Source organism: Curtobacterium sp. 260 (genome assembly GCF_030803485.1).
Classification (GTDB): Bacteria; Actinomycetota; Actinomycetes; order Actinomycetales; family Microbacteriaceae; genus Curtobacterium.
On the sequence record NZ_JAURUY010000005.1, the window covers coordinates 172,702 to 256,273 of the forward strand.

Here is an 83,572-nt window from a genome sequence, read left to right on the forward strand (position 1 = left end):
CCGCACGCGCTCGTCCACGACCTCGTCGAGGAGCACCTTCACCGCCACCTGCCGGCGTGGCATGTCCTGCTCGTAGAGGAAGACGTCGGCGAAGCCCCCGGAGCCCAGGACGTGGACGGGCGTGAACCCGGCGATCACCGGCGGGTCGGACGGCAGGCGTCGAGCCATCAGCGTCGTTCCCTTCCCCGGCCCGCGGCCGGCCCTTCCGTTCGTCGCGGCCAGGCCATTCTACGAAGGGCGATCCGACAGCCGGCGGCCGCGGGCGTCCCTGTGGAGGACGGCCATCCCCCACTTCGGGGGTGGTCGTACGGGTGCGACGTTCAGTGGCGCGGCAGGGTGTCCTCGACGTCGGAGTCCTCCGGTGCGGCGTCGACCTGCACGACCACCACGGTGACGTTGTCACGACCGCCGGCGACCACCGCGTCCCCGACCAGACGTTCCGCCAGTGCCTGTGCCGCGGGCACCCGGGCCGCGATCCGGGCGATGCCGACGTCGCCGAGCTCCTTGGTGAGGCCGTCGGAGCAGACGATGTAACGGTCCCCCGCGCGGAGCGGCAGCGTCCACCAGTCGGGCTCCGGGGGCTCGCCGAAGCCGACTGCCCGCGTGATGACGTTGCTGTCGGGGTGCTGCTCGGCGTCCTCGGCCCGGAGCAGCCCGGCGTCGACCATCTCCTGCACGACCGAGTGGTCGATCGTCACCCGACGGAGCGCGCCGGACTCGATCCGGTAGGTGCGGGAGTCGCCGACGTTGAAGACCAGCGCTGCCGGCTGCCCGTGGGACGCGACGAGTGCGACCCCGGTCACGGTCGTGCCGGCGCCGAGGGCGTTGCCACCGGCAGCGCGCTCGATGTCGGCGGTCGCGAGCAGCAGCGCGCGCTGGATGTCCTGACGGCTGGTGAAGGCACCGGTGGTGACCTGGTCGAGACGACGGACGACCGCGTCGCTCGCCCGGTCACCCGCGAGGTGTCCGCCCATGCCGTCGGCGACCACGAAGAAGGGTGCGCCGACGAGGTAGCTGTCCTCGTTGTGGTCGCGACGGCGACCGACGTCGGTCGCCGCTCCCCACGAGAGCGTCAGGGGTGTGCCGGCAGCGCCGGGGACGTCGATGGCGTGCTCGGTGGCAGCTCGGCCGAGTTCGGTCACGGTTTCAGTGTCGCTCTCTGGGAGTGGAGGGGCGTGCCGGACGGTGGGTCCGTCACGGGGCCGGCGGGAACGGTGGGAGGCCGTCGTCCGGTCCGGCCCGGAGGTGCGGCGACAGGACCTCGATGACGTTGCCGTCACCGATCTCGACGAGCGTACCCGTCAGGACGACGATCGACGCACCCGCCGCCATCCGGAACGGCGCGGCGCCGGGAGGGCGGACGACGGTCCCGTTCGTCGACCGCAGGTCCGCGACGACGGCGGCCTCGCCCTCGGCGTGCAGGAGCACGTGCGACGACGACACCTGGCCGCTCGGCGACGGGACGGTCACCAGGACCGGCCCGCCGTCGACGACGACGCGCGGCGCGGCGGGCCGACGCCCCACCACCAGGGGCCGGTCGAGGCGGACCACCCGGCCGCCGACGCGGACCGACGGGGTCCGGCGGACGAGCGGCCGATCCTCGGCACGTGGTGCTGCCGCTCCGGGCGGCGCCACCGGCAGTGGACCACCGGATCGAGCGCGCAGGACCGTGTCCTCGTCGGACGGCCCGGCCCCCGGTCGCGCACCGCGCCCGGGCCGGACGACCGTGTCGCCGTAGGGGTCGCCGTACGGATCGTCGTCGAGGTGACCGTCGGCGGCCGCAGCGGCCGCAGCGGCCGCAGCGGCGGCGCCGAGGGCACCGAGGCCGGCGCTCCCCGTGCGGGACGGGTCACGACCTGCGTCGGTCGGCGACGGTCGGGCACCGGGGCGCGCACGGATGACCGTGTCGTCGTCCTCGCGCACCGGTTCCCGCACCATGGTCATCCCACCGTAGACGATCCGGTCGACCCCGTGGGGGTGCCCCACGCCGGTCCGTGGCCGGACCGGACCGCGCGCAGGACCAACCACCCGAAGGGGTCGTCCGGTCGGGAGTCGAGGGCGTGCCGGGCACGGACCTCCGCACGGGCGGACGACCCGAGCGCCCACGCACACCAGGCGCCCAGCGCCAGCGCACCGGCCGCCCCCACCGCGACGTCGCCGCCCGGGGCTCCGTCCGCACGCCAGGTCCGCCATGCCGAGGCACACCGGTCGCCGGCCAGCCGGAGTCGCGCGCGGTCCGGCTCCGGACCCGACCCGCCGAGCGCGGGCGGCGTCGGATCGTGGAACGGGTCGAACGGCACGACCGTCCGGGGGTCCGGCCGGTCACGCGCAGCCAGGAAGCCGACCAGCGCGAAGCGGGTCGCGAGGGCGCCGCACGCCGTCGCGACCGCGACCGCCTGCGGTCGGGCGAGCGCTTCCGCACCGGTGCCTCCACCGGTCGCCGTCGGCGGCGCCACGAGGGCGACGCAGGCGGCGCGCAGCGTGACCGCGGCGGCGATCTCGCGCGGGTAGCGCACCAGGGTGGGTGGGAGTCCGTGTCTCGTCGAGGTCATGCACGAGATCGTGACGGGAGGACCGCCTCCAGACCGGCGCGCCCCGACCCGTCTGTGGACGGCCGCGGCCGTCCGGGCGGTTGTGCAGGAGCGAGCGCTGCTCCGCCGTCAGACCCGCGCGGGCTCGAGGCTCTCCGCGACCAGGTCCCAGCCGTCGTCGGTCCGCTCCACCACGACGCCGTGCTCGCCGGCCCACCGCAGGAGCGAGGCCGGGTCGCCGACGTCGGCGCCGGTCCGTGCGAGCAGCGCGGTCAGGCGACCCTTCGCCGTCTTGTTCCAGTGGTTGAGCGCCCGACGTCGTCCGCCGCCGTCGACACTGACCACCCGCAGGACGACCGCGTCGTCCACGGGTCCGAGCGACCGGTAGCCCTCGGAGCGCAGGTCGAGCACGAGCCCGCCGGTCCGAGCGCCGAGCACGTCGCTGGACGGTCCCGGCCAGTGCTTCGCGAGCCGGAGCGCACCGAGCCTCGAGTCGTGCGAGAGCCGGTACGCCGGGATGTGGTCGCCCGCACCGATCGGTCCGAACATCGCGGACTGGACCAGCACGTGGTCCGTCCACCAGCGACGTGTGTCGTCGTCCGCACCCGTGGCGTCGAGCGGGTCGTAGAGCACGCCCGTGTAGCGCTCGACCGCCGGCAGAGTCGGCGCGGTGTCGAGCTCGAGGTTGCGGAGGCGCTCGGCCACCGACTTCGGTCCGAGCTTGAGGGCCGTCCGTGCCGTGGACTCCTCGGAACTGACGGAGCGGGCCGCGGTGATCACCGCGGCCCGCTCGTCGGCCAGTTCCGGGAAGGACAGCGCACCCAGGTCGAGGGTGCGTGCCGTGTCCCCGCCCTCCCGCTTCGTCTCGGACGGCGGGAGGAGGACGGTCAGTCCGGTCAGGACGCCAGCGCGGCCTGCCGCGCCACGATCGTGACCGTGTCGTGCTCGACCGAGAGGAAGCCGTCCTCGGCGTCCGCCGTCACCGTCGAGCCGTCGGCCCGGGTGATGCGGACCTGGCCCTGCGCGAGGGTGGCGAGCAGCGGCTCGTGCCCCGCGAGGATGCCGATCTGGCCCTCCGTCGTGCGTGCCACGACCATGGTGGCGTCGCCTGTCCAGACCTCACGGTCCGCCGAGACGACGCTCACGGTGAGTGCCGCCATGTCAGCGGTTCTCCTTCTGGATCTGCGCCCACTTCTCTTCGACGTCGTTGATGCCACCGACGTTGAAGAAGGCCTGCGTCGCCACGTGGTCGAACTCGCCGTCGGCGATCGCGCGGAAGGACTCGATCGTGTCCTTGAGCGGGACCGTCGAACCCTCGACACCCGTGAACTTCTTGGCCATGTACGTGTTCTGCGAGAGGAACTGCTGGATGCGACGAGCGCGCTCCACCGTGATCTTGTCCTCTTCGGAGAGCTCGTCGACACCGAGGATCGCGATGATCTCCTGCAGCTCCTTGTTCTTCTGCAGGATCTGCTTGACGCGCGTCGCCGTCTCGTAGTGGTCGGCACCCAGGTACCGGGGGTCCATGATCCGCGACGTGGAGGTCAGCGGGTCGATGGCCGGGTACAGACCCTGCGACGCGATCTCACGCGAGAGCTCGGTCGTGGCGTCGAGGTGCGCGAACGTCGTCGCCGGAGCCGGGTCGGTGTAGTCGTCGGCCGGCACGTAGATCGCCTGCAGCGAGGTGATCGAGTGTCCACGCGTCGAGGTGATGCGCTCCTGGAGCACACCCATCTCGTCGGCGAGGTTCGGCTGGTAGCCCACCGCGGACGGCATGCGACCGAGCAGCGTCGAGACCTCGGACCCGGCCTGCGTGAAGCGGAAGATGTTGTCGATGAAGAGGAGCACGTCCTGCTTCTGGACGTCGCGGAAGTACTCCGCCATCGTCAGCGCCGACAGGGCCACGCGCAGACGCGTTCCCGGCGGCTCGTCCATCTGGCCGAACACGAGGGCGGTCTTGTCGAAGACACCCGCTTCTTCCATCTCGCCGATGAGGTCGTTGCCCTCACGGGTGCGCTCGCCGACACCGGCGAACACCGACACACCACCGTGGTCCTGCGCGACGCGCTGGATCATCTCCTGGATGAGGACCGTCTTGCCGACGCCCGCACCACCGAAGAGGCCGATCTTGCCACCCTGCACGTACGGCGTGAGGAGGTCGATCGACTTGATGCCGGTCTCGAACATGGTGGTCTTCGACTCGAGCTGGTCGAAGGCCGGCGCCTTGCGGTGGATCGGCCAACGCTCGGTGATCTCGAGCTTCTCGTCGGTGTTGAGCACGTTGCCCAGCACGTCGAAGACCTTGCCCTTGGTGACGTCGCCGACGGGGACCGAGATCGGGGCGCCCGAGTCACGGACCTCCTGACCACGGACCAGGCCGTCGGTCGGCTTCAGCGAGATGGCGCGGATCAGGTCGTCGCCGAGGTGCTGCGCGACCTCGAGGCCGATCTCCTGCGACGAGTCACCGATGGTGATGGTCGTGTACAGGAGGTTGTACATCTCCGGGATCGCGTCGTGCGGGAACTCGATGTCGACGACGGGACCCGTGACACGGGCGATCCGGCCGACACCGGGCGCCGACGACGTCTCGACCGCGGTGGTGGCGGTGTCGGTCATGGCTGGTGCCTTCCTGAGGGGTTCTGTCCGCGAGCTTCGCGGACCACTACTTCTTCTTCGACGAGAGGGCGTCGGCGCCGCCGACGATCTCGGAGATCTGCTGGGTGATCTCGGCCTGACGCGCGTTGTTCGCGAGACGGGTGAACTCGCTGATGAGCGAGTCGGCGTTGTCACTGGCGGACTTCATGGCCTTCTGCCGGGCGGCGTGCTCGGAAGCGGCCGACTGCAGCATGGCGTTGAAGATGCGGCTCTCGATGTAGACCGGGAGCAGCGCGTCGAGGACGGCGTCCGCATCGGGCTCGAACTCGTAGAGCGGCAGGGGCTCACCGTTCGACGGCTCCTCGACACCCTCGACGACCTCGAGCGGGAGCAGGCGCACGACCTGCGGCTCCTGGGTCGCGAGGCTGATGAACCGGTTGAAGACGATGTGGATCTCGTCCACGCCGCCCTCCGCCGTGTCCTGGAGGAACTTCGACACGACGGCGTCGCCGATCTCCTTCGCCGTCGAGAACTCCGGCTGGTCCGTCCCGCCGATCCACTGCCGCTCGGACGGGCGCTCGCGGAACGCGAAGTACCCGACCGACTTGCGACCGACGAGGTAGAACACGACGTCCTTGCCCTCGCTGCGGAGCAGGGAGGCGAGCTCCTCGCCCTGCTTGAGGACGTTCGAGCTGAACGCGCCGTTCAGGCCGCGGTCCGAGGTGAACAGCACCACGGCTGCGCGGGTCGACGACTCGGGCTCGGTGGTCAGCACGTGGTCGACGTTCGAGAACGTCGCCACGGCCGACACGGCCCGCGTCACGGCCCGCGAGTACGGACCGGACGCGGCCATGCGCGCCTGTGCCTTCTGGATCCGCGACGCCGAGATCAGCTCCATCGCGCGGGTGACCTTCTTCGTGGTCTTCGCCGACTTGATGCGCTGGCGGTAGACCCGGACCTGTGCCGCCATCTAGCGACGACCCTTGACGATCTGCTCCTGGTCGACGTCCTCGGCCTGGGCCGCGTCGAACGACTCCGAGCCGAGCGTCTTGCCGTCGCTCGTCTGGAAGCCCTTCGTGAAGGCGTCGATCTCGCGGTCCATCGCGGCGACGGTCTCGTCGCTGAGCTGGTTCGTCTCACGCAGGGTGGTCAGGACGTCGGAGTTGCGACGCAGGTGCTCGAGCAGCTCGGCCTCGAAGCGGAGCACGTCGGGGACGGGCACCTCGTCGAGCTTGCCGTTCGTGCCGGCCCAGATCGAGACGACCTGCTCCTCGACCGGGTACGGCGAGTACTGCGGCTGCTTGAGGAGCTCCGTCAGGCGCGCACCACGGTCCAGCTGGCGACGCGACGCCTGGTCGAGGTCGGACGCGAACATCGCGAACGCCTCGAGCGAGCGGTACTGCGCGAGCTCGAGCTTGAGCGTGCCGGAGACCTTCTTGATCGACTTGACCTGGGCGTCACCACCCACGCGGGACACCGAGATGCCCACGTCGACGGCCGGACGCTGGTTCGCGTTGAACAGGTCCGACTGCAGGAAGATCTGGCCGTCGGTGATCGAGATCACGTTGGTCGGGATGTAGGCCGAGACGTCGTTCGCCTTGGTCTCGATGATCGGGAGACCCGTCATCGAACCGGCGCCGAGGTCGTCGGACAGCTTCGCGCAACGCTCCAGCAGGCGGGAGTGCAGGTAGAAGACGTCACCCGGGTAGGCCTCGCGGCCCGGCGGACGACGCAGGAGGAGCGACACCGCACGGTAGGCCTCGGCCTGCTTCGACAGGTCGTCGAAGATGATCAGGACGTGCTTGCCGCCGTACATCCAGTGCTGGCCGATGGCCGAACCGGTGTAGGGGGCGAGGTACTTGAAGCCGGCCGGGTCGGAGGCCGGGGCGGCGACGATGGTGGTGTACTCCATCGCACCGGCGTCCTCGAGCGCACCCTTGACGGAGGCGATCGTGGAGCCCTTCTGGCCGATGGCGACGTAGATGCAGCGGACCTGCTTGTCCTCGTCGCCCGACTCCCAGTTGGCCTTCTGGTTGATGATCGTGTCGATCGCGATGGCCGTCTTGCCGGTCTGGCGGTCGCCGATGATCAGCTGACGCTGACCGCGGCCGACGGGGATCATCGCGTCGATGGCCTTGATGCCGGTCTGCAGCGGCTCGTGGACCGACTTGCGGGACATGACGCCCGGGGCCTGGAGCTCGAGGGCACGGCGGCCCTCCGCCTGGATCTCGCCGAGACCGTCGATCGGGTTGCCGAGCGGGTCGACCACGCGACCGAGGAAGCCGTCGCCGACGGGAGCCGAGAGGACCTCGCCGGTGCGGGTGACCTCCTGGCCCTCCTCGATGCCGCCGAACTCGCCGAGCACGATGGCGCCGATCTCGTCCTCGTCGAGGTTCTGCGCGAGACCGAGGGTCCCGTCCTCGAAGCGGATGAGCTCGTTCGCCATGACGCCGGGCAGGCCCTCGACGTGCGCGATGCCGTCGCCCGCGTCGGTGACGTGCCCGACCTCGGCCGTGGAGGCCTTCGTCGGCTCGTAGTTCGAGACGAAGTCCTTCAGGGCATCACGGATCTCATCGGGGCTGATGGTGATGTCTGCCATGGGATTTTCCTTGTTGGTTTCCGGGGCCCTGCGGCTCCGAGAGGGTGATGCTGCCCGGTGAGGGACAGTTCCCGTTGTGGACTTGGAGGGGTCGGCTTCGACGGTACGCTCAGCCGGCCAGCTGGAGCCGGAGCTCCGACAGGCGCGTGGACACCGTGCCGTCGATGACGTCGCCACCGACCTGCACGCGCATCCCGCCGACGACCGCGGGGTCGACGACCTGGTTGACGCTGATGTCCTTGCCGTACCGCTCGCTGATGCCGCGGGCGACGCGAGCCGCCTGACCGTCCGAGAGCGGGGCCGCGGTGGTCACCGTGGCGACGAGCTTGCCGGCCTGGTCGGCCACGATGCGCGAGGCATCGCGGACGATCTCACCGATGCGGCGGCCGCGGGGCTGCTGCACGAGGTGCTCCAGGATCGCGGTGGTCTGCGCCGAGACCTTCGAACCGACGAGCCGCTGGACGAGCGCAGCCTTCTCCGACGGGCTGCCGAGCTTCGTGCCCAGTGCCAGCTCGAGCGCCGCGTCCGAGCGGACGGCGGTCTCGAAGGAGAACAGCTCGGCCTCGATCGACGTCTCCGACGATGCGGTTCCGGCGACGGCGCGGATGCCCGCGTCCTCGACACCCGCGAGCAGGTCCGACGGCGAGGACCAGCGCGAGCCGGCCACCGCGGTCAGCACCGCACGCGTCGCCTCGGACTGGCCGGCGAAGACGCGGTCGATGAGGACCTTCTTGCCGACGACGTCCGCGGTCGGGTCCGCCAGCAGTCCGAGCAGCTGGGACGAACCGGCGATCGCACGCCCGGTGGAGAGGATCTCGATGCCCGTGGCGAGGTCGACCGACCCGCCGAGGTCAGCGAGGACCGCCCGCGTGGACGAGAGTGCGGACCGCGTGGCGCTCCGCATGCTCAGCGCTCCCCGGCCGGCTGGCCCTGGGACGCCTCGAGGTCGGCGATGAAGCGGTCGACGACCGCAGCCGACTTCGCGTCGTCCCGCAGGGATTCCCCGATCACACCGGAGGCGAGGTCGAGGGCGAGGGTGCCCACCTCGCTCCGCAGCGACTGGAGCGCGCTCTGCCGCTCGGCCTCGATCTGCGCCTGGGCGTTGGCGGTGATGCGTGCTGCATCTGCCTGCGCCTGCTCGCGGACCTCGTTGCCGATCGCGGTCGCGTCGGCACGGGCCTGCTCACGGATGCGCGAGGCCTCGGCACGCGCGTCGGCGAGCTGCTTGTTGTACTCGTCGAGTGCAGCGGCGGCCTGCTCCTGAGCGGCCTCCGCCTTCTTGATGCCACCCTCGATGGCCTCGGTGCGCTCATCGAGCATCTTCGTGATGCGCGGCGTCACGACGCGCCACATCACGAGGAAGATGATGACGAAGGCCACCGCGGACCACACGATGTCGTACACCGGTGGGATCAGCGGATTGTGGGTCTCCTCCGCCGCGATGATGAGTGCAGTCTGCATCGAGAAGCCTTAGTTGGTGAAGATGAAGTACGTCGCGATACCGATGAAGGCCAGGGCCTCCGTGAAGGCGATACCGATGTACATGAGGGTCGTCAGACGGCCCTGGAGCTCGGGCTGGCGAGCGACGGACTCGATCGTCTTGCCGACGACGATGCCGACGCCGATGGCCGGGCCGATCGCAGCGAGGCCGTAGCCAACCGTCGCGATGTTGCCGTTGATCTCCGCGAGAACGGTCGTTGCGTCCACGTGTTTTCCTTTCGAGTGCGGCCCGACGGATGTCGTGCCGTATGGGGGTCAGAAGGGGTCGGTCAGTGCTCGTCAGCCAGCGCGAGCTGGATGTACACAGCGGTCAGCAGCATGAAGACGTACGCCTGCAGCAGCGCGACGAGGATCTCGAAGAAGCTGAACGCGATGCCGAACGCCAGGGTCCCGATGCCGAAGAGCTTGAAGAGGCTCTCGGCGTCGAAGAAGAAGAACCAGGTGGCCGAGAAGAAGAGCACCAGGAGGAGGTGACCCACGACCATGTTCATGAGCAGTCGCAGCGTCAGCGTCACCGGACGGAGCACGAAGGTCGAGACGAGCTCGATCGGCGTCACGATGATGTAGAGCGGCCACGGGACACCGGGCGGGAAGAGCGCGTTGCGGAGGAACGTGCCCGGGTGCTTGCGCAGGCCCGCGTAGATGAACGCGACGTAGGCGACGATCGCCAGGATCATCGGCATCGCGATGCGGCTCGTACCGGCGATGTTCATGAACGGGATCAGACCCGTCAGGTTCATGAACAGGACTCCGAAGAACACCGTGGCCAGGAGCGGCAGGAAGCGCTTGCCGTCCTTCTCACCGAGGTTGTCGAAGGTGTTGCGGCGGACGACGTCGAACGCGTACTCGATGAACGCCTGTCCGCGGTTCGGGACGAGCTTCAGGGCACGGGTCCCGACGAACGCGAAGACGAGCAGCACGGCCACCGCGAACAAGCGGATGAGGACGATGCGGTCCATCTCGATCGGGGTCCCGGCGAAGAAGATCGGGTCCGGGAAGAACTCGTTGATCGACGGACCATGGAATTCGGCGGCCTTGCTGCTCCCCGCCGCCACGGTGTTGGCCGCGGCGGTGAGGGACAGGGGAAGAGCGTGGGATAGCAGCGCTGTCTCCTGTGTCGGCGCGCGCACACACGGCACGCGATGGTGGACTTTGTGGAGGCTCGTCCGCTCCGAGCGAGGCTCCGGACGCGGACTTCGAGAAGCCTATCAGGTGCGAGAGGCTTCTCGGGCTCTCAGGGCCGTGGGGTGTCGTTCCCAGGATCGACCGCGTCGCCGGGCAGGCGCACCCCGATCGGGATCCGGGCCTTGGCGACCGCCACGACGTCGATCACGAGCGACCCGACGACGCCCGCGATGATCACCACGGCGAGCACCGGGAAGTCCACCCAGCCGCGGTCGCGCAGGGCGAGCAGGACCACCAGGAAGAGCACGAACTTCAGGATCCACGTCCCCATCACGATCCCGAAGAAGGCGCCCGAGATCATCTGCCCCTTCGACACCCGGAGGGCGACGAGCACCGAGACCGCGGTGAGCCCGAGGAACACCACGCTCAGCACGGCGCCGAGCAGGCCACCGGCGAGTCCGGGCGTCCCGGCGACGACGAGCCCGACGACTCCCCCGACGACGGCCAGGCCGACGGCGAGCAGGGCCGCCCAGAGGAGGATCCGGCGGAACACCGGCCGGACGTGGTCGAGGGCGTTCGGTGCGGTCACGAGGGGTCTCCAGGGATCGTTCGGTCGTTGGCGGCGCGGTCGAGCGGGTCGAGGCTGGCGTCGACGACGGTGTTCGAGCGGGTGGCGGCCTGCGCGGCGAACTCCGCGCGCTTCCGGCCGAGCGGGGCGAAGGTGGCGATCGCGCACACGGTGAAGCCGACCGCGACGACGGTGACCACCCAGTACCACTCGACGAAGAGGAACAGCAGGCACCCGACGGCGACGGTGGCCGTCCACGCGTAGAAGATCAGCACGGCGTGGAAGTGGGAGTGCCCCATGTCCAGCAGGCGGTGGTGCAGGTGCTTCCGGTCGGCCGAGAACGGCGACTTGCCCGCGCTGAGCCGACGGGTGACGGCGAGCCCGAAGTCGAGGATCGGCACGATCAGGATCGCGAAGGGCAGCAGGATCGGGATGAACGCCGGCAGCAGGGCCTGGCGTGTCGAGATGACCGCGGGGTCGATGTTGCCCGTCACGGACACGGCGCTCGTGGCCATCAGGAACCCGACGAGCAGCGCGCCGGCGTCGCCCATGAAGAGCTTCGCCGGGTGCCAGTTGAGGACGAGGAACCCCGTGCAGGCACCGACGAGCACCGCCGTGAGCAACGAGGGCAGGTTGAAGAAGAACTCCGTCTGCACGACCACGCGGTTGATGAAGAACGTGTAGAGGAAGAACACGCCGCCGGCGATGATCGCGACCCCGGCGACGAGGCCGTCCAGACCGTCGATGAAGTTGACGGCGTTCATCACGAGCACGACGGCGAGCACGGTGAAGATCAGGCTCATGTAGGACGACCCGACCCCGAGCGTGTTGCCGATCGGCAGCGACACGATCGCCACGCCCTGCCAGGCCAGGATCCCCGCGGCGATGATCTGCCCGGCGAGCTTCGTCATCCAGTCGAGGTCCCAGATGTCGTCGGCGACTCCGAGCACCACGATGATCGTCGCACCCGCGAGCACCGCGATCACGCGCCCGGGTTCCGAGAACACGAGCCGGAAGTAGTCGGTCCCCGCGATGGAGGGGAAGAGGAACCAGGCCGCCAGCAGGGACACGATCACGCCGAGGTACATCGCGATCCCGCCGAGCCGCGGTGTGGGCGTGCGGTGCACGTCGCGCTCCCGGACCTTCGGGTACCAGCCGTAGCGCAGGCCGAGCTTCCACACGGCCCAGCTGCAGACGAAGCTCACCACGGCCGCGATGGCCCCGGCGAGCAGGTAGTACTTCACGTGACGAGGTCGGCTCCGACGACCCGGACGATGTCCTCGTCGGCGATCACCCCGTGTCGAACGATCGTCAGCTTCCCGCCGGTCGAGAGGCCGGTCGCGTCGACGATGGTCGACCCGGTCGAGGCGGCGAAGCCGTCGTGCACCGCGAGCGGTCCGCCGTCGAGGTAGACCGACACGCTGTCGCCGAGCATCGACTCTGCCCGGTCCACGTCCATCGCGGCAGGGTCTCCGGTCGAGTTCGCGGAGGAGACCGCGAGCGGTCCGACCTCCTGCAGCAGCTCGAGGGCGATGCGCGAGTCCGGCATTCGGAGCGCGACGGTCCCCCGGGTCTCCCCCAGGTCCCAGTCCAGCGACGGTTGCGCGCGCAGGATGACGGTGAGCCCGCCGGGCCAGAACTCGTCGACGAGGTCGCGGACCTGCTGCGGGATCTCGGTCGCCAACGCCTCGAGCGTCGGCGGTCCGGGGATCAGCACCGGGGGCGGCGACTGGCGGGTGCGGCCCTTGGCGTCGAGCAGGCGCTGGACGGCGGTCGCGCTGAAGGCGTCCGCCGCGACGCCGTAGACGGTGTCGGTCGGGACGACGACGAGTTCTCCCCGGCCGAGGGCGGCACGTGCGAGCCGCATCCCGGTCAGGAGCCCGTCGGGGTCGGTGCAGTCGTATCGGGAGGCCATGACTCGACGATGATAGTGCGACACAATGGACCGCATCGTGAACGAGACGCCCGCGCCCCGACTCCTGTTCCTCTTCGACATGGACGACGTGCTCGTCCGGTACGACTGGCGGGTCCGGATGGCGGCCCTCGGCGAGTACACCGGGCACTCCTTCGAGGAGCTCCGCCGACGCTGGTGGGACTGCGGCCACGAGTCCCGTGCCGAGGCCGGGCACTTCCCCGACGGCGACGCCTACCTCGCCGCCTTCGCCGAGGCGATGGGGTGTGCGGTGCCCGAGGCGGACTGGGCGCGCATCCGCGGCGCGGCGATGACCGAGCTGCCCGAGCGCATCGAGGCCGTCCGGATCGCGTCGGAGCACGGCCGTGTCGGCCTGCTCACGAACAACGGTCCGCTCGCGGGCCGGTGGATCGGGACGTGGGCACCCTCGTTGCCGCCGCTCTTCGGCGAGCACCTGGACACGACGAGCAACTTCGGCGCGCGCAAGCCCGAGCCCGAGGTCTTCGAGCGGGCGCTCGCGCACCACGGCGTTCCCGCCGAGCGCGCGTTCTTCGCCGACGACATGCCGGTCAACGTCGAGGCGGCCCGCGACGTCGGCGTCCACGCGGTCCTGGTCGAGGAGCACACCGACCTGCGTGAGGCGGTCCGCGCCTTCGTCGCAGCCCAGGAGCGGGTCGCCACCGCCTGACCCGTCACGTCCGCGACACGCAACGAGCGCGGTTCCTCGCAGCGCTGTACCGCTGCGCAGGTCCGCCGAGGTCGCGTCGCGCGGGGACCGGGACGACGGCCGGGAGGCCCGGGGAGCGTCCGCCTAGCGGGTGGCGGTGGTCGTGCGGTCGCGCCCCGTCAGGTCGACGTGCGTCTCCGGGGACCGGAACCCCCGCCGCGCGAGCACGTCGCGCACGCCGGCGCCCTGCTGCTCGGCGTGCTCGATGACGAGGAGCCCGCCCGGGACGAGGAGCCGCCAGGCCGTCTCGGTGAGTGCCCGGACGGCGTCGAGCCCGTCGGGTCCCCCGTACAGCGCGAGCGCCGGGTCGTGGTCGCGGACCTCGGGGTCGACGGGCACCATGTCGTCGGGGACGTACGGCGGGTTCGAGACGACGACCGAGACCGTGCCGTCGAGCTCCGGGAGCGCGTCGGCGAGGTCGCCCTCGACCAGTCGCACGGTGCCGCCGTGCCGATCGATGTTGCGCCGGGTCCAGGGCAGTGCCTCGGGTGACCGCTCGACCGCGTAGACGACGGCGTTCGGCACCTCGGTGTCCATCGCGACGGCGATCGCCCCGCTGCCGGAGCCGAGGTCGACCGCCACCGGCTCGGGCACCGCGGTCGCACGCAGTGCGTCGATGCCGAACTGCACGACGCCCTCGGTCTCGGGCCGGGGCACGAAGACGCCCGGCCCGACGGACAGCGTCAGCGCTCGGAAGTGCGCCTCGCCCGTGATGTGCTGCAGCGGCTCGCGGGTTGTGCGACGGGCGACGGCGTGCCGGAAGCGCTCGACGTGCTCCGCCGCGATGGCACCTCCCGTCAGGGCACGGACCTGCACGGCACCCCGCGACGTGTCGGTCGCCCAGGCGAGCAGGAGTTCGGCGTCGACGCGCGGGGTCGGGACACCGTGCGCGACGAGCGCAGCGGTCGCCTCGTCGAGGAGGCGATCCGCTGCGGACGTGGGACGACTGTCGGAGGTGATCCGTGCCTCCAGACCGGGCCTAGGCGTCCTGGTCGCCGATGGCGGCCAGGCGTGCCTCTTCGTCCGCCTGGATGGCGGACCGGACGACGGGCTCGAGCGCACCGTTCATCACGCGGTCCAGGTCGTACGCCTTGTACCCGGTGCGGTGGTCCGCGATGCGGTTCTCCGGGAAGTTGTACGTGCGGATGCGCTCCGAACGGTCCATGCCACGGATCTGCGACTTGCGCGCGTCCGAGGCGATGGCGTCGAGCTCCTCCTGCTGTCGCGCGAGGATGCGGGCGCGCAGGACGCGCATGCCGGCCTCACGGTTCTGCAGCTGGGACTTCTCGTTCTGCATCGCCACCGTGATGCCCGTGGGCAGGTGGGTGATGCGGACGGCGGAGTCGGTCGTGTTGACCGACTGTCCGCCGGGGCCGGACGACCGGTAGACGTCGATCTTGAGGTCGTTCTGGTTGATCTGGACCTCCTCGGGCTCGTCCACCTCGGGGAACACCAGCACGCCGGTGGTCGAGGTGTGGATGCGTCCCTGCGACTCGGTCGCCGGCACGCGCTGCACCCGGTGCACACCGCCCTCGTACTTCAGGTGCGCCCAGACGCCCTGGGACGGGTCGGTCGCGTTCGACTTGATCGCGACCTGCACGTCCTTGTAGCCGCCGAGGTCGCTCTCGGTCCGCTCGAGGAGCTCGACCTTCCAGCCCTTCGTCTCGGCGTAGTGCGAGTACATGCGGAGGAGGTCGGCCGCGAAGAGCGCCGACTCCTCACCGCCCTCACCGCCCTTGATCTCCATGATGACGTCGCGGCCGTCGTCCGGGTCCCGCGGGATGAGCAGCCGGCGGAGACGCTCCTGGCGCTCCGACAGCTGCTCCTGGAGCGCCGGGACCTCGTCCGCGAACGCCTCGTCCTCGCGGGCGAGCTCCTGGGCGGCGGCGAGGTCGTCCCCCGCCGCCTGCCAGGCCTCGTACGCGGCCTTGATCTGGTTGAGCTCGGCGTACCGCCGGTTCACCTTCTTCGCGCGGGCCGCATCGGCGTGGAGCGCGGGGTCCGACAGCTGCTGCGTCAGGTCCTCGTGTTCCGCCAGCAGCCCGGCCACCGACTCGAACACGCGTTACTCCTGGTGGCCGTCGTGGCGACCGCCGGTCGTGGGGACCGACTTCTGCACCTGGACCAGGAACTCGACGTTCGACTGCGTCTCCTTGAGGTTGCGGAGGACGACGTCGAGCGCCTGCTGCGGGTCGAGCCCGGCGAGGGCACGGCGCAGGCGCCACGTGATCTTGACCTCGTCGGCGGAGAGGAGCTGCTCCTCGCGCCGGGTACCGGAAGCGTTGATGTCGACGGCCGGGAAGATCCGCTTGTCGGCGAGGTGCCGGTTGAGGCGGAGCTCCATGTTGCCGGTGCCCTTGAACTCCTCGAAGATGACCTCGTCCATCTTGGAGCCGGTCTCGACGAGCGCGGTGGCGAGGATGGTCAGCGAGCCGCCGTCCTCGATGTTGCGCGCAGCGCCGAAGAAGCGCTTCGGCGGGTACAGGGCCGCCGAGTCCACGCCACCGGAGAGCACGCGGCCGGAGGCCGGCGTCGCCAGGTTGTAGGCGCGGCCGAGACGGGTGATCGAGTCGAGGAGCACGACGACGTCGTGGCCCAGCTCGACCAGGCGCTTCGCACGCTCGATGGCGAGCTCGGCGACCGTGGTGTGGTCCTCCGCCGGACGGTCGAAGGTCGAGGCGATGACCTCGCCCTTCACCGAGCGCTGCATGTCGGTGACCTCTTCGGGCCGCTCGTCCACGAGCACGACCATGAGGTGCGCCTCGGGGTTGTTCTTGGCGATCGCGTTGGCGATGGCCTGCAGCACGACGGTCTTGCCGGCCTTGGGCGGCGAGACGATGAGGCCGCGCTGCCCCTTGCCGATCGGTGCGACCAGGTCGATGATGCGCGTGCTGAGCTTCGCCGGCTCGGTCTCGAGGCGGAGGCGCTCGTTCGGGTACAGCGGGGTCAGGTCGTGGAACTCGACACGGGCCGCTGCCTCGTCCGCGGTCTGGCCGTTGACCGAGTCCACCTTGACGAGCGCGTTGTACTTCTGGCGCGCCTGCTGCTCGTTGTCGCGCGGCTGCTTGATCGCACCGACGATCGCGTCGCCCTTGCGCAGGTGGTACTTCTTCACCTGGCCGAGGGACACGTAGACGTCGCTCGGTCCCGGCAGGTAGCCGGTCGTGCGGACGAACGCGTAGTTGTCGAGGACGTCGAGGATGCCCGCGATCGGGATGAGGACGTCGTCCTCGGTGATCTCCGGCTCGAACTCGTCGTTCTGGCCGCCGCGGCCGCGCTTGCGGTCTCGCTGACGACGACCGCGGCCGGCCTCGGCCTCGTCGGCGTGCTGCTGCTGCTGGGCGTTCTGCTGCTGGCCGTTCTGCTTCTGCTGGCCGTTCTGCTTCTGCTGACGGTCGTCCTGCTTCGCGTCGCCGGACTTCTGCTCGTCCTGCTTGCCGTTCTGCTTCTGCTGCTGACCGTTCTGCTGGCCGGCGTTCGACTGGCCACCGTTCTGCTGGCCGCCGTTCTGCTGGCCGCCCTGCTGGTCACCGCTCTGCTGTTCGGTGCCCTCGGCGTTCTGCCCGCGGCCACGACCCCGACCACGGCTGCGACGTCCGCGGCGCGAACCGCCCTCGCCCTGCTGGTCGGCCTGGTCGCCCTGGTCCGTCGCCGAGGTCGGCTGCGCGCCGGTCGCCTCGTCGGTCTCGGGGGCAGCGGCCTGCTCGGCGCCGTCCCGCTGCTGGCCGCCGTCCTGCTGGCCGGCGTCCTGGTTCCCGCGGCGGCCGCGGCGGCGACCGGACTGCGCGGCCTCCTCCGCGTCCTTCTCGGCACGGACCTGGTCGAGCCCCGCGAGCAGGTCCTCGGTGCCGGTGTGCCCGTGGTTCGTGTGCTCCGCGGCCGAGGTCTGCGCGGTGTTCACCGTGCCGGCCGAGGAGGCGCGGCGCGAGCGGCGACCGCGGGGCTCCGGAGCCGACTCCGTCTGGTCGGCTGCGGCGTCGTCGGCGGCCGGCGAGGTCGCCGGTGCGGCCAGCGTCGGCTGCTCGTCGGGGGTCTCCTGCACCGCGGGTGCGGCCTCCGCGGCGGCGGGTGCCTCGTCGGCCGGCGTCTCGGCAGCGGCGGCGTCGGTCGACGGGCGCTTGTCCTCGATCGACGCGATGAGGTCGCCCTTGCGGAGCTTCGAGAGCCCCGTGATGCCGAGCGAGGAGGCGATGCGCTGGAGCTCCGGGAGGCGGAGCGCGCGCAGGTCGCTGGGGATCTCCACCGGGGTGGAGTCGTTGACGTTCGTCAAGGTCGGTGTTTCCTTTCGAACCGCAGAACGCGGAGAGTTTCCACCGTCCCGGCGCATGGGTGCGCTGCGACCGCCGTTCAGACGACGGACCGGGATTCGGTGATCTGAAAGAGAGTGCCCCCGCGCACCGGACCCTGCGCCAGCGCCGACGGATCCGGTTCGGATCGGTCTGTGCGCCTACGCTGGATCGGCTTCGAGCGCCGAGTGCGGCACCACTGTAGCACCACCGAGGTCCACGGCCAGCATGAGCGCCCGCCAGTCGGACTGCGCGTGTCGCGCCACCAGGTCGGCCGCGGTGAGGCGCTGTGCCGGGTCGCTGCCCAGCACGAGCAGGCTCGGCCCGGCGCCGGACACCACCGCGGCGAGCCCGTGCTGCCGCAGCAGACCGATGAGCGCGTCGGTCTCCGGCATGGCGCTCGCACGGTACGACTGGTGCAGCCGGTCCTCGGTCGCGGCGAGCAGCAGCTCCGGGCTCTGGATGAGGGCGGCGACGAGCAGCGCCGAGCGCGACACGTTGAACGCGGCGTCCTCGTGCGGCACGCTCGCGGGCTGCAGGGACCGCGCGAGCTTCGTCGAGAGCGTCGACGCCGGCACGAAGACCACCGGCGAGACGCCGCGGTGCACCAGCAGGCGCTTGACCGCGGGACCCTCGGCGGTCATCCACGCGATCGTCAGACCACCGAAGAGCGCCGGGGCGACGTTGTCGGGGTGGCCCTCCATCTCGGTGGCCAGGGTGAGCAGGGTCGACGCGTCGAGGTCGACGACCCCTTCGAGCAGGCCGCGGGCCGCCATCAGCCCGGCGACGATCGCGGCGGCCGACGAGCCCATGCCGCGGCCGTGCGCGATCGCGTTCACGGCGTGCAGCTCGAGTCCGGGCTGCTCCACACCGGCGTGCTCGAGGCCACGACGGACGGCCTGCACGACGAGGTTCGACTCGTCGGTGGCGACCTCACCGGCACCGACGCCCTCGACGATCACGGTCGCGCCGGGCTCCGGACGGACGCGGACGACCACCTCGTCGTAGACCGACAGCGCCAGCCCGAGCGAGTCGAAGCCGGGGCCGAGGTTCGCCGAGGTCGCCGGGACCCGCACACGGACCGCCCGTCCGGCCGGTACAGCGTTGCGGGCGGTCACGCCCTCCCCCGGTCCGGACGAGCGGTCGACGCTCACGCGGAGCCGACCAGTCCGAGCACCTCGGCGACCGACTTCGTGTCGACCGGGACGCTCGTCGGTGCGACCTCGCCGCCGTCCTCCGTGCGGAGTGCCCACTGCGGGTCCTTCAGGCCGTGGCCGGTCACCGTGATGACGACCTTCGCGCCCCGCGGCACGACACCGGCGTCCGCACGCTCGAGCAGCCCGGCGACGCCGATGGCCGACGCGGGCTCGACGAAGACCCCGACCTCGGCGGACAGGATGCGGTGCGCGGCGAGGATGCCCTCGTCGGTGATCGCACCGAAGTAGCCGTCGGTCTCGTCACGCGCCTCGAGCGCGTACTGCCACGACGCCGGGTTGCCGATGCGGATGGCGGAGGCGATGGTGTCCGGGTGGCGGACGACCTCGCCCGAGACGATCGGGGCGGAGCCGGCGGCCTGGAAGCCGAACATGCGCGGCATCCGCGTCGAGCGGCCCGCGGCGACGTCCTCGCGGTAGCCGCGGGAGTACGCGGTGTAGTTGCCCGCGTTGCCGACCGGCAGGAAGTGGAAGTCCGGGGCGTCGCCCAGCACGTCGACGACCTCGAACGCGGCGGTCTTCTGCCCCTCGATGCGGTCGTTGTTCACCGAGTTGACCAGGTGCACCGGGTAGTTGGCGGCGAGGTCGCGCGCGATGTCGAGGCAGTCGTCGAAGTTGCCCTGCACCTGCAGCAGCTGGGCGTCGTGCGCGACGGCCTGGCTGAGCTTGCCCATCGCGATCTTGCCCTCGGGCACGAGCACCGCGGCGGTGATGCCAGCGTGCGTGGCGTAGGCGGCCGCCGAGGCGCTGGTGTTGCCGGTCGACGCGCAGATGACGGCCTTCGCGCCGTGCTCGACGGCCTTCGAGATCGCCATCGTCATGCCGCGGTCCTTGAACGACCCGGTCGGGTTCATGCCCTCGAACTTGACGTACACGTCCGCGCCGGTGCGCTCCGACAGGCGTCGGGCCGGGATGAGCGGCGTGCCGCCCTCGCCGAGGGTGACGACGGGCGTCGCCTCCGTGACGTCGAGACGGTCGGCGTACTCGCGCAGGACTCCCTGCCACTGGTGGGCCATCAGGCTCTCCTTGTTCGGTGTTGTGCAGTCGGGTTGCTGACGGTGCGGGGCTAGGCCCCGACCACCCGCAGGACGCTGGTGATCTCGACGACGACGTCCTCGCCCCGGAGCGCGACGACCGTGGCGGCCAGGTCGGACTCGCGGGCGAGGTGCGTGCCGATGACGAGGTTCGCGGTGCCGGCCGTGCCGTCGCCCGGGTCGGTCGCGGCGGACTGCTCGACGGTCTCGACGCTCACGCCGTGCTTCGCCAGGACGCCGGCGACCGTGGACAGCACGCCGGGGGCGTCGGCCACGTGCAGCGTGATCTGGTAGCGGGTGCGGACCGTGCCGATCGGGAAGACCGGCAGCGCCGACTGGGTCGACTCCGCGATGCCGGGGCCGCCGATGACGTGACGACGGGCGGCGGACACCAGGTCGCCGAGCACGGCCGACGCGGTCTCGACGCCACCGGCACCGGCGCCGTAGAACATCAGGTCGCCGGCCGCCTCGGCCTCGACGAACACGGCGTTCTTCGCCCCGTGCACGCTGGCGAGCGGGTGCGACTCCGGCACGAGCGCCGGGTAGACACGGGCGCTGACGCCCTCGACGCCGTCCTCGTCGGTCAGGCGCTCGGCGGTCGCCAGGATCTTCACGACGTAGCCGGCCTTCCGCGCGGCGCGGACCTGCTCGATCGTGACGGCGGTGATGCCCTCGCGGTGCACGGCGGCCAGGGGCACGGAGGTGTGGAACGCGAGCGAGGCGAGGATGGCGGCCTTCTGCGCGGCGTCGTAGCCCTCGACGTCGGCGGTCGGGTCGGCCTCGGCGTACCCGAGCTCCGTCGCTGTCGCGAGGGCGGCCTCGAAGGTCGAGCCCTCGCGGTCCATCAGGTCGAGGATGAAGTTCGTCGTGCCGTTGACGATGCCCATGATCCGCTCGATGCGGTCGCCCGCGAGCGAGTCGTGCAGCGGCCGGATGATCGGGATCGCGCCGGCGACCGCGGCCTCGTAGTAGAGCTGTGCGCCGACCTGCTCCGCCGCGGCGAAGAGCTCGGGGCCGTGCGTGGCGAGGAGCGCCTTGTTGCCGGTGACGACGTCCGCACCGGACTGCAGCGCCTGGAGCACCAGCGTGCGCGCGGGCTCGATGCCGCCGATCAGCTCGACGACGATGTCCGCGCCGAGGATGAGCGACTGCGCGTCCGTCGTGAAGAGCTCCTTCGGCAGGTCCACGTCGCGCGGAGCGTCGAGGTCCCGCACCGCGATGCCGACGAGCTCGAGTCCGGCACCCGCGCGCGAGGCCAGCTCGTCGCCGTGCTCGAGGAGCAGGCGCGCCACCTGGGAACCGACGGAGCCGGCTCCGAGCAGCGCGACGCGGACGTTGCGGTATTCGATCATGTGGTGCGCATTCCTGTGGGGCGGGCGGCAGCCCGGTCGGGTCGGGGTCAGCGGCGTCAGCCGGCGACGACCCCCGTGTCGCGGGCGAGCAGGTCGTCGATCGACTCGCCACGGACGAGGATACGGGCTGCGCCGTCCGCGACCGCGACGACCGGCGGACGGCCCACGTGGTTGTAGTTGCTGGCGAGGGACCAGCAGTAGGCACCGGTCGCCGCGACGGCGAGCAGGTCACCGCGGTGCACGTCGCCCGGCAGGTACTCGTCGTTCACGACGATGTCGCCCGACTCGCAGTGCTTGCCGACGATCCGGGTCAGCACCGCCGGGGCGTCCGAGCTGCGGGCGAGCCGGGCCGTGTAGTCGGCGCCGTACAGCGCCGGACGGGCGTTGTCGCTCATGCCGCCGTCGACCGACACGTAGGTGCGGGTCGCCGAGGAGCCGTCCTCGGTCTCCAGCGAGACGGGCTTGACGGTGCCGACGCGGTACAGCGTGGTGCCCGCCGGGCCGACGATGTAGCGCCCGGGCTCGACGGCGATCTCCGGGACGGGGATGCCCCGCTCGGTGCAGGCGTCGGCGACGATCGTGGCGAGGGCCTCGGCGACGTCCTCGGGCGCGAACGCCTCGTCGGCCTCGGTGTAGTCGATGCCCCACCCGCCGCCGAGGTTCAGCTCCGGGACCGGACCCGTCGCCACGAGTTCGGCGTGCACGTCCATCAGTCGCCGAGCTGCCTCACGGAACCCGGACTCGTCGAAGATCTGCGACCCGATGTGCGAGTGGAGTCCGACGAAGGCGAGCGACGGCTCTGCCCGGACCGCGGCCGCGGCGGCGGCGGCCTCGCTCAGGGGGATGCCGAACTTCTGGTCCTCACGCGCCGTGGCGAGGTACTCGTGCGTCGAGGCGTGCACGCCGCTGTTGATCCGGATGCGCACGCGCTGGACCGTGCCGGCGTCGGCGGCGGCACGCGCGACGCGGCCGATCTCCTCGTGGCTGTCGAGGACGATCGTGCCGAGGCCGACCTCGACCGCGCGGGCGATCTCGGCGTCCGACTTGTCGTTGCCGTGGAAGCCGAGCAGCGCGGGGTCCGCTCCCCCGGCCAGCGCGACGGCGAGCTCGCCGGCGGTGCAGACGTCGAGTCGCAGTCCGGCACCGGTCATCCACGCGGCGACCTGGGTCGTGAAGAACGCCTTGGCGGCGTAGTACACGTGGGCACGCGTGCCGATGCGGGCGAACGCCTCGGTGAAGGCCGTGCGCACCCGCGCCGCGCGCGCCTGGACGTCCCGCTCGTCCACGACGTAGAGCGGGGAACCGAACCGGGCGACCAGGTCCGACGCCGAGATGCCGCCGACGGCGAGCTCACCGTCGTCCGTCCGCGTGGCCGAGGCCGGCCAGATCCGCGCGGTCAGCGCGGAGGCGTCGGCGGGGAACCGCAGCCGCGGCGGGGCAAGGGGGTTGGCGCTCACGGGACCCGATCCTACCGAGCCGCCACGGGCCTCCAGGCCGGTGTTACGCCCGTCGGCCGCGGTGGTGACGCGCCGGGATCGACGGCGTCAGCCGCAGGCGCCGACCGTGCGCAGGCCCTGCTCGGTCAGCGGCAGCGAATCGGCGGTGACCCGGACGGTGGCCTCGGCGGAGGTCACGTCGACGGACCGGACCCGGAGCTGCTCGGGCAGGAACTGCGCCGTGCAGACCTGCACCGGGACGCCCGTGACGCCGGGGATGCGGTCGACCTTCAGGCCGAGGTCCGAGTTCGTGATGCGGACGCTCTGCGGGGTGATCGTGACGCCACGGCCGTCCTGCTGTGCCACCACGTCGCCGGTGGCCGCGTAGCCGATGTCGTACCCGAGCACCGCGGTCGAACCGGACAGCTCGACGCCGCCGTCGACGAGCCGGAGCCGCTCGAACAGCGGGCTGTACTTGGCCAGGTCCTGCACGCTCGTCGCGGCGAGGGTGACGTGGCCGTCGACGTCGTGCACGTCGCCCTTGCCGTCCACCGGGACGTCGCGAGCGGTGACGTCGGCGGCCAGCGGGACCCCGTCGACGGTCAGCCGGTCCGCGGTGATGTCGACCCGGTCGAGCGTGCCGGCGAGCAGCTGCGGGACGACGATACCCTCGGCGTGTGCGGTGACCTCGCCGGTGGCGCCCTCCGGGAGCGACTGCTCGACCTGGTCGGCGATGATCCGGTCGACGACGCCCCGCAGCACGAACTCCGCGACGACGACGAGCGCGGCGAGCACGAGCACCAGGACGACGAGGACGACGGGCCAGCGACGGCGCTTCCGGGAGGGCTCGGTGGCGACGGACATGCGTCCCACCCTGCCAGGTGCTCCCCGCAGCCGGCCTGGAGGCGCGGTGTGCGCCCGGTGTGCGCGCTGCGGCGGGCGCGGCGGGGCGCGGCGCGACGTGGCGCGGTGCGCGGGGCGCGGTGCGCGGCCCGGCGCGGCGCGGGGCGCGACGCGGCGCACGGCCCGGCGCGGCGCGACGTGCTCGCGCACGACCGGAAGCACGTCGCGCCACGTGATCACGTGGCGCGACGTGCTTCCGGTTGTGCAGATGCGTGCTGGGCGCGCCGGCGACGAACCATTGAATCGACATCGAACCAGGCGGATCGCCTGGTTTGATGTCGAGAACGTGGTTCGACGCGACGCGACGCGACGCGACGCGACGCCGCGCAAGCGCGCGGCGCGACGCCGCGCTACATGCGCTCGGGCGCGCTCACCCCGAGCAGACCGAGACCGTTGCGGACGACCTGCCCGGTCGCGTCGTTCAGCCACAGGCGCGTGCGGTGCAGGTCCGACACGGCCTCGTCGCCGAGCGGCGTCACCCGGCAGGAGTCGTACCAGCGGTGGTACAGCCCGGCGAGCTGCTCGATGTACCGCGCGATGCGGTGCGGCTCGCGGAGCTCCGCGGCCTGGCGCACCACGCGCGGGTACTCGGCGAGGGCTCCGAGGAGGGCGCTTTCCGTCTCGTGCGTGAGCAGGGACGCGTCGAACGCGGAGCGGTCCACGCCCGAGGCGGCGGCGTTGCGGGCGACCGACTGCGTGCGGGCGTGGGCGTACTGCACGTAGAAGACCGGGTTGTCGTTGGTGCGCTTGGTGAGCAGGTCGAGGTCGATGTCGATCGAGGTGTCGCTCGCGAACCGCACGAGGGCGTAGCGACCGGCGTCGACACCCACGGCGTCGACGAGGTCCTCCATCGACACGATCGTGCCGTTGCGCTTCGACATGCGGAAGGGCTGGCCGTCCTTGAGCAGGTTCACCATCTGGCCGATGAGGATCTCGAGGTTCTTGCCGGGCTCGTCACCGAACGCCGCGCACATCGCCATCATGCGACCGACGTAGCCGTGGTGGTCCGCGCCGAGCATGATGAGGTTGCGCTCGAACCCGCGCTCGCGCTTGTCGAGGTAGTACGCCAGGTCGCCCGCGATGTACGCCGGCTGCCCGTCGGACTTGATCACGACGCGGTCGCGGTCGTCGCCGAAGTCGGTCGTGCGGAGCCAGAGCGCACCCTCGGCCTCGTACATCTTGCCGAGGGACTGCAGCCGCTCGATGGCCCGCTCGACGGCCTTCGACTCGTGCAGCGAGTTCTCGTGGAAGTAGACGTCGAAGTCCACGCCGAAGTCGTGCAGCGAGGACTTGATGTCGGCGAACATGAACTCGACGCCCTCGCGGCGGAACAGCTCCTGCGCCTCGTCGCGCGGCAGGTCGCGCACGTCGGTGCCGGCGGGCAGCGTCGCGATGACCCGCGCGGCGATCTCGCCGATGTAGGCACCGCCGTAGCCGTCCTCCGGCGTGGGCTCCCCCAGCGCCGAGGCGACGAGCGACCGGGCGAAGCGGTCGATCTGTGCGCCGTGGTCGTTGAAGTAGTACTCACGGGTGACGAGGCCGCCCTGCGCCTCGAACACGCGGGCGAGCGAGTCACCGACGGCGGCCCAGCGCACACCGCCCATGTGGATCGGACCGGTCGGGTTCGCGGACACGAACTCGAGGTCGATGGACACGCCCTCGTACAGGTCGCCGTGTCCGAACGCGTCGGCCTGGTCGACGATCGTGCGGGCGATCTCACCGGCGGCGGCGGCCTCGAGCGTGATGTTGATGAAGCCGGGGCCGGCGACGTCGACGGACGCGACACCGTCGAGCTCGGTCAGCTCGCCGGCGATCTCGGTCGCGAGCTCGCGCGGGTTCGTACCGAGGCGCTTCGCGAGCTGCATCGCCGCGTTCGAGGCCCAGTCGCCGTGCGCACGGTTCTTCGGCCGCTCGAGGGCCACGTGGGACTCCCCGATCGTCACGGTGTCGGACGCGCCTCGTCGCTCGACGATCCCGGTCAGGATCGACAGGTACGCGGCGGAGAGTTCGGCAGGAGTCACGAGGGTCGAGTCTACCGGGACGCCCAGGTGCCTCGCGGGCCGGTGCCGGACGGCGTGCAGCATCATGGCTGGATGACCTCCCGCAGCCGTCTCCGGGCGATCACCGTCGCCCTGCTCTCCGTGTCCGCCGCCGTCGCCCTGTCCGGCTGCACGGGCGGGTCCGACGACGCGGCCCCGAGCGCGAGCGCCACCCCGATCGGCACCGCCGTGCGGCAGACGTGCGCCGAGCTGCTGCCCACGAGCGTCCTCGCCGTCTACGGCAAGACCTTCGAGCAGGACACGACCTGGACGCCCGCGAAGGGCACGCCGGCCGCGACGATCACCCGCCAGCGCGGCCGGGTCTGCCACCTCGTCGCCACCGACGACCCGTCGACGACGATCACGCTCGCCGTGGCGCACCTGCCTGAGAAGTCGCTCACGACGCTCAAGGACGCCCTCTACGAGCGCGGTGGGTCCGTCCCGACCTACCGCGTCGAGGGCTACTACGCACTGGACGACGGCGTCGGCCGCGCCGATGCCTTCCCGGATCCGTACTGGGTCACCACCGAGTCGACGCTGTTCACCGAGCCCGGCGGGGCGCAGCCCGTCGTGGACGCGGTGCGCTCCGTGCTGCTGCCGTCCGCGACGGCCAGCCCGGCGGGCTGACGGCACCGCAGCCGGACGGGAGGCACGGTGCGGGCCCGTGCCGCGCCTCCCGTCCGACGGCCGGTCGCGACACGGGCGCGACACGCACTGTCGGGACCGGCTCGCGTTACCTGCTACGGTTGATCTCACCCACGAGCCCCCATAGCTCAGGGGATAGAGCACTGCCCTCCGGAGGCAGGGGCGGAGGTTCGAATCCTCCTGGGGGCACATCGAGCCCCCGGCGTCATCGCCGGGGGCTCTCCTCGTGCACAGGGTGCGTCGCCTGGTCCGGGGCCACCCGTTCCGCCTCGGGGTGCACCTCGTCCCAGAGTGCGTCGAGGGACAGTCGGACGACGCTCGCGACCGCGGCGATCGTGGCGAACGACGGCGTCGCGATGCGACCGGTCTCGATCTTCCGCAGGGTCTCGGGCGACACGCCCGCATCGAGGGCGACGTCGAGGATCGAGCGCTCGCCCCGAGCACGACGGAGCAGTGCGCCGAGCCGGCGACCGCGTTCCAGCTCGGCGGGGCTCAGCGGGAGTCGGACCATGGCGCCGATACTAGTACCGGCCAGACAATACCGGTACGATCATCGGCATGATCGAGATCCTCTCCCCCGCCGAGGTCGACCGGGCCCGCCGCACCGGCGCCCTCGTCGGCACGATCCTGCAGACCCTCCGGGAGCGGACGACGGTCGGCACGAACCTGCTCGAGGTGGACGGGTGGACCCGGACGATGATCGAGGACGCCGGCGCGGTCTCCTGCTACGTCGACTACGCCCCCCCGTTCGGTCGTGGCCCCTTCGGCCACCACGTCTGCACCGCGGTGAACGACGCGGTGCTCCACGGCCTGCCGCACGACCGCGAGCTCGCCGACGGCGACCTGCTCACCCTGGACCTCGCGGTGACCCTGGACGGGATCGCCGCCGACGCGGCGATCAGCTTCGTCGTCGGGCGCGCCGACCCGGCGGACACCGCCCTGATCGACGCCACCGAACGGGCGCTGGCCGCCGGCATCGCCGCCGCGGGCCCCGGCGTCCGGACCGGGGACGTGTCGCACGCCATCGGCGAGGTCCTCACCGCCGCGGGCTACGCCGTGAACACCGAGTTCGGCGGGCACGGCATCGGCTCGACGATGCACCAGGACCCGCACGTGGCGAACACGGGTCGGCCGGGGCGCGGCTACACCCTGCGACCGGGGCTGCTCCTCGCGCTCGAACCCTGGGTGATGGCGGACACGGACGAGCTCGTGACCGATCCCGACGGGTGGACCCTGCGGAGCGCGACGGGGGCGAGGACCGCGCACACCGAGCACACCGTCGCGATCACCGAGGACGGCGTCGAGGTGCTCACCCGTCCCGGCAGCTGACGCGGTCGAGGTCGGCCACTGCGCCTCCACGTCAGCGTCTCAGCGCCTCCACGTCAGCGCGAGGCTGGAGCGGTCGCCGCGGACCCGGCGCGGGCTCAGGCGTGGGTGAGCGCGATGAGCGCGACGTTCATGGTGCTGTAGGCGCCCTCGGAGCGAGTGGCCTGTCGGACCCGGCCCCGGAGGACCTCGTAGCGGCCGTCCTGCTCACGGACGAAGCCGATGACACCGCTCGCCGGTGTCGAGACGCGGTGGTAGCCGTCCTCCAGTGGGACGACCTCGGTGCTCGTCGTACGCTCCATCGCTTTCCCCTTCCGCTCGTCGTCGAACGATGGCCTCCACCATACCCCGGTCCGGGGTACAAGTCCTCCAGATGACGGACGTCGCCGGGGGTCGTCCGAGGATCAACCCGCTGTGTGCGTGCTCTGGATAGCATCGGGGCGACGGCGCCCGTGCGGGGGCCGTCGGGGGCGCAACGTGGGCTCCCGGACGACGGATGGAGGACGGATGCGAGCGGCTCACCACGGATCGCGCACCGACGATCGATCGGCCCCTCGGGCGCTCGGTCGGCATCGCGAAGGCCCCCACGCGGCCGTCCGCGGCGCCCGCTCGGCGATCACACGCGCCGTGGGTCGGATCGGTGCCGTGCTCCTCGCGGCCGGACTCGTGATCACGCCCACCGCAGCAGCCCACGCGACGGACCCGGTCGACCTGGGCGGCGCCTACGTGGTCGACGAGGCCGGTGCCCTCAGCAGCGGTCAGCGGACCCAGGTCGAACGGGCGGTCCAGGACCTCTACGACCGGACGCAGACGCAGCTCTACGTGGTCTACGTGCCGACCTTCACGAACCCGACCGACCACGCCGCCTGGGGTGACGCCCTGATGGAGCGCAACCAGATCGACTCCGACGCGATCGTGCTCTCCGTGGCGGTCGACGACCGGATCGCCGACATCCAGCAGACGAACGCGACCGCACTGTCGAGCAGCGACGTCGAGTCCGCCTACCAGCAGGACGCCGTCCCGCAGCTGCGGGACGGCGACTGGGCGGGCGCCGCCGTCGCCCTCGCGGACGGACTCGTCTCCTCGCAGGCCCCGCCGGACCTCACCTGGCTGTGGGTCCTGCTGCTCGTGGTCGTCGTCGGTGCGGTCGTCGCCGTCCTGGTGATCCGCACCCGCAACAAGCGACGCACCGCCGAGGCCGCACGAGCGCAGGAGGCGTCCCTCGCCGGGCTCGAGCGCAAGGCGGGCGCGGCGCTGGTCACCATCGACGACGAGCTCCGGACGGCCGAGCAGGAGGTCGGCTTCGCCACGGCACAGTTCGGCGAGGACGCGGCGAAGCCCTTCGCCGAGGCCGTCGCGACCGCGAAGCGGAACGTGCGGCAGGCGTTCTCCTACCAGCAGCAGCTCGACGACGAGGTACCGGACTCCCCGCAGCAGCGCGCGCAGTGGGCGAACCAGATCGTCGCCATCTGCGAGCAGGCCCACGCGTCCATCGACGAGCAGACCGAGGCCTTCGACCACCTGCGGTCCCTCGAGGACGGGGTCGAGGACGCCGCGACCGCCCTCGCCTCCGCGGTCGCGGCAGCCCCGGTCGAGCTCGACGCCGCCCGCCGCGCGCTCGACCGGGTGCGCGGGTCGTACGGCGGCCGGACCCTGGCGACGGTCTCCGACAACGTCGACCAGGCCGAGCAGGTCCTCGGCTACGCGACGGAGCGGTCGCAGGCGGCGACCGCGGCCATCGCGTCCGGGGACAAGGGCGAGGCGGTCATCGCCGTGCGCGACGCCCAGCACGCGCTCGCACAGGTGCAGCAGCTGACCGCGAGTGCGACCGGCGCCGAGCGCACCTTCGCCGAGGCGACCGCCCGAGTCCAGGCGATGCGCGCGGACATCGAGGGAGACGTCGCCGCAGCCCGTTCGATGCGGTCCGGCGACCCGGCCCTCGCGGCCGCGGTGACCCGTGCCGACACCGTCCTCCGCCAGGGCTCCGACCCGCGCGACCCGATCGCCGCCGTCGACGCGCTGACGAAGGCGAACACCGAGATCGACGCCGCACTGGCCGCCGCGCGCGGTGCACAGGAACAGCAGCAGCGCGCACGCCGCGCCCTCGACGACGCCCTGCGCGACGCCCGGGCCCGGATCAGCCAGGCGCGCGACTTCATCTCGCTCCGCCGGGGAGCCGTCGGCACGACGGCCCGGACGCGCCTGTCCGAGGCCGAGCGCGCGCTCGACGACGCGGTCGACCTCGCCACGAGCGACCCCGCCCGTGCCCTCGGGGCTGCACGCGCCGCCGAGCAGTACGCCGCCGCGGCGATGGACGCGGCGAACGACGACATGGGCGGATGGCCCGGGCAGGGCGGCGGCGGCAACGGCGCACAGCTCGGGGGCCTCGTGACCGGGATCGTGCTCGGCGGCCTCCTCGGCGGACGCGGCGGCAGCTACGGGGGCGGCTCCTTCGGCGGCGGGGGCTTCGGCGGCGGCGGGGGCTTCAGCGGCGGCGGGGGCTTCGGCGGAGGCGGCGGCGGGGGCGGCGGGGGCTTCTCCGGCGGCGGCCGCTTCTGACAGCCGACACCACCCCCTCGGGACACACGACCACCAGGACCAGCAGCACCACGAGAGACCTTCCACGAAAGGGAACACAATGGCAAAGCAGACGATTCTCGGCCGGATCTCCTCGCTCATCCGGGCGAACGTGAACCAGCTCATCGACGACGCCGAGGACCCGCAGAAGATGCTGGACCAGCTCGTCCGCGACTACACGAACAACATCGCCGACGCGAAGACGGCGATCGCGCAGACGATCGGCAACCTCCGCCTGCTCGAGCAGGACCACGAGGAGGACAAGCGCGCAGCGACCGAGTGGGGTCAGAAGGCCGCCAACGCTTCGGCCGCCGCCGACAAGTACCGCGCCGAGGGCAAGACCGCGGACGCCGACAAGTTCGACAACCTCGCGAAGATCGCGATCGGCAAGCAGATCGCGGCCGAGCAGGAGGTCAAGGACAACGAAGGCCCGCTCGCCACGCAGAACGAGCAGGTCGAGAAGCTCAAGTCCGGCCTGGCCGGGATGGAGCAGAAGCTCGGACAGCTCAAGGCCAAGCGCGACTCGCTCGTCGCCCGTCAGAAGACCGCCGAGGCGCAGTCCAAGGTCAACGACGCCATCGGCAACATCGACATCACCGATCCGACGAGCGACCTCAACCGCTTCGAGGAGAAGGTCCGCCGCGAGGAGGCGAAGGTCCTCGGGCAGCAGGAACTGCAGTCGTCGAGCCTGGACGCGCAGTTCGAGAGCCTGGAGGACGTGGGTCGCGACGCCGAGGTCGAGGCACGTCTCGCCGCGCTGAAGAACGGCGGGTCCGCGGGTATCTGACGCGGAACTGCGGACGGCGCCGGACCCTGCTGCCAGACTGAGACGATGCAGTTCCTCGTCGTCGGTCAGTGGCAGGGTTCGGCGTCGTCGCGCGCGATGCGCCTCGGCGACGGAGCACAGGCCATCGCAGCCGATCTCCCCCGCGCCGCCACGACCGTCGTCGACGTGCCGGCCGGCGCGGGCGACCGGCTCGAGACCGCCGTCGCCCGCTACACGTCGGTCCGTGCCGTGGCCGGCCGCGTCGCCGAGGAGACCGGCGTCGCGAGCGAACCCGTCCTGGTGGTCGGTGGTGACGGGTCGAGCGTGCTCGGCGCCTCCGTGCTCGTGCGTCCGGACACCGCGTTCGTGCGCATCGCCGGATCGAGCGGCTACCGGTCGCTGAACCGCGCACAACCCGTCGCAGCCGAGACCGCCGTCCTGCGCCTGCTCGTCGACCGCCCGGAGGACCTCTTCCCCGACCTGCCGGTCCTGGACCCGGCCAGGGTCGTGCTCGCCGGGGTGCGCGGAGTCGAGGACGCCGAGATCGCCGCCCTCGACCGGGTCGGGATCACCCACCTCGACGTGGACGCGGCGACGCCGGACGCGATCGCGGTCGCGGTCGGGTCCACCGGTGCCGAGCGCGTCTTCGTCCACGTCGACCTCGACGTGCTCGACCCGGCCGAGGTGGACGGACTGCTCGAGCCGGTGCCCTTCGGGCTCGACGCCTCCGGTCTGGTCGAGCGCATCCAGGCCGCGACGCGGGGACGGCGACTCGTCGGGGCCGCGTTGACCGGCTTCGCACCGGTGGACCCCGACCGAGCGGTCGACGACCTGGGCGTGATCCTGCGTGCGGTCGGTGCCCTGACGACCGCGTCCCGCACCACCGACCGCGGCTGACCGGTCCTCCGGATCCGCGCCGCGCCGCACACGGCCGACGCCCCGCCGCTCCGCGTAGGTTCGTGAGCATGACGGACTACGACCTCATCGTGATCGGCGCCGGCGCTGTCGGCGAGAACGTGGCGGACTACGCCCAAAAGCGTGGCCTGTCGGTCGCCGTGGTCGAGGCCGAACTGGTCGGCGGTGAGTGCTCCTACTGGGCGTGCATGCCGTCGAAGGCGCTCCTCCGCAGCGGCCACGCGGTCGCGGCCGCGAAGCGCGTCGACGGTGCCGCGCAGGCGGTCACCGGGCACGTGGACGCCGCGAAGGTGCTCGCGCGCCGCAACTCCTTCACCTCCGACTACCAGGACGACAGCCAGGTGGCCTGGCTCGAGTCCGCCGACATCGCCCTGATCCGTGGCCACGCCCGCATCACCGGCGAGAAGACCATCGAGGTCGGCGGCGAGACGCACACCGCACGCGCGGCCGTCGCCGTCGTGACCGGTTCGCTGCACCAGCTGCCGGACGTCCCCGGTCTCGCGGACGCGCAGCCGTGGGGCACCCGCGAGGGCACCAGCGCCCAGCAGGTCCCGGAGAGCCTGCTCGTCATCGGTGGCGGCGTCGCCGGCTCCGAGCTCGCGACCGCGTGGGCATCCCTCGGGTCGAAGGTCACCCTGGTCGCCCGGCACGGGCTGCTCGGCGGCATGGAGCCGTTCGCCGGTGAGCTCGTCGCCGACGCGATGCGGGAACTCGGCATCGACGTCCGCACCGGTGTCAGCCCGACGCGGGTCGACCGCGACGAGCACGGCCTGGTCACCACGACGCTCGACGACGGCACCACGGTCGTGACGAGCGAGGTCCTCGCGGCGACGGGTCGGAAGGCGCACACCGCCGACCTCGGCCTCGAGTCGGTGGGGCTCACCCCGGGCGACTGGCTGCAGGTCGACGACACGATGCTCGTGCAGGGCACCGACTGGCTCTACGCCGTCGGCGACGTCAACCACCGCGCACTCCTCACCCACCAGGGCAAGTACCAGGCACGCGCCGCCGGTGAGGCCATCGCCGCACGGGCGCAGGGCCGACCGGTGCACGCCGAGCCCTGGGGCGCCCACGTCGCGACCGCCGACCACGCAGCCGTCCCGCAGGTCACCTTCACCGACCCCGAGGTGGCGAGCATCGGCCTGACCGAGGCCGCGGCACGCGAGCAGGGCATCGACGTCCGCGCGGTCGAGTACGACCTCGGTGCGACCGCCGGTTCGGCGCTGCAGGCCGACGGCTACACCGGCCGGGCGAAGATGGTCGTCGACGAGTCCCGCGGCGTCGTCGTCGGCGTGACCTTCGTCGGACAGGACGTCGCCGAGATGCTCCACGCGGCGACGGTCGCGGTCGTCGGCGAGGTCCCCGTCGACCGGCTCTGGCACGCGGTCCCGGCGTACCCGACGATGAACGAGGTCTGGCTCCGCCTGCTCGAGACCTACGGCCGACCGGAGTAGGGGTGCGCAACCCGCTCCTCGACTCCCCCGTCTCGCGCGCCGGTTGGGTGTTCGCCACCGCGGTCGGACTGGCCGTCGGGGTGCCCTTCTCGACCGGACGGATCCGGGTCGAGGACGGGTTGATCGTGTGCACGGGGCTGCCGCGCTGGGCGTTCCGGCGCGGCGGCACGTGCGTCGGGTCGGTGTACCTGACGCGGGACAACGACGGCCCGCGCGTGCTGCGGCACGAGCGGGTGCACGTGACGCAGTGGCGTCGCTACGGCATGCTCATGCCGCTGCTCTACGCCCTCGCGGGGCGCGACGCCGCCCGCAACCGCTTCGAGGTGGAGGCCGGACTCGAGGACGGCGGCTACCGCTGACCCGGTGACCCACCACCGGACGGGAGGCGCACGGCGGGTCCGCCCCGTGCCTCCCGTCCGTCAGGCGGCCCGCTCCGAGCCACCGAGCGGGCCGCATCCGTCACCCTCGCCACCCCGGACCGACGGATCGCGCCCGCTCGACGAACACGAGCGGCACGTCCCGCCCGCTCGTGGCAGGCAGCGCCCGCTCGACGAACACGAGCGGCATGTCCTGCTCGCTCGGGGCAGGCAGCACCCGCGCCGAGCCGTCGGCGGTCAGGCGACGCGCCGGCGCGGCACCACCAGGGGTGTCCCGGTCTCCGGGTCGGGCACGACCACGCAGGGCAGTCCGAAGACGTCCTCCACCAGCTCCGAGGTCAGCACCGCGGCCGGCGTGCCCTGTGCCACGATCGCCCCGTCGCGCATCGCCACGAGGTGCGTCGCGTACCGGGCGGCCTGGTTCAGGTCGTGGAGCACCGCCACGACGGTGCGGCCCGCCGCGTGCAGTGCCGAGGCGAGCTCGAGCACGTCGTACTGGTGCGCGATGTCGAGGAACGTCGTCGGCTCGTCGAGCAGGACGATGTCGGTCTCCTGCGCCAGCACCATCGCGATCCACACGCGCTGCCGCTGCCCACCCGAGAGCTCACCGACGCTCCGGTCGGCGAGCGACACGGTGTCGGTCTGCTCCAGCGCGGCCTGCACGGCGGTGCGGTCGGAGCCGGACGACGGGTGCAGCAGGTCCTGGTGCGGGAAGCGGCCGCGGGACACGAGGTCCCGGACGGTGATGCCCTCGGGTGCGACGGGCGTCTGGGGCAGCATGCCGACCCGACGGGCGACGGCCTTCGGGCGGAGCGAGTCGATCGGGGCGCCGTCGAGGAACACCGTGCCGGCGCTCGGCCGGAGGGTGCGGGCGAACGCCTTCAACAGGGTCGACTTGCCACAGGCGTTCGGACCGACGATCACGGTGAGCTCCCCGTCGGGCACGTCGACGTCGAGCGACGACACCACGGTCCGGTCGTCGTACGCCAGGGTCAGCCCGCGCGCCCCCAGGGCCGTCGTCGGGACGGCACCACCGGCTCGCCCGGACGGCGCCGGGGCGGACGCTGCCGTGTTCAGTGCTCGGCCTTGCCGTGCCGCCAGTACCCCATGAACGCGACCTGCCGACGGTCGAGTCCGACGCCGCGCACGAGGTGTCGGCGGAGCTCCTTCACGCAACCGGCCTCGCCCGCGATCCAGGCGTACACCGGTCGCTCGTCGAGCGCGGCCGGCACGTCCCAGAGCACCTGCTCGTCGACGTCCACGTCGGCCAGGTCCACGGCGCCGCGCACCGGTGCCGCCACCGAGGCGGCCCCGGTCGTGACCTCGGCGGCCCAGGCGTGCACCTGGTCCGTCATCCGGACCCCGTGCGAGGCACCGTTGCGGGCGATCCACCGCACCTCGACACCGGCGGGTGCGGAGACCGGCAGCCGGTCGGCGTCGGTCGGGACCTCGATGAAGACGTGTCCGACGGTCGCCACGTCGAGTGCCTCGAGGATGGCGCAGATCGCGGGAGCGGCGGTCTCGTCCCCGGCGAGCAGGATCCGGGTCGCGCTCCCCGGCGCGAACTCGGCGGCGCCGCTCGGCAGCTCGGCGGGCGAGGACGGCACGGCGGGACCGACGATGCGGAGTTCGTCCCCGACCCGACACGACGACACCCACCGCGAGGCCGGTCCGGTGTCCCCGTGCGCCACGAAGTCGATGTCGAGCTCGCGGGCGTCCGGACGGAATGACCGGACGGTGTAGGTGCGGAGGGGGTTGCGCTGGGCGTCGGGCAGTGCGCGCCACGCGCCGTACCAGTCGTCACCGTCGGGCAGGTCGCTGAACCCGTGTCCGGGGATCGGCAGGACGACCTTGATCCGCTGGTCGAGCCCGACCGCGGAGAAGTCCGCGAGCGCGTCACCGGTGAGCGTCACCCGGACGAACGACGGGGTGAGCGCCGACACGGCCGCGACGCGGACGGAGAAGACTCGGTACCGGGCTGCCACGAGGTACGAGTATGGCATGCCTTACCTAAGGCTTCCAGGGTGCAACGGGGTACCCGACGGGGTGCGAGGATCGGACCCGTGCACGAACCCGACGACGAATTCTCGGACCTGGCCGCGCTGGCGGCTGCGAGCGGCGTGACGGAGCCGCTCCGCGCCTCCCGGCAGGTGGTCCGGACCGACGACGGACGCGAGACCGCGGCGATCCGCTGGGACACGGCGGACGTCCGGGAGGCACGGATCACCTACCTGCACGGGCTCGGCATCGACGCGCACAGCTTCGACCAGACGGCGATCGCGGTCGGGCAACCGGCGGTCGCCCTGGACCTGCCCGGGCACGGCCGGTCGTCCTGGCGGGACGACGCCGACTACGGCGCGAGCGCGACGGCGCCGCAGGTGCTGGCCGCACTCGACGCCCTCGGGGTCCCGCCGGGCGTGGTCGTCGGCCACTCGCTCGGTGCCATCCTCGCCGCCCGCCTGGCCGCGACCTCCCCCGAGCGCGTCACCGGCCTGGTGCTCGTCGACATGTCCCCGGACTTCGCGCAGCGCGCCGTCGACCGCATCGCCCGGGCACTGGAGGACGAGACGCCCTTCGCATCGCTCGACGAGGTCGTCGACCGCGCCGTCGAGGCCCGCGTCGGGGACGACCGCGCGGTGCTCCTCCGCGAGGCCCGGCACACCACCCGACTCGGCGAGGACGGCCGGCTCGTCCGCCGGCACCACTTCCCGCACCTGCCCTCGGGTCGGACGGCGTCGGTGGGGCGGTTCGCCGACGCGTGGCCGGACCTCGAGGCCCTCGCCGTGCCGGTGCTGCTCGTCCGGGGTGACCGCGGGTACGTCTCGCCGAAGCTGCACGCCGGCTTCACCGAGCGGCTCCCGGACGCCGAGGTCGTGACGGTGACGGCACGGCACGCGGTGCAGAACCAGGCCCCCCTCGAACTGGCGTCGGCGATCCGGGCATGGGGAGCACGGCACCGGTTGTTGCACGAGGTCCAACAACCGTCATCCGGCTCCGAACGCCGGTAACCTCGTGCGAGCGCGAAGCGACGACCGTCGCCCCACGCGCCCGGAAGGAACCCACAACCCATGAGTCCGCTCCTCCCCCGCCGCGGTGGCCGTGCAGCACGCGTCGCCCTGGCCGCCACCGCGGTCGCCGTCGCCTCGGCCCTGACGCTCACCGCCTGCTCGGGCTCCGACAGCAGCAGCGGTGGCGACGACGCCACCGTGCGCGTCGGCCTCGTGCTCGAGCCCACGAGCCTCGACATCCGCACGCAGTCCGGTGCCGCGCTCGACCAGGTGCTCATCGACAACGTGTACCAGGGCCTGGTGGGCCGGACGGCGGACGGGGAGATCCGCGACGTGCTGGCGTCGAAGCACGAGGTCTCGTCGGACGGGAAGACGTACACGTTCACGCTCCGCGACGGCACGACCTTCCAGGACGGCAAGCCCGTCACGGCCGCCGACGTCGTCTGGTCGCTGCAGCAGGCGAAGGACAACGCGTCCTACGTGGACTCCGCCAAGCTCGCGGGCGTCTCGTCGATCAGTTCCCCGTCGGACGGGATCGTCGAGCTGCAGCTCGAGGCGCCGGACTCCGATCTGCTCTTCAACCTGACCGGCCGCGCCGGGCTCGTGCTCGAGCAGGCCGCGACGAACGACCTCTCCGACAGCGCCAACGGCACCGGACCGTACGCGGTGTCGGCGTGGAAGCAGGGCGACTCGCTCACCTTCAGCCGGAACGACGACTACTGGGGCACCGAGCCGAAGGTCGCGAAGATCGTGTTCCGGTACATCACCGACCCGTCGACCGCCGTCAACGCGATGGCGAACGGCGACCTCGACGTGCTGAACCCCGTCGACGGCACCCTGCAGGGCCAGCTGCAGGGCAACCCGGACATCGAGCTGCACCGCGGCAAGACGACCGACAAGTACACGCTCGCCTTCAACGACGCCCAGGCGCCCTTCACCGACGAGCGGGTGCGCCGGGCGATCCGGCAGGCGATCGACCCGAAGGCGCTCATCAAGGCCATCGGCGGCACGGGCGTCGAGCAGGGCGGACCGATCCCCGAGCTCGACCCCGGGTACGAGGACCTGACCGACATCGACGCGTACGACCCCGACAACGCGAAGAAGCTGCTGGCCGAGGCCGGGAAGACCGACCTGGACCTGACCCTCACCTACGCCAACGTCTACCCGGCGACGATCGGTGACGTGCTGAAGTCGCAGCTCGCCGACGTGGGCATCACCCTGAAGGTGGAGCGGGTCGACTTCGCGACGTGGCTCGACCAGGTCTTCACGAAGAAGGACTTCCAGCTCTCGGTCGTCGACCACGTCGAGGCCCGCGACTTCGGCAACTGGGCGAACCCGGACTACTACTTCGGGTACGACAACCGCGAGGTGCAGCGGCTCTACGCGGAGTCGATCGCCGCGACCTCGCAGACCGAGAAGGAACAGGCGCTCCGCAAGGCTGCGCGCATCGTCAGCGAGGACGCCGCGGGCGAGTGGCTGTACACCGCGACGGAGATCACGGCCGTCCGCAAGGGCGTGACCGGGTTCCCCGTCGACGGCGGCAACTCGCGGCTCGACCTGGCCGGACTGGCCGTCCGGTGACCGCTGCCCCGCCGGTCGCCGGGCGCTCGTCCGGCGCTGCGCTCCGGGCTCGCGCCGCCGCCCCCGTAGCATCGGACGCGTGACCCGGTTCCTCGTCGGGCGACTGCTGCTGCTCGTCGTCGGCCTGCTCGTGGCGAGCATCATCGTGTTCGCCACGCTGCGCGTGCTGCCCGGCGACGTCGCACAGATCGTCGCCGGCACCCAGTCGACGCCGGCCCAGGTCGAGCAGCTCCGGCAGCAGCTCGGCCTCGACCGGCCGGTCGTCGTGCAGTACCTCGACTGGATCGGCGGTGTGCTCCGCGGTGACCTCGGCCGCTCACTCGTGACGAACGGCGCCGTCGGTCCGGAGATCGCGCAGAAGCTCGCCGTCACGCTGCCGCTCGCGGGGATGTCGCTGGTGGCCGCCCTCGTGCTCGGGGTGCCGCTCGGGGTGCTCGCTGCGGTGCTGCGCCGTCGGGCCGGCGGTGCGGTGATCGGCTTCGTCGCGCAGGCGGTGGCAGCGGTCCCCGTGGTCTGGGCCGGCATGCTCCTCATCGCGCTGTTCGCCGTCACGCTGCACCTGCTGCCGACGCAGGGCTTCCCGCTCGACGGGTGGGACGAACCCGGTCGCGCGTTCTCGTCGCTCGTGCTCCCCGCGCTCACCATCGGCGCCGTCGAGGGCGCCGTGATCCTGCGCTTCACCCGCTCCGCCACGCTCACGGTCCTGGACGCCGACCACGTCCGGACCGCGGCGGCGATCGGCCTGACGCGGACACGGGCGCTCCTGCGGCACGGCCTGCCGTCGGTGGCGCTCACCGTGCTGGCCGTCCTCGGCGTGCAGATCGCCGGCCTGCTGGTGGGGGCCGTCGTCGTCGAGCAGCTCTTCTCGCTCCCGGGGGTCGGACGGATGCTCGTGACCGACGTCGGGCGACGCGACGTCACGAAGGTGCAGTCGGAGCTCCTCGTGCTCACGAGCCTGGTGCTGGTCGTCGGCTTCGCGGTCGACGTCGTGCACCGTGCGCTCGACCCCCGGCAGCGGGAGGTGGGCGAGTGATCCGCCGTCTGCTCGCCCGACCCACGGGGTGCTTCGCCGTCGTCGTGCTGACGCTCCTCGTCGTGCTCGCCGCGGTGTCCCTCGTGTGGACGCCCCAGGACCCGTTCCGCGCCGACCCCTTCCAGCAGTGGGCGGCACCGAGCCTCGCGCACTGGTTCGGCACCGACGCCGCAGGGCGGGACATCGCGAGCTACCTGCTCGCCGGTACCCGGACGACCGTGCTCGTCGCGGTCGGCTCCGGCATCGTCGCGAGCGTGGTCGGCATCGTCCTGACGGCGATCGGCTCGCTGACCACGAGGTGGGTCCGAGAGGGCACCGCCGTCCTCCTCGACATCCTCGTCGCGTTCCCCACGCTGCTGACCGCCATGCTCCTGACGGCGGTGTTCGGCGGGTCGCTCGGCGTCGTGGTGGTGAGCGTCGGGCTGTCGTTCGGCGTGACGATCGCCCGCGTCGCGCGTGGTGAGATCCGCCGCATCGCCCGGAGCGACTACGTCGTCGCCGCACGGGCTTCCGGCGTCGGGCCCCTCGGCGTGCTCACCCGCCACCTGGTGCCGAACGCGGCGCCGCTGTTCACCGTGCAGCTCTCGCTCGCGATGGCGACGGCGGTCCTCGCCGAGGCCGGCCTCTCCTACCTCGGCTACGGCGCGGGGTCGGACACGGCGTCGTGGGGCAACCTGCTCGCCGACCTGCAGACGTACATCGGCGTGCACCCGTGGAGCGCGACCTGGCCGGGTGCCGCGATCGCCCTCGTCGTCGCCGCGCTCTCGCTGCTCGGTGACGCGGTGCGCGACGCGACCGACCCGCGCCTGACCACCGGCGACCGAGCGGCCACCGGCACGCCGGCTGCAACGGGCACCCCGGCCGGCGACGACCCGGCCACCGGCGCCCCGGGCGCAGACCGACGCGCACCGGACGGCACCACGACGACCCCGGGGGTGACGGCGTGAGCGATCACCGGACCGGACGCGACGGTCTCGAGGTGACCGGACTGACGGTCCGCATCGCGGGGCGGACGGTGCTCGACGACGTGACGTTCACCGTGCCTCCCGGCCGACGCGTCGGCGTGATCGGCGCGTCCGGATCCGGCAAGTCGATGACCTCGCTCGCCCTGATGGGCCTCGAACCGACGGGGGCCGAGGTGACCGGGAGCATCCGCCTCGACGGCACCGAGCTCGTGGGGATGCGCGATCGGGACCGGGCGCGCCACCGCGGTTCCGGCATCGGCATGGTGTTCCAGGAGCCCGCGACCGCCCTCGACCCGCTCCGCCGTGTCGGTGCGCAGGTGGCGGAACCGCTCCGACTGCACCGCGGGCTGGACCGCCGTGCGGCCGCCACCGCCGCGGTCGCACTCGCCGACGCCGTCGGACTGCCCGACCCAGCCGCGCTGCTCCGCCAGTACCCGCACCAGCTGTCCGGTGGACAGCGACAGCGCATCTGCATCGCGATGGCGATGGCCGGCGCCCCCGCGTACCTGGTCGCCGACGAGCCGACGACCGCGCTCGACGTCACCACCGAGGCCCGGATCCTCGAGCTCTTCGAACGCCTCTCGACCGAGCGCGGGACCGGCATGCTCTTCGTGACGCACGACCTCGCGGTGCTCGCCCGGATCGCCGACACCGCCGTCGTCCTCGACCACGGCCGCGTGGTCGAGCAGGCGTCGGTGCGGTCGCTGCTCGACGCCCCGCAGCACCCGACGACGGCGGCCCTCGTCGACGCCGCCCGCGCCACCGCCCGCCGCACCGGAGGCCCCGCATGACCGACGCGCTGCACGCCAGCGGCCTCCACCGCACGTACCGCCTGCCACGCCGTGGCCCCTTCGAACCCGGCCCGGTGCGGACCGCCGTCGACGGGGTCGACCTGACGGTCGCCTCCGGAGCACGGCTCGGCATCGTCGGTGAGTCCGGGTCCGGCAAGTCGACGCTGGTGCGGCTGCTCGCCGGCCTGGAGGCACCCACCGCTGGCTCCGTGTCGGCCGGCGGTCGTCCCGTGGTCGCGTCGGCCTCCGCGGCCGCGATGCGCTGGTTCCGTCGCGAGACCGGGGTGGTGTTCCAGGACCCGTACGCGTCCCTCGACCCGCGGATGCGCGTCGGCGCGATCGTCGCCGAGCCGCTCCGTGCGCTGCAGCTGCCGGGTGATCACCGCGCGCTCGTGGCCTCGGTCCTGGAGCGCGTCGACCTGCCCGCCGACGCCGCCGACCGGTACCCGCACGAGTTCTCCGGCGGGCAGCGGCAGCGCATCGCGATCGCCCGTGCGGTGGTGCACTCCCCGCGGATCCTGTTCGGGGACGAGCCGATGAGCGCCCTCGACGTGGTCGTCCGCGCCAGGGTGATCGACCTGTTCCGCTCGCTCGCCGACGACCTCGGGCTGACGCTCGTGCTCGTGTCGCACGACATCGGCGTGGTGCAGCGGCTGTGCGACACCGTGGCGGTGCTCTCCGAGGGGCGGATCGTGGAGCAGGGGCCGGTGTCGCTGCTCGACGACCCGCGGCACCCGGTGACGCGGGCGCTGGTGGCGGCGGCCCCGACGCTGCCGTAGGGGCGCGGGGCGGCGGTCGGCGGGGACGGTCGGCGGGGGTCGGCGTCGGCGGGGGTCGGTCGGCGGGCTTCGCGCGGGCGGAGTAGGCGACGCGACACTTCCGCTGTCGTACGACGACCACGGTGTCACTCGGCCCGGCAGCCGCGACCGGGCTCCGGTCAGGACGACAGATGCGCTGTCGTACGACGACCACGATGTCGCGCCATCCTCCCGAGCCGCGGCATCGCACGCGTCGATCGACGTGCGCATCGTCGCAGTCGCGACGCGCCAACGACGACGCCCGATCCGCGTCAGCCCGGCGTCACCACGTCGCCGGGTGCCGCCGCTGCCACCGCAGCCGCCGCTCGAGCTGCGCCCCGATCGCGAGCAGCACGCGCTCCCCGCCCGGCCGTCCGATGAGCTGCACACCCATCGGCAGGCCTGCCCCGTCCGGGTGGTCGTCGTCCGTCACCCCGACCGGCAGCGTGATCGCGGGCAACCCCGACACGTTCGCCATCGAGGTCCAGGGCGAGTAGGCGCACTGCCGCCGGAAGTCCTCCTCGGGGTCGTCCCCGTACCAGCCGAGCGGACGCGGGGTCAGCGCCAGCGTCGGGGTGAGCACGGCGTCGTACGGCGCGAACGTCCGGATGAGCCCGGCCGAGAAGGCGTCGAGCGTCGTCATCGCGTCGAGCACCTGCGTCGCGGTCAACGCACGTCCGCGCTCCACCAGCCACGACACCAGCGGGGTGAGCGCGGACAGGTCGATGCCGGGCACGCGGGGCAGCCCCGCAGCGCCGGACTCCCACGCCACCCGGAACGCCTCGGCGTACGGCAGCCGGGGCATCGCGACGTCCTCGACCCCGTGCCCGACCTCGCCGAGCACCCGCACGGCGGTGTCGACCGCTGCCCGGGCGGCAGGGTCGACCACGACGTCGACGGTGTCGTCCCACGGCGAACCGTCGAGCACGCCGACCACGAACCGCCCCTCGCCGCGCACCGCAGCGGCGGTGAAGGGCCCGTCCCCGACGTCGGGCGTGACCAGCGCGTACGGCGAGGGCTCGGGCAGCCCGGTCGGTGCGACCAGGGCGTCGAGGAGCATCCCGGCGTCGGCGACGTTCCGCGTGATCGGCCCGGCGACGCTCAGCCCGCCGAGGCCGGACCGACCGGGCATCGACGGCACCCGGCCGCGGCTCGGCTTCAGTCCGACGAGACCGGTCGCTGCGGCGGGGATGCGCACCGATCCCCCGCCGTCCGTCCCCACGGCCGCGGGCACGAGTCCGGCGGCGACGGCCACGGCGGTGCCGCTCGACGATCCTCCGGGCGCCCGCGTGGTGTCGTACGGGTTCCGGGTGGTACCGATCCGGGTCTCCGACGACGACGACATGCCGAACTCCGGCGAGGTCGTCTTGCCGAGGCTCACCGTCCCCGCTGCGGCGAGCGCCGCCACCAGGGGGTGGTCGGCGGTCGCGGGTGTCACCGGCAGCGCGGCGGAGCCGTGCCGGGTGGGCACACCGGCGCGGTCGTACAGGTCCTTGTCGGCGGTGGGCAGGCCCCAGAGCGGCCGGGAGGTCGGGAGGAGCGTCCCCAGTCGCGCCGCGTGCTCGCGTGCCGTGTCGGCGGTGACGGCGACGAACGCCCCGAGCGACGGGTCGAGCCGCTCGATGCGGGCGAGGTAGTGCTCGGTCACCTCGAGCGCGGTCGCGTCCCCCCGACGGATCCAGTCCCAGAGTTCCTGCGCCGAGAGGTGGTGGAGTTCGAACACGGTCCCCGAGCCTAGGCCTGCAGGTGCACGGCGAGCACGTCCCGCACCGTCGTCCAGTCGTGCGGCCCGTAGCGGTCGTTCGCGACGTGGTGGAGCTCGGCCTCGCCGCTGAACATGCTGACGAAGTACTGCATCCCCTGCCAGGCGGGGAACGGCTCCGCGTCGTCGGCCCGCGAGAGCCGTCGTCCGACGCGTGCCATCGCGGAGAGCGTCCCGGAGGTCCCGGCCCACTGCGTGCGGAACCGGGTGCCGGTGAGCCGCGAGAGGGTGTCGGCGACGCTCCGGGCGGTGACCCGGTCGCCGGCGACCTCGACGACCCGCGGCGCGTCGGGGTCGAGGGCGACGCGCGCGGTGACCCAGGCGGTGTCGTCCTTCGTGGTGAAGTCGAGCACCTGGTCCGGGGACGACCAGTACAGGACCGTGTGGCGGTCGAAGAGGATCATCGGAGCCTGTCCGGTGATCATGTCGGTGAACGCGCCGTTCAGCACGGAGGTCGCCCGGATCGGTGCGGCGTCCAGCGTCGCGGCGAACTCGCGGCGCAGCTCGAAGTTCCGGTTCGTCCCGGGGGTGATCGCGCGGTAGTCGGCCGAGTAGTCCGACGGGACGAACCGCGGGACGCCGGCGTCGACCGCCGCGGCGAGCAGCGCGGTCTGTGCGTCGACGACCACGGAGCGGGTGCCGCTCACCGCCGAGACGACGACGTCGACCCCGGCGAGCGCCGTCACGAGTCCGTGGTGGTCGTCGTAGGCGGCGCTGACGACGGAGACACGGTCGGACCGTGCGGTGAGCCGGTCGGCCGCGGGCCCGGTGGCCGAGCGGCTCAGTGCTCGGATCCGGACGTCGGGGTCGGCCGCGAGGAGCGCGTCGACGATGCGGGAACCGAGGTCCCCGGTGGCGCCGGCGACGAGGACGGTGGTGCTGGTCATGCACCCGACGCTACGCACGGGCGTCCGGCCCCGTCCGTCACTTGCATCCTTCGGTGGAACTCCCGGTGGTGCATCCCTCCGCCGGTCGTCCCGACGAACGGTCCTCCCTAGCGTCGGTGTCATGACGAACACGACCGAAGTCCGGCCCGGAGCCGGCACCGCTGCACCCCGTGCGACGGGGGTCCGGGGTGTGGTGTCCCGGCACCCGCTCGCCTCCTTCGCCACCCTGGCGCTCGGCCTCAGCTGGCTCGCGTGGGTGCCCTACATCCTGAGTCCGCACGGTCTGGGCGTGTGGGACCTGCACTTCCCGGAGTTCCTCGGCACGGCCCAGTTCACCGGGATCCTGCCCGGCGCGCTCCTCGGTCCGCTCGGCGGTGCGTTCGTGGTGACCGCCCTCGCCGACGGCCGTCCGGGGCTGCGGCGCTGGGTCGGTCGGCTCTGGCGGTGGCGGGTCTCCTGGTACTGGTACGCACTGGCACTGGTCGGCGTCCCGGCGCTCATCGTCCTGACGGGTCTGCCGTTCTCCGGCGGGAACGTCCAGGCACCGACCGCTCTCGCCCTGCTCGCCCTCGTGCCGGGTCTCGTGGTGCAGTTGTTCACCACCGGCCTGTCGGAGGAGCCCGGCTGGCGCGACTTCGCCCTCCCCCGACTGCAGGACCGCTTCGGACCGCTCGGCGCCGCCGCGGTGCTCGGTCCGCTGTGGGCGCTGTGGCACATGCCGCTGTACCTGTCGGACTGGGGCGGGTGGCCGGACGCGCACTGGTCGGAGCCGGTCGTCTTCGCCCTCTTCACGATCACGTTCAACGTCGTGATGACGTGGGTGTTCAACCGCACCGGCGAGAGCCTGCCGATCGCACTGCTGCTGCACGTCGGCGTGAACAACACCATCTCCACCCTGTGGGCGGACATGTACCCGGGGATGACCGCGGGCACGATGATGCACGGGCTCACGATCGTCTCGACGGTGGCCGCCGCCGTCCTGCTGGTCGCCACCCGGGGCCGGCTCGGGTACGACCGCCGGCTGGGAGGCACGGACCACCTCCCCGCGTCGGCCTCCGCCCGCCTCGTAGGATCGAACGATGGCACCCGCTGAAGCGAGTGCGGCTCGCGTCGCCGCCGACTCCCGCACCGCGCGGGTCGGCGGCGACCGTCGCCTCCGTCGGACCGACGTCCTCGTCGCGGTCGCCACCGCGGTCGTCTCGCTCGCGCTGCTGCTCGGGCTGCCGTACCTCGACACCGTCGACCCGGACACGTCCGGACATCCACTCTCGGCTCCCGAGTTCGGCGACGCCGACTGGACCGCGGTCGCACTCGGACTCCTGGTCCAGTCCGCGGTCCTGCTGGCTGCTCGTCGAGTCCCCCGAGCGGTCCTCCTCGCGGTCGCCGCCGTCCCCGTCCTCGTGGTCGCCGTCACCTCCGGCGGAGACCTGTTCGGCCTCACCGCGCTCCCCGTCGTCGTGGCGGTGGTGCTCGCTGCCCTCCGGGTGCCGCTCACCCGGCTCTGGCCGTCGGTCGTCGGGACGGCGGCACTCGTGTCCGCCGGCACCGCGGGCAACTGGATCGAGCTGAACGGCGCGCTGTCCGGCCGTTCCCTCGCCGACGCACTCGGCGACGCACTCCCTCAGGGCGTCACGCAGGCCATCGGGGCCGTCGGGCTCCCGCTCGTCGTGGCGCTCGTGGTGCGGTCCCGGCGCGAGGTCCGGGCCGCGAGGGACGCCGAGGTCGCCGCCCGGACCGCCGAGGCCTCCGCAGCGGTCCGCGAGCAGGACGCCCGGGTCGACGCAGCCGTGTCCCGCGAACGCGCGGCCATGGCGCGGGAGCTGCACGACATCGCGGCCCACCACCTGTCCGGGATCGCCCTCATGTCGGCCGTCATCGACCGGCAGATCGACACCGACCCGACCGCGGCGCACGAGGGCGTCCGTCAGGTGCGGGAGCAGAGCACCGCGGTGCTCGAGGACCTCCGTCGCCTGGTCGGCCTGCTGCGGGACGACGCCCCCGCGGAACGTGCCGTCGAGACCGTCGCGGGCATCGTGGACCTGGTCGAACGTGCCCGGTACCGGTCCGACGTGCGGCTCGAGGTCCTCCGCGGTGCGCACGAGGTCGCCGAGGGCGTCGGGCCCCTGGCGCAGCTCGCGGCCTACCGCACCGCACAGGAGGCACTGGCGAACGCCGCCCTGCACGCCCCCGGCGCCGTCGTCACGGTCACGCTGGACGACCGTGCAGCCGGGCACCTGGGGCTGACGATCGAGAACGCCGCACCCGCGGTGTCCGCGGCGAGCGCGGACACCCCCGCAGGACCGGGTAAGCCGACCCCGGAGCGTCCGGGAGCAGGCGGCAACGGGCTGCGCGGGATGCGTGAGCGGGCGGACCTGGTGGGGGCGCGCCTCCAGGCCGGGACCACACCGGACGGCGGCTGGGTCGTGACGCTGCGACTCGGACGCGAGACGCCCGAGGTGGCCCGGTGATCCGGGTCCTGGTGGCGGACGACCAGCCGCTCGTCCGGGCGGGGGTGTCGGCGCTCCTGGCGGCCGAACCGGACGTCGAGGTGGTCGGGGTGGCGGCCGACGGCGGCGAGGCCCTGACGCTCGCACGGAGCACGCGGCCGGACGTGGCGGTGCTCGACATCCGGATGCCGGTCCGGAACGGCATCGAGGTGGCGCGGGAGCTCTGCGCCCCTGACGCCGACCCGGCGGTGCCGGTGCTGATGCTGACGACCTTCGACCTCGACGACCTGGTGTTCGGGGCGCTCGAGGCGGGGGCGTCCGGGTTCCTGCTCAAGGACGCGGAGCCGGACGTCATCGTCGGTGCCGTGCGCCAGGTCGCCGCCGGGAACGGCACGATCGACCAGAGCCTGACGCGGCGGGTGCTGCGGGAGTTCGTGTCGCGGCGGAGCCTGCAGCCGGTGACGGGCGACCGGGCCTCGGAGCTGCTGACCGCGCGGGAGCGGGACGTGCTGCTGCTCCTCGCACAGGGGATGTCGAACGAGGAGATCGCCGAGGCACTCGTCGTCGAGGTCTCCACGGTGAAGTCGCACCTCGCTCGGATGCTGCCGAAGCTCGGGGTGCGCTCGCGCCTGCAGGCGGTGGTCTGGGCGTACCAGAACCGCGTCGTGGCCGTCCCCGAGGGCTAGGCGACCGCGAGGCAGTGCGCCAGGACCGCCTGCTGCACCGGCAGGAGCGCACGCTTCGCCCCGTGCCCCACGAAGGCCGGGCTCGCGATCGCGTCCGCGCTGACCTCGCGCCCACGGACGAACGGCGGGCACGGGGCGAAGCGCACCCCGTCGGGCGCGAGCGCCAGGACGTCCGCGGTGACCCGGTAGGGCTCGAGCGCAGCGGCGTGGCGACCGGGTCCGTCGGTCACGACGACGTCCGCGTCGGCCATCGCCCCGGCGAGGTCCTCCGTCCACGCCACGTCGGGCGCTCCCATTCCCTCGGGGCAGCACTGGAGCAGGTCGAAGCCGAACAGTCGCGACGCCTCGGCCCAGGCGCGCGCGATGTTGCCGTCGGCGCCGACGAACCGCACCCGGAGCGACCCGACGTCGCGCCCGCGGGTGAGTGCCCACGGGTCCGCGAGCACCTCGCACGGGTGGTTGACGCTCGTCATGGCGTTCACGACGGGCACCGCGTCGGCAGCGGCGAGCGCCTCGAGGACGGACAGGTCCCGGTGCCGGACGACGAGCACGTCGACGAAGTCCGCGAGGTACCGGGCGACGTCGTCGTGCGCCTCGTCCTTGTCGAGCGACTCCGGCGGGAACACGATCGGCTGGAGTCCGGCGAGCGCCGCACCCCGCTCGAAGGACGCCCTCGTGCGCAGGCTCGTCGGCGGGAAGAACACCGCCGCAGCCCCGTCCAGCACCGGACCGGTGCCCTGCTCGTACCCGCGGGCGAGGGCGAACACCGCGTCGGTGTCGTCGGTGGTCCAGTCGTCGAGTCGCAGGAGGTGGCGCACGTCGCCACGCTAGGGGCGGTCACCGCCGTTCGGTGCCCGCCGCCCCGCGCAGGCCGACAGCACGGAGGACCGGACCGCGGCGTCGCCGTCGCGGGCCGGGTCGACCAGGACCGCGCGCATCCCCGCGGCACGTGCCCCGGCGACGTCACGCTGCGGGTCGTCGCCGACGAACAGGCACGCGGCGGCCGGGACGCCGAGCTCGTCGGCGATCCGCTCGAACGCGCGTCGGTCCGGCTTGGCCACCCCGATCCGCTCCGACGTGCACACGACGTCGACGAGGTCCGACAGCCCCGTGGCGGCGAGCTTGTCGCGCTGCTGCTCCTCGGTCCCGTTCGTCAGGACACCGACGGCCCGGTCGGCGTCGCGGACCGCGCGCAGGAGCGGAGCACTCCCGGGGAACGGACGCCAGGCGGCCCGGTACGCGGCGAGGTAGCGGCCGAACAGGAGGTCGAGCTCGTGCGGGTCCTGCGGTGGCCGGAGCCCGGCGAGGGGCAGGACCTCGACGAGCCGGGCTCGACGCTGCTCGGCGAAGTCGACCTCCCCGCGTCGCCACCGTTCGAAGTGCCGCTCCTCCGCCTCGGCCCACGCGGCCCGCAGGCGGTCGGTCGCCGCGACACCGAGCGCGCCGAGGAGGTCGTCGACGGCTCGCGCCGCTGCTCCCGCGTGGTCGAACAGGGTGCCGTCGAGGTCGAACACCACGGCACGGACGTCGAGGGTCATCCCCGCACCGCGTCGACGACCCGTCCGACCGCGGCCGCGACGGCCCGCTCGCGCACGGTGGGGTCCTCGTGCTCGGACTCGTGGACGAACGCCGTCGCCCCGCGGACCGCGCCGCAGAAGTCCACGACGCCGTGCTCGAGCTGCGTCCGCAGCGCCTGCTCGTACCCGTGCCGCTCGTACACACCGGCGTCGTCCCCGGCGATCGGCAGCAGGTGCACCGTCAGTCGGCCGAGCCGACGGTCGATGCGCCCGTCCTCGCCGACGCCGAAGGCCCACCCGTTCACGAACACCCGGTCGAGCCAGCCCTTGAGCAGCGCGGGCACCGACCACCACCACACCGGGAACACGAGCACGAGGTGGTCGGTCCCGTCGAGGCGCGCCTGTTCGGCCGCGACGTCGGGCGCCGGGTCGGTCCCCGTCCGGTACGTGTGCCGGTCGGCGGCGGTGAACCGGGGGTCGAATCCCTCGGCGGCGAGGTCGGCGACCGTGACGGGGCCCGCGCCGGCGGCGTCGAGCGCCGCCTCGAGGCGGTGGGCGACGGCGAGCGTCAGCGAGTCGGGGTCCGGGTGGGCGGTCACGATGAGCGTCGACACGGCTCGATCCTGCCAGCAGCGGGTGCACGGACGCCCCACAGGACGGGAGGCGCGGTGCGGGCCGGCACCGCGCCTCCCGTCCGGCGGGTGGGGACGACGTCAGTCGTCGTAGCGGTAGAAGCCCTGTCCGGTCTTCACGCCGAGACGGCCGGCGTCGACGTGCTCGCGGAGCAGCCGACGGGGACCCTCCGGCAGGTGCGGGTCCTCGGCCGCGTAGTGCTCCTCGATGTCGAGGACCACGTCGAGGCCGACCTGGTCCATCATCCGGAAGGGCCCGGCCGGTGCGCCGCTGTTCACCTGCCACATGGCGTCGACGTCCTCGGGCGTCGAGACGCCGTCGGCGACGACCGCGAGCGCCTCGCGCTTGATGGCGGCCCAGATGCGGTTGAAGATGAACCCGGTCGACTCGCGGCGGGCCAGGAACGGGTGGACGCCGTAGCGGGGCAGCACCTCGAGCAGCAGGTCGATGACCGCGGGGTCGGTCTGGCCGTCGCTCATCAGGTCGACGGCGTTCTGCTGCGGTGGCATGTAGAAGTGCACGTTGAGGACGCGCTCGGGGTGCGCGACCTCGTCGATCACCAGGCGGCTGGCGTACGAGGACGAGTTCGTCGCCAGGATCGTGTCCGCGGCGACCAGTGCGTCGAGCCGTCCGAACAGCGGGGTCTTCAGGTCGAGGCGCTCGGGCACGGCCTCGACGACGAGCCACGCGTCGACCACCGCGGCCTCGAGGTCTGCCTCGCCGCGGACCGTCCCCGCCGTCGCACCGTCGCGCGCGGCCACGACCCCGGGCAGGGTCTCCTCGACGTACGCGACGGCGGCGGCACGGACCTCCTCGGACAGGTCGTGGATCCGGACCTCGGCACCGCCGCTGGCGAACATCAGGGCGATCCGGCGTCCGAGGGTGCCACCGCCGATCACGGTCACGGGGCGGTCGGCGGTGTCGCGGGGCGGCTGGTAGGGCACGGGTTCCTGCTCTCGGTCGAATTCGGTACAGTTCGTATTCGATACAGATCGTATCCGAGTTCCGAAGGAGATGCGCATGCGCGCCGACGACGTCCTCCAGCACCTGACCACCCCGCTCGCCGCCCCGGTCTACCCGCTCCGGCCGACCCGGTTCACCGACCGCGAGTACTTCAACGTCGTCTACCGCACCGACCTCGACGCGCTGCGCGCCGTGGTCCCGGAGCCGCTCGAGGTCACCGAACCGCTCGTCCGGTTCGAGGTCATGAAGATGGGCGAGGTCGACGGGTACGGCCCGTACGTCGAGTCCGGGCAGGCGATCCAGGTCGAGCACGAGGGCGAACGCGGCGAGTACCTGCACGCGATGTACCTCGACAACGCGGCCGCGACCCTCGCCGGCCGCGAGCTCAGCGCCTACCCGAAGGTCCTCGGCACACCGGCGCTCCGCGTCGACCAGGGCGCGCTCGTCGGCACCCTCGACCGCGGGACCGAGCGGGTGGCCACCGCGACCATGGCGTACGAGTGGGAGCCGCTCGACCACGACGCCGCCCTGGCGGAGATCACCGTGCCGATCTTCATGGTGAAGCTGGTCCCGGACCTGCGGACCCAGCGCCACCTGGTGGCCGACCTCGTCCGCACCGAGATCACCGACGTGACCGTCAAGCAGGCCTGGACCGGACCCGCCCGACTCCAGCTGTTCGCACACGCCCTCGCGCCGATGGCGGACCTGCCGGTGCTCGAGGTCGTCCGCGCTTCGCACATCCTGACGGACCTGACCCTCGCCCCGGTGCGCACCGTGCACGACTACCTGGCCGACCGGCACTCGGCCTAGCCTGGAGCCGTGACCGAACCAGCCGCACCGCGCGCCGTCCGCCGGCGGAGCAGCACCCGGGCGACGCTCATCGCGGCCGCGGAGGCGATCTTCCAGGAGACCGGGTCGACCTCGGTCAGCGTCGAGGCGGTCGTCGCCCGCGCCGGGTTCACGCGCGGGGCGTTCTACTCGAACTTCCGGACGGTCGACGAGCTGTTCTTCGCGGTCTACGAGCAGCAGGCCGAAGCCGTCTTCGCCGTGCTCGAACACGAGCTCGGCGCCGCACTCGACGGGCACCCGACGGTCGACGGGGTCGTGCAGGGCGTCGTGCACGGCCTGCCGCCCGAGGACCGCTGGTACGCGATCCGCTCGGTGCTCACCACGCGCGCCCGGCACGACCCCGAGGTGAACGCCCTGCTCCGCGCGCACACCGACCGGTTCCACGCGACGCTCCAGCCACTCCTCGTCGCAGCGTTGGAACGAGCCGGCCGGGTCCCCATAGTCGACCCGGCGCTCTACACGCGTGCGGTGGTGGCAGCACACGTCGGGGCGGTCAGCCAGAGCGTGCTGTTCGACGGGACGGACGCGGTGCGGGTCGCGGCGGTCGAGGGGTGCATCCTCGGGCTCACGCGCCCGGCCTGAGCGCCCTCCCGGCCGTGGGACGATTGCCGGATGACCGCCACGCTCGTCACCAAGGACCTCGCCGGCGGGTACGCCGCCCGCACGCTCTTCGAGGGCCTCGACCTCACCGTCGCGCCGGGTGACGTGATCGGCCTGGTCGGTGTGAACGGGGCGGGCAAGTCCACGCTCCTCCGCCTCCTCGCGGGCGTCGACGAGCCACTCGCCGGCAGGGTGTCGACGAACCCGCCGGACGCCTTCGTCGGCTGGCTCCCCCAGGAGCACGAGCGCGTCGCCGGGGAGACGGTCGCGGCGTACGTCGCCCGACGCACGGGCTGCGCCGACGCCACGGCCGACATGGACCGTGCTGCCGAGGCCCTGGGCGACCCGGACGGCGGCGACGCAGCGGCCGACCGGTACTCCGCCGCACTGGAACGCTGGCTGGCGTCCGGCGCCGCCGACCTCGAGGAGCGGCTGCCCGTCGTGCTCGCCGAGCTCGGCCTCGAGGCGACCCCGGACGGCTCCGGCGTCGGCCCGGACTCGCTGATGACCGCGCTGTCCGGCGGCCAGACCGCCCGGGTCGGCCTGGCCGCCCTGCTGCTCTCCCGCTTCGACGTCGTGCTGCTCGACGAGCCGACGAACGACATCGACCTGGACGGGCTCGACCGGCTCGAGCAATTCGTCCGGGGGCTGCGCGGCGGTGCCGTCCTGGTCAGCCACGACCGCGAGTTCCTCGCCCGCTCGGTGACGGCCGTGCTCGAGCTCGACCTGGCGCAGTCGTCGCACCGGCTGTTCGGCGGCGGGTACGAGGCGTACCTCGAGGAACGTGAGATCGCCCGCCAGCACAAGCGTGACGCGTACGACGAGTACGCCGCGACGAAGGCCGACCTCGTCTCGCGCGCCCGGACCCAGCGCGAGTGGTCGAGCCAGGGCGTGCGGAACGCGATGAAGAAGAACCCCGACAACGACAAGATCCGTCGCCGGGCCGCGAGCGAGTCGAGCGAGAAGCAGGCGCAGAAGGTCCGGCAGATGGAGTCGCGCATCGCCCGGCTCGACGAGGTCGAGGAGCCCCGCAAGGAGTGGCAGCTCGCCTTCACCATCGGCAGTGCGCCGCGGTCCTCGGCCGTCGTCACCACGCTGTCCGACGCCGTCTACGAGCAGGGCGACTTCACGCTCGGCCCGGTGTCGCTGCAGGTCGCCGGCGGCGACCGGATCGGCATCACCGGCCCGAACGGCGCCGGCAAGTCGACCCTGCTCCGCGCCCTGCTCGGCCGGACGGAGCCGACGAGCGGTTCGGCGTCGCTGGGCTCCAGCGTCGCGATCGGCGAGGTCGACCAGGCCCGCGCGGCGTTCACGGGCGAGCAGCCCCTCGCCGCGGCGTTCGAGGAGCTCGTCCCCGAGATGACCACCGCCGACGTGCGGACCCTGCTCGCGAAGTTCGGGCTGAAGGCGGAGCACGTCGGTCGCCCGTCCGCCGCGCTCTCACCCGGTGAGCGGACTCGTGCCGGCCTCGCGCTGCTGCAGGCCCGCGGCGTGAACGTGCTCGTGCTCGACGAGCCGACGAACCACCTCGACCTGGCGGCGATCGAACAGCTCGAGCAGGCCCTGGAGTCCTACGACGGCACCCTGCTGCTCGTCACCCACGACCGGCGGATGCTCGACACCGTCCGACTGGACCGGCGCTGGCGGGTCGAGGCGGGTCGCGTCACCGAGGTGTGACGGGACGGACGGGAGGCCCGTGGCGGGCGCGCCACGGGCCTCCCGTCCGTCTCGTGGCCGGGTCGGCTCGGCGGACGGACCCGTCAGTGGGCGGTCCGGTGGAACGGGCACCCGCCGGACCGCGCGGTGCCCGCGCCACGGCGTGTCACACGCCCGCCCGATGCGGGCTTCGTCGGCATCCTCCGACGGTCGACGGCGAGCCCCTCGTCGAGCACCTCGACCCGCGGGTCGCTGAGCACGGCGACGGCGGTGGCGAGGGCTGCGACGGCGACCTTCTCCCCCGGACACCGGTGCCCGTTCGCGACGTCCGCTCCGCCGTGCGGCACGAAGGTCGCCACGGCCTCGACGTCGTCCCAGCTCGTGACGTCGAGCCAGCGGGCGGGGTCGAACCGGTCGGCGTCGGGCCAGGAGCGGTCGTCCGTGTCCGTGCCGAGGACGTCGAGCACCACCCGGCCGCCCGCACGGAGGTGCTCGCCGTCGAGTTCGACGTCCTCGGTTGCCCATGCCGGCAGCACCGGGACGAAGGGCGCGGTGCGACGGATCTCCTGCGCGAACGCGACCGCGACGGGCCCGTCGACGAGGGAGCCGCGGGACAGGGTCTCCTCGGCGACCCGACCGCGCCACTCCGGCCGGTCGTGGAGCTCCTTCGCGGCGAACGCGACGAACCGTGCGACGGCGATCGCCGGGCGGATCGAGTTCTGCAGCTCGATGCCGGCCGTCCGCGGTGGGAGCAGGGCGCCAGCCTGGTCGCGGTGCCAGGCCCACTCGTGCAGTGCCGTGCCCTCGGCGGGGTGCAGCCGTCCGCCGCGGACCGCCTCGACGAGCCGCGCAGCGTGCCGGTCCGACCGGTGGCGGTGCAGCACGGCGAGCAGGTACTCCGGCGAGTACGGCACGCCGAAGCCGTCGACGACCTGCGCGAGCTCCGCCGCCCACCGGGTCTTCGCGGCCGGGGTGCCCGGGAGTCCCGCCCAGCGCATGACCGCCCGTCCGATCGCGCCGACCGCCGCGTCGTACGCGGTGCGCCGACCACCGGCGAGCCAGGCGTCGAGCTCGCGTGCCCACTCCTCGGCCAGGAACGGGGTGAGCCGACGCACCTGCTCGTCCTCGTACGCGACGTCGACGAAGGTCGCCTTGCGGTGCCGGTGCTCCGCGCCGTCGAGCGAGTGCACCGAGCCGACGCCGAACAGGGTCCGCTGCACGAGCGCGGGCATGGCGCCGTGCCGGGCGGTGCGGTCGCCGTCGTAGAACAGGTCGACACCCTCCTTCCCCCGGACGAGCAGCGCCGGCCGTCCGAGCAGCCGGAAGGGCACCGCGCGGGCGCCGGGAGCGGTGCGTCGCCACAGGTGGGCGCCGAAGCCGTAGCCGCGGGTCAGGAGTCCGAGGGAGTCGTCGATCGCCATGCTCGCCATGGTGCCAGCGCCTCCCGAGGTACGCTCACGGCCGCCATCTGGTGAACTGGGTGCGGGAGGGGACACATGCGACGCAGGACCTGGGGCATCACGATCGCCGCGGTGGCGGCAGCGACGCTGGCCGCGGTGGGGATCGGCGCGGCCGTGCAGCAGCCGGGACCGGCGGCCACGACCGCCGCGCGGCCGACGTCGGTGCCGAGCCGGACGGCCACCCCGACGCCGACACCGAGGCCGACGCTGCCCGCGATCCCGGCTGCCGCGTCCGAAGCCGAGCTCGCGGCACTCCCCCTGGCGTTCCACGACGCGGTCGTCCCGGAACTCCTCGACGGCAGCACCGTCCGACCCGACAACCAGTGGCAGATCGCCACCCCGAAGCAGCGCCTCGTCGCGCTCTACGCCGCCCCCTCGGCGGACGCGCGCCCGGTCGCCACACTCGCCTCGACGGTCTCCACGATCGAGACGCCCGCAGCGACCGCCGTCTGGGGCCGGTCGGACGGGAAGGACGGCGGCATGGTCCTCGTGTCGACCCCCGCCCGGAACCGCACGCCCGGCGACGGCGGCGACCCGACCGCGCCGAGCGCCACCTTCGCGTGGGCGCGTGCGTCGGACTTCTCGATCGCGTCGGTCGACCGTATGGTCCGCGTGGACGTCGCCGCGTCGACGGTGTCCGTCGTGCACCAGGACGACTCGGTGTCGGCGTCGGAGCCCGCCCGCCTGGGGACCCCGGACGACCCCACACCCACCGCGACCGCGACGTACGTCGAAGCCGCCTACGTCGATGCGCGCGTGACGTACACGCAGGGCAACCCGATCATCCTGACCGGGGCGCACTCGTCACGCATCCCGCAGTACGGCGGCAACGCGGCCCTCACCGCCCTGCACTACTACCCGGACCCGAACGGCAGCTCGCACGGGTGCGTCCGGATCTCCGCCGCGATGACGAAGACGCTGTCCGAGCTGCCGGTCGGGACCGCGATCTGGTTCACCTGACGTCGGTCACCGGCCGGTGGCGAGCCCCAGCCGCGTCACCACGTCGGCGCTCTCCTCGTCGGGCGAGCGCTCGGCAGCCACGGTCAGGTGCGCCTCGTCCGGCTGCGGCGGCTCGAGCGTCGCGAGCTGCGAGGCGAGCAACGACGTCGGCATGAAGTGACCGGCCCGCGCGGACATCCGCTGCTCGACGAGGGCGGGGTCACCGGCGACGTGCACGAACACCACGCCGGGCGCCCGGAGCACGTCGCGGTAGGAGCGCTTCAGCGCCGAGCAGGTGACGACCCCGGGGGCGTCGTCGGCCAGGTGCGACCGGATCCACTCCGCGATCGTCCCGAGCCACGGCCAGCGGTCCTCGTCCGTGAGCGGTGTGCCCGCCTCCATCTTCGCGACGTTGGTGGGCGGGTGCATGTCGTCGCCCTCGGCGAACTCCCACCCGAGCCGCTCTGCGACCGTCGCGGCGAGCGTCGACTTGCCGGAGCCGGAGACCCCCATCACCACGAGGACGCGCGGCTCGGTGCCGTCGGTGCCGACCGGAGCGTCGTGGGTCGCCGCCATCAGAAGAACACCCCCGCGATGAGCACGCCGACCAGACCGATGACGGAGATGAGGCACTCGAGCACCGTCCACGTCTTGAACGTCTGTCCGACCGTGGTGCCGAGGTAGCCCTTGACGAGCCAGAAACCCGCGTCGTTGACGTGCGACAGGAACACCGACCCGGCGCCGATCGCCAGCACGAGCAGCGAGGTCTCCGGCGTGGACAGGTCGGCTGCGATCGGTGCCATGATGCCGGCCGCGGTGACGGTCGCGACGGTGGCGGAACCGGTGGCGACGCGGACGAGGGCAGACACCACCCACGCGACCAGCAGGACCGAGATGCCGGACTCCTGCACCGCGTCGGCGATCACCCCGCCGATGCCGGTGTCGATGAGCACCTGCTTGAAGCCGCCGCCCGCGCCGACGATGAGCAGCACGCCGGCGACCGGGGGCAGCGCGTCCTCGAGGGACTTCGCCACGGCGCTCCGGTCCATGCCGCCGCCGATCGCGAAGAAGACCATGGCGAAGACGGTGGTGATCCCGATGGCGATCATCGGGGTACCGAGGAAGTCGAGCAGCGACACCCAGCCGCCCGCGGCGTCGGGGGTGACCGCCTCGCGGACCGCCTGGGCGAGCATGAGCACGACCGGCAGCAGGATGCCGACGAGCGCGACGGCGAACGACGGGCTGCGCGGTTCGCTGATGACGCGGGTGAAGTCGCTCTTGCCGTTCGGCAGGGACGCGGTGTCCTGCGTGGCGGGGCCGCGACGTGCCTCCCGGCCGGCGTGCGCGGGGTCCGACGGCCCCGAGCCACCGCTGCCGGACGTGCCGGAACCGCGCGAGCCGAACATGTCCGGTGCGGGGATGTCGACCCAGCGGGCTGCGAAGCGCGCGAACACGGGACCGGCCAGCACGATCACCGGGATCGCCAGGACGATGCCGAACGCGAGCGTCGTGCCGAGGTTCGCGCCGACCGTCGAGACCGCGACGAGCGGGCCGGGGTGCGGCGGCACGAAGGCGTGCATGGTGGAGAGGCCGACCAGGGCGGGCACCGCGATCTTCATGATCGGGACACCGCTGCGCTTCGCGACCAGCACGATGATCGGGATGAGGAGCACCAGGCCGACCTCGAAGAACATCGGCAGACCGATCAGCGCGCCGATGAGCGCCATCGTCCACGGCAGCGCGGCCTTCGACGAGCGACGGACGAGGGTGTCGACCACGCGGTCGGCGGCCCCGGAGTCGACGAGCATCCGACCGAACATCGACCCGAGGCCCACCAGGATGCCGACGCTCGTCATCGTCGACCCGAAGCCGGTGCCGAAGCTCGTGACCGTCTTGTCGGGCGCCAGACCCGCACCGATCCCGACCCCGAGCGCGCCGATCGTCAGCGCGACGAACGGGTGCACCTTGAGCCAGGTGATCAGCACGATGATGACGACGATGCCGAGCAGCGCCGCGACGATGAGCTGACCGATCGGGCCGGACGGGTCGACGGTCTGCGTGCCGCCGCCCTCGGCGGCCAGGACCGTGAGGCCGTGCACCGCGTCGGCCGCCGCGGTTCCTCCGGTGGGTGCGTGAGGCATCTGTGCCCCTTCCTGGAGCCGCTGCCTCGCGGCTCCGTCGCCTTCGTGTGCGTGTCGTACGCTCCGGGCGGCCGCTCGGCGCGGCCGCCTCCGGGTGTCCGATCGGGCACCCCAATAATCTGATAAATAAGACTGTACAACGATCTGCCGCGCGGCACCCGCCGTTCGGCGCAGTCTGCCGCTTCGATGGAGTCCGCGTCACAGGGACGGGTCCGTCACGCGCTGTCCGTCCCGCAGAGCACGACCGGAGCAACGATGACCACCGCCCGCGGCCTCCATGCCCACGTGCTCGAGACCCTCGGTCAGCGCATCGTCGACGGGGTGCTGCCCGCCGGCACCGTCGTCCGGCCGGAGCTCGTCGCGTCCGAGTCCGGCGTCTCCCGCTCCGTCGTGCGCGAGGCCCTGCGCGTCCTGCAGTCCCTCGGCCTGGTCGAGCCCCGGCAGCGGGTCGGCACGCAGGTGCTCCCCGTGTCGTCGTGGGAGCTCCTGGCGCCGACCGTCATCCGGTGGCGCGGCGCCTCGCCCGCGTACTTCGTGCAGCAGCGGGAGCTGCTCGAGCTCCGCCTCGGGGTCGAACCCGTCGCGGCGGCCCTCGTCGCGGGGAACGCCGCAGCGTCCGACGACTCCGGCTCGTCCGGCGACACCGGGCCGTCCGGCGACGCCGGGCCGTCCGGCGACACCGGCTCGCCCGGTCGGGCGGTCCTGCTCGCGGCGCGGGACATGCTCGACGCCTGGGGCCGGGAGGACAGTCGCGCCTACCTCGAGGCCGACGTCCGCTTCCACCGCGCACTCCTGACCGGGTCGGGCAACGCCGTGTTCACGCACTTCGCCGGCACCGTCGAGGCACTCCTGCGGACCCGGACGTCGGAGTCGCGGGACACCATTTCCCGCTGGACCCGCGACGCCGCGGTCCGTCACGAGGCGGTGGCGCTCGCCGTGGTCGCCGGGGACGCCGCCGCTGCCGGCGAGGCGGCCACGGCGCTGCTGCGCGTGACCCGGGACGAGTTCATCGCCGAGGCGCCTGACGCCTGACGCCGGGCGGAGGGCGCGCCTGGCGGCCGACCTACCGGGCGCGATCGGGCGCACCCGGCGGAACCGGGCGTACCTGACGTTCCCAGCGCACCAGGGACGCCCGGAACGACCAGCCATCGCACACGCCATGGGAAGGAACGGGCAGCCGGGAGGCTCACGGCGACCCCGCCACGCGCCTCCCGCCCGGCGCCGACCCGACACCCACACGCCTCGCCCGTGCAGCACCCCGCAGGATGCTCGAGACGCCGCCCGGGTGGCGAGACGCCGCGATCCGGGCGGCGTCTCGCGCAGGTCGAGGGCGCTCCGCGCTGACGCCGGCGTCTCGTGCACGTCGGACGCCGCCGCGACGGCGCAGCCTCGGAGCGCTCGCGTCAGCGCCCGGCGCGCGCGAACAACCGCGGGCCGCGCAGGCGCAGCCGCATCGTGACGGTGCCGAGCCAGCGGTCGTACTTGTAGCCGACCTTGCCCATGCGGCCGACCTCCTCGAAGCCGAGTCGCTCGTGCAGCCGGATCGAGGCCTCGGCCTGCCGGTCGGCGATCACGGCGATGACCTCGCGGACGCCGGCGGCACGGCACTCCGCGAGCAGAGCCTCCATCAGCGCCCGTCCGAGACCCTTCCCGCCCGACGCGGCACCGAGGTAGATCGAGTCCTCTACCACGTGGTTCGACCGGTCGCGCGGGTTCCAGGGGTCGACCAGGGCGTAGCCGAGGATCTGCCCCGAGGGGTTCTCGGCGACGAGGAACGGCAGCCCGCGCCGGCGCACCTCGTCGTAGCGCTGCTTCCAGCGGGCGAAGGCGAACGCCGCCGGGTCGAAGGTCACCGACGAGTTCCGGACGTAGTGCGTGTGGATCTCGCGCACGTCCGGCAGGTCCCGCGGTTCGGCGGCCCGGATCGTGTACGAGAACGTCGCCTCGGCGGGCACGGGCGCACGCAGGTGTCGCGGCAGGACACGACGGCGCTGGTATTCCTCCTCGAGCACGGTCCGAGCCTACGGGCAGCGACGCGCCCTGGGCCATCGCACCGCGGAGGGTCAGGCGGGGAGCGTCCAGTCGACCGGGTCGGCGCCCTGCTCGCGGAGCAGCGCGCCGACCTGCGAGAACGGCCGACTGCCGAAGAACCCGCGGGAGGCGCTGAGCGGGGACGGGTGCGCCGACGCCACGACCGGGGTGTCGCCGAGCAACGGGCGGACCGACGCGGCTTGGGCGCCCCACAGGACGGCGACGAGGGGCTTCCCCCGCTCGACGAGCGCACGGACGGCCTGGTCGGTGACGGCCTCCCAGCCCTTGCCGCGGTGGCTGCCGGCGGCACCGGCCTCGACGGTCAGCACCCGGTTGAGCAGGAGCACGCCCTGCTCCGACCACGCCCGCAGGTCGCCGTGCGGCGGGGGCGTCACCCCGAGGTCGTCGTGCAGTTCGCGGTAGATGTTCGCCAGGCTGCGCGGGACCGGTCGCACGTGCGGGTCGACGGCGAAGGACAGCCCGATCGGGTGTCCGGGTGTCGGGTACGGGTCCTGGCCGACGACGAGCACCTTCACGTCGTCGAACGGCTGCGTGAAGGCACGCAGCACGACGTCACCGGCCGGCAGGTAGTGCCGACCCGCGGCGACCTCGTCGCGGAGCCAGTCGCCCATCCGGTGCACGTCGGCCTCGACCGGCGCGAGGGCCTCGGCCCACCCGGGGTCGACGAGGTCGCGCAGCGGGTGCGGGCGCACGGGGGTCAGGCGCCCATGGTGGCGACGGAGACGGACTCGTCGCCGGCGACCACACGCCAGACGCTGCCCGTCCCGCGGACCTCGAGCGCACCCTCGCCGACGACCAGCGCGGTGTCCTCGTCGATCGCGAGCCCGGCCGTGACGAACTCCGCCTCGGCCGCCGCGATCAGTCGGGCCAGCGTGCCGGCCTGCACGGCGTGCACGTCGATCGTCAGGTCGACCAGCCCGAGCCCCTCGCGGAGCTCGACCTCGTCGAGACCCTCGGACGACCCCTGCGGGCAGACCTCGACGCCGCCGATGCGCCACCCGCCCACGAGCGCCCGGTCCGCGGCGACCATCGCGCCGGCGGAGTAGCCGAGGTACGGCAGCCCGTCGGAGACGAGGAGCCGGATCTGGTCGACGAGGGGCTGGATCGCGTCGAGGTACGCCGGGGTGACCCCGCCGCCGATCACGAGCGCGTCCACGTCGCTCAGGACCGTCGTGGCGAAGACCTCACCCGCGGCGACCTCGGTCACCAGGACCTCGGCCTGTCGGGCGCCACCGAGGACCTCGGCGATGTCGGCGGTGGACGATGGGGCGGCACCGGACGGGCCGGTCACGGAGAGCAGGGCGATCCGGGGCACGCTCCGGCCGACGGCGGCGGAACGCGCGGAGGCCTCGGCCAGGAACGGTGCGGCGACGTCGGCCGCGACGAGGGGGCCCCCGCCGACGAGGTGGATGCTCACGACTCGGCCGTCACCGGGGCGAGGGCGCTCCACGGGAAGGTGATCCACCCGTCGACACGACGCCACACGTGGTCGGGCTCGAGCACGGTGCCGGGCTTCGAGTAGAGGCAGGCGCTCCGCACGTCGGCGCCGGCGTTCCGGATGATGTCGACCACCAGGCGCAGGGTGCGGCCGGAGTCGGAGACGTCGTCGACCACGAGGACGCGCTTGCCCGCCAGGCTCGGCGCGTCGAGGGCGGGCGAGAGGATGACCGGCTCGTCGAGACGCTGCTCGACGTCGGTGTAGAACTCGACGTTGATCGAGCCGCACTCCTTGGTGCCGAGCGCGTACGCCACGGCGCCGGCGATGATGAGCCCGCCGCGCGCGACCGCCACGACGACCTCGGGCTCGAAGCCGGACGACAGGACGTCCTTGGCGAGCAGCCGCGCCGCGTCGCCGAACTCCAGCCAACCGAGCACCTCGGGCCCGCTCGTCACGGTCACGGTCGAGGGAGCCTGCGCGGCTTGCCCGGGTTCGCTGCTGATCGGCATCCGCCCACGGTACCGGCAGGGAGCCACCCGCCGCGACCCGCGCCCGGACACCGCGCGCGCCGGGACCGGCGCACGGGCCCGGACGGGCCCGGTGTCAGCTCCGGGGCGTCAGCGGCCCGCGGGCGAGCTTGTGCTGTGCCGACTGCGCGACCGGTCGGACCGTCACCAGGTCGAGGTTGACGTGCGCCGGCAGCTCGACCGCGTGCACGACGGCCTCGGCGACGTCCTCGGCGACGAGCGGCCCCGGCACGTCGGTGTACACCGCCTCGGCCTTCTCGCGGTCGCCCCGGAAGCGCGTCAGGGCGAACTCGTCGGTCTTGACGAGCCCGGGCGCGATCTCGACCACGCGCAGCGGCTCGCCGTTCAGCTCGAGCCGCAGGGCGCCGACCAGGGCGTGCTCGGCGAACTTGGCGGCGTTGTACCCGCCGCCGTTCTCGTAGGCCACGTGCCCCGCGGTGCTCGTCACGGTCACGATGTCCGCGACCCCGGCCGTGGCCGCACGGCGGCGGAGCTGCGGCAGCAGGGCGGCGGTGACCCGCTTCGTGCCGATGACGTTCACCTCGAACATGGCGCGCCAGTCCTCCACGTCGGACTCCTCGACGCTCGCCGACCCGAGTGCTCCGCCGGCGTTGTTCACGAGCACGTCCGCGCCGCCGGCCTCGTCCACCCGGGCGGCGAGCGCCGCGACGGCGTCGGCGTCGGTGACGTCCGCGACCAGGAACGACGCCCCGGTCTCCGCGGCGAGCGCCTCGAGCCGGTCCTGACGACGGGCGACGGCGAGCACCTGCCAGCCGCGCTCGCGGAACAGCCGGACGGTGGCGGCACCGATGCCGGAGCTCGCCCCCGTGACGACGGCGAGCCGCTCGGTGGTGTCGGGTCGACCGGTGTCGGGACGTGCTGCCATGGCTTCCTCCAGTGGGTGTCGGCACCACCGTACCGACCCGTCGAGGTCACGATCCGGTAACGTGACCGGCCATGACGACGGACGCCGCTCCCCCCGCGCCCTCGGCTCCGGCGACGCCGCTCGAGCCGGGCCGGTCGCCGCGACGCATCCCGATGTGGGACACGGCTCGGTTCGTCGCCGTCACGCTCGTCGTGATCGGTCACGCGATCCAGCGGCAGACGGCCGGCAGCGAGCACGCCCTCGCGCTCTACACCTTCATCTACGCGTTCCACATGCCCGCGTTCGGCGTCATCAGCGGGTACTTCTCGTCGGCCGCGACCCCGACCGCAGAGCGGATGCGGCGGACCTTCACGGACATCGTGGTGCCGTACATCGTCATGCAGACGATCTGGACGGTGGTGCAGGCGATCGTCGAGGGCGGCAAGGAGTTCAACCCGACGAAGCCGACCTGGACGCTGTGGTTCCTGCTCGCGCTGGGGATCTTCCGGCTGATCCTGCCCTACCTGGCGATCCTGCGGTGGCCGCTCGTCTGGGCCGTGGTGCTCAGTGTCGGCGTCGGGTACCTCGACAACGTCGACTCGACGTTCTCCCTGGGACGCGCGATCAGCCTGCTGCCGTTCTTCCTGCTCGGGTGGCAGGTCAAGCAGTGGGGGGTGTTCGACCGTTGGTACGAGGCCCCCCGCCGGGTCGTGGTCCGTCTCCGCGCGGCCGCGATCGTCGTCTTCGCGGTGTGGGCGGCCGCGTGCGTGCTGTTCATCCCGCAGTTCAAGGGCTTCGACCTGCACCACTGGTTCTTCTACGACGACTCGTACTCCGGGCTCGGCGAGGACGCCTGGTGGGCCGGCGGTGTCCGCCTCGGCCTGGTGCTGCTCGCCACCGTGCTGACGGCGTCGTTCCTGCTGCTCGTGCCCCGCAGGACGGTCTGGCTCACCCGGTTCGGCGCCGCGACCATGTACGTCTACCTGCTGCACACGTTCGTGCTCTACCCGATCCGCGAGTCCGGCGTCCTGGCCGGGGAGCACTCGGCGTGGCCGTACGTGCTGCTCATGGTCGCCGTGGCGTGCGCGGTGAGCCTGTTCCTCGCGCAACCGTTCGTGCGGCGCGGCATGCGCTGGCTGCTCGAGCCGAACGTCGACTGGCTGTTCCGCCGGGAGCCCGTCGAGCGCTGACCGCTCAGCGGGCGAGTGCCCGGAGCGCGACCACGACCTCGACGAGGAAGTCGTCGACCTCGTCGCAGTCGTACCCGGACTTCATCCGGGTCCGACGGAAGCGCGACGACGCGACGTCCTCCGGGGTCACCGTCCGTGCGCCGGCCAGCCGTCCCGTCGCCGGACGGCCTCCCTGCTCGGCGGCGGCGAACGTCGCCTGCACCCGGTCGAGCAGGTCGTCCACGTCGTCCTGCGAGTACCCGTTCCGGAACACCGTCGGCTGGAACTTCTTGTCCGCCACGTCCTGAGCGCGCACGACGCCCCCCTCTCGTCCCGTCCGATCCTGCCAGTCCAGGACCGACGCGTCCGGCCGGGAGGCACGGCGCACCGCACCGCACCGCTGCCGTCCCTCGGCTGGTCGCGTCGACTCCACGGACGCGCGCCGCGCACGCGCGTTACGTCGCGAGGCGGCCCCGCTGGTGCCCGCCCCGCCACCTGCGTAGCGTGACGGACGTCGCGACGACGCCCCGGGCCTCCCGGCCGTCCGCGGCGACGCGATGACGGACCGAACCCGACAGGAGCCCCGATGAGCACGAACGACGCAGCCGCCTGGCGGTTCGAGACGACGCAGGTCCACGCCGGCGCGCAGCCGGACCCGACCACCGGCGCACGGGCCACGCCGATCTACAGGACGACGTCGTACGTGTTCGAGAACTCGGACCACGCCCGCGACCTGTTCGCGCTGGCGCAGCCGGGCAACATCTACTCGCGGATCATGAACCCGACGAACGACGTCGTCGAGCAGCGCATCGCCGCGCTCGAGGGCGGCACGGGCGCGCTGCTGGTGTCGAGCGGTCAGGCGGCCGAGACGTACGCCGTGCTGAACATCGCGGGGGCCGGTGACCACATCGTCTCGTCGTCCTCGATCTACGGCGGCACGTACAACCTGTTCAAGTACACGCTCGCGAAGCTCGGCATCGAGACGACGTTCGTCGAGGACCAGGACGACCTCGAGGAGTGGCGTCGCGCCGTCCGCCCCAACACGAAGCTCTTCTTCGCCGAGACGATCGGCAACCCGCGGATCAACGTGCTCGACATCGCGGGCGTCAGCAGCGTCGCGCACGAGTCCGGCCTGCCGCTCATCGTCGACAACACGATCGCGACGCCGTTCCTCATCCGGCCGTTCGAGCACGGTGCCGACATCGTGGTGCACTCGGCGACGAAGTTCCTCGGCGGCCACGGCACCGTCATCGGCGGCGTGATCGTCGACGGCGGACGGTTCGCCTGGTCGGAGCACGCCGACCGCTTCCCGGAGTTCAACTCCCCCGACCCCTCGTACCACGGCGCGGTGTTCGCGCAGGCGGTCGGCAACGAGCTCGCCTACGTCGTGAAGGCCCGGGTGCAGCTGCTCCGCGACCTCGGCGCGTCGAACTCGGCGGACACGGCGTTCGCGCTGCTCCAGGGCATCGAGACGCTGTCGCTGCGCATGGAGCGGCACGTGGCGAACGCCCAGGAGATCGCGGAGTGGCTCGACCGGCACCCGGAGGTGGCCTCCGTGTCGTACGCCGGGCTGCCGACGTCGCCCTGGTACGCGGCGGCGAACCGGTACGCGCCGCGCGGTGTCGGTGCCGTGCTGTCGTTCGAGCTCAAGGGCGGGGTGCCGGCCGGCAAGGCGTTCGTCGACGAGCTGCGGCTGTTCTCGCACCTGGCGAACATCGGCGACGTGCGCTCCCTCGTCATCCACCCGGCGTCGACGACGCACTCGCAGCTCACGCCCGAGCAGCAGCTGACCACCGGGGTCACCCCGGGCCTGGTGCGGCTCTCGGTCGGCATCGAGAACGTCGAGGACCTCCGTGCTGACCTCGAGGCGGGGCTCGCGGCGGCGCGGGCCGTCTCGCAGGAGGGCCAGCGGGCGTAGCGCCCCGGCCCGGCCCGTCCCGCTCGCGGAGCACGCGCCGGTGACGCGCCGGGCGTGACGTAACACGGCGGAGGTGGGGCGTGCCTCCCGGCAGACTGGACACGATGGACTGGCAGACGATCCCCGAGGACTCGGTCCCGTCCACCCTCGTGCCCGGGACCGAGCTCGGGACGCTCGGCAAGCCGCCCGTGACCGGCGCCTGGCGCCCGGGCGACCACCCCGGCTCCCGGCGGTTCGCCGCGCTCGGCGAGCAGTGGGTGCGCGGCGGACGGATCCCGTCGGTGCGGGTGGCCTACGAGACGTGGGGCGAGCTGGACGCCGCGCGCAGCAACGCGGTGCTGCTCCTGCACGCCATGACCGGCGACTCGCACGTCACCGGTCCGGCCGGACCCGGGCACCGCACGGCGGGCTGGTGGGGCGACGTCGTCGGACCGGGCCTGGCGATCGACACCGACCGGTGGTTCGTCGTCGCCCCGAACATGCTGGGCGGGTGCCAGGGAACGACCGGCCCGTCCTCGGTGGCGCCGGACGGCGTCGAGTGGGGGTCGCGCTTCCCGTTCGTGACCGTGCGCGACCAGGTCGCGGTCCAGGTGCAGCTCGCCGACGCGCTCGGCATCGACGTCTTCGCCGTCGTCGTCGGCGGCTCGATGGGCGGCATGCACGCGCTCGAGCTCGCGGTGGCGCACCCCTCCCGGGTCGCCCGACTCGCGGTCCTGGCGTCGACCGCCCAGACCACGGCGGACCAGATCGCCGCGAACTCGCTGCAACGTGCCGCGATCCAGACCGACCCCGCGTACGCCGGCGGTGACTACTACGAGGCGGCGGCCGGCGAGGGACCGCACCGCGGGCTGTCGCTCGCGCGGCGGATGGCGCTGATGACCTACCGCGCGCCGGACGAGCTGAACGGGCGGTTCGCGCGGTCGTGGCAGAGCGACGTCTCCCCGCTCGGCGACGACGGTCGGTTCTCGGTCGAGAGCTACCTCGACTTCCACGGCAACCGGTTCACCCGGCGGTTCGACGCCTCGTCGTACGTCGCGCTCACGCACGCGATGGACTCGCACGACGTCGGGGCCGGGCGCGGCGGGGTGACGGCGGCGCTCGCGGCGGTGACCGCCAGGACGCTGGTCGTCGGGGTGTCGAGCGACCGCCTGTTCCCGCTCGAGGACCAGCACCGGATCGCGGCGGGGATCCCCGAGACGCTGGACGGGGACCGAGCCGCGGTGCTCGACAGCGAGTTCGGACACGACGGCTTCCTCATCGAGCACGAGGCGGTCGGGGCGCACCTGCGACGGCTGCTCGACTGAACGGCCCGGTACGGGCGCGGCACGGGCGCGGCGCGCCCGGCGCACCCGCGGACCGATCTGTCCACGTCCGCGTGCCGAACACCCCACAACGGGTGGGCCGCGTGGAATGATGGCGACGGGTACCCCGCCCGCGAGGTCCGGCGAACCACCGGACCCGACCGAACCGACGTCACCACCAGGACACCGATGGACTTCATCGCACAGGAACGCGACCGCTTGCTGCGGTCGACGACCCGTGTCGTCGGCATCACCTGCGCCCTGGTCTCCGTCGTCGGCATCGTCAGCTCGCTCGCGGTCCCCCTGGTCCCCCTGCTCGGCGCACTCGCCTGCATCGCGGTGCTCATCGCGGCGCTGCTCGTCTTCGGCACGAACGGGTCGGTGTGGTGGACCGCCCTCGCACTCGCCTCGGGCCTCGGTGCCCTCGCGCTCCTGTTGCTCGGTGCCGACCCCGACGTGCGGTCCGTCGTCGCCAGCGCCGTCGTGCCGCTGGCGGCCGGGTCGTTGTCCGCCCCGCTGATGGCGCAGCGTGGCGCGCCGGTCGGGCTCGCGATGACGATCGTCGCCGGTGTCGCGGCCGTCGGCGCCGTCGTCTGGGCCTCGGGCGGCCCGCTCTCCGGCCCGACCGCCGGTGTGGTGCTCGGCTGGGTGCTCGTCGCCGTGGTCTCGGTGTGGATCGCGCGCAGCATCCCCCGCGTCGCCCGGCGCATCCAGAGCATCGGCACGGCGCACCGTGCGGAACGGCAGGCGAGCGAGACCGAGGCGCAGCGACGCCAGGGCGCCCGACTGCTGCACGACACCGTGCTCGCGACCCTCACCCTCCTGGCCCACTCCGGGGTCGGCGTGTCCGAGCAGGCGATGCGCGAGCAGGCCGCCGAGGACGCCAGGCTCCTCCGTCATCTGCGGCTCGGCGCGACCCCGCAGCCCCAGCAGTCCGGCGACTACTCGCTCACCCGCGTCGAGGAGTCGCCGCTCGGCCAGACCCTCGAGTCCGTCAAGCAGCGCTTCGGCCGGATGGGGCTCGAGGTCAGCTGGCACGGCACCGGTCAGGTCCTGCTGCCGTCGAACGTGCTCGACGCGTTCCTGCTGGCCCTCGGCGAGTGCCTCGAGAACGTCCGGCGCCACGCCGGCGTCGGCGAGGCGCACGTCACGATCGTCCACGACCAGGAGACCGTCCGCGCGATGGTGACCGACGCCGGTGTCGGCTTCGACCTCGACGCGGTGAGCGCGGAGCGCCTCGGCTACAAGGAGAGCGTCGTCAACCGCCTCCGCGAGGTCGGTGGCGACGCCAAGCTCTTCTCCGCCCCGGGATCGGGCACCACCGTCGTCCTGGAGGCTCCCCGATGACCCGCGTCCCCGAGGACACCATCAACCGTGGGCTCCCGGGCGAGACCGTGCAGCCGGCACCACGGACCCGACGCGAAGCGCGCGAGCGCTACCGGGGCAGCGAGCGACGGCAGGCCCGCGGGCTCCCCTCGACCTCGACCGGTGCCCGTTCGCTCCGGCAGGCCGCCAAGCCCGGTGCGTCGCTCGGAGCCGGCTACCTCGGCCTCGGCGCCGCGGTCCTCACCGCGATCGAGGCCGTCGCCGGCATCGTCTTCTTCCTGGTCCGGCTGCCGGACTACGCGAACCCGTGGCTGCCCGCCGGCGCCTGGGCGCTGTACCTGGTCGCGGCGATCGGCGTCGGCCTCAGCCTGATGACCTACGGCGAGCGGCTCACCGGCACCGCGTTCGCGCTGATCTGCGCCGTCCTGGCGTGCGTCGTGACACTCGACTTCGTCGGGATCCTCCCCGAGCACGACATCGCGCACACCGCCAGCGCCTCGGTCGCCGCCGGCTTCGCCCTGCTCCCGGTGGCGACGCTCCGGCCCGCGCGCGAGGTCGCCGCCGCCATCGCGGTGCTCGGTCTCGGGTTCGCCGTGATGGCGGCCGTGTCGACGCCGATCACCCCGGCGACCCTGCCGGGCATCGTCTCGCTGCTGGCGCTCGTGGTGGTCCCGCCGTCGATCGCACTGTTCGTGGTGCACCGCTTCCGCCAGCTCGTGCAGCGCGAGCTGGACCGGGTGCTCGTGCAGAGCAACGTCCAGGCGCCGCAGTTCGCCGTCGGGATGCTCGCGTCGGACGAGCTCGCCCGGCTCGACCTGGCCGCCGAGAAGCTCCTCGACGCCGTCGCGAACGGCTCGGACCCGCTGCCGCTCTCGGACGCCTCGGCCTCCGTCGCCGCGTCGCTGGCGACGGAGCTGCGCCTGCACCTCATCGAGGGACGCCGCGAGACGTGGCTGTACCACGCGATCACGGAGTCCGACCACCTCGGGCGCGCCGTCAGCGTGGCCGACCCGCAGTCCCTCGCCGGGCACCTCGGGCCCGCCCAGCGGGACGGCCTGCTGCAGGCGCTGTGGCAGATGGTCGGCGACGGTCGCCCCGCACAGCCGGGTGCCCCCGTCGTCTCGGTCACGCTCGGTCCGATCGGCTCCGACGGGCACCCGGTGTCCGACGAGCGCATGGACGTCCCGATCGTGTTCGAGTCACGCGGGACCCCGCGTCGACGCCTCGGTCCGACCGCGTGGAGCGCCCTGCAGCGCATCGGCCCGTACACCGAGTCGTTCCGCGACGGCGTGCTCCGCGTCGTCTCGCACTGCGTCGTCGACCGACACCCGTCGATGTAGACGGGCGCGAACTGCCGGACACCCGGCCGACATCCCCAGCCCGGACGGTCCCGACACCTAGGATCGGCGTGCACCGCCTTCGAGAAAGGACGCCTGATGGCGACTCCAGAGCAACCGATCCGACTCGCACTGGTCGACGACCACCGGATGCTGCTCGGCGCGCTCACGGAGTGGATCCGCAGCGCCGCCGACGACATCACGCTCGTCGCCGCCGTCACGACCTGGCCGGAGCTCCTGACGAGCCCGGCGTTCCCGGTCGACGTGGTGCTGCTCGACCTCGACCTCAAGGACTCGATCCCGGTCTCGCTGAAGATCTCGACGCTCAAGACCGCCGGCGTGAAGACCGTCGTGATGAGCACGTACTCGGAGCCGAACGTCGTCCGCGAGGCCCTCGGCTCCGGCGCCCTCGGCTACCTCGTGAAGAGCGAGGACGCCGACATGATCGTCGAGGCGATCCGTGCCGCGCAGCGCGGCGAGCAGTACGTCTCCGCCGAGCTCGACCTGGCGATCAACAGCGGCGACGTCGGCGGCGTGCCGAAGCTCAGCGCGCAGGAGCGCCGCGTGATGGCGCTGTACGGCGGTGGCGAGCCCGTCAAGAGCGTCGCCTACCAGCTCGGCATCTCCGAGGAGACCGCGAAGAGCTACCTCAAGCGCATCCGCGAGAAGTACCGCGTCGCGGGCTTCGACGTCGGCACGAAGGTCGCGCTGCGGAAGCGCGCGATCACCGACGGCATCATCGTGCAGGACGGCAGCCCGGTCGGGCTGTAGTCGCTCCACACGACGGACGGGAGGCCCGTGGCGACACCGCCACGGGCCTCCCGTCCGTCGTGTGGGTGCGTCGGCTCCGGTCAGACCGTCGGCACCGGCGCGGTGATCGGCCCGGTCGACGGCGACGACGACCGCAGGGCGGAGCGGCGGTCCGTCCGCCGTTCGACGCCGTAGCTGACCATCGTCACGAGCAGACCGAGCAGCGCGAGGACGATACCGAGCCACGCAGGGGCCAGGAACCCGAACCCGGCTGCGATGACCGCGCCACCGAGCGCCGCGCCGAGCGAGTTGCCGATGTTGAACGCCGAGTGGTTCAGCGCGGCCGCGATGGTCCGCGCGTCGCCGGCGACGTCCATCAGGCGAGACTGCACCGCCGGCGGGATCGCCGACGAGGTCGCTCCGAGCAGGAACGCGCCGAGGAACACCCCCCAGACCCACTGGGCGGTGAAGACGGTCACGAGCAGGGCGCCGATCAGCGCGAGCATCCCGACGTAGATCGTCCGCTTGACGCTGTGGTCCGCCAGGTGCCCACCGAGGACCCCGCCGACGACCATGCCGAGGCCGACCACGACGAGCACGAGCGGCACCGCGGACTCGGGCAGTCCGGTGACGTTCTGCACGAGCGGCGAGATGTACGAGTAGACGGCGAAGAACCCGCCGAAGCCCACCGCACCGAGCCCCATCACGATCCAGAGCTGCGGCGACCGGAAGGCCCGGAGCTCCCGTCCGACGGTCGCGTGCTCGTCGGCGGCGCTCCGCGGGACGAAGGCCGCGACGGCGAGGAACGTGAGGGCGAAGAGCAGCGAGACGACGCCGTACGCGATGCGCCAGCCGGCGTTCTGCCCGATCCAGGTGATGGCGGGCACGCCGACGACGTTGGCGATCGACAGGCCGAGCATCACCATCGCGATGCCCTTGCCGCGCTTGCCCGGCCCCATGATCTCGCCCGCGACGATCGACGCGATGCCGAAGTACGCACCGTGCGGCAGACCGGCGACGAAGCGTGCGACGAGCACGAGCCCGAAGTTCGGCAGGACCGCACTCGCGACCGTGGCGACCACGAAGCCGACGAGGAGCACGAGGATCAGGCCCTTGCGCGGGAACGTGGCGGAGATCGCCGCGATCGTCGGCGCACCCACCACGACCCCCAGCGCGTAGGCGCTGACGAGCCAGCCGGCGTGCGCGACCCCGGCGGCGGGGTCGGCCGCGTACTGCGCGGGGAGCAGGGCTTCGGCGATGTTCGGCAGCAGGCCCATCGCGACGAACTCGGTCGACCCGATGGCGAAGCCACCGAGGGCGAGGGCGATGAGGGCGAACGCGCGCTGCGTCGGCGTGGTGAGCGTCATGCGACCTGTCTGGATCGGGGGGGGGGGGAACGGGGGCGGGAGGACGGAGCCGGATCCCGGCTCGCTCGCCGGGACATCGACCGGATCGCCACGCCGCACGGCATGCACACGGTCTCGTTCCCGCCGGCACGCGCACGACGGCGGTACGGCGGTCAGACGGCGACGGGGTCGGTCCGTGTTCGGCGCCGAACGGTCCGAGCGCACGTGCAGCGACCCGGTCCCAGCAGTGTAGACCGCTCCAAACAGCCGACGGAAGACGACGGGCCGAATCGATTCGACGTCAGCCGGACACGCCACCGCGGAGCAAGACCGGCTCCCGCCGGAGGAGCCAGCGCGACAGGCGCCGTCGCTGCTCGACGGACCTCAGGCCGCGCGGCGCTCCTCGCGCGCCCCGGCCGATGCCAGCTCGGGCAGCTCGTCGCGGTGCACCCACCCGGACCCGCACTCGGTGCAGCTCGCCCAGGCGTCGCCGCTCTGCTCGTCACCGTCGATGACGACCGTCTGCAGGTCGCAGTCGGGGCACCAGCCGTCGTGCATCATCACGCGCTCCTCGTCGTCGTCCGGGTCGTCCCGAGCCACCGGTGCGGCTCGATGAAGACCATGAGACACCCGACCACCGACACCGCGGGGAGGCGATCGGCGTGTCCTGCACCTCCCAGCTGGCGTAGCATCGGGGCATGGGGTGGTGGATCGTGACCGGTGTCGTCCTGCTCGTCGCGGTGGGGCTGTGGCTGTGGTTGCACCACCTGACGGACCTCGGCGCACGCTCGCGGCAGTACGACGGCAGTGACCCCGAGATCGCCGAGGCGCTCCGTCAGGCCGAGCGCGACAGCAACACCGACCGCATGTACTTCTGACGACGTCCGGATCTCCGGGGGATCGCCACCCCAGACCCTTGAGCCCAGTTGACATCAGCCGCGCCCGCCGACCGGGTCGGAATCTCGCCATGGCGACGATCCCTCCGACGAATCGTTCCCTTGCGTTCCTTTGACGCGTCCTGGACCGCTCATCCGGCTAGAGTGCTCGAAAGCGAGCGTGTGGAGGCTAGAGGCAGTGAGTCATGTGCGAAGTCATCCACTCACAGCTGTCCTAACGAAGCCGGGAGTGAGTCTTGAGCAGGCGGTGGCCCTGGGCGAATTCTCACCGAATCGACGGTCTCCCATCGCATCAGCAGAATTGACGGTCCACGTTCATCATCGGCACGACACAGCTCCATGGTGGGAGTCCTATCTCGAGTTGAGTCGGGTCAAGCGTCATCATTTGAGGCAGCAGGGGGCCGTGGCGATCGTCTGCGTCTCGCCTCATGGAACGGCAAAACGAGAGCGGCAGTTCGTCATATTCGTCTTCGGGAGCGCCGCTCGCCTTCTATCTCCTTCGGTACTCGAGTCGCGCTTCGGTTTGCTCCTTGCTGCTCAGCACGCTGAGGCTGCCGGCCTGTCCGCTGTTGACACCTTTGACCCGACTGAGCTGCGGCGACAGCGGTCGCTGCTGGGCGCCCCGACGAGCATCGAACACCTTGATCCGGACGTTCGGGAACGTGGCGTGAAGAGCATCACGACGATTGTTCGAGAAGGGTTTCCGGGCGCGCCAACGAAGGTTACAGGTGCGGCAACGATTCGTTTCAACACGAAAAGCAGGCGGGACGACCTAGCGTCGTTGGCGCACGAACTTTACGCCGCCTGGCGCAGCAGAGGCATCCCTGCCGTCTCCCTCGGCGGTATTGAACCGATCAGCGATGACGACTTGGTCAATGCAGCAGACTTTGCATTGGCGGGATCCTTTGCGCAGCCAGGCGGCATCAAATTGAGTTACCCTGGCCTCGATGATGCATCTCAAATATCGCTGAAGTACGACGGGGAACTCGTTGACGAAGAGACGCCGGGTCCTCGATGGCTAGGCCTTCTGCAAAAGATTGGGTCGCTGCCTCGAACGGGAGCTTCATCGTCCGTCGCCGCTGAGTTGCAGAATGCCTCCATTCTGGCCGAGAAGGACGATGGGACAAGCGCGCGTATTCCTCTCATTCGGTGCCTGAGCGCCGAGGTGACAGTGGCCGACAAACGTTTCGTTTTGTTCGAAGGTTCATGGTTCCGAGTTGAAAGGCGCTATCTGGACCAAGTGAGAGACGAGATCAAGGACCGAGCAGGCCGAAGCGATCGCTACGAGCCGCGGCAGCTCGAGGACCACCACGAAGTCGACTACAACTTCCGGATAGCCGAAGTGCTGAATGGTATCGCCGTGGACCGAACGTCTATCGGAGGAGGACTCGGCGGTAAGATTGAGCCGAGCGATGTCGTCTGGGTCGACAAAGGTGAAGTCGTTCTCACCTGCGTGAAGATAGGCCTGGAAGCACCCGCAATGAGCCACCTCTTCTACCAAGGCCAGAATGCGATCACTGCGATCCTTCGTGACGCACGAGCGCGTGATAACTTCCTTGAAGTGATCGGGAAGCAGAGCAAGCTCCCTGACAGAGGTCTTCCGGATGTGGGACCGAGAGCCTCGTTCACTCGTTCAAACGTACTGACCAGGACCGAGCGGCTCCGGCGGCGTCGCGCCGCTGAGCGACTTCGACGTCTGATTCCCACCGCCCTGGAAAACCGCCTAGTCAGAGTTGAATTTGTGATCATCAGCGGCCACCCCGCGGACGAAGCGGCAAATCTCGACGTGATCCCGCTCTTCTCGCGCCTCTCATTGGCCCGGACGTCGAGAGCTTTTCGTTCGTTGGGCGTACCAATGTCGGTTCATGTGGTGGCCGACCGCTGAAGGCTGTCAAGCTGAGACGATGCTGGCGTCCAAAAGCCGGCTCAGTCGCCGAGCGCCGCCTCGAGCCGCTCGAGCTTGCCGTCGATCTCCCCCGTGTGCCCGGGGCGGACGTCGGCCTTGAGCACGAGGGACACCCGGGTGCCGTACGCACCGACGGCCTCGGTGGCGCGCTTGACGACGTCCATGACCTCGTCCCACTCCCCCTCGACCTCGGTGAACATCGACGAGGTGCGGTTCGGCAGACCGGACTCGCGGACGACGCGCACCGCTGCGGCGACCGCGTCGTGCACGGACCCGTCCGACGATGCCGAGGGACCACCGGACGGAGCAACGGAGAACGCGACGATCATGCGTCCATCCTGCCCCGGTCCACTCCCCCGCGCACCGGCGGCTCGGACACCCGCACCGACGAACGCTCCGGCGAGCGCCGCGCGAGCCGCACCAGCACGACCACCGCCCACACCAGCACGGCGACCTCGAGGACGTTCCGCACGGTGAGCACGAACACCATCCAGGTGTGCACCGCGAGGAGCTCGTCGTAGAACCCCGGGTAGATCACCTGCGTCAGCAGCGCCAGGGGCAGCACCCCGATCGCGACCGGCAGGAAGCGCCGCGCGCTCGGGTACCCGGCGACGAGCCCCCAGACGACGGGCACGGCGTACCACCCGACGTACTGCGGCGACCCGACCTTGTTCACCGCGATCAGCACCGCGACGAACAGCAGCGCGAGGACCGGTGCCACCTCGGTGCGACGGGCACCCCGCCGGACCGCGAGCAGCGCGAGGACCACGCCGCCGATGACGAGCACGGCCATCAGCGGCGTCGACAGCGCGGCCGCTGCGTGGGTGCCCGCTCCGGACACCTCGAACGTCAGGATCTCGCGGTCGTAGTAGACGGCCGCTCCGGGGACCCCGAGCGCTGCCGCCCACATGAAGGGTGTCGCGAGCGGCGCCTCGATCTGCAGCGCCCGGTCGCTCTGCTCGGTCACGAAGGACAGCAGGTACGGCGCTCCGCCGTAGAGCACGTCGACGAGCACGATCAGCCCGGTCACGACGAGTGCCCCGGTCACGACGGCGCTCCGGTGTCCCCGACGCAGCAGCACCAGCACGCCCACCAACGCAGCCGGCCACACCTTCGTCCAGGCCGCTGCGGTGAAGAGCGCCGACGCGACCAAAGGACGGGTCACGACGAAGGCGACGCCGACGAGGGCGATCGCGGTGGCCACGGTGTCGATCCGGCCGAGTGCGATGGGTCCGAGCGCGAGCAGGAACACGAGCCACCACCAGACGACCCGCACGCCGAACGCACGGAACCGCCAGAGGAAGGCACAGGCGACGGCGTCGAGCAGCACCATGAGCGCGAGCCAGCCGGTCGCGATCGCCGCGGTGCCGCCGAGGGCCGCAGCAGCCATCGGCACGAGCGCGAAGACCGGGTACACCCAGTCGGAGTCGACCCCGACCCACGAGTGGTCGATCCGCCCGACCTCGATCCACCGTCGGTAGGTGATGGTGACGTCACCCAGCGGCAGGTTCGGCGCGGTCGTGGCGAGCCACCAGAGCACAGCGTGCACCAGGACGACGACCACGGCGAGCGAGACGCCCTCGACCCACCGGAACCGCTGCTGCACCGTGCGAGCGTAGCGAACCGCTCCACAGGCTCTCCTGAGGAGGACGTGTCACCGTTCCCGGGTGAGCACCGACCCGCGCCAGCGCCCCACCAGCCGCAAGCCCCTCGTCTGGGCGGGGATCGTCCTGCTCGTCGCGGTGCTCGCCGTCGTCGGCGTCGCCGTCGGCACGAACGTGTACACGTCGAGCGAGAACGCGAAGGCGTCGGCGGCGCCCTCGGTCGCCGCGAGCCGCGCCCCGTCGACGCTCGACACGGCCGACCTGTCCGGCGACTGGACCGTGGGCGGCGACTCCGAGGCCGGGTACCGCGTGCACGAGGTCCTCAACGGCTCCGACGTCACCGTGACCGGGCGCACGGACAGCGTCACCGGTTCGGCGCGGGTCGACGGCACGACGATCACCGAGGCGACCGTCACGGTGCAGGTCGCCGACATCGCCACGGACTCCGCGCAGCGCGACTCGTACTTCCGCGACTCCGCCCTCGACGTCTCGGCCTTCCCGCAGGCGACCTTCACGCTCACCGGACCGATCACCGACGCCGTCCCGAGCGGCTCGGGCACGACCGAGGTCCGGGCCGACGGGGAGCTCACGCTGCACGGCGTGACGAAGCCGGTCCGCGCCGACCTGCAGATCGGGCTCGACGGCGACGGTGTCGCGGTGTCCGGCACGGTCCCGATCACCTTCTCGGACTTCGGCGTGCAGGCCCCCGACCTCGGCTTCGTGAAGGTCGACGACGCGGGCGCCGTCGAGTTCCTCGTGCACGCCACGCCCGCGTCCTGACGCGCCGGTCGGACGCGACCCCGCCCGGTCACGCGACCCCAGGTCCCGACGCGCCCCACCACCGGCCGGGAGGCACGGCGCCAGCCCGCCCCGCGCCTCCCGTCCGTCATCGGGTCACGTCGCCGAGACCGCACGCGTCGATCGACACGCGTCACGTCGGACCGTGCGCCCGCATCGGATGCGAACGCATCCTGCGACACCGCACGCGTCGATCGACGAGCGCGATGTCGCACGCCGGCCCGCCCAGCCCCGCGCCCGCGCCCGCGCCTGCCCGGCCGCGCGCGCTACCCCCGCGCGTCGCCGTCGACGACCAGGTCCCGGACCACGCCGCTCAGCTGCTCGATCAGTGCCGTCATCGTGAACGGACCACCCCGGGACGCCCGACGGGCGGCGATCCCGTGCACGACCGCGGCGGTCGCGGCCAGGTGCGCGAGGTCCGACGGGGACAGCGACGCACCGGACGCCTCCGCAGCGCCCTGCCGTGCGGCGACGAGCGCCCCGAGCACCCCGCCGAGCACGTCCCCCGCGCCGGCCGCCGCGAGCCACGGCGTGGCCGACGACGCCACGAGCCGGACCGACCCGTCCGGTGTCGCCACGTGCGTGTCCGAGCCCTTGAGGAGGACGACGCTGCCGGTCCGTTCCGCCGCACGCACCGCGGCCGTCGCCGGGTCACGCTCGACGGCCTCGCGTGAGGTCTCGAGCACCGGGGCCAGCTCCCCGGCGTGCGGCGTCAGCACCGCCAGCGGTCCGAGGTCGACCAGCGGGATCGCCCCGGCGTCGACGACCACCGGCACGCCGTCGTCCGAGGCGTGTCGGAACGCGTCGGCGGTGGACGGGTCGAGCTCGTCGAGCGCGTCCGCGGAGATCCCGGAGCCGACGAGCCACGCCTGTACGCGACCGACACCCGAGACGACCTCCGGACGGCGGGCGAGCACGTGGTCGGTGGCACGGTCCGGTCCGACGTAACGGACCATCCCGACGCCGGTGTGCACCGCTGCGTCGACGCCCATCACCGCCGCACCCGGGTACCGGTCGGAGCCGGTCGCGACACCGAGCACACCCCGGCGGTACTTGGTCGACTCGCCGTGCGGAGCGGTGGTCCAGGCAGCGGCGTCGGTCGGGGCGAAGGGGGCGAAGTCGTTCACGACCGCCACGTTACGGTGGAGCGCATGAGCCTGTTCCTGCCCGGTCGCGTGGTGGTCTTCGACTACGGCGAGGTGATCAGCCGGACACCGCACGGCACGTGGGACGCCCTCGTCGCGATGACCGGCGTGCCCGCGGACGAGCTGCTGCCGGTGTACCAGGAGCTGCGACACGACCTCGACCGGGGCGACCTCACGGTGCTCGAGTACTGGCGCGCGATCGCGGCGCGGACCGGCCGGCGGTGGAGCCTCACCGAGATCCACCGCTTCTGGGCGGTCGACTTCACCGGCTGGTTCGAGGTGGACCCCGAGGCGCTGGCGATCGTCGAGGAGCTGCACGCCGCCGGCACCCGGCTCGCCCTGCTGTCCAACGCCGGGCGCGACTTCGGCGACCCGTACCGCTGGTCCCCGATGGGGTCGGTGTTCGAGACGGTCGTGGTCAGTGCCGAGGAGCACGTCCTCAAGCCGGACGCGTCCGTCTACCGCACGACGTGCGAGCGCCTGGGAATCACGCCCGAGCAGATGGTGTTCGTCGACAACAGGGCCGAGAACGCCGCCGGTGCAGACGCGATCGGGGCGGTCGGCCACCACTTCACGTCGCCGGCCGGACTGCGGGCCTTCCTGCAGGACCTGGCGGCACGGACCGACGAAGGAGCACCCGCGTGACGCACGCCCTGTTCGAACCGATCACCATCCGCGACCTGACCGTCCGCAACCGGCTCTGGGTCTCCCCGATGTGCCAGTACTCGGTCGAGCAGCAGGACGGCGTCCCGACCCCGTGGCACCTCGTGCACCTCGGCGGGTTCGCCAAGGGCGGCGCGGGCGCCGTCGTCGTCGAGGCCGCCGGTGTCGTGCCCGAGGGTCGGATCAGCCCGCAGGACGTCGGCCTGTGGAACGACGAGCAGCGCGACGCCTTCCGGCCGATCGTCGAGTTCCTGCACGCGCAGGGCGCCGCCGCCGGCATCCAGCTCGCACACGCCGGGCGCAAGGCATCGACCCACCGCCCCTGGTCCGAGACCTCGGGCAGCGTGCCGGAGGGCGAGGGCGGCTGGGCGACGGTCGCTCCGTCGGCCGTGGCCTTCGACGGCTACGCGGTGCCGCGCGAGCTCGAGACCGAGGACATCCGCGTCGTGGCGCTCGCGTTCGCCGCGGCCGCCCGGCGAGCGGTCGAGGCCGGCTTCGACCTGGTCGAGCTGCACGCGGCGCACGGGTACCTCCTCCACCAGTTCCTCTCGCCGCTGAGCAACCACCGCACGGACGCCTACGGCGGCTCGCTCGAGAACCGCGCCCGCGCCCTGCTCGAGACGATCGACGCCGTCCGCGCCGAGGTCGGCGAGGGCTTCCCCGTGGTCGTCCGCTTCTCGGCCACCGACTGGGTCGACGGCGGACTCACGGTGGAGGACACCGTGCAGGTCGCCCGCTGGGCTGCCGAGCACGGCGCCGACCTGGCCGACGTCTCCACCGGCGGCAACGTCGCGAAGGCCCCGATCCCGGTCGGGCCCGGCTACCAGGTGCCCTTCGCGGAGACGGTCAAGCGCGAGGCCGGCATCGGCACCATCGCCGTCGGCATGATCTCCACCGCCTTCCAGGCCGAGCAGGTCGTCGCCACCGGCCAGGCCGACGTCGTCATGGTCGGCCGCGAGTTCCTCCGCGACCCTTCCTTCGCCCTGCGCGCCGCCGCCGAGCTCGGCGTGGCGATCGACTACGAGCCGCAGCAGTACCACCGCGCGCGCGTCACGGCCTAGGCCGGCGCACCCAGCGCACCGCGCGCCTCCCGACCGGTCACCGTCACCGGCCGGGGGCGCGCGGCGTGCGGGCCGGGAGGCGCGGCGCACTTCCTGTACGTCCTCTCGGCTCCGACGCTGCTCACCCGCTACCATGACTCTCACTGTGGACGATCCTCCGAATCCTGCTTCGCCTTCCCACTCATCCGGCGCTCACTCGGTGAGCAGCCCCGCTTCCCGTGCGTCGGGAGGTGGAGAATGAGTCCCCTCGACATCGTCATGCTGGTCGGCGGCATCCTGCTGACCCTCGGTACCGGTGTCTTCGTCGCCTCGGAGTTCGCGCTCGTGAACCTCGACCGCGCCGAGGTCGAGGCCCGGCGCGACCGCGGCGAGTCCGGCCTGGCGCCGGTGATCGCAGCGCTGAAGGTCACGTCGACGCACCTGTCGAGCGCGCAGCTCGGCATCACGCTGACGACCCTGCTGACCGGCTACCTGCTCGAACCGTCGATCGCGACGCTGCTCGAGGCGCCGTTCCTCGCGATGCAGCTGCCCGAGGCTCTCGTCGAGACCGTCGGCTCGATCGTGGCGCTCGTCATCGCGACGCTGCTGTCGATGATCCTCGGCGAGCTCGTGCCGAAGAACTTCGCGCTCGCGCTGCCGCTCCAGACCGCGCGGCTCGTCGTGCCGCTGCAGGTCGCCTTCACCACCGTGTTCAAGCCCGCGGTCGCCCTGCTCAACGGCACCGCGAACGCCGTCCTCCGGTCGATGGGCATCGAGCCCCAGGAGGAACTGTCCGGTGCCCGCAGCGCCGAGGAGCTCAGCTCGCTCCTCCGACGCTCGGCGTCGGAGGGCTCGCTCGAGCAGGACACCGCGACGCTGCTCCAGCGCACCATCGCGTTCTCCGAGCTCGACGCGAGCGACGTGATGACCCCCCGCCCGCGGCTGTCGACCATCCGGGTCTCGGAGTCGGCGGACGACGTCATCGCGCTCGCGCGCCGCACCGGCTTCAGCCGCTTCCCCGTGATCGAGGAGGACGCGGACGACGTCGTCGGCATCGTGCACGTGAAGCAGGCCGTCGCGGTCCCGCGCGAGAAGCGCCCCGAGGTGCCGGTCGGCGCCCTGATGACCGAGGCCGAGCGCGTCCCGGAGACCATGCCCGGCGACACCCTGCTCGCCGAGGTCCGGAGCCGCGGCTACCAGATGGTGATCGTCGTCGACGAGTACGGCGGCACCGCCGGTGTCGTCACGCTCGAGGACCTCGTCGAGGAGATCGTCGGCGAGGTGTCCGACGAGCACGACCGCGCACGCATCGACGTGGTGCGCTCCCGGAACTGGTTGACCTTCCCCGGACTCCTGCGTCCCGACGAGCTCGAGGACCGCGCCGGCGTGACGGTCCCCGAGGACGGTCCGTACGAGACCGTGGGCGGGTTCATCATGTCCTCCCTCGGACGCCTGCCCGCCGTCGGTGACGAGGTCGCGCTCGACGACGGCGTCTTCCGCGTCGAGCGGTTGGACGGTCGCCGTGTCGACCGCGTCCGCTGGACCCCGACGCACCCCGATCCCGTCCCGACCACCGGCAGCACCGCGACCGCGCAGCGCCCGGCCACCGGGATCATCATCCCCGCCACGAAGGAGGGCTCCCGATGAGCGCCGCGTCCGTCCACGACGGCATGGTCGTCCTCGCCGCCGGTGAGTCCGCGTCGAGCGGCTCCGACTGGTGGGGCATCTTCTGGCTCGTCGTCCTGCTGCTCGGCAACGCGTACTTCGTCGCCGCCGAGTTCGCCGTGATCTCCGCTCGCCGCTCGCAGATCGAGCCGCGCGCCGAGGCCGGGTCGAAGGCCGCCCAGACGACGCTCGCCGCGATGGAGCACGCCACGCGCATGCTCGCCACCACGCAGCTCGGCATCACGGTCTGCTCGCTCCTCATCCTCAACGTGTCCGAGCCGGCCATCCACCACCTGCTCGAGGTCCCGCTCGGACTGACCGGCTGGAGCGTCGAGGTGATCGGCACCGTGGCGTTCGTCTTCACGCTGCTGCTCGTGTCCTTCCTGCACGTCGTGTTCGGCGAGATGGTGCCGAAGAACATCTCGTTCTCGATGCCCGACCGGGCCGCACTGCTGCTCGTCCCGACGCTCTGGTACATCGGCCACGCCCTGCACTGGGTGATCGTCGGCCTGAACGAGACCGCGAACGCCGTGCTCCGTCTGTTCAAGGTCGAGCCGAAGGACGAGGCCGTCAGCGCGTTCACCGTGGAGGAGGTCCAGACGATCGTCGAGCAGTCCCGCCGCGAGGGCACCCTGACGGACGACGGCAAGCTCGCGATGGCGTTCGAGTTCACGGAGAAGAAGGTCAAGGACGTCGCGGTGCCGATGTCCGACCTGGTCACCCTCCCCGAGGACGCCACGCCCGAGGACGTCGAGCGCGCGGTCGCCCAGCGTGGCTTCTCGCGGTACGTGCTCGTCGGCGACGACGGCGACCCGACGGGCTACGTGCACGTCAAGGACGTCATCGACCTGCGTCCGGACGAGTTCGACGTGCCGGTGCCCCCGAAGCGGATCCGGCAGCTCATCTCCCTGTACACGGACATGGACCTCGAGGACGCCCTCGCGACCATGCGTGCGGCAGGCCGTCACGTGGCGCGGGCGTTCGACGCCGAGGGGCGCACGATCGGCGTGCTGTTCCTCGAGGACATCCTCGAGGAACTGGTGGGCACCGTCGAGGACGCGACCCGGCGGCGCTGACCGCACCGGACGACGGACGGGAGGCGGGGGGGCCGCCGGGCCCCCCCCCCCCCCCCCGGGGGGGGGGGGGGGGGCGCCCGCCCCCCCCCCCCCCCCAAAAAAACCCGCCCGCGGGGGGGGTGCCCACCCCCCCCCCCCCCCGGCACCCCACCCC

83 protein-coding genes, 1 tRNA gene and 2 pseudogenes (1 of these 86 cut by a window edge) are annotated in these 83,572 nt (G+C 72.4%); 36 read left to right on the forward strand and 50 right to left on the reverse strand.

The genetic code is table 11. The features are described from left to right. The 16 genes from J2X59_RS08550 to J2X59_RS08625 form a co-directional block, all read right to left on the reverse strand. A protein-coding gene (locus J2X59_RS08550) for a serine/threonine-protein kinase (RefSeq protein WP_326496363.1) crosses the window boundary here: on the reverse strand, positions 1–168 show its 5' portion. The gene continues 1,242 nt to the left of window position 1, outside the view; 168 of the gene's 1,410 nt are visible here — the first part of the coding sequence; the start codon lies at positions 166–168; its stop codon lies off the left edge, out of view. Positions 169–320: 152 nt separating this feature from the next. Next, entirely contained in the window at positions 321–1,142 is an 822-nt protein-coding gene (locus tag J2X59_RS08555; RefSeq protein WP_209682393.1) for a PP2C family protein-serine/threonine phosphatase, read from the reverse strand. Between the two features lie 52 nt (positions 1,143–1,194). Further along, positions 1,195–1,944 carry an FHA domain-containing protein gene (locus J2X59_RS08560; protein ID WP_326496364.1) on the reverse strand — a complete coding sequence of 250 codons (750 nt, stop codon included), beginning with the start codon at positions 1,942–1,944 and terminating at the stop codon, positions 1,195–1,197. Then, positions 1,941–2,552, reverse strand: a complete 612-nt coding sequence (locus J2X59_RS08565) for a hypothetical protein (RefSeq protein ID WP_326496365.1) — start codon at positions 2,550–2,552, stop codon at positions 1,941–1,943. The genes J2X59_RS08560 and J2X59_RS08565 overlap by 4 nt, the downstream gene beginning before the upstream one ends. A gap of 108 nt (positions 2,553–2,660) precedes the next feature. Further along, positions 2,661–3,431 carry a YaaA family protein gene (locus tag J2X59_RS08570; protein WP_326496423.1) on the reverse strand — a complete coding sequence of 257 codons (771 nt, stop codon included), beginning with the start codon at positions 3,429–3,431 and terminating at the stop codon, positions 2,661–2,663. Next, positions 3,428–3,691, reverse strand: a complete 264-nt coding sequence (locus J2X59_RS08575) for a F0F1 ATP synthase subunit epsilon (RefSeq protein ID WP_058729238.1) — start codon at positions 3,689–3,691, stop codon at positions 3,428–3,430. Before J2X59_RS08575 ends, J2X59_RS08570 begins: the two co-directional genes overlap by 4 nt. 1 nt (position 3,692) lies before the next feature. Next, a complete protein-coding gene (atpD, locus tag J2X59_RS08580; RefSeq protein WP_066654617.1) occupies positions 3,693–5,147 on the reverse strand; it encodes a F0F1 ATP synthase subunit beta in 1,455 nt (484 codons plus the stop codon). Positions 5,148–5,193: 46 nt separating this feature from the next. Next, positions 5,194–6,096, reverse strand: coding sequence for a F0F1 ATP synthase subunit gamma (locus J2X59_RS08585; protein ID WP_069710758.1), 903 nt, complete (start codon positions 6,094–6,096; stop codon positions 5,194–5,196). Further along, the gene (gene atpA / locus J2X59_RS08590; protein WP_066654625.1) at positions 6,097–7,725 is read right to left on the reverse strand and encodes a F0F1 ATP synthase subunit alpha; all 1,629 of its coding nucleotides are present in this window, start codon (positions 7,723–7,725) and stop codon (positions 6,097–6,099) included. 109 nt (positions 7,726–7,834) lie between these two features. Continuing rightward, complete coding sequence (locus J2X59_RS08595; protein WP_066654626.1) at positions 7,835–8,629, reverse strand: F0F1 ATP synthase subunit delta; 795 nt, start codon at positions 8,627–8,629, stop codon at positions 7,835–7,837. A gap of 2 nt (positions 8,630–8,631) precedes the next feature. Beyond that, positions 8,632–9,186 (reverse strand): F0F1 ATP synthase subunit B, encoded by a 555-nt coding sequence (locus tag J2X59_RS08600; protein ID WP_066654628.1) that lies wholly within the window; start codon positions 9,184–9,186, stop codon positions 8,632–8,634. A gap of 9 nt (positions 9,187–9,195) precedes the next feature. Then, entirely contained in the window at positions 9,196–9,432 is a 237-nt protein-coding gene (atpE, locus tag J2X59_RS08605) for an ATP synthase F0 subunit C (RefSeq protein WP_027465781.1), read from the reverse strand. A 62-nt stretch (positions 9,433–9,494) separates the two neighbouring features. Continuing rightward, a complete protein-coding gene (gene atpB / locus J2X59_RS08610) occupies positions 9,495–10,280 on the reverse strand; it encodes a F0F1 ATP synthase subunit A (RefSeq protein WP_144411309.1) in 786 nt (261 codons plus the stop codon). 179 nt (positions 10,281–10,459) lie between these two features. Then, entirely contained in the window at positions 10,460–10,939 is a 480-nt protein-coding gene (locus J2X59_RS08615; RefSeq protein ID WP_326496366.1) for a hypothetical protein, read from the reverse strand. Next, complete coding sequence (locus J2X59_RS08620; protein ID WP_326496367.1) at positions 10,936–12,162, reverse strand: MraY family glycosyltransferase; 1,227 nt, start codon at positions 12,160–12,162, stop codon at positions 10,936–10,938. Before J2X59_RS08620 ends, J2X59_RS08615 begins: the two co-directional genes overlap by 4 nt. Continuing rightward, positions 12,159–12,833, reverse strand: coding sequence for an L-threonylcarbamoyladenylate synthase (locus tag J2X59_RS08625; protein WP_066654631.1), 675 nt, complete (start codon positions 12,831–12,833; stop codon positions 12,159–12,161). The genes J2X59_RS08620 and J2X59_RS08625 overlap by 4 nt, the downstream gene beginning before the upstream one ends. A gap of 25 nt (positions 12,834–12,858) precedes the next feature. Between J2X59_RS08625 and J2X59_RS08630 the strand changes: the two genes are divergently transcribed. Next, entirely contained in the window at positions 12,859–13,518 is a 660-nt protein-coding gene (locus J2X59_RS08630; RefSeq protein WP_326496368.1) for an HAD family hydrolase, read from the forward strand. Between the two features lie 123 nt (positions 13,519–13,641). On the opposite strand, the gene prmC is transcribed toward J2X59_RS08630, so the two are convergent. From prmC to argS, 9 genes are all read right to left on the reverse strand, one after another. After that, a complete protein-coding gene (gene prmC, locus J2X59_RS08635) occupies positions 13,642–14,517 on the reverse strand; it encodes a peptide chain release factor N(5)-glutamine methyltransferase (protein WP_326496424.1) in 876 nt (291 codons plus the stop codon). Between the two features lie 19 nt (positions 14,518–14,536). Beyond that, positions 14,537–15,619, reverse strand: a complete 1,083-nt coding sequence (gene prfA, locus J2X59_RS08640; RefSeq protein WP_066654635.1) for a peptide chain release factor 1 — start codon at positions 15,617–15,619, stop codon at positions 14,537–14,539. A gap of 3 nt (positions 15,620–15,622) precedes the next feature. After that, positions 15,623–17,827, reverse strand: a complete 2,205-nt coding sequence (gene rho, locus J2X59_RS08645; RefSeq protein WP_326496369.1) for a transcription termination factor Rho — start codon at positions 17,825–17,827, stop codon at positions 15,623–15,625. A 177-nt stretch (positions 17,828–18,004) separates the two neighbouring features. After that, positions 18,005–18,961, reverse strand: coding sequence for a homoserine kinase (gene thrB, locus J2X59_RS08650; RefSeq protein ID WP_326496425.1), 957 nt, complete (start codon positions 18,959–18,961; stop codon positions 18,005–18,007). 32 nt (positions 18,962–18,993) lie between these two features. Continuing rightward, positions 18,994–20,073 carry a threonine synthase gene (thrC, locus tag J2X59_RS08655; RefSeq protein WP_326496370.1) on the reverse strand — a complete coding sequence of 360 codons (1,080 nt, stop codon included), beginning with the start codon at positions 20,071–20,073 and terminating at the stop codon, positions 18,994–18,996. A 50-nt stretch (positions 20,074–20,123) separates the two neighbouring features. Beyond that, positions 20,124–21,443: a homoserine dehydrogenase gene (locus J2X59_RS08660; protein ID WP_209682380.1), complete on the reverse strand. Its 1,320-nt coding sequence runs from the start codon at positions 21,441–21,443 to the stop codon at positions 20,124–20,126. A gap of 56 nt (positions 21,444–21,499) precedes the next feature. Continuing rightward, on the reverse strand, positions 21,500–22,900 hold the full coding sequence (gene lysA, locus J2X59_RS08665; protein WP_326496371.1) for a diaminopimelate decarboxylase: 1,401 nt from the start codon (positions 22,898–22,900) through the stop codon (positions 21,500–21,502). 87 nt (positions 22,901–22,987) lie between these two features. After that, positions 22,988–23,743 carry an LmeA family phospholipid-binding protein gene (locus J2X59_RS08670; protein WP_326496372.1) on the reverse strand — a complete coding sequence of 252 codons (756 nt, stop codon included), beginning with the start codon at positions 23,741–23,743 and terminating at the stop codon, positions 22,988–22,990. Positions 23,744–24,132: 389 nt separating this feature from the next. Next, positions 24,133–25,803 carry an arginine--tRNA ligase gene (gene argS, locus J2X59_RS08675; protein ID WP_251159739.1) on the reverse strand — a complete coding sequence of 557 codons (1,671 nt, stop codon included), beginning with the start codon at positions 25,801–25,803 and terminating at the stop codon, positions 24,133–24,135. Positions 25,804–25,875: 72 nt separating this feature from the next. Between argS and J2X59_RS08680 the strand changes: the two genes are divergently transcribed. Together J2X59_RS08680 and J2X59_RS08685 are read left to right on the forward strand one after the other, a co-directional pair. Continuing rightward, positions 25,876–26,448, forward strand: coding sequence for a hypothetical protein (locus J2X59_RS08680; RefSeq protein ID WP_326496373.1), 573 nt, complete (start codon positions 25,876–25,878; stop codon positions 26,446–26,448). Between the two features lie 135 nt (positions 26,449–26,583). Next, positions 26,584–26,655: transfer RNA gene (locus J2X59_RS08685), tRNA-Arg, on the forward strand. A gap of 16 nt (positions 26,656–26,671) precedes the next feature. On the opposite strand, the gene J2X59_RS08690 is transcribed toward J2X59_RS08685, so the two are convergent. Further along, on the reverse strand, positions 26,672–26,977 hold the full coding sequence (locus tag J2X59_RS08690) for a helix-turn-helix domain-containing protein (RefSeq protein ID WP_326496374.1): 306 nt from the start codon (positions 26,975–26,977) through the stop codon (positions 26,672–26,674). Positions 26,978–27,024: 47 nt separating this feature from the next. Between J2X59_RS08690 and map the strand changes: the two genes are divergently transcribed. Further along, positions 27,025–27,795 (forward strand): type I methionyl aminopeptidase, encoded by a 771-nt coding sequence (map, locus tag J2X59_RS08695; RefSeq protein ID WP_326496375.1) that lies wholly within the window; start codon positions 27,025–27,027, stop codon positions 27,793–27,795. Between the two features lie 95 nt (positions 27,796–27,890). On the opposite strand, the gene J2X59_RS08700 is transcribed toward map, so the two are convergent. Beyond that, on the reverse strand, positions 27,891–28,094 hold the full coding sequence (locus J2X59_RS08700; protein WP_058729997.1) for a hypothetical protein: 204 nt from the start codon (positions 28,092–28,094) through the stop codon (positions 27,891–27,893). Between the two features lie 325 nt (positions 28,095–28,419). On the opposite strand from J2X59_RS08700, the gene J2X59_RS08705 reads away from it, so the two are divergent. The 5 genes from J2X59_RS08705 (at position 28,420) to J2X59_RS08725 (ending at position 33,863) form a co-directional block, all read left to right on the forward strand. Further along, a complete protein-coding gene (locus J2X59_RS08705) occupies positions 28,420–30,351 on the forward strand; it encodes a TPM domain-containing protein (protein ID WP_326496376.1) in 1,932 nt (643 codons plus the stop codon). Between the two features lie 79 nt (positions 30,352–30,430). Beyond that, positions 30,431–31,156 carry a PspA/IM30 family protein gene (locus tag J2X59_RS08710; RefSeq protein ID WP_326496377.1) on the forward strand — a complete coding sequence of 242 codons (726 nt, stop codon included), beginning with the start codon at positions 30,431–30,433 and terminating at the stop codon, positions 31,154–31,156. A 45-nt stretch (positions 31,157–31,201) separates the two neighbouring features. Then, entirely contained in the window at positions 31,202–32,032 is an 831-nt protein-coding gene (locus tag J2X59_RS08715; protein ID WP_326496378.1) for an arginase family protein, read from the forward strand. Positions 32,033–32,100: 68 nt separating this feature from the next. After that, on the forward strand, positions 32,101–33,504 hold the full coding sequence (locus J2X59_RS08720) for a dihydrolipoyl dehydrogenase family protein (protein ID WP_326496379.1): 1,404 nt from the start codon (positions 32,101–32,103) through the stop codon (positions 33,502–33,504). Positions 33,505–33,506: 2 nt separating this feature from the next. Continuing rightward, positions 33,507–33,863 carry a Fe-S oxidoreductase gene (locus J2X59_RS08725; protein ID WP_066654662.1) on the forward strand — a complete coding sequence of 119 codons (357 nt, stop codon included), beginning with the start codon at positions 33,507–33,509 and terminating at the stop codon, positions 33,861–33,863. Positions 33,864–34,118: 255 nt separating this feature from the next. On the opposite strand, the gene J2X59_RS08730 is transcribed toward J2X59_RS08725, so the two are convergent. Then, a complete protein-coding gene (locus J2X59_RS08730) occupies positions 34,119–34,892 on the reverse strand; it encodes an ABC transporter ATP-binding protein (RefSeq protein ID WP_326496426.1) in 774 nt (257 codons plus the stop codon). Positions 34,893–34,954: 62 nt separating this feature from the next. Then, a complete protein-coding gene (locus J2X59_RS08735) occupies positions 34,955–35,884 on the reverse strand; it encodes a siderophore-interacting protein (RefSeq protein WP_326496380.1) in 930 nt (309 codons plus the stop codon). A gap of 60 nt (positions 35,885–35,944) precedes the next feature. On the opposite strand from J2X59_RS08735, the gene J2X59_RS08740 reads away from it, so the two are divergent. The 6 genes from J2X59_RS08740 (at position 35,945) to J2X59_RS08765 (ending at position 42,038) form a co-directional block, all read left to right on the forward strand. Then, positions 35,945–36,889, forward strand: a complete 945-nt coding sequence (locus tag J2X59_RS08740; protein ID WP_326496381.1) for an alpha/beta fold hydrolase — start codon at positions 35,945–35,947, stop codon at positions 36,887–36,889. A 60-nt stretch (positions 36,890–36,949) separates the two neighbouring features. After that, on the forward strand, positions 36,950–38,470 hold the full coding sequence (locus tag J2X59_RS08745; protein WP_326496382.1) for an ABC transporter substrate-binding protein: 1,521 nt from the start codon (positions 36,950–36,952) through the stop codon (positions 38,468–38,470). Positions 38,471–38,549: 79 nt separating this feature from the next. Continuing rightward, the gene (locus J2X59_RS08750; protein ID WP_326496383.1) at positions 38,550–39,503 is read left to right on the forward strand and encodes an ABC transporter permease; all 954 of its coding nucleotides are present in this window, start codon (positions 38,550–38,552) and stop codon (positions 39,501–39,503) included. Next, complete coding sequence (locus tag J2X59_RS08755; protein WP_326496384.1) at positions 39,500–40,450, forward strand: ABC transporter permease; 951 nt, start codon at positions 39,500–39,502, stop codon at positions 40,448–40,450. The genes J2X59_RS08750 and J2X59_RS08755 overlap by 4 nt, the downstream gene beginning before the upstream one ends. Continuing rightward, entirely contained in the window at positions 40,447–41,259 is an 813-nt protein-coding gene (locus J2X59_RS08760) for an ABC transporter ATP-binding protein (protein WP_326496385.1), read from the forward strand. Before J2X59_RS08755 ends, J2X59_RS08760 begins: the two co-directional genes overlap by 4 nt. Further along, a complete protein-coding gene (locus J2X59_RS08765; RefSeq protein ID WP_326496386.1) occupies positions 41,256–42,038 on the forward strand; it encodes an ABC transporter ATP-binding protein in 783 nt (260 codons plus the stop codon). The genes J2X59_RS08760 and J2X59_RS08765 overlap by 4 nt, the downstream gene beginning before the upstream one ends. Positions 42,039–42,339: 301 nt before the next feature. Here the strand turns inward: J2X59_RS08765 and J2X59_RS08770 are convergent, their stop codons facing one another. Both J2X59_RS08770 and J2X59_RS08775 read right to left on the reverse strand, forming a co-directional pair. Continuing rightward, on the reverse strand, positions 42,340–43,779 hold the full coding sequence (locus tag J2X59_RS08770; RefSeq protein ID WP_251155070.1) for an amidase: 1,440 nt from the start codon (positions 43,777–43,779) through the stop codon (positions 42,340–42,342). A gap of 11 nt (positions 43,780–43,790) precedes the next feature. Beyond that, positions 43,791–44,705 carry an NmrA family NAD(P)-binding protein gene (locus J2X59_RS08775; protein WP_326496387.1) on the reverse strand — a complete coding sequence of 305 codons (915 nt, stop codon included), beginning with the start codon at positions 44,703–44,705 and terminating at the stop codon, positions 43,791–43,793. Positions 44,706–44,826: 121 nt separating this feature from the next. On the opposite strand from J2X59_RS08775, the gene J2X59_RS08780 reads away from it, so the two are divergent. The 3 genes from J2X59_RS08780 to J2X59_RS08790 are packed head-to-tail and all read left to right on the forward strand — an operon-like array spanning position 44,827 to position 47,838. Further along, entirely contained in the window at positions 44,827–45,798 is a 972-nt protein-coding gene (locus tag J2X59_RS08780; protein WP_326496388.1) for a CPBP family intramembrane glutamic endopeptidase, read from the forward strand. Continuing rightward, positions 45,785–47,173: a sensor histidine kinase gene (locus tag J2X59_RS08785; RefSeq protein ID WP_326496389.1), complete on the forward strand. Its 1,389-nt coding sequence runs from the start codon at positions 45,785–45,787 to the stop codon at positions 47,171–47,173. Before J2X59_RS08780 ends, J2X59_RS08785 begins: the two co-directional genes overlap by 14 nt. Next, positions 47,170–47,838 carry a response regulator gene (locus J2X59_RS08790; protein ID WP_251155074.1) on the forward strand — a complete coding sequence of 223 codons (669 nt, stop codon included), beginning with the start codon at positions 47,170–47,172 and terminating at the stop codon, positions 47,836–47,838. The genes J2X59_RS08785 and J2X59_RS08790 overlap by 4 nt, the downstream gene beginning before the upstream one ends. On the opposite strand, the gene J2X59_RS08795 is transcribed toward J2X59_RS08790, so the two are convergent. From J2X59_RS08795 to J2X59_RS08810, 4 genes are all read right to left on the reverse strand, one after another. Next, positions 47,835–48,656, reverse strand: a complete 822-nt coding sequence (locus tag J2X59_RS08795) for an ornithine carbamoyltransferase (RefSeq protein WP_326496390.1) — start codon at positions 48,654–48,656, stop codon at positions 47,835–47,837. The two genes, J2X59_RS08790 and J2X59_RS08795, sit on opposite strands and share 4 nt — an antisense overlap. 9 nt (positions 48,657–48,665) lie before the next feature. Beyond that, positions 48,666–49,376 carry an HAD family hydrolase gene (locus tag J2X59_RS08800; protein ID WP_326496391.1) on the reverse strand — a complete coding sequence of 237 codons (711 nt, stop codon included), beginning with the start codon at positions 49,374–49,376 and terminating at the stop codon, positions 48,666–48,668. Then, positions 49,373–49,969 (reverse strand): NAD(P)H-dependent oxidoreductase, encoded by a 597-nt coding sequence (locus tag J2X59_RS08805; RefSeq protein ID WP_326496392.1) that lies wholly within the window; start codon positions 49,967–49,969, stop codon positions 49,373–49,375. Before J2X59_RS08805 ends, J2X59_RS08800 begins: the two co-directional genes overlap by 4 nt. A 99-nt stretch (positions 49,970–50,068) precedes the next feature. After that, positions 50,069–50,932, reverse strand: a complete 864-nt coding sequence (locus tag J2X59_RS08810; protein WP_326496393.1) for a 3-hydroxyacyl-CoA dehydrogenase family protein — start codon at positions 50,930–50,932, stop codon at positions 50,069–50,071. 76 nt (positions 50,933–51,008) lie between these two features. On the opposite strand from J2X59_RS08810, the gene J2X59_RS08815 reads away from it, so the two are divergent. Genes J2X59_RS08815 through J2X59_RS08825 form a run of 3 tightly spaced genes read left to right on the forward strand, consistent with a single transcriptional unit; the run spans position 51,009 to position 54,077 of the window. Continuing rightward, the gene (locus tag J2X59_RS08815) at positions 51,009–51,761 is read left to right on the forward strand and encodes an acetoacetate decarboxylase (RefSeq protein WP_326496394.1); all 753 of its coding nucleotides are present in this window, start codon (positions 51,009–51,011) and stop codon (positions 51,759–51,761) included. Positions 51,762–51,770: 9 nt separating this feature from the next. Further along, the gene (locus tag J2X59_RS08820) at positions 51,771–52,382 is read left to right on the forward strand and encodes a TetR/AcrR family transcriptional regulator (protein ID WP_326496395.1); all 612 of its coding nucleotides are present in this window, start codon (positions 51,771–51,773) and stop codon (positions 52,380–52,382) included. Positions 52,383–52,412: 30 nt separating this feature from the next. Next, positions 52,413–54,077 (forward strand): ABC-F family ATP-binding cassette domain-containing protein, encoded by a 1,665-nt coding sequence (locus J2X59_RS08825; protein WP_326496396.1) that lies wholly within the window; start codon positions 52,413–52,415, stop codon positions 54,075–54,077. A gap of 83 nt (positions 54,078–54,160) precedes the next feature. Here J2X59_RS08825 and J2X59_RS08830 read toward each other — a convergent pair whose 3' ends face one another. Further along, a complete protein-coding gene (locus J2X59_RS08830) occupies positions 54,161–55,477 on the reverse strand; it encodes a cytochrome P450 (RefSeq protein WP_326496397.1) in 1,317 nt (438 codons plus the stop codon). Between the two features lie 75 nt (positions 55,478–55,552). Between J2X59_RS08830 and J2X59_RS08835 the strand changes: the two genes are divergently transcribed. Beyond that, a complete protein-coding gene (locus J2X59_RS08835) occupies positions 55,553–56,476 on the forward strand; it encodes a L,D-transpeptidase (RefSeq protein ID WP_326496398.1) in 924 nt (307 codons plus the stop codon). A 6-nt stretch (positions 56,477–56,482) separates the two neighbouring features. Here J2X59_RS08835 and J2X59_RS08840 read toward each other — a convergent pair whose 3' ends face one another. Both J2X59_RS08840 and J2X59_RS08845 read right to left on the reverse strand, forming a co-directional pair. After that, on the reverse strand, positions 56,483–57,031 hold the full coding sequence (locus tag J2X59_RS08840; RefSeq protein ID WP_326496399.1) for a gluconokinase: 549 nt from the start codon (positions 57,029–57,031) through the stop codon (positions 56,483–56,485). Continuing rightward, positions 57,031–58,596: a GntP family permease gene (locus tag J2X59_RS08845; protein WP_326496400.1), complete on the reverse strand. Its 1,566-nt coding sequence runs from the start codon at positions 58,594–58,596 to the stop codon at positions 57,031–57,033. The genes J2X59_RS08840 and J2X59_RS08845 overlap by 1 nt, the downstream gene beginning before the upstream one ends. Before the next feature lie 255 nt (positions 58,597–58,851). On the opposite strand from J2X59_RS08845, the gene J2X59_RS08850 reads away from it, so the two are divergent. Continuing rightward, positions 58,852–59,628, forward strand: a complete 777-nt coding sequence (locus J2X59_RS08850; RefSeq protein ID WP_326496401.1) for a FadR/GntR family transcriptional regulator — start codon at positions 58,852–58,854, stop codon at positions 59,626–59,628. A gap of 371 nt (positions 59,629–59,999) precedes the next feature. Here the strand turns inward: J2X59_RS08850 and J2X59_RS08855 are convergent, their stop codons facing one another. The 5 genes from J2X59_RS08855 to J2X59_RS08875 form a co-directional block, all read right to left on the reverse strand. Beyond that, positions 60,000–60,608 carry a GNAT family N-acetyltransferase gene (locus J2X59_RS08855; RefSeq protein WP_326496402.1) on the reverse strand — a complete coding sequence of 203 codons (609 nt, stop codon included), beginning with the start codon at positions 60,606–60,608 and terminating at the stop codon, positions 60,000–60,002. Positions 60,609–60,659: 51 nt separating this feature from the next. Then, a complete protein-coding gene (locus tag J2X59_RS08860; RefSeq protein WP_326496403.1) occupies positions 60,660–61,340 on the reverse strand; it encodes a uracil-DNA glycosylase in 681 nt (226 codons plus the stop codon). 5 nt (positions 61,341–61,345) lie between these two features. Beyond that, a complete protein-coding gene (locus J2X59_RS08865; RefSeq protein ID WP_326496404.1) occupies positions 61,346–62,065 on the reverse strand; it encodes a Type 1 glutamine amidotransferase-like domain-containing protein in 720 nt (239 codons plus the stop codon). Then, positions 62,062–62,595, reverse strand: coding sequence for a phosphoribosyltransferase (locus J2X59_RS08870; protein WP_235426338.1), 534 nt, complete (start codon positions 62,593–62,595; stop codon positions 62,062–62,064). The genes J2X59_RS08865 and J2X59_RS08870 overlap by 4 nt, the downstream gene beginning before the upstream one ends. Positions 62,596–62,689: 94 nt before the next feature. Continuing rightward, entirely contained in the window at positions 62,690–63,499 is an 810-nt protein-coding gene (locus J2X59_RS08875) for an SDR family oxidoreductase (RefSeq protein ID WP_209682304.1), read from the reverse strand. 71 nt (positions 63,500–63,570) lie between these two features. Between J2X59_RS08875 and J2X59_RS08880 the strand changes: the two genes are divergently transcribed. Next, the gene (locus J2X59_RS08880) at positions 63,571–64,668 is read left to right on the forward strand and encodes an acyltransferase family protein (RefSeq protein WP_326496405.1); all 1,098 of its coding nucleotides are present in this window, start codon (positions 63,571–63,573) and stop codon (positions 64,666–64,668) included. Between the two features lie 13 nt (positions 64,669–64,681). On the opposite strand, the pseudogene J2X59_RS08885 reads toward J2X59_RS08880, so the two are convergent. Together J2X59_RS08885 and J2X59_RS08890 are read right to left on the reverse strand one after the other, a co-directional pair. After that, positions 64,682–64,798, reverse strand: a pseudogene (locus J2X59_RS08885) (DivIVA domain-containing protein); the annotation flags it as partial. A 72-nt stretch (positions 64,799–64,870) separates the two neighbouring features. After that, a pseudogene (locus tag J2X59_RS08890) lies at positions 64,871–65,284 on the reverse strand (DivIVA domain-containing protein); the annotation flags it as partial. Between J2X59_RS08890 and J2X59_RS08895 the strand changes: the two are divergent. The 5 genes from J2X59_RS08895 (at position 65,234) to J2X59_RS08915 (ending at position 71,300) form a co-directional block, all read left to right on the forward strand. Then, complete coding sequence (locus J2X59_RS08895; RefSeq protein ID WP_066654715.1) at positions 65,234–66,565, forward strand: bifunctional o-acetylhomoserine/o-acetylserine sulfhydrylase; 1,332 nt, start codon at positions 65,234–65,236, stop codon at positions 66,563–66,565. The pseudogene J2X59_RS08890 and the gene J2X59_RS08895 overlap by 51 nt on opposite strands. Before the next feature lie 104 nt (positions 66,566–66,669). Further along, positions 66,670–67,869, forward strand: a complete 1,200-nt coding sequence (gene metX, locus J2X59_RS08900; RefSeq protein ID WP_326496406.1) for a homoserine O-acetyltransferase MetX — start codon at positions 66,670–66,672, stop codon at positions 67,867–67,869. A 186-nt stretch (positions 67,870–68,055) separates the two neighbouring features. Next, positions 68,056–69,213: a sensor histidine kinase gene (locus J2X59_RS08905; RefSeq protein ID WP_066654721.1), complete on the forward strand. Its 1,158-nt coding sequence runs from the start codon at positions 68,056–68,058 to the stop codon at positions 69,211–69,213. Continuing rightward, positions 69,210–70,532 (forward strand): hypothetical protein, encoded by a 1,323-nt coding sequence (locus J2X59_RS08910; protein WP_066654722.1) that lies wholly within the window; start codon positions 69,210–69,212, stop codon positions 70,530–70,532. The genes J2X59_RS08905 and J2X59_RS08910 overlap by 4 nt, the downstream gene beginning before the upstream one ends. Before the next feature lie 96 nt (positions 70,533–70,628). Then, the gene (locus J2X59_RS08915) at positions 70,629–71,300 is read left to right on the forward strand and encodes a response regulator transcription factor (RefSeq protein ID WP_066654724.1); all 672 of its coding nucleotides are present in this window, start codon (positions 70,629–70,631) and stop codon (positions 71,298–71,300) included. A gap of 80 nt (positions 71,301–71,380) precedes the next feature. Here J2X59_RS08915 and J2X59_RS08920 read toward each other — a convergent pair whose 3' ends face one another. Together J2X59_RS08920 and J2X59_RS08925 are read right to left on the reverse strand one after the other, a co-directional pair. Further along, the gene (locus J2X59_RS08920; protein WP_326496407.1) at positions 71,381–72,646 is read right to left on the reverse strand and encodes an MFS transporter; all 1,266 of its coding nucleotides are present in this window, start codon (positions 72,644–72,646) and stop codon (positions 71,381–71,383) included. Between the two features lie 363 nt (positions 72,647–73,009). Further along, positions 73,010–73,225 (reverse strand): hypothetical protein, encoded by a 216-nt coding sequence (locus J2X59_RS08925; RefSeq protein WP_326496408.1) that lies wholly within the window; start codon positions 73,223–73,225, stop codon positions 73,010–73,012. Positions 73,226–73,323: 98 nt separating this feature from the next. On the opposite strand from J2X59_RS08925, the gene J2X59_RS08930 reads away from it, so the two are divergent. Further along, positions 73,324–73,503, forward strand: coding sequence for a hypothetical protein (locus J2X59_RS08930; protein ID WP_326496409.1), 180 nt, complete (start codon positions 73,324–73,326; stop codon positions 73,501–73,503). A 205-nt stretch (positions 73,504–73,708) separates the two neighbouring features. Then, positions 73,709–75,406, forward strand: a complete 1,698-nt coding sequence (locus J2X59_RS08935; protein WP_326496427.1) for a DUF6119 family protein — start codon at positions 73,709–73,711, stop codon at positions 75,404–75,406. A 41-nt stretch (positions 75,407–75,447) separates the two neighbouring features. Here the strand turns inward: J2X59_RS08935 and J2X59_RS08940 are convergent, their stop codons facing one another. Both J2X59_RS08940 and J2X59_RS08945 read right to left on the reverse strand, forming a co-directional pair. Then, positions 75,448–75,756 (reverse strand): thiamine-binding protein, encoded by a 309-nt coding sequence (locus J2X59_RS08940; RefSeq protein WP_066654734.1) that lies wholly within the window; start codon positions 75,754–75,756, stop codon positions 75,448–75,450. After that, a complete protein-coding gene (locus J2X59_RS08945) occupies positions 75,753–77,033 on the reverse strand; it encodes a hypothetical protein (RefSeq protein ID WP_326496410.1) in 1,281 nt (426 codons plus the stop codon). The genes J2X59_RS08940 and J2X59_RS08945 overlap by 4 nt, the downstream gene beginning before the upstream one ends. A gap of 61 nt (positions 77,034–77,094) precedes the next feature. Between J2X59_RS08945 and J2X59_RS08950 the strand changes: the two genes are divergently transcribed. Then, the gene (locus tag J2X59_RS08950) at positions 77,095–77,811 is read left to right on the forward strand and encodes a YceI family protein (RefSeq protein ID WP_326496411.1); all 717 of its coding nucleotides are present in this window, start codon (positions 77,095–77,097) and stop codon (positions 77,809–77,811) included. 284 nt (positions 77,812–78,095) lie between these two features. Here the strand turns inward: J2X59_RS08950 and J2X59_RS08955 are convergent, their stop codons facing one another. After that, on the reverse strand, positions 78,096–78,956 hold the full coding sequence (locus J2X59_RS08955) for an ADP-dependent NAD(P)H-hydrate dehydratase (RefSeq protein ID WP_326496412.1): 861 nt from the start codon (positions 78,954–78,956) through the stop codon (positions 78,096–78,098). Positions 78,957–78,980: 24 nt separating this feature from the next. Between J2X59_RS08955 and J2X59_RS08960 the strand changes: the two genes are divergently transcribed. The 4 genes from J2X59_RS08960 (at position 78,981) to J2X59_RS08975 (ending at position 83,418) form a co-directional block, all read left to right on the forward strand. Next, positions 78,981–79,619, forward strand: coding sequence for an HAD family hydrolase (locus tag J2X59_RS08960; protein WP_326496413.1), 639 nt, complete (start codon positions 78,981–78,983; stop codon positions 79,617–79,619). Beyond that, positions 79,616–80,698: an NADH:flavin oxidoreductase/NADH oxidase gene (locus J2X59_RS08965; RefSeq protein WP_326496414.1), complete on the forward strand. Its 1,083-nt coding sequence runs from the start codon at positions 79,616–79,618 to the stop codon at positions 80,696–80,698. The genes J2X59_RS08960 and J2X59_RS08965 overlap by 4 nt, the downstream gene beginning before the upstream one ends. A gap of 237 nt (positions 80,699–80,935) precedes the next feature. After that, complete coding sequence (locus J2X59_RS08970; protein WP_066654758.1) at positions 80,936–82,324, forward strand: hemolysin family protein; 1,389 nt, start codon at positions 80,936–80,938, stop codon at positions 82,322–82,324. Positions 82,325–82,347: 23 nt separating this feature from the next. Continuing rightward, positions 82,348–83,418: a hemolysin family protein gene (locus tag J2X59_RS08975; protein WP_066658342.1), complete on the forward strand. Its 1,071-nt coding sequence runs from the start codon at positions 82,348–82,350 to the stop codon at positions 83,416–83,418. Positions 83,419–83,572: the final 154 nt, after the last annotated feature.

Coding starts and splice junctions, on each gene's coding strand:
- J2X59_RS08690 (WP_326496374.1), bottom strand. CDS start 26,977: ATGGTCCGACTCCCGCTGAGCCCCGCCGAGCTGGAACGCGGTCGCCGG.
- J2X59_RS08850 (WP_326496401.1), top strand. CDS start 58,852: ATGACCACCGCCCGCGGCCTCCATGCCCACGTGCTCGAGACCCTCGGT.
- map (WP_326496375.1), top strand. CDS start 27,025: ATGATCGAGATCCTCTCCCCCGCCGAGGTCGACCGGGCCCGCCGCACC.
- J2X59_RS08970 (WP_066654758.1), top strand. CDS start 80,936: ATGAGTCCCCTCGACATCGTCATGCTGGTCGGCGGCATCCTGCTGACC.
- J2X59_RS08930 (WP_326496409.1), top strand. CDS start 73,324: ATGGGGTGGTGGATCGTGACCGGTGTCGTCCTGCTCGTCGCGGTGGGG.
- J2X59_RS08840 (WP_326496399.1), bottom strand. CDS start 57,031: ATGGCGGCGACCCACGACGCTCCGGTCGGCACCGACGGCACCGAGCCG.
- J2X59_RS08880 (WP_326496405.1), top strand. CDS start 63,571: ATGACGACGGACGCCGCTCCCCCCGCGCCCTCGGCTCCGGCGACGCCG.
- J2X59_RS08875 (WP_209682304.1), bottom strand. CDS start 63,499: ATGGCAGCACGTCCCGACACCGGTCGACCCGACACCACCGAGCGGCTC.
- J2X59_RS08600 (WP_066654628.1), bottom strand. CDS start 9,186: ATGCAGACTGCACTCATCATCGCGGCGGAGGAGACCCACAATCCGCTG.
- J2X59_RS08800 (WP_326496391.1), bottom strand. CDS start 49,376: ATGACCCTCGACGTCCGTGCCGTGGTGTTCGACCTCGACGGCACCCTG.
- J2X59_RS08785 (WP_326496389.1), top strand. CDS start 45,785: ATGGCACCCGCTGAAGCGAGTGCGGCTCGCGTCGCCGCCGACTCCCGC.
- J2X59_RS08915 (WP_066654724.1), top strand. CDS start 70,629: ATGGCGACTCCAGAGCAACCGATCCGACTCGCACTGGTCGACGACCAC.
- J2X59_RS08630 (WP_326496368.1), top strand. CDS start 12,859: ATGGACCGCATCGTGAACGAGACGCCCGCGCCCCGACTCCTGTTCCTC.
- J2X59_RS08565 (WP_326496365.1), bottom strand. CDS start 2,552: ATGACCTCGACGAGACACGGACTCCCACCCACCCTGGTGCGCTACCCG.
- atpD (WP_066654617.1), bottom strand. CDS start 5,147: ATGACCGACACCGCCACCACCGCGGTCGAGACGTCGTCGGCGCCCGGT.
- J2X59_RS08710 (WP_326496377.1), top strand. CDS start 30,431: ATGGCAAAGCAGACGATTCTCGGCCGGATCTCCTCGCTCATCCGGGCG.
- metX (WP_326496406.1), top strand. CDS start 66,670: ATGGACTGGCAGACGATCCCCGAGGACTCGGTCCCGTCCACCCTCGTG.
- J2X59_RS08680 (WP_326496373.1), top strand. CDS start 25,876: ATGACCTCCCGCAGCCGTCTCCGGGCGATCACCGTCGCCCTGCTCTCC.
- J2X59_RS08745 (WP_326496382.1), top strand. CDS start 36,950: ATGAGTCCGCTCCTCCCCCGCCGCGGTGGCCGTGCAGCACGCGTCGCC.
- J2X59_RS08835 (WP_326496398.1), top strand. CDS start 55,553: ATGCGACGCAGGACCTGGGGCATCACGATCGCCGCGGTGGCGGCAGCG.
- J2X59_RS08910 (WP_066654722.1), top strand. CDS start 69,210: ATGACCCGCGTCCCCGAGGACACCATCAACCGTGGGCTCCCGGGCGAG.
- J2X59_RS08595 (WP_066654626.1), bottom strand. CDS start 8,629: ATGCGGAGCGCCACGCGGTCCGCACTCTCGTCCACGCGGGCGGTCCTC.
- J2X59_RS08700 (WP_058729997.1), bottom strand. CDS start 28,094: ATGGAGCGTACGACGAGCACCGAGGTCGTCCCACTGGAGGACGGCTAC.
- J2X59_RS08940 (WP_066654734.1), bottom strand. CDS start 75,756: ATGATCGTCGCGTTCTCCGTTGCTCCGTCCGGTGGTCCCTCGGCATCG.
- J2X59_RS08660 (WP_209682380.1), bottom strand. CDS start 21,443: ATGATCGAATACCGCAACGTCCGCGTCGCGCTGCTCGGAGCCGGCTCC.
- J2X59_RS08765 (WP_326496386.1), top strand. CDS start 41,256: ATGACCGACGCGCTGCACGCCAGCGGCCTCCACCGCACGTACCGCCTG.
- J2X59_RS08575 (WP_058729238.1), bottom strand. CDS start 3,691: ATGGCGGCACTCACCGTGAGCGTCGTCTCGGCGGACCGTGAGGTCTGG.
- J2X59_RS08920 (WP_326496407.1), bottom strand. CDS start 72,646: ATGACGCTCACCACGCCGACGCAGCGCGCGTTCGCCCTCATCGCCCTC.
- J2X59_RS08815 (WP_326496394.1), top strand. CDS start 51,009: ATGCGCGCCGACGACGTCCTCCAGCACCTGACCACCCCGCTCGCCGCC.
- J2X59_RS08870 (WP_235426338.1), bottom strand. CDS start 62,595: ATGCCGATCAGCAGCGAACCCGGGCAAGCCGCGCAGGCTCCCTCGACC.
- atpA (WP_066654625.1), bottom strand. CDS start 7,725: ATGGCAGACATCACCATCAGCCCCGATGAGATCCGTGATGCCCTGAAG.
- J2X59_RS08895 (WP_066654715.1), top strand. CDS start 65,234: ATGAGCACGAACGACGCAGCCGCCTGGCGGTTCGAGACGACGCAGGTC.
- J2X59_RS08735 (WP_326496380.1), bottom strand. CDS start 35,884: ATGCCATACTCGTACCTCGTGGCAGCCCGGTACCGAGTCTTCTCCGTC.
- J2X59_RS08585 (WP_069710758.1), bottom strand. CDS start 6,096: ATGGCGGCACAGGTCCGGGTCTACCGCCAGCGCATCAAGTCGGCGAAG.
- J2X59_RS08825 (WP_326496396.1), top strand. CDS start 52,413: ATGACCGCCACGCTCGTCACCAAGGACCTCGCCGGCGGGTACGCCGCC.
- J2X59_RS08830 (WP_326496397.1), bottom strand. CDS start 55,477: ATGGCGATCGACGACTCCCTCGGACTCCTGACCCGCGGCTACGGCTTC.
- J2X59_RS08960 (WP_326496413.1), top strand. CDS start 78,981: ATGAGCCTGTTCCTGCCCGGTCGCGTGGTGGTCTTCGACTACGGCGAG.
- J2X59_RS08625 (WP_066654631.1), bottom strand. CDS start 12,833: ATGGCCTCCCGATACGACTGCACCGACCCCGACGGGCTCCTGACCGGG.
- J2X59_RS08845 (WP_326496400.1), bottom strand. CDS start 58,596: ATGCCTCACGCACCCACCGGAGGAACCGCGGCGGCCGACGCGGTGCAC.
- J2X59_RS08720 (WP_326496379.1), top strand. CDS start 32,101: ATGACGGACTACGACCTCATCGTGATCGGCGCCGGCGCTGTCGGCGAG.
- J2X59_RS08905 (WP_066654721.1), top strand. CDS start 68,056: ATGGACTTCATCGCACAGGAACGCGACCGCTTGCTGCGGTCGACGACC.
- J2X59_RS08670 (WP_326496372.1), bottom strand. CDS start 23,743: ATGTCCGTCGCCACCGAGCCCTCCCGGAAGCGCCGTCGCTGGCCCGTC.
- thrC (WP_326496370.1), bottom strand. CDS start 20,073: ATGGCCCACCAGTGGCAGGGAGTCCTGCGCGAGTACGCCGACCGTCTC.
- J2X59_RS08560 (WP_326496364.1), bottom strand. CDS start 1,944: ATGACCATGGTGCGGGAACCGGTGCGCGAGGACGACGACACGGTCATC.
- J2X59_RS08780 (WP_326496388.1), top strand. CDS start 44,827: ATGACGAACACGACCGAAGTCCGGCCCGGAGCCGGCACCGCTGCACCC.
- J2X59_RS08975 (WP_066658342.1), top strand. CDS start 82,348: ATGGTCGTCCTCGCCGCCGGTGAGTCCGCGTCGAGCGGCTCCGACTGG.
- J2X59_RS08775 (WP_326496387.1), bottom strand. CDS start 44,705: ATGACCAGCACCACCGTCCTCGTCGCCGGCGCCACCGGGGACCTCGGT.
- J2X59_RS08715 (WP_326496378.1), top strand. CDS start 31,202: ATGCAGTTCCTCGTCGTCGGTCAGTGGCAGGGTTCGGCGTCGTCGCGC.